The sequence below is a fragment of the Bacillus sp. FSL M7-1345 genome (assembly GCF_038006985.1).
Lineage (GTDB): Bacteria > Bacillota > Bacilli > Bacillales > Bacillaceae_G > Bacillus_A > Bacillus_A cereus_U.
On sequence record NZ_JBBOWG010000001.1, the window covers coordinates 90,001 to 204,369 of the forward strand.

Genomic DNA, 114,369 nt, shown 5'->3' on the forward strand with positions numbered 1-114,369 from the left:
AAAGAGATCCTGAAACCGTGTGCCTACAAATAGTCAGAGCCCGTTAATGGGTGATGGCGTGCCTTTTGTAGAATGAACCGGCGAGTTACGATCCCGTGCAAGGTTAAGCTGAAGAGGCGGAGCCGCAGCGAAAGCGAGTCTGAATAGGGCGTTTAGTACGTGGTCGTAGACCCGAAACCAGGTGATCTACCCATGTCCAGGGTGAAGTTCAGGTAACACTGAATGGAGGCCCGAACCCACGCACGTTGAAAAGTGCGGGGATGAGGTGTGGGTAGCGGAGAAATTCCAATCGAACCTGGAGATAGCTGGTTCTCCCCGAAATAGCTTTAGGGCTAGCCTTAAGTGTAAGAGTCTTGGAGGTAGAGCACTGATTGAACTAGGGGTCCTCATCGGATTACCGAATTCAGTCAAACTCCGAATGCCAATGACTTATCCTTAGGAGTCAGACTGCGAGTGATAAGATCCGTAGTCAAGAGGGAAACAGCCCAGATCGCCAGCTAAGGTCCCAAAGTGTGTATTAAGTGGAAAAGGATGTGGAGTTGCTTAGACAACTAGGATGTTGGCTCAGAAGCAGCCACCATTTAAAGAGTGCGTAATAGCTCACTAGTCGAGTGACTCTGCGCCGAAAATGTACCGGGGCTAAATACACCACCGAAGCTGCGAATTGATACCAATGGTATCAGTGGTAGGGGAGCGTTCTAAGTGCAGTGAAGTCAGACCGGAAGGACTGGTGGAGCGCTTAGAAGTGAGAATGCCGGTATGAGTAGCGAAAGACGGGTGAGAATCCCGTCCACCGAATGCCTAAGGTTTCCTGAGGAAGGCTCGTCCGCTCAGGGTTAGTCAGGACCTAAGCCGAGGCCGACAGGCGTAGGCGATGGACAACAGGTTGATATTCCTGTACCACCTCTTTATCGTTTGAGCAATGGAGGGACGCAGAAGGATAGAAGAAGCGTGCGATTGGTTGTGCACGTCCAAGCAGTTAGGCTGATAAGTAGGCAAATCCGCTTATCGTGAAGGCTGAGCTGTGATGGGGAAGCTCCTTATGGAGCGAAGTCTTTGATTCCCCGCTGCCAAGAAAAGCTTCTAGCGAGATAAAAGGTGCCTGTACCGCAAACCGACACAGGTAGGCGAGGAGAGAATCCTAAGGTGTGCGAGAGAACTCTGGTTAAGGAACTCGGCAAAATGACCCCGTAACTTCGGGAGAAGGGGTGCTTTCTTAACGGAAAGCCGCAGTGAATAGGCCCAAGCGACTGTTTAGCAAAAACACAGGTCTCTGCGAAGCCGTAAGGCGAAGTATAGGGGCTGACACCTGCCCGGTGCTGGAAGGTTAAGGAGAGGGGTTAGCGTAAGCGAAGCTCTGAACTGAAGCCCCAGTAAACGGCGGCCGTAACTATAACGGTCCTAAGGTAGCGAAATTCCTTGTCGGGTAAGTTCCGACCCGCACGAAAGGTGTAACGATTTGGGCACTGTCTCAACCAGAGACTCGGTGAAATTATAGTACCTGTGAAGATGCAGGTTACCCGCGACAGGACGGAAAGACCCCGTGGAGCTTTACTGTAGCCTGATATTGAATTTTGGTACAGTTTGTACAGGATAGGCGGGAGCCATTGAAACCGGAGCGCTAGCTTCGGTGGAGGCGCTGGTGGGATACCGCCCTGACTGTATTGAAATTCTAACCTACGGGTCTTATCGACCCGGGAGACAGTGTCAGGTGGGCAGTTTGACTGGGGCGGTCGCCTCCTAAAGTGTAACGGAGGCGCCCAAAGGTTCCCTCAGAATGGTTGGAAATCATTCGTAGAGTGCAAAGGCATAAGGGAGCTTGACTGCGAGACCTACAAGTCGAGCAGGGACGAAAGTCGGGCTTAGTGATCCGGTGGTTCCGCATGGAAGGGCCATCGCTCAACGGATAAAAGCTACCCCGGGGATAACAGGCTTATCTCCCCCAAGAGTCCACATCGACGGGGAGGTTTGGCACCTCGATGTCGGCTCATCGCATCCTGGGGCTGTAGTCGGTCCCAAGGGTTGGGCTGTTCGCCCATTAAAGCGGTACGCGAGCTGGGTTCAGAACGTCGTGAGACAGTTCGGTCCCTATCCGTCGTGGGCGCAGGAAATTTGAGAGGAGCTGTCCTTAGTACGAGAGGACCGGGATGGACGCACCGCTGGTGTACCAGTTGTTCTGCCAAGGGCATAGCTGGGTAGCTATGTGCGGAAGGGATAAGTGCTGAAAGCATCTAAGCATGAAGCCCCCCTCAAGATGAGATTTCCCATAGCGTAAGCTAGTAAGATCCCTGAAAGATGATCAGGTTGATAGGTTCGAGGTGGAAGCATGGTGACATGTGGAGCTGACGAATACTAATAGATCGAGGACTTAACCATATAATATGAAGCAAATGTTATCTAGTTTTGAAGGAATATACCTTCAATAGTTTGGTGATGATGGCAGAGAGGTCACACCCGTTCCCATACCGAACACGGAAGTTAAGCTCTCTAGCGCCGATGGTAGTTGGGACCTTGTCCCTGTGAGAGTAGGACGTCGCCAAGCAACTAAAACACGAGTCAAATGACTCGTGTTTTTTCGTGTTTCTTTTTATAATTCATAGTAATTTAAAAAATCTTTACTTAAAGAATCGTCCTTTTGATTAAAGACTGGGAAATGTGGCTAGGATAGTGAATAAGCAAAAGAGTTGCAAATTTTTTTAATACGTATATAATTAAAGTCAAAGATAGTCAAAGTCAATAAAGGTGGCGGATAAATGAGAAATATATCTGATATCATTGAGAAATATCTAAAGCAAGTTATTGACTTAAGCAATAATAATGCGATTGAAATCAAGAGGAATGAGGTCGCTGATCGATTCGATTGTGTGCCGTCTCAAATCAACTATGTAATCAATACCCGTTTTACGTTAGAAAGAGGATTCGTAGTAGAAAGTAAACGAGGTGGAGGAGGTTACATTCGCATTATAAAAGTCAAACTGCATGATGATATAGACATTATTGATCAAATGCTTCATATGATTGATCATAGCGTTGCACAAGGAAATGCAGAAAGCATGATTATACGTTTAATAGAAGAGGGTATTATAACAAATCGTGAAGCTAAACTTATGTTAAGTGTACTAGATCGTTCTGTATTATTAATGGATGTTCCTTCTCGAGATGAACTTAGGGCTCGAATATTATGCGCAATGTTAAGAACACTGAAATATAAATAAATATAACTTTTGTTAAGAATGATAACTAAGATAATGCAGTTTAATATTGTAGGGATTTTGAAAGATGACATGTGCTTTTACTAAATGGATTAAGGAAAGAGAACAATCTAGTAATGTATGAAAAGTATCATGAGATAGATCGTTCCTGTTGTAAAGGTGGGGGATAGCGATGACTTGTCAAAACTGTAATATAAGACCAGCAACTTTACATTATACAAAAGTAATCAACGAAAAAAAGGCGGAAGTTCATCTTTGCGAGCAATGTGCAGAACAAAGTGGCTATACGTCTTTCTTTCAATCACCGCAGTCTAATTTTTCATTCCATGACCTATTAGCCGGATTATTGCATGGTGAACCAGCAATGTTTGAAGAAGGGCAAGATGCATTTTCAGATACAAATATATCAAGATGTCCAAATTGTAAGATGACATATGAACAATTTACAAAAGTGGGACGCTTTGGATGTGCTTCTTGTTACGATACATTTAAGGGGCATTTAAAACCATTGTTAAAACGTCTTCACGGTGGGCATACAGATCATTGTGGAAAAATTCCTGAACGTATAGAAGGAAATATCTACTTAAAGAAAGAATTAGATGAACTAAAACTCAATCTGAAACAATATGTACAGAAAGAGGAATTTGAGAAAGCGGCTGAAGTACGAGATAAAATTCGATGTCTTGTAAATCAGCTTAGTGAGCATAGAGAGGGGGAATAGTTCTATGTCACTGGACAGAATTATGAATGAAGCGATTAGTCCATGGATGAAGGGGGATGGCCCTGATTCTGATATTGTTTTAAGTAGTCGAATTCGTTTGGCTCGTAACTTTAAAAAATATCAATTCTCTACTATGCAAAACGAGGAAGAAGCTAAACAGATTCATGAGTTATTTAAGAAGAAGTTTATAAATAAACCTGTAGAACCTTTTGGGGAGTTTGAACTATTAAAAATGAATGAATTAAATCCTCTTCAAAGGAGAGTTTTAGTTGAGAAGCATTTAATTAGTCCAAATCTTGCAGGAACAGAATACGGAGCATGCCTACTATCAGAAAGTGAACATATAAGTATCATGCTTAATGAAGAGGATCATGTTAGGATTCAGTGCCTATTTTCAGGTTTACAGTTATCAGAGGCGCTTCAAAGTGCCAATCAAATAGATAACTGGATCGAGGAACAGGTTGAATATGCTTTTGATGAATCGCTTGGATATATTACGAGTTGCCCCACTAACGTCGGTACAGGATTAAGGGCTTCGGTAATGATTCATTTGCCGGGACTGGTTTTAACGAAAAGAATTAACCGTATTATACAAGTAATTCAAAAATTAGGGCTAGTAGTAAGAGGAATATACGGTGAAGGTAGCGAAGCGTTAGGTAATATATTTCAAGTGTCAAATCAAATGACACTAGGGAAGTCAGAAGAAGATATTATTGCAGATTTAAAGAGTGTCATTCAACAAATCATCCATCAAGAAAAAATGGCTAGAGAATTAATTGTACAAAATTCAAGTATTGAGCTTGAAGATAAAGTATATCGTTCTTACGGAATACTAGCTAACAGTCGTTTAATTCAATCTGCAGAAGCAGCTACTTGCTTATCAGATGTACGACTTGGTATTGACTTAGGATATATACAAGGTATATCGAGAAATATTTTAACTGAGTTAATGGTTCTTACTCAGCCGGGCATTTTGCAACAATATGCAGGAGGACCTCTAGGACCAGAAGAAAGAGATTATCGAAGAGCAACCTTAATCCGTGAGCGATTACGAATTGAACAAAATTAAGCGCAAGTAGGAGGCGATTTCTATGATGTTTGGAAGATTTACAGAACGAGCACAGAAAGTATTAGCTTTATCTCAAGAGGAAGCAATTCGCATTGGGCATAATAATATTGGAACAGAACATATTTTACTTGGGCTTGTACGCGAAGGTGAAGGAATTGCAGCAAAAGCGTTAATTGCTCTTGGATTAAGTCCAGAGAAAGTTCAAAAAGAGGTAGAAGCATTAATTGGACGTGGAACGGAAGCTTCTCAAACAGTACATTACACACCTCGTGCTAAAAAAGTTATTGAGTTGTCTATGGACGAAGCTCGTAAATTGGGCCATTCCTACGTTGGAACAGAACATATTTTACTTGGTTTAATCCGTGAAGGTGAAGGTGTAGCAGCACGTGTTTTAAATAATTTAGGTGTAAGCCTAAACAAAGCAAGGCAACAAGTGTTACAACTTCTTGGAAGTAATGAAGCTAGTTCAGGTCACCAAGGTGGTTCATCAACAAATGCGAATACACCTACACTTGACAGTCTAGCACGTGATTTAACAGTTGTTGCACGTGAAAATCGTTTAGATCCTGTTATTGGGCGTAGTAAAGAAATTCAACGTGTAATTGAAGTGTTAAGCCGTAGAACAAAAAACAATCCAGTATTAATTGGAGAACCTGGTGTAGGTAAGACAGCAATTGCGGAAGGATTAGCACAGCAAATTGTAAATAATGAAGTTCCTGAAACTTTAAGAGATAAGCGTGTTATGACATTAGATATGGGTACAGTTGTTGCTGGAACAAAATATCGTGGTGAATTTGAGGATCGTTTAAAGAAAGTGATGGATGAGATTCGCCAAGCTGGTAACATCATTCTATTTATTGATGAGCTTCATACGTTAATTGGTGCAGGAGGGGCGGAAGGTGCAATTGATGCATCGAATATTTTAAAACCATCTTTAGCACGTGGTGAATTACAATGTATTGGTGCAACAACTTTAGACGAATATCGTAAATATATTGAAAAGGATGCGGCATTAGAAAGACGTTTCCAACCAATTCATGTTGATGAACCAAACTTAGAAGAATCAGTTCAAATTTTAAAAGGTTTACGTGACCGTTATGAGGCGCATCACCGCGTATCTATTACAGATGATGCAATCGATGCGGCTGTAAAACTTTCAGATCGTTACATTACAGACCGTTTTTTACCTGATAAAGCAATCGATTTAATTGATGAGGCTGCATCAAAAGTGCGCTTACGTTCTTATACAACACCGCCAAACTTAAAAGAGCTTGAAGTGAAGCTTGAGGAAATTAGAAAAGAAAAAGATGCAGCTGTACAAAGCCAAGAATTTGAAAAAGCTGCTTCCTTACGTGATATGGAACAACGTTTACGTGAAAAGTTAGAAGATACAAAGCGTCAGTGGAAAGAGAAACAAGGACAAGAAAATTCAGAAGTAACAGTAGAAGATATTGCAAATGTCGTTTCCACATGGACACGTATTCCAGTTTCTAAACTTGCACAAACAGAGACAGATAAATTATTAAACTTGGAATCAATTTTACATGATCGTTTAATTGGGCAGGATGAAGCAGTTGTAGCTGTGGCAAAAGCTGTTCGTCGTGCGAGAGCGGGATTAAAAGATCCGAAACGTCCAATTGGCTCATTTATTTTCCTAGGACCGACTGGTGTAGGTAAAACAGAACTAGCGAGGGCTTTAGCAGAATCTATGTTCGGTGATGAGGATGCAATGATCCGCATCGATATGTCTGAGTATATGGAAAAGCATTCTACTTCTCGCTTAGTTGGATCTCCTCCAGGATATGTTGGATATGAAGAAGGTGGACAATTAACAGAGAAAGTTCGTCGTAAGCCATATTCAGTTGTCTTATTAGATGAAGTAGAGAAAGCTCATCCGGATGTGTTTAATATTTTACTACAAGTATTAGAAGATGGCCGTTTAACAGATTCTAAAGGACGTACAGTTGATTTCCGTAATACAATTGTTATTATGACGTCTAATGTTGGTGCAGACGCATTAAAACGTAATAAACATCTTGGATTTAACGTACAAGATGAGAGCCGCGATTATTCAGATATGAAAGGTAAAGTAATGGATGAATTGAAAAAGGCATTTCGTCCAGAATTTTTAAACCGTATTGATGAAATTATCGTGTTCCATATGCTTGAGAAAAAACATATTCAAGAAATTGTAACTCTTATGGTGAATCAGTTGGTGAATCGCTTAAAAGAACAAGAGATTGAATTGCACTTAACAGAAGGAGCAATTTCAGCAATTGCTGATAAAGGATTTGATCGAGAGTACGGTGCTCGTCCGCTTCGTAGAGCAATTCAAAAACATGTAGAAGATAGACTATCAGAAGAACTGTTAAAAGGTGCTATTGAGAAAGGGCAGAAAGTTATCTTTGATATAGAAGGAGAATCATTTGTCATTCATAGTGCGGAAAAGGTAAAATAAGTATAGACAAACAAAGAGGGCTACGCGATAGCCCTCTTTCTTGTACGAGAAGGATAAACGTTTGTAGATGAAAGTGAAGTGAACTATAAAAGATATGGCTAAAAAGAAAACAAAATTCACATGTCAAGAGTGTGGTTATCAGTCGCCAAAATATATGGGGAAATGTCCTGGATGTGGTAAATGGAATACGCTTGTTGAAGAGATGGAACCAGTTGTATCATCAAGGCGCCTTAATTATGTCAATGCAATTCAATCAGAAGTAACAAAACCAAGACGCTTAACAGAGGTAGAAACAAATTCTGAGGCGCGTATTGAAACGAAATTTCAAGAGTTTAACCGTGTACTTGGTGGCGGGATTGTAGATGGATCTTTAGTACTTATTGGTGGAGACCCTGGGATTGGAAAATCAACATTGTTATTACAAATTTCATCGCAATTAGCAGATTCTTCATATGATGTACTATACATATCAGGCGAGGAGTCAGCAAAGCAGATTAAACTTCGTGCAGATCGTTTGCATGTAAAGGGTAGTAATCTATTTGTTGTAGCAGAAACTGATCTACAGCGAATTGCAGCGCACATTGAAGAGATGAATCCAGCTTTTGTTGTTATTGACTCTATTCAAACGATACATTTACCTGAAGTGACGTCAGCCCCAGGAAGTGTAGCGCAAGTACGTGAATGTACAGCGGAATTAATGAAGCTTGCAAAGACGAAAGGGATTCCTATTTTTATCGTCGGACATGTGACAAAAGAAGGGGCAATTGCAGGACCACGTATGCTAGAACATATGGTTGATGCAGTTCTTTACTTTGAAGGAGATCGTCACCATACATATCGTATTTTGCGAGCTGTGAAGAACCGTTTTGGTTCCACAAATGAAATGGGTATCTTTGAAATGAAGGAACTAGGTCTTGCAGAAGTACTAAATCCTTCTGAAATTTTCCTTGAGGAACGTCCAGTTGGAGTTGCAGGATCCACAGTGGTTGCTTCAATGGAAGGAACCAGACCGGTTTTAGTAGAAATACAAGCATTAATCTCCCCTACTAGTTTTGGAAATCCTCGAAGAATGGCGACGGGAATTGATCATAACCGCGTTTCACTTATTATGGCAGTGCTAGAAAAAAGAACAGGTTTATTGTTGCAAAATCAAGACGCATATTTAAAAGTCGCGGGTGGCTTGAAATTAGATGAACCAGCAATCGATTTAGCTGTTGCCTTAAGTATTGCTTCAAGTTTCAGAGATAAAGCTACTGCACCAACCGATGCGGTAATAGGAGAAGTAGGCCTAACTGGAGAAATAAGAAGAGTATCAAGAATTGAACAACGTGTACAAGAAGCAGCAAAATTAGGATTTCAACGTGCTATTATTCCTAGAAAAAATTTGGGAGGATGGACAATTCCAGATGGGATTGAGGTAGTAGGTGTTTCTAATTTAGGAGAGGCGCTTCGTTTGACATTAGGAGGCTAGGCTATGGAGGAAAACAAGCAACGTGTCAAAAGTATGATTAACATTCTACAGCTCGTTGCCCCAGGAACACCACTACGCGAAGGGATAGATAACGTACTTCGTGCGCAAACTGGAGGGCTAATTGTTCTTGGGTATAATGAGCAGATTAAAAGTATTGTTGATGGAGGATTTCACATTAATTGTGCATTCTCACCGGCTAGTTTATATGAATTAGCAAAAATGGATGGGGCACTTATTTTAAATGAAACTGGGAGCAAAATTTTAATTGCAAATGCACAATTAGTTCCAGATCCATCCATTGATTCTATTGAAACAGGTATGCGTCACCGAACGGCAGAGCGTGTAGCAAAGCAGACGGCTAGCCTTGTTGTGGCTATTTCACAAAGACGTAACGTAATTACACTATATCAAGGGAACTTACGTTATACACTAAAAGATATAGGTGTAATTTTAACAAAGGCAAACCAAGCTATTCAAACGTTAGAAAAATATAAAGCTGTATGGAATGATGGGATTACGAATTTGGGCATTCTAGAATTTGAAGAGGTCGTTACAATGTCCGAGGTAGTTCACGTTTTACATAGTGTTGAAATGGTACTGCGTATTAAAAATGAAATAGTGAGCTACATTCATGAGTTAGGAACGGAAGGAAGGTTAATTCGTTTACAACTTACAGAATTACTAGCCGACTTAGAAGCAGAGGCAGCGTTATTAATTAAGGATTATTATCAAGAAAAAACGCAGGATCACCATCAAATTTTGAAAAAGTTACAAGATCTTGCAAATACACAGCTTTTAGAGGATAGCGATTTAGTTAAATTGCTTGGCTATCCAGGGCAAATGAGCTTAGAAGAAAGCGTGACACCGAGGGGATACCGAATCGCAAGCAAAATTTCTCGTGTTCCACCACTTATCATTGAAAATTTAATTAATCGATTTAAAACGCTACAAGGTGTTTGTCGTGCAACTATTAATGAATTGGATGATGTGGAAGGAATTGGGGAAGTTAGGGCGAAGAAAATACGAGAGGGCCTAAAAAGAATTCAAGAGCATCTCTATATGAGTAGACACAATTAAGAATATTACATTGATTCCATAATATAACGACACTAGAACATTTTTGGTATATGATATGGTATATTGGTAAATAAAACTATTTATATAAAAAAAACACGTCCGCTTTTGCATTCGGCGTTTTGATTAGCAAAACAATGGTTAATAATGAGTAGGAGGTGGTTGGATGTTAAAAAGGATCGTACAGCTCTTCTTTTTAGTGATCGGGGGAGCGTTAGGGATTTTTCTAATCCCAAAAGTTATTAATGTATTGGACGTCGGTGCTGTTCCTTGGCTTGAGGGATCGTACGTTCGTGCAATTATTGGTGCAATTATTTTATTTTTAACAACATTTTGGCTTGTGGATTATATTGTTCAACTTATTAAACATATCGAAGAAGCCCTTGTAAAGGCACCGGTAGCGGATGTTTTATTTGGTACATTAGGGTTGATCTCTGGTCTTATTGTTGCATATTTAATTTTGATACCAATTCGTGAATTCACGATTCCAGTCATTAGTACAGTATTACAAGTGTTCTTTACTCTTTTACTTGGTTATTTAGGATTCCAAGTAGGATTTAAAAAGAGAAATGAATTGCTAGGATTATTTACATTACCCCAGCGCGGAGGTAAGAAGAAAAACAATAGCGAGAACGAAGAGGTAGAGGTAGAAAAATCTACAACTCATTGGAAAATTCTCGATACAAGTGTAATTATTGATGGACGTATTGCGGATATTTGCCAAACGAAGTTTTTAGAAGGAACAATTGTGATTCCACAATTCGTATTAGAAGAGCTTCAGCATATTGCCGATTCTTCTGATGCTTTAAAGCGTAATCGTGGTCGCAGAGGATTAGACATTTTAAATCGTATTCAAAAAGAGCTACCAATTCCGGTGGAAATTTATGAAGGCGATTTTGAGGATATCCAAGAGGTGGATAGCAAGCTTGTAAAGTTAGCTAAAATCACTGGTGGAACTGTTGTAACAAATGATTTCAACTTAAACAAAGTTTCTGAACTACAAGGAGTAACAGTGTTGAACATTAACGATTTAGCAAATGCAATTAAACCAGTCGTACTCCCTGGTGAAGAATTAAGTGTTTATGTTGTGAAAGATGGTAAAGAACAAAATCAAGGTGTTGCATACTTAGATGATGGCACGATGATTGTAGTAGAAGACGGTAGAGAATATGTCGGTTCGCAACTTAATGTACTAGTTACAAGTGTGTTGCAAACATCGGCTGGTCGTATGATTTTCGCAAAACGTAAATTATTAGAAAAAGCATTATAAGTAGAGGATTATTAATATGTATACATTAATTATTCCGGCAGCGGGTCAAGGGAAACGGATGGGTGCTGGTAAAAACAAGTTGTTCTTACTTATAAATGGAGTACCTATCATTGTGCATACATTACGTGCTTTTGAAAAAGATAAAGCATGTAAACGTATTATCATGGCAATTAACGAAGAGGAACGTCCTTATTTTGAGGAGTTAATACAGAAGTACCAGGTTGAAAAGCAGGTGCAATTTATTCAAGGCGGGGCTGAAAGACAAGATAGTGTGTATAATGCGCTTCAGTATGTGAGAGGAGTTGAGTATGTTCTCGTACACGATGGTGCGCGCCCGTTCGTAACGAATAAGATGATGCAAGATGTATTAACTGTAGCAGAGAAATATGGTGCTTCCATTTGTGCAGTGCCAGTGAAGGATACAATTAAGAAAGTAGAACAGGGTGTTGTTGTTGAAACGGTAGAACGTTCTCAGCTTAAAGCGGTTCAAACACCGCAAGGATTTTCTGTTCCTCTTTTATTAGAAGCTCATAGAAGTGCAAAGCAAAGTTGTTTTCTTGGTACAGATGATGCAAGTCTCGTAGAACGTGTCGGGAAGCAAGTAGGCGTGGTAGAGGGGAGTTACTATAATATTAAAGTGACGACTCCAGAGGATTTACTAATTGCTGAAAGTTTCCTTCATGTTCAGAAGAAATAGAAGTGATGGTATTATAGTAAAGAAAAGCTCGGCAGTTGCCGAGCTTTTCTTTATAGAGATAGCAATATAATATAGAATTCATAAAGTAGTTTAGATTGAGGAGGATGTAAAGAATGTTTCGAATTGGACAAGGTTTTGATGTACATGAATTTGCGGAAGGTAGACCGTTAATTATCGGCGGAATTACAATTCCTCATGAAAAAGGATTAATCGGTCACTCGGATGCAGATGTATTGTTACATACGATTGCTGACGCATGTCTAGGAGCAATTGCAGCAGGAGATATTGGAAAACATTTTCCTGATACAGATCCTGCCTTTAAAGATGCGGATTCAGCTGTATTGTTACAAAAGGTTTGGGAATTTGTGTGTGAACAAGGTTATGAGCTAGGGAACCTAGATTGTACAATTATTGCCCAAAAGCCAAAAATGGCACCGCATATTGAAAGCATGCGTAAACGCATTAGTGAACTACTAGAAACGTCTATTGATAATATTAATGTAAAGGCAACAACAACAGAAAAATTAGGATTTACAGGTAGAGAAGAAGGGATTGCTTCTCAAGCGGTTGTTTTATTACAGAAAAAATAGTGGTTTTTAATTCGTAAGATGGATAATCACGTTTTTTTGGTGTACAATTATAGAATGTGTTGACATTAAGATTGGAAGGTGTACCAACTATGGAAAAGCAAGTGAGAGTGCGCTATGCGCCAAGTCCAACAGGACACTTACATATCGGAAATGCGCGTACGGCATTATTTAATTATTTATTTGCTCGTCATCAAGATGGTAAGTTTATTATTCGTATTGAAGATACTGATGTGAAACGTAATGTTGCTGGTGGAGAAGAAAGCCAATTAAAATACTTGAAATGGCTCGGTATGGACTGGGATGAAGGTGTTGATGTTGGTGGTGAATTTGGACCATATCGTCAAACAGAGCGTTTAGATATTTATAAAAAATTATATGAAGATTTATTAGAGCGTGATTTAGCTTACAAATGTTATATGACAGAAGAAGAGCTAGAGGCAGAGCGTGAAGGACAAATCGCTCGTGGTGAAACACCGCGTTATGCAGGAAACCACCGTGATTTAACTGAGGAGCAAATTAAAGGATTTGAGGCTGAAGGCCGTATTCCAAGTATTCGCTTCCGTGTGCCGGCTGATAGCGACTTCACGTTTAAAGATATCGTAAAAGATGAAGTTGCATTCCATTCAAATGATTTTGGTGATTTCGTTATCGTGAAAAAAGATGGAATTCCAACTTATAACTTTGCGGTAGCGGTAGATGATCACTTAATGGAGATTACACACGTACTTCGTGGTGATGATCATATTTCAAACACGCCAAAACAAATGATGATTTATGAAGCTTTCGGTTGGGATATCCCGAAGTTTGGTCATATGACTTTAATTGTAAACGAAAGCCGTAAAAAGCTAAGTAAGCGTGACGAATCTATTATTCAATTTATTGAGCAATATAAAGAGCTTGGATATCTTCCAGAAGCAATCTTTAACTTTATTGCATTACTAGGTTGGTCACCAGTAGGTGAAGAAGAAATCTTCTCTCAAGATGAGTTTATCAAAATGTTTGATGCAGCTCGTTTATCAAAATCACCTGCATTATTTGATTCTCAAAAACTAAAATGGATGAACAACCAATATATGAAAAAACAAGATTTAGATACGGTTGTTGAACTAAGCTTACCGCATTTAGTGAAAGCGGGTCGCGTAGGTGAAAACTTAAGTGAACAAGAACAAGCATGGGTTCGTGATGTAATTGCTTTATATCATGACCAAATGAGCTTTGGAGCTGAAATTGTAGAGCTTTCTGAAATGTTCTTTAAAGATCATGTTGATCATGAAGAAGAGGGACAAGAAGTATTGAAGGGTGAACAAGTACCTGAAGTACTTCGTACATTTGCCGATCAATTAGAAGCTTTAGAAGCAATGGAGCCAGCGGCAGTTAAGGCGGCTATTAAAGCAGTTCAAAAGGAAACAGGACATAAAGGTAAAAACCTATTTATGCCAATCCGTGTTGCTACTACTGGACAAACACATGGTCCAGAGCTTCCTAACGCTATTGCTCTTCTTGGAAAAGAAAAAGTTTTAAATCGTATTCAAAAAGTAATTGGTTAACATTTTCTAGGTTTAGCAATATAATAAGTATACCTAAAATCTAATAAGGAAAAGCGACGAGAAGGAGAAGTAGAAAATCAGGCTTTTTACAGAGAGAACCACCCTTAGGCTGGAAGTGGTTTATAAGCGGATTTTTGAAATGCCCCTTCGAGTCTTCTGTTGAACAGCGAAGTATTTCGCGGAACGTCTTAGGGCGCAAAGTAAACAGAAGCGGTGTAAACCGTTATCATGGATGAGTTTGAGGCTTCTTTAGCCTAAACAGAGTGGAACCGCGCTTAAAAGGCGTCTCTGTCTATATGACAGAGGCGTCTTTTTTTTATACCATGTAAATGGGTGTGAGTATAAGTTTTATCCCCTTGTATAAAGATTCAGGGGGAGTTAGGGGAGTTAGTTCACTCGAAAAAAGCAGCCCATAAAGGGGAGGGAACATCGATGTTTAAGAGGCTTCGGGAAGATATTGAAGTCGTTTTTGAACAGGATCCAGCGGCACGAAGTTATTTCGAAGTCATTTTAACTTACTCTGGATTACATGCAGTTTGGGGCCATCGAATTGCACATGCTTTTTATAAAAGGAATTTTTTCTTTATGGCACGTTGGATTTCGCAAGTTAGTCGTTTTTTTACTGGCATTGAGATTCATCCAGGAGCAACTATTGGTCGTCGTTTTTTCATTGATCATGGAATGGGGGTTGTAATTGGCGAAACGTGTGAAATTGGCGAAAACGTAACAATTTATCAAGGTGTCACATTAGGTGGTACAGGTAAAGAAAAAGGAAAGAGGCACCCTACAATTCAGGATAATGTATTAATTGCAACAGGTGCTAAAGTACTAGGTTCTATTACTGTTGGAGAGAATTCTAAAATTGGAGCAGGATCTGTCGTGTTGAAGGAAGTTCCTGCACATTCTACAGTTGTAGGTATACCTGGCCGAGTCGTTATTCAAAATGGAGTAAAGATTGGTCAAGAATTAAATCATTCTGATCTCCCGGATCCGATTTTTGATAAATTAAAGGTTATGGAAGCAGAACTTGATAAATTGAGAAAGCAACTCGAAGTAAAGGTAGAAAGGAAGGATAAAAATGACTATTCACATTTATAATACGTTAACGCGTCAAAAAGAAGAGTTTATGCCATTAGAAGAAAATAAGGTAAAGATGTATGTGTGCGGACCTACAGTGTATAACTACATTCACATTGGGAATGCAAGACCACCTATGGTATTTGATACAGTACGCCGTTACTTAGAATATAAAGGATATGATGTGCAGTATGTATCTAACTTTACTGACGTGGATGATAAATTAATTAAGGCGGCAAATGAATTAGGTGAAGATGTGCCAACAATTGCAGATCGTTTTGTTGAAGCTTACTTTGAAGATGTAACGGCACTAGGTTGCAAGCATGCAACGGTTCATCCACGTGTAACAGAAAATATGGATATCATTATTGAATTTATTCAAGAACTTGTGAATAAAGGGTATGCATATGAATCAGAAGGTGATGTGTACTTTAAAACGAAAGAATTCGAAGGTTACGGTAAATTATCACATCAACCGATTGCAGATTTACGTCACGGTGCACGTATTGAAGTAGGAGAAAAGAAACAAGACCCTCTTGACTTTGTTTTATGGAAAGCTGCGAAAGAAGGAGAAATCTTCTGGGAAAGCCCTTGGGGGAAAGGACGCCCAGGGTGGCATATTGAATGCTCAGCAATGGCGCGTAAATATTTAGGGGATACAATTGATATTCATGCTGGTGGTCAAGATTTAGCATTTCCTCATCATGAAAATGAAATTGCGCAGTCTGAGGCGTTGACAGGAAAAACATTTGCACGTTATTGGATGCATAATGGATATATTAATATTAATAACGAGAAGATGTCTAAGTCGCTTGGAAACTTCATTTTAGTTCACGATATCATCAAACAATATGATCCACAGTTAATCAGGTTCTTTATGCTATCGGTACATTACCGTCACCCAATTAACTTTAGTGAAGATTTATTGCAAAGTACGAATAATGGGCTAGAAAGAATTAAAACAGCTTACGGTAACTTAAAGCATCGTATGGAAAGTAGTACGGATTTAACGGACCATAATGAAAAATGGTTAGCTGAAATGGAAAAGTTCCAGGTTGCATTCGAAGAAGCGATGGATGATGATTTCAATACGGCTAATGCGATTACTGAATTATATAACGTAGCAAATCACGCAAATCAATATTTGTTAGAAGAACATACTTCTAAAATTGTAATTGAAGCGTATGTAAAACAACTTGAAACATTATTTAGTATTTTAGGATTAGAATTAGCGCAAGAAGAGTTGCTTGATGAAGAAATTGAAGCACTAATCCAAAAGCGTATTGAAGCTCGTCAAAATCGTGACTTCGCATTATCTGATCAAATTCGCGATGATTTAAAAGGACGTAATATTATTTTAGAAGATACCGCTCAAGGTACAAGATGGAAAAGAGGATAAGAATGATTGATGCAAAGCAATTGAACAGCTTAGCGTTAGCATATATGGGTGATGCGGTATATGAACAATATATCCGCTATCACCTCCTTCAAAAGGGGAAAGTTCGCCCTAATCAATTACATCGCTTAGGGACGAGCTTTGTTTCGGCAAAAGCACAGGCGAAAGTTGTTTATCATTTATTAGAGACGGCATTTTTGACAGAAGAGGAAGAGGCGGTATTAAGAAGAGGGCGTAATGCGAATTCGGGTACTGTTCCAAAAAATACAGATGTACAAACATATCGACACAGTACAGCCTTTGAAGCGCTAATCGGTTATCATCACTTGTTGAATAATCGTGAAAGATTGGACGAGATTGTATATAAGGCGATTGACGTTTTGGAAGAAAAGGAAGGGAGCACATCATCATGAGTAGTGAATATATTATCGGACGTAACCCTGTAATTGAAGCTTTAAGAGCGGGGCGAGATATTAATAAAATTTTGGTAGCAGAAGGTGCTGCCAAAGGACAAGTGCAGATTGTACTAGCATTAGCAAAAGAGAATAAGGTTATTTTGCAACACGCACCAAAGAAGAAATTAGATCAATTGGTTGAGGGAAATCATCAAGGTGTAATTGCTCAAGTAGCTGCATATCAATATGCTGAGTTAGAGGATTTGTTTAAATTAGCAGAAAAACGCAATGAAGATCCGTTCTTCTTAATTTTAGATGAAATTGAAGACCCACATAACTTAGGTTCTATTATGCGTACTGCGGATGCAACAGGGGCTCATGGGGTTATTATTCCAAAAAGAAGAGCGGTAGGACTTACAGCGTCAGTTGCGAAAGCGTCGACTGGGGCAATTGAATATATTCCTGTTGCACGTGTAACAAATTTATCGCGTACAATTGATGAATTAAAAGAACGCGGACTTTGGATTGCTGGTACAGATGCCAAAGGGAAAACAGATTACCGTAATTTAGATGGTAATATGCCAATCGGACTAGTAATTGGTAGTGAAGGAAAAGGTATGAGTCGTATTATTGGTGAAAAGTGTGATTTCCTAATTACTTTACCGATGGTCGGTAAAGTTACATCCTTAAATGCTTCAGTAGCCGCAAGTTTGTTAATGTATGAGGTATATCGTAAACGTCACGAAATTGGTAAATAAAAAATGAACGATATTTTAATCGTTGACGGTTACAACATTATCGGGGCTTGGGGAGACTTGAAGAAACTGCGGGATGTAGATTTACAGTCATCAAGAGACGCACTTATTGATAAGATGGCGGATTATCAAGGCTATACAGGCACAAAGGTAATGATTGTCTTTGATGCCTATACAGTCTATGGTATTGAAAAAAAGATGAAACAATCGCGGGTGGAAGTAATATTCACGAGAAAGAATCAAACTGCAGATGAAAAGATAGAACAACTTGCGATTGAGCTTAGAAATATAAATACACAAATATACGTTGCAACTTCGGATTATACGGAGCAATGGATTATATTTGCGCAAGGTGCACTTCGAAAATCTGCGCGTGAATTAGAGTTAGAAGTGCAAGCGATGGAACAACAAGTAAGAAGGTGTACAAAAGACACGAAAGAAAAGCAACCCGCCATGCGAAAGATATTTAGTGAGGATATTACAGAAAAATTAGAAAAATTAAGAAGAGGAGAGCGTTGAGGCATTGACGCTCTTTATCTTTTTACTGTATAATATTGCTAAATATATAGCGGTCGGAGGGATCAAGGTGGAAGCAGGCTTCGTAAGTGTAGGCGACGTTACATTTCGTGATTTAGAGGATGAGGCAATCGTTGAGTTAGTTCGAAAAGGTAATACTGACGCTCTAGAATATTTAATTCACAAATATAAGAACTTTGTTCGCGCGAAATCAAGATCTTATTTCTTAGTGGGTGCCGATCGAGAAGACATTGTTCAAGAAGGCATGATTGGGTTGTTTAAAGCCATTCGTGATTATAAAGGGGACAAGCTGTCTTCGTTCAAAGCATTTGCTGAACTGTGTATCACTCGACAAATTATTACCGCTATTAAAACAGCAACAAGGCAAAAACATATTCCGTTAAATTCGTATGTGTCTTTAGACAAGCCAATTTACGATGAGGAATCTGATCGAACATTATTAGATGTTATTTCGGAATCGAAAGTAACTGATCCAGAAGAGATGATTATCAGTCAGGAAGAATATACAGACATAGAATCAAAAATATCTGAATTATTAAGCGATTTAGAAAGAAAAGTGCTCTCTTTATACTTAGATGGTCGTTCCTATCAAGAAATTTCAGAACAGTTAAACAGGCACGTGAAATCTATTGATAACGCATTGCAGCGTGTAAAAAGGAAATTAGAAAGATATATGGAGATGAGAGAGAGTACAACTTTAAATTCATAGCAAGTGCCGCAGGTGTAAAATAATTCACCTGTTTTCTTTTTGTTAAGAGAGTGAAAGTCATGACATTGACATTGTCTTTTGTTGTATGATACATTTTTAGGGACAATGTTACAAGGTTGGTGTAACTAATGAGGAAAAAAGTTGTACTCTCATGTGAAGAGTGTAAAAATCGAAACTACTCTACGATGAAAGATACGAGCTCAGTAGAGCGACTTGAGATAAAGAAGTTTTGTAAAACATGCAATAAGCATACAGTTCACAAAGAAACAAAATAAATAATACACTGGAGGTCCCGTAGATGCGTTTAACGAACTTTTTCGGCGATGTAGGTCGCGAAATGAAAAAAGTAAGTTGGCCTAAAAAAGATGAATTACTCCGCTCAACAACGACTGTTATCGCGACAGTTGTGTTCTTTGCGATTTTCTTCGCAGTGGTTGATATGGGCATTTCTTCTTTAATTCGGTTAATTCTTGGTTAATTCTTGAATAAGAAGCACTTATCCATGATATAATGTTATTTATAAGAACTGTGTAAAAGCCCGGTGAACGGGTTTTTTCATTTGCGCAAAAAAATGTACGTCAGGGAGGGAAGGACGCTCGTCCTAAATGAATGGAAAAAAGTTGGTATGTTGTCCATACTTATTCTGGATATGAAAATAAAGTAAAAGCAAACCTAGAGAAACGTGTAGAATCAATGGGTATGCAAGATAAAATTTTCCGTGTTGTTGTCCCGGAAGAAGTAGAAGTAGAAATGAAAAATGGTAAAGAAAAAATAACGAAAAGAAAAGTGTTCCCAGGTTACGTATTAGTAGAACTAATCATGACTGACGATTCTTGGTATGTTGTTCGTAATACGCCAGGTGTAACAGGTTTTGTTGGTTCTTCTGGTTCAGGATCTAAACCATCGCCTCTATTAGAAGAGGAAGTTGTTACCATCATGAAGCATATGGGAATGGACAATGAAGTGGTTGATTTCGAATTTGAACTTCATGAAACAGTGCGTGTAAATGAGGGGCCATTCGCGGATTATACAGGTGCGATTGAAGAAATTGATGTGGAAAAGAAAAAAGTTAGCGTGCTTGTAGACATGTTCGGTCGCGAGACTCCGGTTGAACTTGATTTCCATCAAATTGAAAAATTATAAAATGAAACTTGAAATGAATTGTAAAAAGTGATAATATCTTTTAAGTCAGTACGTCTTCGGTAACGGAGACGTTTTTTGAAAAAGATTTTATCATTATGATAAAATATGAAGTGGGAGGGCAAATCACTGCCCAATTGACCACATCACGGACTTAAGGAGGTGTGTCTCGTGGCTAAAAAGGTAATTAAAATAGTAAAACTTCAAATTCCTGCAGGTAAAGCTAATCCAGCTCCGCCGGTTGGTCCAGCATTAGGACAAGCAGGTGTTAACATCATGGGCTTCTGTAAAGAGTTTAACGCTCGTACAGCTGATCAAGCTGGTCTTATCATCCCTGTTGAAATTACGGTATTTGAGGACCGTTCATTCACTTTCATTACTAAAACTCCTCCTGCTGCTGTTCTTCTTAAGAAAGTAGCTGGTATTGAGTCTGGTTCTGGTGAACCAAACCGTAATAAAGTGGCAACTGTTAAGCGTGATAAAGTACGCGAAATCGCTGAAACTAAAATGCCTGACCTAAACGCTGCTAGTGTAGAAGCTGCAATGCGTATGGTTGAAGGTACTGCGCGCAGTATGGGCATCGTTATCGAAGACTAATTCGATTTGTTTTTTGTAAAAAAGGTTGCGGGTCTGGAATTCCAATTCGCAACCTTTATTATCGTAAATGATTATCATTTTTAAATAAATGGATGGGCGCACATCCTCGGGGGTTCCCGGAATGAAGGCGTAAACGTGGGAGGTTATTCCGCTAAAACCACATTCAAGGAGGAAACAAACATGGCTAAAAGAGGTAAAAAGTACGTTGAAGCTGCGAAGCTTGTTGATCGTGCATCTGCTTACTCTGCAACAGAAGCAGTAGAATTAGTAAAGAAAACAAACACAGCTAAATTTGATGCAACTGTAGAAGCTGCATTCCGTTTAGGTGTTGACCCTAAGAAAGCTGACCAACAAATTCGTGGTGCAGTTGTTCTTCCACACGGTACTGGTAAAGTACAACGTGTATTAGTATTCGCTAAAGGCGAAAAAGCAAAAGAAGCAGAAGCTGCTGGCGCTGAATTCGTAGGCGATGCTGATTACATCGGTAAAATCCAAAAAGGTTGGTTCGATTTCGATGTAGTAGTAGCAACTCCTGACATGATGGGTGAAGTTGGTAAACTTGGTCGTGTATTAGGACCTAAAGGTTTAATGCCAAACCCTAAAACTGGAACAGTTACTTTCGATGTAACTAAAGCTGTTAACGAAATCAAAGCTGGTAAAGTTGAATACCGCGTTGATAAAGCTGGTAACATCCACGTTCCAATCGGTAAAGTATCTTTCGAAGATGCTAAATTAGTAGAAAACTTCAAAACAATTGCTGACACGCTACAAAAAGCTAAGCCAGCTGCTGCAAAAGGTACTTACATGAAGAACGCAACTGTTGCTTCTACAATGGGACCTGGCGTACGCGTAGACGTTTCTACACTTGCGTAAAAATTGGAAGTTGACTTCTTAAAGAAGTTTTAATATAATCATTTATGTTGTGAATTTTAATAGTGTACCGTAGACAGTAGGAGTCGATTCGACTTAATTCCCTACCTAGGTGTTAATATACGAAGCGGAATCTTTTTTCTGTGACTATATGCCTCCATGTCTACAAGTTGGGCATGGAGGTTTTTAGTGCACTTTCGGTACATCTTCTATATAATCTACAGGAGGTGTAATAACATGAGCAAAGTAATCGAAACTAAACAACAAGTTGTAACTGAAATCGCTGAAAAACTTCGCGCGAGTAAATCTACAATTGTTGTTGACTACCGTGGTTTAACAGTTTCTGAAGCAACAGAATTACGTAAAAACTTACGTGAAGCTGGCGTTGAGTTCAAAGTTTACAAAAACTCTTTAACTCGTCGTGCTGCAGAGTCTGCTGAAATGGCTGAGTTAAACGAATTCTTAACAGGACCAAACGCAATCGCGTTCAGTAACGAGGATGTAGTTGCTCCTGCGAAAGTATTAAACGACTTCGCTAAAAATCATGAAGCTTTAGAAATTAAAGCAGGCGTAATCGAAGGTAAACTTGTAACACTTGATGAGGTTAAAGCTATCGCTACTCTTCCATCACGTGAAGGCTTACTTTCTATGCTTCTTAGCGTTCTTCAAGCTCCAATCCGTAACCTTGCACTTGCTACTAAAGCAGTTGCAGATCAAAAGGAAGAGCAAGGCGCTTAATTTTTTAAAAGATAATTACTTGTTATCTATAAAACAATACAAACCTATTTAAGGGAGGATATTTACAATGACTAAAGAACAAATCATTGAAGCAGTTAAATCTATGACTGTATTAGAACTTAACGACTTAGTAAAAGCTATCGAGGAAGAATTCGGCGTAACTGCTGCTGCTCCTGTAGCTGTAGCTGGTGGCGCTGGTGAAGCTGCTGCTGAGCAAACTGAATTTGACGTAGTACTTGCAAGTGCTGGCGCTCAAAAAATCAAAGTTATCAAAGCTGTACGTGAAATCACTGGTCTTGGCTTAAAAGAAGCTAAAGAATTAGTTGACAACACTCCAAAAGCAATCAAAGAAGGCGTTACTAAAGAGGAAGCTGAAGAAATGAAAGCTAAACTTGAAGAGGTTGGCGCTGCTGTAGAAGTTAAGTAATTAACTTTTGGTGCTTTTAAAAAAAGCTCGCTCTCATGCGAGCTTTTTTTTTAACTGTAAAGAAAAGAGGTGGCCATATGGCAGACCATTATTTTTCTAACGACCCTTCTAGTAAAAGTGATCGTAAACGATGGGAATTTACACTTCGTGAATCTCGATTTACTTTTTTATCTGACCATGGGGTGTTCTCGAAAAACGAAGTGGACTTTGGTTCTCGTCTTTTAATTGAAGCGTTTCAAATGCCAGATGTTAAAGGTAATGTGTTAGACGTAGGATGTGGGTACGGTCCAATCGGTTTGTCGTTAGCGAAAGAGTTTCAAGATCGTGAAATTCACATGGTGGATGTGAATGAAAGGGCCTTGGGACTTGCAAAAGAAAATGCCGCTAATAACAGAATTGAAAATATACGTATTTTGCAAAGTAGTGTCTATGAAAATGTAGATGGCAAGTATGCTGCTATTCTATCTAATCCTCCAATTCGTGCTGGTAAAGATATCGTGCATGAGATTTTAGAAAAGGCTGTGGAGTATTTAGTTTCAGGTGGAGAATTGTGGATTGTTATTCAAAAGAAACAAGGTGCGCCATCTGCGCTTAAAAAACTAGAAGAAGCATTTTCTGAAGTTGAAGTTGTAGAAAAGAAAAAAGGATATTATATCATAAAATCAAAAAAGCGTTGACGGTTATTTTTGGCTATGTTAACATTATACAATGCCAATATATGATTTTCTGCGTTGAGAAAGATGTATATTTTTGTTTCTCTTGGAAAAGATAGTAAAATCAGCAGATTATGAAACAGAATGATGGTTTTCTTATAGAAGCCATTTTTCTTTTTTGAGCAGATAGAAAGACTCAACGTATCTATCTTTAAGAGAAAAAAACTACGCTAATAGCAGTAGTTGTATTTATTTGTGATTTTTGCACAAATTTTTTTGTGCATTTATAATACTCATGATTTGAGGGGTGAAGCAGTTGACAGGTCAACTAGTTCAATACGGACGCCACCGCCAACGAAGAAGTTATGCCCGTATTAGTGAAGTATTAGAGTTACCAAATCTTATCGAAATTCAAACCTCTTCTTATCAGTGGTTTCTTGATGAGGGTTTGCGAGAAATGTTCCAAGACATTTCTCCGATCGAAGACTTTACGGGAAATCTATCGCTTGAATTTATCGACTACAGCTTAGGTGAACCTAAATACTCTGTAGAAGAATGCAAAGAGCGTGATGTGACGTATGCAGCACCACTTCGTGTAAAAGTGCGTCTAATCAACAAGGAAACTGGTGAAGTAAAAGAACAAGATGTGTTCATGGGAGATTTCCCACTCATGACAGAGACTGGAACATTCGTAATTAACGGTGCAGAACGTGTTATCGTTTCCCAGTTAGTTCGCTCTCCAAGCGTATACTATAGTGGCAAAGTGGATAAAAACGGAAAACGTGGTTTTACTGCTACTGTAATTCCAAACCGCGGAGCTTGGTTAGAGTATGAAACAGATGCTAAGGATGTTGTATATGTGCGTATTGACCGTACGCGTAAACTTCCTGTAACTGTTTTGTTACGCGCATTAGGGTTTGGCTCTGATCAAGAAATCACCGAGCTTTTAGGTGATAACGAATACTTAAGCAATACGTTAGAAAAAGACAACACAGATAGCACAGAGAAAGCATTGCTTGAAATTTATGAGCGTCTACGCCCTGGTGAACCACCAACAGTAGAAAATGCAAAGAGCTTACTTGTGTCTCGTTTCTTTGATCCGAAGCGCTACGATTTAGCAAATGTAGGTCGCTATAAGATCAACAAAAAGCTACACATTAAAAACAGATTGTTTAACCAACGTTTAGCTGAAACACTGGTGGATCCAGAAACTGGTGAAATTTTAGCGGCAGAAGGAACAGTCTTAGATCGTCGTACACTGGATCGTATTCTACCTTACTTAGAGAAAAACATTGGATTCAAAACAGCGAAACCAATGGGTGGAGTGGTAGCAGGCGATGTTGAGCTGCAATCTATTAAGATCTATGCTCCAGAATCAGAAGGCGAACGATCTATAAACGTAATTGGGAATGCAAATATTACTCGTGATATAAAAAACATCACACCAGGTGATATTCTTGCTTCTATTAGCTACTTCTTTAACTTGCTATATAAAGTAGGGGATACAGATGATATTGACCACTTAGGAAATCGTCGTCTGCGTTCTGTAGGAGAGTTACTACAAAACCAATTCCGTATCGGTCTTTCTCGTATGGAACGTGTTGTTCGTGAGAGAATGTCGATTCAAGATACAAATGCAATTACACCACAAGCGTTAATTAACATTCGCCCGGTTATTGCATCTATTAAAGAGTTCTTCGGAAGTTCTCAGTTATCTCAGTTCATGGATCAAACAAACCCATTAGCAGAGTTAACTCACAAACGAAGACTATCTGCATTAGGACCCGGTGGTTTAACGCGTGAGCGCGCAGGCTTTGAAGTACGTGACGTTCACTACTCTCACTATGGTCGTATGTGTCCAATCGAAACACCAGAGGGACCAAACATCGGTTTGATTAACTCATTATCTTCGTTTGCGAAAGTAAATGAGTTTGGTTTCATTGAAACGCCATACCGTCGTGTTGACCCAGAAACTGGTCTTGTAACAGGGCAGGTTGATTATTTAACAGCAGATGAAGAAGATAACTATGTTGTAGCCCAAGCGAATATGAAATTATCTGAAGTAGGGGAATTCCTTGATGAAGATATCGTAGCTCGTTTCCGTGGTGAAAACATTGTCACAAATAAAGAACGCATCGACTACATGGATGTATCTCCAAAACAAGTAGTGTCGGCAGCGACAGCTTGTATTCCGTTCTTAGAAAACGATGACTCTAACCGCGCACTTATGGGAGCGAACATGCAACGTCAGGCGGTTCCGTTAATAAATCCGGAATCTCCGATTGTAGGTACAGGTATGGAGTACGTATCAGCAAAAGACTCAGGTGCTGCAGTAATCTGTAAACAGCCTGGTGTTGTTGAGCGCGTAGAAGCACGTGAAGTTTGGGTACGTCGCTATGTAGACGTTGACGGTCAAACAGTAAAAGGCGACTTAGATCGCTACAAAATGCAAAAATTCATTCGTTCTAACCAAGGAACTTGCTACAACCAACGTCCAATCGTAAGTGTTGGAGACCAAGTTGTAAAAGGTGAAATCCTTGCGGATGGTCCTTCTATGGAACTAGGTGAACTAGCTCTTGGACGTAACGTGCTTGTTGGCTTTATGACATGGGACGGTTATAACTATGAGGATGCGATCATCATGAGTGAGCGCCTTGTAAAAGATGATGTGTACACTTCTATCCATATTGAAGAATATGAATCAGAAGCTCGTGATACGAAGCTTGGACCAGAAGAAATTACACGTGATATCCCGAATGTTGGAGAAGATGCACTTCGTAATCTTGACGAGCGCGGTATTATTCGCGTCGGTGCTGAAGTAAAAGATGGAGATCTACTTGTTGGTAAAGTAACGCCAAAAGGTGTAACAGAATTAACAGCAGAAGAACGTCTATTACATGCAATCTTCGGTGAGAAAGCACGTGAAGTACGTGATACATCACTACGTGTACCACACGGTGGTGGCGGTATTATCTTAGACGTAAAAGTGTTTAACCGTGAAGATGGCGATGAATTGCCACCAGGCGTGAATCAACTTGTACGTGCATATATCGTTCAAAAGCGTAAAATTTCTGAAGGTGACAAAATGGCCGGTCGTCATGGTAACAAAGGTGTTATTTCCCGTATTTTACCGGAAGAAGATATGCCTTACTTACCAGATGGTACGCCAATCGATATCATGTTAAACCCATTGGGGGTACCATCTCGTATGAATATCGGTCAGGTATTAGAGCTTCATCTTGGTATGGCAGCAAGATACCTTGGTATTCACATTGCAACACCGGTATTCGATGGTGCTCGTGAGGAAGATGTATGGGGCACAATTGAAGAAGCTGGTATGGCAAATGACGCGAAAACAATCCTGTATGACGGACGTACTGGTGAGCCATTCGATAACCGTGTATCTGTTGGTGTCATGTATATGATCAAACTTGCGCACATGGTTGACGATAAGCTTCATGCTCGTTCTACTGGACCATACTCACTTGTAACGCAGCAACCTCTTGGAGGTAAAGCTCAGTTCGGTGGACAGCGTTTCGGTGAGATGGAGGTTTGGGCACTTGAAGCTTATGGTGCCGCGTATACTCTTCAAGAAATCTTAACAGTGAAGTCTGATGATGTTATTGGACGTGTTAAGACGTATGAAGCAATTGTTAAAGGTGAAAATGTTCCAGAACCAGGCGTTCCTGAATCATTCAAAGTATTGATTAAAGAACTGCAAAGTTTAGGTATGGACGTTAAAATGATGTCGATCAACGATACAGAAATTGAAATGCGTGATACGGAAGATGATGATCATCAATCAGCAGATAAATTGAATGTTGAAGTTGAGACAACTAAGGAATAATTGGGATAACCTGTAGACTAAAAGGGAGGTAGGCCCCTTGATAGATGTAAATAACTTTGAATATATGAAGATTGGACTTGCTTCACCTGACAAGATTCGTTCTTGGTCATACGGTGAAGTTAAGAAACCAGAAACAATTAACTATCGTACGTTAAAGCCTGAAAAAGATGGCTTGTTCTGTGAGCGTATTTTCGGACCACAAAAGGACTGGGAATGTCATTGCGGAAAATATAAACGTGTACGTTATAAAGGTGTAGTTTGTGATCGATGTGGCGTTGAAGTAACGCGTGCAAAAGTTCGTCGTGAACGTATGGGTCATATCGAATTAGCTGCTCCTGTATCTCATATTTGGTATTTCAAAGGTATCCCGAGCCGCATGGGACTTGTCTTAGACATGTCCCCTCGCGCGCTTGAAGAAGTAATTTATTTCGCTTCTTATGTTGTAACAGAAAGTGGAGATACACCACTTGATAAGAAGCAATTACTTTCTGAGAAAGAATACCGTGCATATCGTGATCGATATGGCAGTACATTCCATGCTGCTATGGGTGCAGAAGCGATTAAAAAATTACTGCAAGACATCGATTTAGATAAAGAAGTAGACTTCTTAAAAGAAGAATTAAAAACAGCACAAGGACAACGCCGTACTCGTGCTATTAAACGTCTAGAAGTATTAGAAGCATTCCGTAACTCTGGAAATCACCCATCTTGGATGATCTTAGAGGTTCTTCCAGTTATCCCACCAGAACTACGCCCGATGGTACAGTTAGATGGTGGACGTTTTGCTACTTCTGACTTAAACGACTTATATCGTCGTGTAATTAACCGTAACAACCGTTTAAAACGTCTATTGGACTTAGGTGCACCAAGCATCATCGTTCAAAATGAAAAACGTATGTTACAAGAAGCTGTAGACGCATTAATCGATAATGGTCGCCGTGGCCGTCCAGTTACTGGACCAGGTAACCGTCCATTAAAATCACTATCTCACATGCTTAAAGGTAAACAAGGACGTTTCCGTCAAAACTTATTAGGTAAACGTGTTGACTACTCTGGCCGTTCTGTAATCGTTGTAGGACCGAACTTAAAGATGTACCAATGTGGATTGCCGAAAGAAATGGCACTTGAATTGTTTAAACCTTTCGTTATGAAAGAGTTAGTTGGAAAAGGATTAGCACACAACATTAAGAGTGCTAAACGTAAAATCGAGCGTGTACACCCTGAAGTTTGGGACGTTTTAGAATCTGTGATTAAAGAGCATCCAGTACTTCTAAACCGCGCACCAACACTTCACCGTCTTGGTATCCAGGCGTTTGAACCTACACTAGTAGAGGGTCGTGCAATCCGTCTTCACCCACTTGTATGTACTGCATACAACGCGGACTTTGACGGTGACCAAATGGCGGTTCACGTTCCGTTATCATCAGAGGCACAAGCGGAAGCTCGTATTCTTATGTTAGCGGCACAAAACATCTTGAATCCAAAAGACGGAAAACCAGTTGTTACTCCATCTCAAGATATGGTATTAGGTAACTATTACTTAACACTTGAGCGCGAGGGTGCAATCGGTGAAGGTATGGTCTTCAAAGATGCAAACGAAGCAATACTTGCATACCAAAATGGATATGTACATCTGCACACACGTGTTGCAGTTGCTGCGAGTTCGGTAAATAATGTAACGTTTACTGAAGAGCAAAAGAGTAAGCTTCTATTAACAACAGTTGGTAAATTAATATTTAACGAAATCTTACCAGAGTCGTTCCCTTATATTAATGAACCAACAAACTCAAACCTTGAAAAAGAAACACCAGCGGAATATTTCGTTGAAAAAGGTGCGAACATTAAAGAAATTATTGCTAGTCGCGAAGAAGTGGCGCCATTTAGCAAGAAAATCCTTGGTAACATTATTGCGGAAGTATTCAAACGTTTCCAAATTACGGAAACATCTCGCATGCTTGACCGTATGAAAAACTTAGGATTTAAATACTCTACAAAAGCTGGTATTACAGTTGGGGTATCAGACATTCTTGTATTAGGCGAAAAAAATGAAATTCTCCATGAAGCACAAGCAAAAGTAGATAATGTAATTAAACAATTCCGTCGCGGTTTAATCACGGAAGAAGAACGTTACGATCGCGTTATCTCTATTTGGAGTAATGCAAAAGATGTTATCCAAGGAAAACTGATGAAATCCTTGAATAAACGCAACCCAATCTTCATGATGAGTGATTCTGGTGCCCGTGGTAACGCATCGAACTTTACTCAGCTTGCTGGTATGCGTGGTCTGATGGCCAATCCATCTGGTCGTATCATTGAGCTTCCAATCAAATCAAGTTTCCGTGAAGGTTTAACAGTACTTGAGTACTTCATCTCTACGCATGGTGCGCGTAAAGGTCTTGCCGATACAGCACTTAAAACTGCCGATTCTGGTTACTTAACACGTCGTCTTGTAGACGTTGCACAAGATGTAATTGTTCGTCAAGATGATTGTGGGACAGATCGTGGTTTACTAATTGGTGCGATTAAAGAGGGTAATGAAGTTATTGAGTCACTATATGATCGTCTTGTTGGACGTTTTGCGAGAAAAACTGTAAAACATCCTGAAACAGGTGAAGTATTAATTGCTGAAAATCAATTAATTACTGAAGATATTGCTCATATCGTTGAAAAGTCGGGTGTTGAAACTGTAAATATTCGTTCAGCGTTTACGTGTAATACTCGCCATGGTGTATGTAAAAAGTGTTACGGTCGTAACTTAGCAACTGGTACAGACGTAGAAGTAGGAGAGGCGGTAGGTATTATCGCAGCTCAATCTATCGGTGAGCCAGGTACACAGTTAACGATGCGTACGTTCCATACAGGTGGGGTTGCCGGAGATGATATCACACAAGGTTTACCTCGTATCCAAGAGATCTTCGAGGCTCGTAATCCGAAGGGTCAGGCAGTTATCAGTGAAATCGACGGTGTTATCGCAGCGATCAACGATGTTAAAGATCGCCAAGAAGTAGTTGTACAGGGTGAAGTTGAAGCTCGTACGTATGCTATTCCTTACGGTGCTCGTCTGAAAGTAACTCTAGGACAGCCAATTAGCCACGGTAAAGAGTTAACAGAAGGTTCTATTGATCCGAAGGAATTACTAAAAGTAACGGACATTACAGCAGTTCAAGAATACTTATTACGTGAAGTTCAAAAAGTATACCGTATGCAAGGGGTAGAAATTGGTGACAAACACGTAGAAGTAATGGTACGTCAAATGCTACGTAAAGTTCGTGTAAGTGATGCGGGTGAAACAGATGTATTACCAGGAACATTACTAGACATCCATCAGTTTACTGATGCGAATGCGAAGGTGTTACTGAAAGGTAAACAACCAGCAACAGCTAGACCGGTTCTACTTGGTATTACTAAAGCTTCACTTGAAACTGATTCGTTCTTATCTGCAGCATCGTTCCAAGAAACAACTCGTGTTCTAACAGATGCAGCAATTAAGGGTAAACGCGATGAGCTTCTAGGATTGAAAGAGAATGTTATTATTGGTAAGCTTGTTCCTGCTGGAACAGGTATGAATCGTTATCGCCAAGTGGATCTTGTAAAAACAACACAAGATAACATGAATGTAGAAAACGATGAAGTTTATGTGGAACAGTAAAATTTTCCGTCGTAAATTTTGTATAAAAACAGCTAATCCTAGTTGACATTGTATGAGACAAAATGTTACTATAATCAAGGTTGCTCCTGAACGATGCTTTGGAGGATATTTATATGTCTTATCAAAAAGTGTCAAATGCTGAAAATGTAGTCGTTGGTTATAAACGAACATTGGAAGCAATCAAAAATGGTATAGTTAAAGAAGTTGTTATTGCGGAAGATGCTGATGTGCGGTTAACCCATGTTATCATTCGTACTGCCTTGCAACATAACATACCCATAACCAAAGTTGAATCAGTTCGTAAGCTTGGAAAAGTTTCGGGGATTCAAGTGGGAGCTTCAGCAATAGGAATAATAAGTTAAAACTGTTTTTGTGAGGAGAGAGCATTTGCTCTTCCTTGCAAAAACTTTGTTTTCAACTAATAATGAACCACCTGGATATGTGGTCATACAAACATGCGAAGGGAGGATAAACAAATGCCTACTATTAACCAATTAGTGAGAAATGGTCGTACTGATAAAGTATGGAAGTCTAAATCACCTGCGTTAAACAAAGGTTTTAATTCTTTAAAGAAAAAATCAACTGATATCTCTGCACCTCAAAAACGTGGTGTGTGTACTCGTGTTGGTACAATGACTCCGAAGAAACCGAACTCAGCGTTACGTAAATACGCTCGTGTACGTTTAACAAATGGTATTGAAGTTACAGCTTACATCCCAGGTATCGGTCATAACCTACAAGAGCATAGCGTAGTATTAATTCGCGGTGGTCGAGTAAAGGATTTACCAGGGGTACGTTACCACATCGTTCGTGGTGCGCTTGATACAGCTGGTGTTGACAAACGTATGCAAGGACGTTCTAAATATGGTACTAAGCGACCAAAACCTGCTAAAAAATAATAAACTTATAATGAAAGGAGGAACTCAATATGCCTCGTAAAGGACCTGTTGCGAAACGTGACGTGTTACCAGATCCAATGTACAATTCTAAGCTTGTAACACGCCTAATCAACAAAATGATGGTTGACGGTAAAAAAGGTAAATCTCAAACAATTCTTTATAACGCTTTCGAAATCGTTCGTGAACGTTCAGATAAAGAACCAATGGAAGTATTCGAGCAAGCTCTTAAGAACATCATGCCTGTTCTTGAAGTACGTGCTCGTCGTGTTGGTGGTGCTAACTACCAAGTTCCGGTTGAGGTTCGTCCAGAACGCCGTACAACTTTAGGTCTTCGCTGGTTAGTAAACTATGCTCGTCTTCGTGGTGAAAAAACTATGGAAGAGCGTCTAGCTTACGAAATCTTAGATGCATCTAACAACGCTGGTGCAGCTGTTAAGAAACGTGAAGACACTCATAAAATGGCAGAAGCTAACAAAGCATTTGCTCATTACCGTTGGTAGGATTCAACGTAAAATAAATGTAAGCATAAACCGCTTTATTTGTCGCTTATGGAAGTGTGGAGAGGGAGAATGCCTCTCCCTTTCGTTGGGCGCTCGTTTTACATAATGAGGGTACTGGACACTGGCATATGTAACAATATAAAGTGGCTTTTTTGCTACTTAAAATAAAATAATCCAATCCATATATGGAAGGAGCAAGACACCAAATGACTAGAGAGTTCTCTTTAGAAAACACTCGTAATATTGGTATCATGGCTCACATCGATGCTGGTAAAACAACAGCAACTGAGCGTATTCTGTATTACACAGGACGTATTCATAAAATCGGTGAAACTCATGAAGGTGCATCTCAGATGGACTGGATGGAGCAAGAGCAAGAACGTGGTATCACAATTACTTCTGCTGCAACTACAGCACAATGGAAAGGTCACCGTGTAAATATCATTGACACTCCAGGACACGTAGATTTCACAGTAGAAGTAGAACGTTCTTTACGCGTACTTGATGGCGCAGTAGCAGTACTTGATGCACAATCTGGTGTAGAACCACAAACAGAAACTGTTTGGCGTCAGGCTACTACTTATGGTGTACCTCGTATCGTATTCGTTAACAAAATGGATAAGATTGGTGCAGATTTCTTATACTCTGTAGGAACAATCCACGATCGTTTACAAGCAAACGCACATCCAATTCAGTTACCAATCGGTGCTGAAGACGAGTTCAATGGTATCATTGACCTTGTTGAAGAGTGTGCTTACATGTACAGTAACGATTTAGGAACAGACATCGAGCGTGTTGAAATTCCTGAAGAGCACAAAGAATTAGCTGAAGAATACCGTGGAAAACTTATTGAAGCGGTAGCTGAGCTTGATGAAGAAATGATGATGAAGTACCTAGAAGGTGAAGAAATCACTGTAGAAGAGCTTAAAGCTGGTATCCGTAAGGCTACAACTTCTGTTGAATTCTTCCCAGTAATCTGTGGTTCTGCATTCAAAAATAAAGGTGTTCAAATTCTGTTAGACGCAGTTATTGACTACCTACCATCTCCATTAGATGTACCTGCTATTAAAGGTACTCTTCCGGATACGGAGGAAGCTATCGAGCGTAAGTCTAGCGATGAAGAACCATTCGCAGCTCTAGCATTCAAAATCATGACTGACCCTTATGTTGGTAAGTTAACGTTCTTCCGTGTGTATTCTGGTGTGTTAAACTCTGGATCATACGTGAAAAACTCAACTAAAGGTAAGCGTGAGCGTGTAGGTCGTATCCTACAAATGCACGCTAACAGCCGTGAAGAGATTTCAACAGTTTACGCTGGTGATATCGCTGCTGCTGTAGGTTTAAAAGATACTACTACTGGTGATACTCTTTGTGACGAGAAGAGCCTTGTTATCCTTGAGTCTATGGAATTCCCAGAGCCAGTTATCTCTGTAGCTATCGAACCAAAATCTAAAGCTGACCAAGATAAAATGGGTACAGCATTATCTAAGCTTTCTGAAGAAGATCCAACATTCCGTGCTCACACTGACCAAGAAACTGGCCAAACAATCATCGCTGGTATGGGTGAACTTCACCTTGATATCATCGTTGACCGTATGCGCCGTGAATTCAAAGTGGAAGCAAACGTTGGTGCTCCTCAGGTAGCATACCGTGAGACTTTCCGCGCTGCTGCGAAAGTTGAAGGTAAGTTCGCTCGTCAATCTGGTGGTCGTGGACAATTCGGTCACGTTTGGATTGAGTTTGAACCTAATGAAGAAGGTAAAGGATTCGAATTCCAAAACAAGGTTGTCGGTGGTGTAGTTCCACGTGAATACATCCCAGCTGTTGGAGCGGGTCTTGAAGACTCACTTAAAAATGGTGTACTAGCTGGTTATCCACTAGTTGACATTAAAGCTGCGTTAGTTGACGGATCTTACCATGATGTTGACTCCTCTGAGATGGCGTTCAAAATCGCTGCATCTATGGCGCTTAAAGCTGCGGTTTCTAAATGTAGCCCAGTAATTCTTGAGCCAATGATGAAAGTTGAAGTTGTAATTCCTGAAGAGTACATGGGTGACATTATGGGTGACGTAACATCTCGTCGTGGACGTGTAGAAGGTATGGAAGCTCGCGGTAACGCACAAGTTGTTCGCGCTATGGTTCCACTTTCTGAAATGTTCGGTTATGCAACGGCATTACGTTCTAACACTCAAGGACGCGGAACATTCTCAATGACATTTGATCATTATGAAGAAGTACCGAAGTCTGTTTCTGAAGAAATTATTAAAAAAAATAAAGGTGAATAATTGATTTTTATCGATTGTTCAAGTATAACTACTTATGTAAGCTTAGAAAGTGAGACTTAAGTTTCACTTTCTAGTCTAAATATAAAATAACCTATATAAACTAAGGAGGAATTTAGAATGGCTAAAGCTAAATTCGAACGTTCTAAACCCCATGTTAACATCGGTACAATCGGCCACGTTGACCATGGTAAAACTACATTAACTGCTGCGATCACTACAGTTCTTGCAAAAGCTGGTGGTGCTGAAGCACGCGGATACGATCAAATCGACGCTGCTCCAGAAGAAAGAGAGCGCGGAATCACAATCTCAACTGCACACGTTGAGTACGAAACTGAAACTCGTCACTATGCACACGTTGACTGCCCAGGTCATGCTGACTATGTTAAAAACATGATCACTGGTGCTGCTCAAATGGACGGCGGTATCTTAGTAGTATCTGCTGCTGATGGTCCAATGCCTCAAACACGTGAGCACATCCTTCTTTCTCGTCAAGTAGGTGTTCCTTACATCGTTGTATTCTTAAACAAATGCGACATGGTAGACGACGAAGAATTATTAGAATTAGTTGAAATGGAAGTTCGCGACCTATTATCTGAATACGGATTCCCAGGCGACGATATTCCTGTAATTAAAGGTTCTGCTCTTAAAGCTCTTCAAGGAGAAGCTGAGTGGGAAGAAAAAATCATCGAATTAATGGCTGAAGTTGATGCTTACATCCCAACTCCAGAACGTGAAACTGACAAACCATTCTTAATGCCTATCGAGGATGTATTCTCTATCACAGGTCGTGGTACAGTTGCAACTGGTCGTGTTGAGCGTGGAATCGTTAAAGTTGGTGACGTAGTAGAAATCATCGGTCTTGCTGAAGAGAATGCTAATACAACTGTAACTGGTGTAGAAATGTTCCGTAAGCTTCTTGACCAAGCTCAAGCTGGAGACAACATCGGTGCTCTACTTCGTGGGGTTGCTCGTGAAGACATCCAACGTGGACAAGTTCTTGCTAAAACTGGCTCTGTAAAAGCACACGCTAAATTCAAAGCTGAGGTTTTCGTATTATCTAAAGAAGAAGGTGGACGTCACACTCCATTCTTCGCTAACTACCGTCCACAGTTCTACTTCCGTACAACTGACGTAACTGGTATCATCCAATTACCAGAAGGTACTGAAATGGTAATGCCTGGTGACAACATCGAAATGACTATCGAACTTATCGCTCCAATCGCTATCGAAGAGGGAACTAAATTCTCTATTCGTGAAGGTGGACGTACAGTAGGTTACGGTGTAGTTGCTACAATCGTTGCTGAGTAGTCTTTAATTAGATTATTAAAAACTCAAGGGATTCTCCCTTGAGTTTTTTTATTGCTTATTACTATAGAAGAAAGAGATGCATTTTCTATTTTTGAATGAGTTTCTTCTATAGTATATAAAACGAAAGTGACACCCAAAAACTGTAAGTTAAATAAGAGTAGATGAAAACTTGATATTCTTTAAAGTGCCATGTATAATAGCAAAAGTAGAGAAAAGCAGATGCAAACAAAAAGATGCTTGCATCTAGACGAATAACATTGTATAATAGACAATGTTGGTCTTTGACTGCGATGAAGTGGAAGGTTGCTGACACACCCGGCCGCTTTGCCATGGCATGGTGTGGGGAAATTTCCATGGAGAAGGTCTATTTTAGAAATAGGCGAACGAAGGAGGGAAAATAATGGCAAAAGAAAAAATTCGTATCCGTTTAAAAGCTTATGATCACCGTATTCTTGATCAATCAGCTGAGAAAATTGTAGAAACAGCTAAGCGTTCTGGGGCAACAGTTTCTGGTCCAATCCCATTACCAACTGAGAAGACTATTTACACAATTCTTCGTGCTGTTCATAAGTACAAAGATTCTCGTGAACAATTCGAAATGCGCACGCACAAACGTTTAATCGACATCGTGAGTCCTACTCCACAAACAGTAGATTCATTAATGCGTTTAGACTTACCATCTGGTGTAGATATCGAAATCAAATTATAATTCATATAACTTAAAAATGTAGGAGGTGTAACTCATGACCAAAGGAATCTTAGGAAGAAAGATCGGTATGACTCAAGTATTTGCTGAGAACGGTGAGTTAATCCCAGTAACGGTAATCGCTGCTAATCCAAACGTTGTTCTTCAAAAGAAAACAACTGAAACTGATGGCTACAACGCAATTCAGTTAGGATTTGAAGATAAACGTGAAAAGTTAACTAACAAACCTGAACAAGGCCACACTGCTAAAGCATCTACAACTCCTAAGCGCTTCATTCGCGAAATCCGCGATGCAGACGTGGACGGATTAGAGGTTGGTCAAGAGGTAAAAGTTGAAGTTTTCGCTGCAGGTGAAATCGTTGACGTAACAGGAATTTCTAAAGGTAAAGGTTTCCAAGGTGTTATTAAACGCCACGGACAATCTCGCGGACCTATGTCTCATGGTTCTCGCTATCACCGTCGTCCAGGTTCAATGGGGCCAGTTGCTCCGAACCGTGTATTCAAAGGCAAAAAACTTGCTGGACGTATGGGTGGAGACCAAGTTACTATCCAAAACTTAGAAATCGTTCAAGTTGACACTGAGCGCAACTTATTACTAGTAAAAGGTAACGTTCCAGGTGCTAAGAAATCTCTTGTAGTTGTTCAAGGCGCTGTGAAGGTTAGCAAATAATTCACAATAGGAAGGAGGAATTCCAATGCCAAAAGTTACTGTATATAACCAAACTGGTTCACAGGTTGGTGAAATCGAATTAGCTGAAGCTATTTTCGGTATCGAACCAAATGAAGCTGTACTATTTGAAGCTGTAATGATGCAACGTGCATCTTTACGTCAAGGTACACACAAAGTAAAAACTCGCTCTGAAGTTCGCGGTGGTGGTCGTAAACCATGGCGTCAAAAAGGAACTGGACGTGCTCGTCAAGGTTCTATCCGCTCTCCTCAATGGCGTGGTGGTGGTACGGTATTCGGACCTACACCAAGAAGCTATGCGTACAAACTTCCTAAGAAAGTTCGTCGTTTAGCAATCAAATCTGCATTAGCTACTAAAGTAGTTGAGAACAACATTGTAGTTCTTGAAGACCTAGTGTTAAATGCACCAAAAACAAAAGACATGGTAGCAGTACTTAAAGGATTAACTGTTGAGAAGAAAGCTCTTATCGTAACTGCTGATGCAAACGAATCTGTAGAGTTATCTGCTCGCAATATCCCAGGAGTAACAGTAATCACTGCTGATGGCGTAAACGTGCTAGATGTGCTTCATCATGATAAGCTAATCATGACAAAAGCGGCAGTGGAAAAAGTAGAGGAGGTGCTTGCATAATGAGAGATCCTCGTGATATCATTAAGCGCCCAGTTATCACTGAACGTTCTATGGAAATGATGGCTGAAAAAAAATACACGTTCGACGTGGACGTTAAATCTAATAAAACAGAAGTTAAAGACGCGATAGAAGCGATCTTTGGTGTTAATGTAGACAAAGTAAATATCATGAACTACAAGCCGAAAGCAAAACGCGTTGGTCGTCACGCTGGTTTTACTAGCCGTCGTCGTAAAGCAATCGTTAAGCTAACTGCTGACAGCAAAGAAATCGAAATCTTCCAAGGCGTTTAATTCTTACTAAAGAAGGAGGGAAATTGAGATGGGAATTAAAAAGTATAATCCAACTACTAACGGTCGTCGTAATATGACTACGAATGATTTCGCTGAAATCACGACCGACAGACCGGAAAAGTCTTTACTTGCTCCTTTAAGCAAAAAGGCTGGTCGTAATAACCAAGGTAAAATTACTGTACGTCATCAAGGTGGCGGACATAAGCGTCAATACCGTATCATCGACTTTAAGCGTAACAAAGATGGAATTCCAGGACGCGTTGCTACGATCGAATATGATCCAAACCGCTCTGCGAATATCGCATTAATTAATTACGTTGACGGTGAAAAACGTTACATTCTTGCTCCTAAAACTTTAGAAGTAGGTATGGAAGTTGTGTCTGGCCCTGAAGCTGACATTAAAATCGGTAACGCATTACCATTAATCAACATTCCAGTAGGTACTGTTGTTCATAACATCGAGCTTAAGCCTGGTCGTGGCGGACAATTAGTTCGTTCTGCTGGTACATCTGCTCAAGTACTTGGTAAAGAAGGAAAATACGTACTTGTACGTTTAACTTCTGGTGAAGTACGTTTAGTATTATCTGCTTGTCGCGCTTCAATCGGTCAAGTTGGTAACGAACAACACGAACTTATCAAAATCGGTAAAGCAGGTCGCTCTCGCTGGTTAGGTAAGCGTCCAACAGTTCGTGGTTCTGTAATGAACCCGGTTGATCACCCACACGGTGGTGGTGAAGGTCGCTCTCCAATCGGACGTAAGTCTCCAATGTCTCCATGGGGTAAACCAACTCTTGGATTCAAGACTCGTAAGAAAAACAAAGCGTCTGATAAATTTATCGTTCGTCGTCGTAAAAAATAATGGGATTGTAGTACGGTTCGCTTCAAGAACCGTACGCCAATCACGAAGGGAGGCACCAAAATGGCTCGTAGCTTAAAAAAAGGACCATTTGTCGATGATCACTTAATGAACAAAATGGAAAAATTAGTTGCATCTGAGCAAAAACAAGTTGTTAAAACTTGGTCTCGCCGTTCAACAATCTTCCCTCAGTTCATCGGACATACAATTGCTGTATATGATGGTCGTAAACACGTACCTGTGTACATCACTGAGGATATGGTTGGCCATAAGTTAGGTGAATTCGCACCAACTCGTACGTATAAAGGTCACCTTGCTGACGATAAGAAAACTAGAAGATAATGAGAGGAGGCACTTCAATGCAAGCTAAAGCAGTAGTGAGAACAGTTCGTATTGCTCCTCGTAAGGTTCGTTTAGTAGTAGACTTAATCCGAGGTAAGCAAGTGGGTGAAGCGATTGCTATCCTTAACCACACACCAAAAACTGCTTCTCCAGTTGTAGAAAAAGTTTTAAAATCTGCAATCGCAAATGCAGAGCACAATTATGAGATGGATATTAACAACCTAGTTGTTGAAAAAGTCTTCGTTGACGAAGGTCCAACGTTGAAACGTTTCCGTCCACGTGCAATGGGTCGTGCAAGCCAAATTAACAAACGCACAAGCCACATCACAGTTGTGGTATCAGAAAAGAAGGAGGGATAATCGATGGGTCAGAAGGTTAATCCAATTGGTCTTCGTGTCGGTATTATCCGCGACTGGGAATCTCGTTGGTTCGCTGAGAAAGATTATGCTACGTTATTACATGAAGACATCAAAATCCGTGAGTACATTACTGTACGCTTAAAAGATTCTGCTGTTGCTAAAGTAGAAATCGAACGTGCAGCAAATCGTGTAAATGTTACAATTCACACTGCGAAACCTGGTATGGTAATTGGTAAAGGTGGTACTGAAGTTGAAGCGCTTCGTAAAGCTCTTAACCAATTAACAGGCAAGCGTGTACACATCAACATTTTAGAAGTTAAGAGAGCTGATCTTAACGCTAAATTAGTAGGCGAAAACATCGCTCGTCAATTAGAAAACCGTGTATCATTCCGTCGTGCACAAAAGCAAGTTATTCAACGTGCTATGCGTGCAGGAGCAAAAGGTATTAAAACACAGGTTTCTGGTCGTCTTGGCGGAGCTGATATCGCTCGTGCAGAATCTTACAGTGAAGGAACTGTTCCACTTCATACACTTCGCGCTGATATTGACTATGCAGCAGTTGAAGCTGATACAACATACGGTAAATTAGGCGTAAAAGTATGGATCTACCGTGGAGAAGTCCTTCCTACAAAAAAGAAAGCTTCTGAGGAAGGAGGAAAATAATATGTTAATGCCTAAACGCGTAAAATATCGTAGAGAGCATCGTGGTAAAATGCGTGGTCGTGCAAAAGGTGGAACTGAAATCGCTTTTGGTGAATTCGGTTTACAAGCACTAGCTGCTTCATGGATTACAAACCGTCAAATCGAAGCTGCTCGTCGTGCAATGACTCGTCACATGAAACGTGGCGGTAAAGTATGGATTAAAATTTTCCCTTCTAAACCTTACACTGCAAAACCTCTAGAAGTACGTATGGGTTCCGGTAAAGGAGCACCAGAAGGCTGGGTAGCAGTAGTAAAACCTGGGAAAATTATGTTTGAAATTGCGGGTGTATCTGAAGAGGTAGCACGCGAAGCATTACGTCTTGCAGCTCACAAATTACCAGTGAAATGTAAATTCGTAAAACGTGAAGTAAATGGTGGTGAATCTAATGAAAACTAATGATATTCGTGAATTAACCACTGCCGAAATCGAAACAAAAGTTAAAGCTTTAAAGGAAGAGTTGTTTAATCTTCGCTTCCAACTTGCTACAGGACAATTAGAGAATCCAACTCGCATCCGTGAAGTACGTAAAGCGATTGCTCGTATGAAAACTGTAGTTTGTGAAAGAGAGATCGGAATTAATCGATAAATTGAGGGGAGGTTTGCATAGTGAGCGAACGTAACCAACGCAAAGTTTATACTGGTCGTGTTGTTTCTGACAAAATGGACAAAACGATTACAGTTTTAGTTGAAACTTACAAAACTCATTCCTTGTACGGAAAACGTGTTAAGTATTCTAAAAAGTATAAAGCCCATGATGAGCAAAACCAAGCGAAACTTGGCGATATCGTTAAAATCATGGAAACTCGCCCGCTTTCTGCTACTAAGCGTTTCCGTTTAGTTGAAATCGTTGAAGAAGCGGTTGTTATCTAAATAGACGAATCGGAATTTTTAGTCCGAAGGGAGGTTTCATAACATGATCCAACAAGAATCTCGTTTGAAAGTTGCTGACAACTCTGGTGCCCGCGAACTTTTAACAATTAAAGTATTAGGCGGCTCTGGTCGTAAATATGCTTATATTGGTGATATTATCGTTGCTACGGTAAAACAAGCAACACCAGGTGGCGTTGTTAAAAAAGGTGACGTTGTTAAGGCAGTAGTGGTACGTACGAAGAGCGGAGCTCGTCGTCCGGACGGTTCTTACATTAAATTTGATGAAAACGCAGCGGTTATCATCAAAGACGATAAGAGCCCACGTGGTACTCGTATCTTCGGACCAGTAGCTCGTGAATTACGTGATAGCAACTTCATGAAGATCGTTTCTTTAGCTCCAGAAGTTCTATAATTTAAGGTATTGCCTTGCTAAGGAGGTGCAGAATTAAGATGCATGTAAAAAAAGGTGATAAAGTTCAGGTAATCACTGGTAAAGACAAAGGAAAACAAGGTGTTATCCTTGTGGCTTTCCCAAAGCAAAACCGTGTTATCGTTGAGGGTGTTAACATCGTTAAAAAACACTCTAAGCCATCTCAATTAAATCCACAAGGTGGAATTATTACGAAAGAAGCACCTATTCACGTTTCTAATGTTATGGTATTAGATCCGAAAACAGGCGAACCTACTCGCGTAGGCTTCAAAGTAGAAGATGGTAAAAAAGTGCGTATTGCAAAAAAATCTGGTGAATTATTAGATAAATAATTTTCTTAAGAAAGGAGGTCACTTCATTGAATCGCCTTAAAGAGAAGTTCCAAAAGGAAATTACTCCTGCTCTAATGAGCAAGTTTAACTATAAATCTGTGATGGAAGTACCGAAAATCGAAAAGATCGTAATCAACACTGGTGTTGGTGACGCGGTATCTAACTCAAAAGCTTTAGACAATGCAGTAGAAGAATTAACTCAAATCGCAGGTCAAAAACCTGTTGTAACTCGCGCTAAAAAATCAATCGCTGGTTTCCGTCTTCGTGAAGGTATGCCAATCGGTGCGAAAGTAACTTTACGCGGTCAGCAAATGTATGAGTTCTTCGACAAATTAGTATCAGTTTCTTTACCACGTGTACGTGATTTCCGTGGTGTTTCTAAGAAATCATTTGATGGTCGTGGGAACTACACATTAGGTGTTAAAGAGCAACTAATTTTTCCTGAGATTGATTATGATAAAGTAAGTAAAGTCCGAGGTATGGACATCGTAATCGTTACTACAGCGAAAACTGATGAAGAAGCTCGTGAACTTTTAACACAATTCGGTATGCCATTCCAAAAATAATGGAAGCCAACGCTAAGTAGAGGAGGCGAAAACGTGGCTAAAAAATCTATGATCGCGAAACAAAAGCGTACTCCTAAGTTTAAAGTACAAGAGTATACACGTTGCGAACGCTGCGGTCGTCCGCATTCTGTATACCGCAAATTTAAGCTTTGCCGTATTTGTTTCCGTGAACTTGCATATAAAGGTCAAATTCCTGGTGTTAAAAAAGCTAGTTGGTAAAACCCACAAATGGGAAGGAGGTAAAACACATGGTGATGACAGATCCAATTGCAGACATGCTTACTCGCATCCGTAATGCGAACATGGTACGTCATGAGAAATTAGAGGTTCCTGCTTCTAAAATCAAAAAAGAGATCGCTGATCTTTTAAAACGTGAAGGTTTCATTCGTGATGTAGAATACATCGGGGATAACAAACAAGGTATCCTTCGTATTTTCCTGAAATATGGTGCAAACAATGAACGTGTAATCACTGGATTAAAACGTATCAGTAAACCTGGCTTACGCGTTTACGCAAAAGCTGATGAAGTACCTCGTGTACTTAACGGATTAGGTATCGCTCTTGTTTCTACATCTAAGGGAGTAATGACGGACAAAGACGCTCGTCAATTACAAACTGGTGGAGAAGTAGTAGCATACGTTTGGTAATATATATTTAAAACGAACGGAGGTGTGACCACATGTCTCGTATTGGTAAAAAGATTCTTGAAATCCCTGCAGGTGTTACTATTACAGTTGCAGAAGACAATACTGTAACAGTAAAAGGCCCTAAAGGTGAATTAACTCGTACTTTCAAAACTGATATGTCTATCAAAATTGAAGAAAATACACTAACAGTTGAGCGTCCATCTGAACAGAAGGAACACCGTGCATTACACGGTACAACTCGTGCTTTAATCGGAAACATGGTTGAAGGTGTAACTACAGGTTTTGCACGCGGACTTGAATTAGTCGGTGTTGGTTACCGTGCTCAAAAACAAGGTGATAAACTTGTTTTAAGCGTAGGTTATTCTCATCCAGTAGAAATGACTCCAGAAGCAGGACTTGAAGTTGAAGTACCTGTACCAACTAAAATCGTAATTAAAGGTATCGACAAGCAACGTGTTGGCGAATTTGCTGCTAACATCCGTGCTGTACGTGCTCCTGAACCATATAAAGGTAAAGGTATTCGTTACGAAGGCGAAGTTGTTCGTCGTAAAGAAGGTAAAACTGCTAAGTAAACCCGTTAGGTGAAAGAAAGGAGTGACAAGAATGATCACTAAAGCTGCTAAAAATGCGACTCGTAAGAAAAGACATGCACGTGTACGTGCTAAACTTACTGGTACTGCAGAACGTCCACGTTTAAACGTGTACCGTTCTAACCAACATATTTACGCTCAAGTTATTGATGATGTAAATGGTGTAACATTAGTAAGTGCATCTACTCTTGATAAAGACCTTGCTCTTAACGGTACTAGCAATACTGAAGCTGCTACGAAAGTTGGAGAATCAGTTGCTAAGCGTGCTGTAGAGAAAGGCGTTAAAGAAGTAGTATTTGATCGCGGTGGTTACTTATACCATGGCCGTGTTAAAGCTCTAGCTGAAGCTGCTCGTGAGGCTGGATTACAATTTTAATGGTCAAAGGAGGGAAAATTGATGCAACGCATTGACCCAAGTAAATTAGAACTTGAAGAACGTGTAGTTACGATAAATCGTGTCGCGAAAGTTGTTAAGGGTGGTCGTCGTTTCCGCTTTGCTGCACTAGTTGTAGTTGGCGATAAAAACGGTCATGTTGGATTCGGTACTGGTAAAGCACAAGAGGTACCAGACGCAATCCGTAAAGCTATCGAAGACGCTAAGAAAAACCTAATCGCAGTACCATTAGTTGGTACAACAATTCCACACACAATCAACGGTCATTTTGGAGCTGGTGAAGTATTCTTAAAACCTGCTGCTGAGGGTACTGGTGTTATTGCTGGTGGACCTGTTCGTGCGGTACTAGAATTAGCTGGTGTACAAGATATTCTTTCGAAATCTCTTGGTACTAACACACCAATCAACATGATTCGCGCTACTGTGAACGGATTAAGCGAACTTAAGCGCGCTGAAGATGTTGCAAAATTACGCGGTAAATCTGTAGAAGAGCTACTAGGTTAAGGAGGGAAAACAAATGGCGAAAAAGTTAGAAATTACCCTCACTCGTAGTGTAATTGGTCGTCCACAAGATCAACGTGCGACGGTAGAAGCTTTAGGTCTTAAAAAGTTGAATTCAACTGTAGTTAAGGAAGAAACTCCTGCTATTCTTGGTATGATCAACAAAGTTTCTCACCTTATAACTGTAAAAGAAGCTTAAGGATAACTCATTAATATAAGGAGGTGCCTGGGAATGAAACTTCATGAATTAAAACCTGCAGAAGGTTCTCGTAAAGTACGTAACCGTGTCGGTCGTGGTATCGGTTCTGGTAACGGTAAAACTGCTGGTAGAGGTCATAAAGGACAAAACGCACGTTCTGGCGGCGGTGTTCGTCTTGGCTTCGAAGGTGGTCAAACTCCACTATTCCGTCGTTTACCAAAACGCGGCTTCACAAACATTAACCGTAAAGAGTTTACTATTGTAAACTTATCAACGTTAAATCGTTTTGAAGATGGTACAGAAGTAACACCTGAATTATTGCTGGAAACTGGCGTTATCAGCAAATTAAACGACGGTGTTAAAATTCTTGCAAGCGGAGCAGTAGAGAAAAAATTAACTGTTAAAGCGCACAAGTTCTCTTCAAGTGCTAAAGAAGCAATTGAAGCAGCTGGCGGATCAGTTGAGGTGATCTAATGTTTCGTACAATCTCCAACTTTATGCGCGTTGCTGAGATAAGACGTAAAATATTATTCACTTTAGCGATGTTAGTCGTATTCAGAATTGGCACGTTTATCCCAGTGCCATTTACAAATGGAGACGTACTGAAAGCACAAGATCAATTAAATGCCTTAGGTATCCTAAATACATTTGGCGGTGGCGCCTTGAAGAACTTCTCCATCTTCGCGATGGGAATCATGCCGTATATTACAGCATCCATCATCGTGCAATTATTGCAGATGGATGTTGTTCCTAAATTTTCGGAATGGTCGAAGCAAGGCGAAATGGGCCGTCGTAAACTAACGCAATTCACGCGTTACTTTACAATTGTTCTTGCGTTTATTCAGGGGTTTGGTATGTCAATCGGTTTTAACGGTATGGTAGGTGGGCAATTAATTTTGAATCCAGGTTGGAGCACTTATTTATACATTGCTACGGTACTGACTGCTGGTACTGCATTTTTAATGTGGTTAGGTGAACAGATTACATCTAAAGGTGTAGGTAATGGTATTTCCATTCTTATCTTTGGTGGTATTGCCGCAGCGATCCCAAGTGTTATATCTCAAGTGTATCAACAACAGTTTCAAAATATCGGAGATCAATTGTTCATGAGTATCGTTAAAGTTGCATTGATTTTACTAGCTGTGCTAGCAGTTATTGTTGGTGTTATTTTCATTCAACAGGCTGTTAGAAAGATCCCAATTCAATACGCGAAGCGTGTAACAGGAGGGAATGGGAATCATGCTGGAGCACAAAACACTCATTTACCACTTAAGGTAAATAGTGCGGGTGTTATTCCAGTCATTTTTGCTGTTTCATTCTTAATTACGCCTCCAACTATTGCACAGTTCTTCCCGAAACATGATGTATCGCAGTGGATTATTGCAAACTTTAACTATTCTCACCCAGTGGGAATGATCATATATGTTGCGCTCATTGTGGCCTTCACATACTTCTATGCATTTGTTCAGGTTAATCCAGAGCAAATGTCAGAGAATCTAAACAAGCAAGGTGGATATGTTCCAGGTATTCGTCCGGGTAAGAATACAGAACAATATCTAACAAAAATCTTGTATCGTTTGACCTTTGTGGGATCAATTTTCCTAGCAGCGATTGCAATCTTACCAGTTATCTTTACGAAATTGGGAAATCTTCCTCCATCTGCACAGATTGGCGGAACGAGTATGTTAATCGTTGTCGGCGTTGCTTTAGAAACAATGAAGCAGCTAGAAAGCCAATTAGTAAAACGCCATTACAAAGGGTTTATCAAGCAGTGAGTAAGTGGGAAGAATTATCTTCCCTACATGCTCATGTACTGAGGGGGAACAAGGATGAACTTAATTTTAATGGGGCTTCCTGGTGCTGGTAAAGGTACACAAGCCGAACAGATTGTTGCCAAGTATAACATCCCTCACATCTCAACGGGAGATATGTTCCGTGCAGCTATGAAGGCTGAAACTGAACTTGGTTTACAAGCAAAATCTTTTATTGATAAAGGTGCGCTTGTTCCAGATGAAGTTACAATCGGAATTGTTCGTGAACGTTTAAGTCAAGAAGACTGTATTAAAGGATTCTTATTAGATGGTTTCCCACGAACTGTTGCACAAGCATCAGCTCTTGAAGAGATTATGAAAGATCTTGGCAAAAAAATCGATTATGTTTTAAACATTAATGTGGATTCAGGGTTGTTATTAACACGCCTTACAGGTCGTCGCATTTGTAAAGAGTGCGGTGCGACTTACCACTTAGAATTCAATCCGCCAGCAAAAGCTGATGTGTGCGATAAATGTGGTGGCGAATTATATCAACGCTCTGATGACAACGAGGAAACTGTAGCAAATCGTTTAGATGTAAATATTAAGCAAACAAAACCTTTGCTTGATTTCTACGGGGAGCTTGGTTACTTAGAAAGCATTAATGGTGAGCAAGATATCAATAAAGTATTTGCTGATATCGATGTTCTCATCGGGTGCTTAGCGTAATGATCATCTGCAAAACTCCTCGCGAGATAGAAATCATGCGAGAGGCTGGCAGGATCGTTGCTTTAACTCATCAAGAGTTGAAACAACATATTACTCCAGGAATTACAACGAAAGAGCTCAATCAAATAGCGGAAAAGACGATTCGAAAATATGGTGCTACGCCATCTTTTAAAGGATATAACGGATTTCCGGGGAGCATATGTGCTTCTGTAAATGAAGAGCTTGTACACGGGATTCCAGGGAAGCGTAAGCTCGAAGAGGGCGATATCATCAGTATCGATATTGGTGCGAAATACAATGGGTACCATGGAGATTCTGCATGGACATATCCAGTTGGAAACATTTCTGAATCTGTTCAAAAGTTACTTGATGTCACAGAAAAATCGTTGTATCTTGGTCTAGAACAAGTAAAACCAGGCGAAAGATTATCAAATATCTCACATGCGGTTCAAACCCATGCTGAAGAGAATGGATTCTCGATCGTTAGGGAGTATGTTGGTCACGGAATCGGGCAAGACTTACATGAGGACCCTCAAATCCCGCACTATGGTCCACCAAATAGAGGCCCTAGATTAAAGCCGGGAATGGTCATCTGTGTTGAGCCGATGGTGAATCAAGGAAGACGATATGTAAAAACACTATCTGATGACTGGACAGTGGTAACGGTAGATGGTAAATGGTGTGCCCACTTTGAGCACACGATTGCTCTTACAGAAGCAGGATACGAAATCCTTACCACTTTATAAGTAGCTGGCTCTCCGGGATTTCAGAGCAGTGTAAAATGTTACTGATTTGAAGAAGGGAGAACTATTGAATGGCTAAAGATGATGTAATTGAAGTCGAAGGTACCGTTCTTGAAACGTTGCCAAATGCTATGTTCAAAGTAGAATTAGAGAATGGGCATGTCGTATTGGCTCACGTTTCTGGTAAAATCCGTATGAACTTCATTCGTATTTTACCAGGAGACAAAGTTACGGTAGAATTATCTCCGTACGATTTAAATCGTGGTCGTATTACGTACCGTTTTAAATAATATAGCACTCCGTAATCTTTAAGGAGGTTCGAGACATGAAAGTAAGACCGTCAGTTAAACCAATCTGCGAAAAATGTAAAGTTATTCGTAGACGTGGAAAAGTAATGGTTATTTGTGAAAACCCTAAACATAAACAAAAACAAGGTTAATCAGAAGGAGGTGCATTCATAATGGCACGTATCGCAGGTGTAGATATTCCTCGTGACAAGCGCGTTGTTATTTCTTTAACTTACGTATTCGGCATTGGTCGCCCAACTGCTGAAAAAATTCTTACAGAAGCTGGTATTTCTTCGGAAGCACGAGTTCGTGATTTATCGGAAGATGAATTAGGACGTATCCGTGATATCATCGATCGTATTAAAGTTGAGGGAGACCTTCGTCGTGAAGTATCTCTTAACATTAAACGTCTAATGGAGATCGGTTCTTACCGTGGTCTTCGTCACCGTCGTGGTTTACCAGTTCGTGGTCAAAACTCTAAAAACAATGCTCGTACACGTAAAGGTCCACGTCGTACAGTAGCAAATAAAAAGAAATAATAAGTAAAGGAGGTTGAACTAACAATGGCACGTAAAACAAACACTCGTAAAAAACGTGTGAAAAAGAATATTGAAGCTGGTATAGCTCATATTCGTTCTACTTTCAACAACACAATCGTAACACTTACAGATACTCACGGTAACGCACTTTCTTGGTCTAGTGCTGGTGCACTTGGTTTCCGTGGATCTCGTAAATCTACTCCATTCGCTGCGCAAATGGCTGCTGAAGCTGCTTCTAAAGTTGCAATGGAGCATGGTTTAAAAACTTTAGAGGTTACTGTTAAAGGTCCTGGTGCTGGTCGTGAAGCTGCAATTCGTGCTCTTCAAGCGGCAGGTCTAGAAGTAACAGCAATTAGAGATGTTACTCCAGTTCCTCATAATGGATGTCGTCCACCAAAACGTCGTCGTGTGTAATTTTTCTGTATAGAATTTTCCCTTTTGTCTATAATGGATATGATGCATTATCGAGAAATTTCGTACAGAAACATCGCTTGTTGTGCACAATCGGGAACTGCCTAAGGGGGACTTTCGGTTAAACAGAGGTTCTTCCTTTGTTTAACCGGGGTTTCGACGTTTTGAAGGAGGGTTTAGTTAATGATTGAAATCGAAAAACCGAAAATCGAAACGGTTGAACTTAACGAAGATGCTAAGTATGGCAAATTCGTGATTGAACCGCTTGAGCGTGGATATGGTACTACTTTGGGTAACTCCTTACGTCGTATTCTTTTATCCTCACTCCCTGGTGCCGCTGTAACTGCTATCCAAATCGATGGCGTTTTACACGAATTTTCAACAGTAGAGGGCGTAGTAGAGGATGTTACTACGATGATCTTAAACTTGAAAAAGTTAGCTCTTAAAATCTACTCTGAAGAAGAGAAGACGTTGGAAATCGATGTACAGGGCGAAGGTATTGTCACAGCTGCTGATATTACTCACGATAGTGATGTTGAAATCTTAAATCCAGATTTACACATTGCAACGTTAGCAAAAAATGCGCATTTCCGCATGCGTTTAACTGCAAAGCGTGGCCGTGGGTATACGCCAGCTGTTGCAAATAAAAGCGAAGATCAACCAATAGGAGTAATTCCTATTGATTCTATTTATACTCCAGTATCACGTGTGACTTACCAAGTGGAAAAGACACGTGTCGGACAAGTGGCTAATTATGATAAGCTTACGCTTGATGTATGGACGGATGGAAGCATCGGGCCAAAAGAAGCTATCTCTTTAGGTGCCAAAATCTTAACTGAGCATTTAAATATCTTTGTTGGTTTAACTGACGAAGCACAAAATGCTGAGATTATGGTCGAGAAGGAAGAAGATCAAAAAGAAAAAGTTCTTGAGATGACTATCGAAGAACTAGATCTTTCTGTTCGTTCTTATAATTGCCTAAAACGTGCAGGAATTAATACTGTACAAGAGCTTGCGAACAAAACAGAAGAAGATATGATGAAAGTTCGTAACTTAGGACGTAAATCCCTAGAAGAAGTTAAACATAAACTTGAGGAATTAGGTTTAGGTTTACGTAAAGACGACTGAGGATTTAAACCCATCAACAAAGGAGGGAACTACGAATGGCATACAGAAAATTAGGCCGTACAAGTGCGCAACGTAAAGCTATGTTACGTGATTTAGCTACTGATTTAATTATCAACGAGCGCATCCAAACGACAGAAACTCGTGCAAAAGAACTTCGTTCTGTAGTGGAAAAAATGATCACTTTAGGTAAACGCGGAGATCTTCATGCTCGTCGTCAAGCAGCAGCTTTCATCCGTAATGAGGTTGCTAACGCTGAGACTGGTCAAGATGCACTTCAAAAATTATTCGCTGATGTAGCTCCACGCTATGCTGAGCGCCAAGGCGGATACACTCGTATTGCAAAAATTGGTCCACGTCGCGGAGACGCAGCACCAATGGTAATTATCGAGTTAGTATAATGATGATTAAAAGGGCAGGACAGTTCTTTTCAAGTAACTGGTCATGGCCCTTTTTTTTTAAGTATAAAAAAATAGGCTAACTTGGCGGAAGAAAGGGTGCCTTGTATTGAAAAAAGAGAAACTTCGGACAGAAAATATATCATTTCAATATCCTGGGGCAGCCTCTTATGCATTAAAAGATGTTTCGTTTTCCTTATATGAAGGAGAATGGGTATCTGTTATTGGACAAAATGGTTCAGGGAAGTCTACACTTGCAAAATTATTGAATGGCTTATTTTTACCGGAATCAGGGACAATTACTTTAAATGATACAATGATTTTATCAGAGGAAACAGTATGGGATGTTCGAAAGCAAATTGGGATGGTATTTCAAAATCCAGATAATCAATTTGTTGGAACGACAGTACAAGATGACGTTGTATTCGGCCTAGAGAACATCGGAATGCCAAGGGAGCAGATGATAGAAAGACTAGAACAAGCTCTGCAACTTGTCCGTATGGAAGATTTTTTAAATGAAGAACCCCATTCGTTATCTGGTGGACAAAAGCAGCGAGTCGCAATAGCAGGTGTTCTAGCACTTCAGCCATCTATTTTAATACTAGATGAAGCAACTTCAATGTTAGACCCTCAGGGGAGACGTGAAGTAGTAGAAACGGTCAGACAACTTGTTAATCAAAAGGGTATTACGGTGTTATCGATTACGCACGATTTAGAAGAAGCGGCACAGTCAGACCGTATTATTATTTTGAACAAGGGAGAAATATTAGAGGAAGGTACTCCAGAGAAAATTTTCAAATCCTCTCATATGCTCCAAGAGATTGGATTAGATGTACCTTTTTCGGTGAAAATAGCAGAATTATTAAAAAGAAATGAAATTCACTTGCAAAATACGCATCTTACAATGGAAAGCTTGGTGAACGAACTTTGGAGATTACATTCCAAAAAGTAGAACATCGTTATCAATATAAAACTCCATTTGAAAGACGCGCACTTTATGATGTAGACGTGTCGTTTCCAAGTGGGGGCTATTATGCCATTATCGGTCATACTGGTTCAGGTAAGTCGACGATGATTCAACATTTAAATGGTTTATTGCAGCCGACAAATGGTACGGTTCAAATTGGTGAACATTTAATTTCAGCAGGGAAGAAAGAGAAGAAACTTAAGCCGCTACGAAAAAAAGTAGGGGTTGTCTTTCAGTTTCCAGAACATCAACTATTTGAAGAAACAGTTGAAAAGGACATTTGTTTTGGGCCTACTAATTTTGGTGTATCTGAAGAAGAGGCGAAACAAAAGGCGAAAGATGCAATCCAGCTTGTTGGATTGGACATAGAGTTATTAGCACGTTCTCCGTTTGAATTAAGCGGTGGGCAAATGAGGCGTGTTGCAATCGCAGGTGTACTTGCGATGGAACCCGAAGTGCTTGTATTAGATGAACCTACAGCAGGGCTTGATCCGAAAGGACAGCACGAGCTCATGGAGATGTTTTACAATTTGCATAAGGAGCAGGGGCTTACAGTCATTCTTGTTACCCATAATATGGAGGATGCCGCTAAGTATGCAGATCAAATAGTGGTCATGCATAAAGGAACGGTCTTTTTGCAAGGAAGAGCAGAGGAAGTATTTTCACATGCTGATGAATTAGAACAAATCGGTGTGGATCTTCCAATGTCTTTAAAGTATAAACGTGCAATTGAAGAGAAGTTTGGTATTTCAATTTCGAAGGCTACCTTATCTTTAGAGGATCTTACTCATGAAGTTGTGCAGGTGTTACGAAAAGGTGGTCATGAATCATGCAGCAGTTGATTATTGGGAGATACATTCCAGGTCAGTCACTCATTCATCAACTTGATCCTCGTACGAAGCTGTTGATTGTCTTTTTATATGTATTTGTTGTTTTCTTAGCAAATAATGCGATTTCATATGGATTTTTATTTTTATATGCACTCATTGCTTTATTTTTTGCAAAAGTGCCGATTCGTTATGTACTTTCGGGCTTAAAACCAATTTTATGGATTTTTCTTTTTACATTTTTCCTGCATATTTTTACAAATAAAGAAGGGGAAGTACTATTCCAGCTTGGTTGGTTTTCGATACATGAAAAAGGATTAGAGCAAGGGATCTACATTTCTATACGATTTTTCGTTATTATTTTAATGACGACATTATTAACGTTAACAACGACACCAATTGAGATTACAGATGGTTTAGAGACGTTATTAAAGCCGTTGAAGCGTATGAAAGTTCCTGTTCATGAAATCGCATTAATGATGTCAATTTCTCTTCGATTTATCCCCACATTAATGGATGAAACGAGTAAAATTATGAAAGCGCAGGCGTCACGTGGTATTGATTTTGCTGGAGGACCGATAAAAGATAGGATGAAAGCTATTATCTCACTACTCGTTCCACTATTTATCAGTGCTTTTAAGCGTGCAGAGGACTTAGCGATTGCGATGGAATCTCGTGGATATAAAAGTGGCGAAGGACGTACTAAATTTAGGCAACTACGCTGGAAAATAAGTGATACAGTAACAATTGTAAGCTTACTTTGTTTAGCTTGTATTTTGGCATGGGTGCGGTCGTAATGGAGAATAGAGAAATGGAAAGAATAAAATGTACAGTTGCATATGATGGCATTCATTTTTGTGGTTACCAAATTCAACCACAGCATCGTACTGTTCAACAAGAAATAGAGAAAGCATTGCAGAAGTTGCATAAAGGAGAACTTGTTCGTGTGCAGGCATCAGGCAGAACGGATTCTACCGTTCACGCCAAAGGACAAGTGATACACTTTGATACACCTTTGTCTCTTGAAGAGTGGCAATGGAGTAATGCTTTAAATACAATGTTGCCGGATGATATTATTATCAGGCAGGTAGAGAAGAAAACAGAAGAATTTCATGCACGTTACGGTGTCGAGAAAAAAGAATATCGCTATCGTGTATTATTATCAAAGACTGCAGATGTATTCCGTAGAAATTACGTATATCAATATCCATATCCGCTCGAAATAAACTCTATAAGAAAAGCGATTCCTTATTTTATTGGAACGCATGACTTTACTTCTTTTTGTTCGGCAAAAACTGACAAAAAAGATAAAGTGCGAACAATTTATGAAATCGAATTAATTGAGCAAGACGATGAATTAATTTTTCGCTTTGTAGGTAATGGATTTTTATATAATATGGTCAGAATTATTGTTGGTACGTTACTTAGCGTAGGCCAAGGAAAGCTTGATCCTGATAGTATTCCAGAGATTTTAGCGAAACAAAATCGCCAGTTTGCTGGAAAGATGGCTCCAGGTCATGGACTTTACTTATGGCAGGTAAACTATAACAACTAATCCTGGTGTAACATTTGCTTGACATTAGAAACTCAAAAGTATATCATAACATATGGTATTGTTTCTAAAACCACGATTAGCCCCGGAAGGAAATCGTGTTTAAGATAAACAATAGATTTTTTCTATGGAAAAGATAACGAGGAGGGAAACACATGCGTACGACTTTTATGGCAAAAGCTAACGAAGTTGAGCGTAAATGGTATGTGGTTGATGCTGAAGGTCAAACTTTAGGTCGCCTATCTACTGAAGTAGCATCCATTTTACGTGGTAAACACAAACCTACATTTACACCACACGTTGACACGGGTGATCATGTAATTATTATTAACGCTGAGAAAATTCATTTAACAGGTAATAAATTAAACGATAAAATTTACTACCGTCACACTAACCACCCAGGTGGACTTAAGCAAAGAACAGCTCTAGAAATGCGTACAAACTACCCTGTACAAATGTTAGAGCTTGCAATTAAAGGCATGCTTCCAAAAGGACGTTTAGGACGTCAAGTGTCTAAGAAATTAAACGTGTATGCTGGAGCAGAGCATCCACACCAAGCACAACAACCAGAAGTTTACGAACTTCGCGGATAATTAATTAAAGGAGGGCTTACTTTGGCACAGGTTCAATACTATGGCACTGGACGTCGTAAGAGTTCAGTAGCGCGCGTACGCCTAGTTCCAGGCGAAGGACGCGTTATTATTAACGGTCGTGATTTTGAAAACTATATCCCATTTGCTGCATTACGTGAAGTAGTGAAACAACCTCTAGTTGCAACAGAAACTTTAGGTAACTACAATGTACTTGTAAACGTAAATGGTGGTGGATACACTGGTCAAGCTGGTGCTATTCGTCACGGTATTTCTCGCGCTTTATTAAAAGCTGATCCAGAATACCGTCTAACATTAAAACGTGCAGGTCTATTAACTCGTGACGCACGTATGAAAGAGCGTAAAAAATACGGTCTTAAAGGCGCACGTCGTGCACCTCAGTTCTCAAAACGTTAATTTTTGTGAACTTCAAACCCCAACCATTTTGGTTGGGGTTTTTTTATGTTTAATTCTTCTTTTGTAATTTTTTTAGCTTGGAATATTTTAGTGCTACCGTCCTGCGTATGCTTCTTCTTTAGAAGCTTAGACTAATACGTATTAGGGAGGTTTATAAGTACTATGAATGTCATTGTCAGCTTACAAGAAAAACAAAAAGAAAAGCAGTTAAAATACGAGCGGAAAATGCTGCGAGAATTATCATTAAAAACATTGCGTTCAAATATTCGTGATGCCTTTCAGATGCAAGAACTTCATCGTCAGTATGAAGATTATTGTATTGAACTAGGGATAGAATCTTATTTATTAGGAGCGAGATACAGTAAATTTGGTTATCATGGTGAATCATTCTTTGATGTGAAATATAGGGCTTTAGAAGAAGAACAACAATTAACTGAAACGTTATTTCAATTTTTAACGAGTATGACTATACGTGAAATTAAGTTGCAAGACGAGGAATTGCTTTTTGAATCTTGCCAGCAGTTTATCGGCTTGTGGTGGCAGGAAGGGTATGAAAAAGGCGAAAGAAGATATCGATTAAAGCTACACTAAGACAAGCATAAACTTTCCTCTTGTCCCATATAAGTAATTAGAGGGACTAGCTGGAGGAGGAAAGGTATGAAGAGAATTCGAATTATCTCTTTTGCGCTCGCTGCGGTTGTTTTGTTTTTTTTAGTTAAACAAGAATTTCAAATTACAAAATCGTGGCGAGCTTGGAATTTACCCTTATCAGGGAAAGTGATTGTACTAGATGCTGGGCATGGTGGTCCAGACGGAGGGGCTGTTGGTGGAAAGGATATTGTAGAAAAAGATATTACGCTTGAGATTACAAAAAAGGTACAAGATTATTTACAAGAACAAGGTGCTTTAGTCATTTTAACGCGTGAAGGAGATTATGATTTAGCTAATAAAGATACAAAGTCATATAGTAGACGTAAAGCAGAGGATTTAAAAAAGCGTGTGGAGATCATTAATAAGCCTGATGTAGACTTTTTTGCGAGTATTCATTTAAATGCCCTAACTAGTAGTGGATCTAGGGGCGCACAAACGTTCTATTATCGTTCTTCGATTGAAAATGAACGGGCTGCGAAATTTATACAAGCTGAATTGAGAACAAGCTTAGAAAATACGAATCGTTCTGCTAAAACAATTCCTCACGTGTATTTATTGAAGTATGCCAAAAAACCAGGTGCTTTAATTGAGGCTGGCTTTTTATCGAATGTGAATGAAAGATATATGTTAAATTCGGAGAAATACCAGCAAAAAGTAGCGGCTGCAATATATCGTGGTATATTACGTTATTTTACGGAAAAAGGAAATCCTCCAGAATAAGGAGGATTTTTCGAGTTTCTCTCGTTAACGAAGTTTTCCGAAAATATGTTATACTGGAAATGTAAACGCATTTATTTCAAAAATAAAGAGAGATAAATTTAATTAACATTACGTTATTTTTCATACAGGGGGCTGGGCTAATTATGGTAACAAAAGAGCAGGTAGTGGAAGCATTGGAAGGGATTGTAGATCCGTTTATACATAAAACGTTAAAAGAAACAAATGCAATTAAAGAGGTAACAGTCAAGCCTGAGAAGGAACATGTAAGTGTTAAAATTGCAATTGTAAAGACAGGTACAGCGGAACAAATGCAGTTGCAGTCTGGAATTGTAAAGTTAGTAAAAGAACTTGGAGCAACAACAGTTGGACTTCGTTTTGCAGAATTTACAGAAGAGGAATTAGCTCAGTTTGCACCAACGCAAGAGGAAGAGAAAAGTGAATCCTTATTATCACCGAACTCAAATACAACATTTTTAGCAGTAGCAAGTGGAAAAGGTGGAGTAGGGAAATCGACTGTTTCAGTTAACCTTGCAATTGCTTTAGCTCGTTTAGGAAAAAAGGTTGGTATCATTGATGCGGATATTTATGGTTTTAGTGTACCGGATATGATGGGTATAGAAAAACGCCCAATCGTAAGAGGTGATAAGATAATACCAGTGGAGCGTCTAGGTGTGAAAGTAATATCAATGGGATTCTTTGTAGAAGATAACGCACCTGTTATTTGGAGAGGACCGATGCTTGGGAAAATGTTAAATCACTTTTTCACAGAAGTAGAATGGGGTGATTTAGATTACTTAGTATTGGATCTACCACCAGGTACGGGTGATGTTGCTTTAGATGTGCATTCGATGTTGCCGGCTTGTAAAGAGATTATTGTAACAACGCCGCATCCAACAGCGGCATTTGTAGCAGCGCGCGCTGGAGCCATGGCTTTACGTACAGAACATAGTATTCTTGGTGTTGTTGAAAATATGGCGTATTTTGAAAGTAAAGCAACTGGTGAAAAAGAGTATGTGTTTGGAAGAGGTGGAGGAGATAAACTAGCTACGGAACTCCAAACGGATGTACTTGGCCGAATTCCACTTCAACAACCTGATTGGAATAAAGAGGACTTTGCGCCGTCAGTATATGAAGATACACATACAACGGGTCTTATTTATCGTACGATAGCTGAGACAGTTATTGATAAAACAGCTGTTACACAAAAATAAAGTAGTAATGAGTGGACAATATATACATTGTCCACTCATTACTATAATTTTTATTGTTATTCTTTGTTCCCATCTTGAGAACCACCTTCACCACCTGCGCCTTTCTTATCAGACCCACCTTTTTCGGCTTTTTGTACACCTTTACTAATGATGTCAATCATCTTAGCTTGGAAGATTGGACTTTCGGCAGTTTCGGTTAGTACTTGCTGTAAATATTGACGATATTCTTTACTCTTCATTGTTTGTAACATAATTTTCTCTACTTCAGGATTTTTCATAATCTCTATAACACCTGATTGGTATTCAGGATCTTTTAGTAAAGTTTTCATTAAGTTCGTTTGTTCTTTTCCCATACTTTTAGCAAATTTCGATGAGAACTCAGGGTCTTTAAAGAGCTTTTCCCAGAATTGTTGCCCTTTTTCAGATACCATCGCATCTTCAATCGTTTTCTTTACTACTGTTTCATCTAGTATGAGGGCTTGTTTCATTTTTTCATCAGTTAATACATCTTGGATCGCCTTTTTTCCTTGGTCGGTTTTTAAAATATCAACAATCATTTTTTTTGTTTGATCATAATCAAGTTCGGATTTTGCTTCTTTTTCTTGTGCACATGCCACTAGTGCTATAAATAGAAAAGAAGAAATCAAAACGAGCAGCATCCGTTTCATAAGTTGGAGCTCCTTTCAGCAAAGTTCTCTTTTTTTAATATAAATCTCTTTAAGGAATTTATACATTAACATGGCTAGCTTTTTGAAATTGTCATTGATACAATTCAATTAGAAATATAAGAATAATGGGGGATGTGTTGTGAATAGCCGCAAGTGGGTACGACTATTTTTTACGACGTTGTTTCTTGGTGGGATTAGCACAGTCTTTATTGGTTTTGTTTTAGAGTGGGACAAGTACGTCAAATTTTTTCAAAATTTTGACGGAAAGGAGATTCTAGCAGTTTCTTTTTGGTTGATGGGCGTAGGATTTATTTTTAGTGTTATAAGTCAAATGGGGTTCTTTGCATATTTAACGATTCATCGTTTTGGGTTAGGGATGTTTCGGTCATCTTCTTTATGGAATGCAGTGCAACTGTTCTTTATTGCGTTCGTATTGTTTGATTTCGTTTATTTAAGGTCAGTACTTATTGCAAATGGGGAAGTTTCGTTAGGGAATAACATACTTGTTGCTGGGATGTTATTTGTGTTTGGGGCAATTGTCGCTTACATAAAGAGTAAAGAAACGAATAAAAAAGCATTTGTTCCCGCTTTGTTCTTTATGGTTGTTGTAACAATTCTTGAATGGGTACCAGCGCTCCGGATTAATGATACAGATTGGTTATATTTAATGGTGATACCACTTCTATTATGTAATGCATATCAGTTACTTGTATTGCATCGTTTAATTGGACAAAAGAGTAAGTCAGTTTAATGAGAAGAGAATGGGTTTTTAATTAACCAGATTCTTATCGTCTGTAAACACTAGGATAAAAAAAGCTCTGCTATCTTAACGAAAGATAGCAGAGCTTTTTATGTGTGAAGAACCGTGTGGAAAGGAATTACTTAATATCTTCGCTTTTTGTACTTGTGTTGGAAATAAGTTGTGATACAGATGTTTGTTCATATCCGTCGCTCTTTAATTTTTGTAAGAGTAATGGTAAAGCCTTATTTGTTTGAAGGGCAGAATCAGAAGCATGTAATAAGACAATATCTCCACCCTTTAAATTGCTAGAGACGGTGGAAACGATTTTATTTACGCCGGGATTTTTCCAGTCATTTGAATTGTTACTCCAATGAACGATGGTGTATCCGAGTGATTCCGCTATTTTAAGAGTCGTTTTGTTAAAGTCGCCACTAGGTGGACGTAATAGCTTGACTTGTTTTACGCCAAGTTTTGTAAAAACATCTTGTGCCCGTAAAAGATCTCGTCGTATTTCATTTGCTTCTAGTGAAGTGTAGGACGTGTAATTATAACCCATACTACCAATCTCATGTCCATCTTTCATGATGCGTTCGACAATATCAGGGTGTCTTTCAGCCCATGCAGCAGAGAGAAAGAAGGTTGCATTCTTAATTTCTCTTTCTTTGAGTGTATTAAGGATTGGAATAGCTTTTTGGTCTCCCCAACTAATGTCAAACGTGAATGCAACTTGTTTTTTTGCAGTGTCCCCTTTGTAAATCACTTTAGGGCCGGTAGCAGTTGAAAAAGCAGATTCATGTGAATATGTTTTTAAAAAGAGTAGCCATGCTGTAAATAAGGAAAGTACGACTATTAAGCTAATGTGTTTAAATGTCCTTTTACTCGTAATAAAAAAGAAAAACATAATATTACGCCCCTTTGTCCAATCCTTTTCAGTTACATATATGCTTTAAATTTAAAAAAGAGAACAAGGGATTAACATCGTAAGTGGTGGATATAATGAGTGATAGAATTTTGTTTTTTGATGATACATTATTGATAATTGAAAATGAGTGCGGTGTTTATCGGTACACGTAAGGAGTTATTGGGGTGATAATTTGCTTGGGATTATGTTGACGAAGGAAGAGAAAAAAGAAATGGAATACATACTGAAGAGAGAACTAGAGGAACTTTTATTTGATTTTGAAGATGAGCGTATACATAGCATTGTAAAAAAGGCGATGGAAGAAAGGTATAAAATCATTTTTTGTTTATTTCGGAGAGTTGCTAATAGGGAAGAGTGTATTCGTTATGTAAGAAAAAGAATTTTTTATTAAAAAGTATTGACGTTAAGAGTAAGTATATGATAAATTAATAAACGTCGCTGATGCAGAAACACAGAAAACGACAAAAAAGAAATTGAAAAACTTAGTTGACATCGAAAAATGAAGATGTTAACATAAGGAAGTCGCAAATGAGCGACCGAGTAGTTCTTTGAAAACTGAACGAAACAAACAACGTGAACGTCAATTTTTATTTTTAGATGCTAGACAAACTAACTTTATTGGAGAGTTTGATCCTGGCTCAGGATGAACGCTGGCGGCGTGCCTAATACATGCAAGTCGAGCGAATGGATTAAGAGCTTGCTCTTATGAAGTTAGCGGCGGACGGGTGAGTAACACGTGGGTAACCTACCCATAAGACTGGGATAACTCCGGGAAACCGGGGCTAATACCGGATAATATTTTGAACTGCATAGTTCGAAATTGAAAGGCGGCTTCGGCTGTCACTTATGGATGGACCCGCGTCGCATTAGCTAGTTGGTGAGGTAACGGCTCACCAAGGCAACGATGCGTAGCCGACCTGAGAGGGTGATCGGCCACACTGGGACTGAGACACGGCCCAGACTCCTACGGGAGGCAGCAGTAGGGAATCTTCCGCAATGGACGAAAGTCTGACGGAGCAACGCCGCGTGAGTGATGAAGGCTTTCGGGTCGTAAAACTCTGTTGTTAGGGAAGAACAAGTGCTAGTTGAATAAGCTGGCACCTTGACGGTACCTAACCAGAAAGCCACGGCTAACTACGTGCCAGCAGCCGCGGTAATACGTAGGTGGCAAGCGTTATCCGGAATTATTGGGCGTAAAGCGCGCGCAGGTGGTTTCTTAAGTCTGATGTGAAAGCCCACGGCTCAACCGTGGAGGGTCATTGGAAACTGGGAGACTTGAGTGCAGAAGAGGAAAGTGGAATTCCATGTGTAGCGGTGAAATGCGTAGAGATATGGAGGAACACCAGTGGCGAAGGCGACTTTCTGGTCTGTAACTGACACTGAGGCGCGAAAGCGTGGGGAGCAAACAGGATTAGATACCCTGGTAGTCCACGCCGTAAACGATGAGTGCTAAGTGTTAGAGGGTTTCCGCCCTTTAGTGCTGAAGTTAACGCATTAAGCACTCCGCCTGGGGAGTACGGCCGCAAGGCTGAAACTCAAAGGAATTGACGGGGGCCCGCACAAGCGGTGGAGCATGTGGTTTAATTCGAAGCAACGCGAAGAACCTTACCAGGTCTTGACATCCTCTGAAAACTCTAGAGATAGAGCTTCTCCTTCGGGAGCAGAGTGACAGGTGGTGCATGGTTGTCGTCAGCTCGTGTCGTGAGATGTTGGGTTAAGTCCCGCAACGAGCGCAACCCTTGATCTTAGTTGCCATCATTAAGTTGGGCACTCTAAGGTGACTGCCGGTGACAAACCGGAGGAAGGTGGGGATGACGTCAAATCATCATGCCCCTTATGACCTGGGCTACACACGTGCTACAATGGACGGTACAAAGAGCTGCAAGACCGCGAGGTGGAGCTAATCTCATAAAACCGTTCTCAGTTCGGATTGTAGGCTGCAACTCGCCTACATGAAGCTGGAATCGCTAGTAATCGCGGATCAGCATGCCGCGGTGAATACGTTCCCGGGCCTTGTACACACCGCCCGTCACACCACGAGAGTTTGTAACACCCGAAGTCGGTGGGGTAACCTTTATGGAGCCAGCCGCCTAAGGTGGGACAGATGATTGGGGTGAAGTCGTAACAAGGTAGCCGTATCGGAAGGTGCGGCTGGATCACCTCCTTTCTATGGAGAATTGATGAACGCAGTTCATCAATAAACGTTGACTTGTTTTGTTTCGTTCAGTTTTGAGAGAACTATCTCTCAAGTTTAAATGTATGTTCTTTGAAAACTAGATAACAGTGTAGCTCATATTTTTTTAATTTTAGTTTGGTTAAGTTAGAAAGGGCGCACGGTGGATGCCTTGACACTAGGAGTCGATGAAGGACGGGACTAACGCCGATATGCTTCGGGGAGCTGTAAGTAAGCTTTGATCCGAAGATTTCCGAATGGGGAAACCCACTATACGTAATGGTATGGTATCCTTACCTGAATACATAGGGTATGGAAGACAGACCCAGGGAACTGAAACATCTAAGTACCTGGAGGAAGAGAAAGCAAATGCGATTTCCTGAGTAGCGGCGAGCGAAACGGAATCTAGCCCAAACCAAGAGGCTTGCCTCTTGGGGTTGTAGGACATTCTATACGGAGTTACAAAGGAACGAGGTAGACGAAGCGACCTGGAAAGGTCCGTCACAGAGGGTAACAACCCCGTAGTCGAAACTTCGTTCTCTCTTGAATGTATCCTGAGTACGGCGGAACACGTGAAATTCCGTCGGAATCTGGGAGGACCATCTCCCAAGGCTAAATACTCCCTAGTGATCGATAGTGAACCAGTACCGTGAGGGAAAGGTGAAAAGCACCCCGGAAGGGGAGTGAAAGAGATCCTGAAACCGTGTGCCTACAAATAGTCAGAGCCCGTTAATGGGTGATGGCGTGCCTTTTGTAGAATGAACCGGCGAGTTACGATCCCGTGCAAGGTTAAGCTGAAGAGGCGGAGCCGCAGCGAAAGCGAGTCTGAATAGGGCGTTTAGTACGTGGTCGTAGACCCGAAACCAGGTGATCTACCCATGTCCAGGGTGAAGTTCAGGTAACACTGAATGGAGGCCCGAACCCACGCACGTTGAAAAGTGCGGGGATGAGGTGTGGGTAGCGGAGAAATTCCAATCGAACCTGGAGATAGCTGGTTCTCCCCGAAATAGCTTTAGGGCTAGCCTTAAGTGTAAGAGTCTTGGAGGTAGAGCACTGATTGAACTAGGGGTCCTCATCGGATTACCGAATTCAGTCAAACTCCGAATGCCAATGACTTATCCTTAGGAGTCAGACTGCGAGTGATAAGATCCGTAGTCAAGAGGGAAACAGCCCAGATCGCCAGCTAAGGTCCCAAAGTGTGTATTAAGTGGAAAAGGATGTGGAGTTGCTTAGACAACTAGGATGTTGGCTCAGAAGCAGCCACCATTTAAAGAGTGCGTAATAGCTCACTAGTCGAGTGACTCTGCGCCGAAAATGTACCGGGGCTAAATACACCACCGAAGCTGCGAATTGATACCAATGGTATCAGTGGTAGGGGAGCGTTCTAAGTGCAGTGAAGTCAGACCGGAAGGACTGGTGGAGCGCTTAGAAGTGAGAATGCCGGTATGAGTAGCGAAAGACGGGTGAGAATCCCGTCCACCGAATGCCTAAGGTTTCCTGAGGAAGGCTCGTCCGCTCAGGGTTAGTCAGGACCTAAGCCGAGGCCGACAGGCGTAGGCGATGGACAACAGGTTGATATTCCTGTACCACCTCTTTATCGTTTGAGCAATGGAGGGACGCAGAAGGATAGAAGAAGCGTGCGATTGGTTGTGCACGTCCAAGCAGTTAGGCTGATAAGTAGGCAAATCCGCTTATCGTGAAGGCTGAGCTGTGATGGGGAAGCTCCTTATGGAGCGAAGTCTTTGATTCCCCGCTGCCAAGAAAAGCTTCTAGCGAGATAAAAGGTGCCTGTACCGCAAACCGACACAGGTAGGCGAGGAGAGAATCCTAAGGTGTGCGAGAGAACTCTGGTTAAGGAACTCGGCAAAATGACCCCGTAACTTCGGGAGAAGGGGTGCTTTCTTAACGGAAAGCCGCAGTGAATAGGCCCAAGCGACTGTTTAGCAAAAACACAGGTCTCTGCGAAGCCGTAAGGCGAAGTATAGGGGCTGACACCTGCCCGGTGCTGGAAGGTTAAGGAGAGGGGTTAGCGTAAGCGAAGCTCTGAACTGAAGCCCCAGTAAACGGCGGCCGTAACTATAACGGTCCTAAGGTAGCGAAATTCCTTGTCGGGTAAGTTCCGACCCGCACGAAAGGTGTAACGATTTGGGCACTGTCTCAACCAGAGACTCGGTGAAATTATAGTACCTGTGAAGATGCAGGTTACCCGCGACAGGACGGAAAGACCCCGTGGAGCTTTACTGTAGCCTGATATTGAATTTTGGTACAGTTTGTACAGGATAGGCGGGAGCCATTGAAACCGGAGCGCTAGCTTCGGTGGAGGCGCTGGTGGGATACCGCCCTGACTGTATTGAAATTCTAACCTACGGGTCTTATCGACCCGGGAGACAGTGTCAGGTGGGCAGTTTGACTGGGGCGGTCGCCTCCTAAAGTGTAACGGAGGCGCCCAAAGGTTCCCTCAGAATGGTTGGAAATCATTCGTAGAGTGCAAAGGCATAAGGGAGCTTGACTGCGAGACCTACAAGTCGAGCAGGGACGAAAGTCGGGCTTAGTGATCCGGTGGTTCCGCATGGAAGGGCCATCGCTCAACGGATAAAAGCTACCCCGGGGATAACAGGCTTATCTCCCCCAAGAGTCCACATCGACGGGGAGGTTTGGCACCTCGATGTCGGCTCATCGCATCCTGGGGCTGTAGTCGGTCCCAAGGGTTGGGCTGTTCGCCCATTAAAGCGGTACGCGAGCTGGGTTCAGAACGTCGTGAGACAGTTCGGTCCCTATCCGTCGTGGGCGCAGGAAATTTGAGAGGAGCTGTCCTTAGTACGAGAGGACCGGGATGGACGCACCGCTGGTGTACCAGTTGTTCTGCCAAGGGCATAGCTGGGTAGCTATGTGCGGAAGGGATAAGTGCTGAAAGCATCTAAGCATGAAGCCCCCCTCAAGATGAGATTTCCCATAGCGTAAGCTAGTAAGATCCCTGAAAGATGATCAGGTTGATAGGTTCGAGGTGGAAGCATGGTGACATGTGGAGCTGACGAATACTAATAGATCGAGGACTTAACCATATAATATGAAGCAAATGTTATCTAGTTTTGAAGGAATATATATTTAAAATTCCTTTGGACATTCTGAAAAGAATGTGTATAATGATAAAAGTCTGGTAATGATGGCAGAGAGGTCACACCCGTTCCCATACCGAACACGGAAGTTAAGCTCTCTAGCGCCGATGGTAGTTGGGACCTTGTCCCTGTGAGAGTAGGACGTTGCCAGGCTTATATTATTCCGCAGTAGCTCAGCGGTAGAGCTATCGGCTGTTAACCGATCGGTCGTAGGTTCGATTCCTACCTGCGGAGCCATTATGCTTCCATAGCTCAGCTGGTAGAGTACTTCCATGGTAAGGAAGAGGTCACCGGTTCAAGCCCGGTTGGAAGCTTGGGAAAAGTTTTTATTTTTTTGGCCCGTTGGTCAAGTGGTTAAGACACCGCCCTTTCACGGCGGTAACACGGGTTCGAATCCCGTACGGGTCATCACTTTTGGAGGATTAGCTCAGCTGGGAGAGCACCTGCCTTACAAGCAGGGGGTCGGCGGTTCGATCCCGTCATCCTCCACCATATATTTTTAAATGTCGGAGGGGTAGCGAAGTGGCTAAACGCGGCGGACTGTAAATCCGCTCCTTTGGGTTCGGCAGTTCGAATCTGCCCCCCTCCACCATTTTCTTTAAAATAACCTGAAAGGGTTTATTTTTTTGAAAAGATAACCATACTAGTAAATATTAATGGGCTATAGCCAAGCGGTAAGGCAACGGACTTTGACTCCGTCATGCGCTGGTTCGAATCCAGCTAGCCCAGCCATTTACGAGCCATTAGCTCAGTTGGTAGAGCATCTGACTTTTAATCAGAGGGTCGAAGGTTCGAATCCTTCATGGCTCACCATTTTCGCGGAAGTAGTTCAGTGGTAGAATACAACCTTGCCAAGGTTGGGGTCGCGGGTTCGAATCCCGTCTTCCGCTTAATTACTAAGGGGCCTTAGCTCAGCTGGGAGAGCGCCTGCCTTGCACGCAGGAGGTCAGCGGTTCGATCCCGCTAGGCTCCATATAAATAGGGAAAGCTTACATCAAATGATGTAAGCTTTTTTTGTGTTTAAATTCCATTTCAAAAGGCAACTTTTTCATATATCGTTTAAAATGAAAAAAGGGGATTGAATAAGGGGGAGGTAATTATGAAAGTTGTCATTGCATCGGATTCATATAAAGAAAGCTTGAAAGCTATAGAGGTATGTGAAGCCATTGAAAGAGGCTTTGCAGCAATTTTTCCTAAAGCAGAGTATGTTAAAGTACCAATTGGAGATGGAGGCGAAGGAACGGTTGAATCTCTTGTTGGCGCTACAATGGGGAGAATTATATCACTTAATGTGACAGGGCCGCTTGGAGAGAGCGTGCAAGCCTTTTATGGTATGTCTAAAGATAAGAAGACAGCATTTATTGAAATGGCGGCAGCATCAGGATTACAACACGTTCCAACTGAAAAGAGAAACCCACTTATTACAACGACAAAAGGGACAGGCGAACTTATATTACATGCATTAGATCAAGGAGCCAAACACATTATTTTAGGGCTTGGAGGAAGTGCTACAAATGATGGTGGGGCTGGTATGCTATCTGCCTTAGGCGCAAGATTTATAAATAAGAAAGGTGAGATAATAGAACCCTCTGGAGGGACATTGCATTGGATAACCACTGTTGACCTTTCTAGGATTGATTCACGCCTGGAGGATATAAAGTTAGAAGCAGCATGTGATGTAGATAACCCTTTAGTTGGACTGAGCGGGGCGTCTTTTGTATTTGCGAGACAAAAAGGTGCGAATGTAGAGATGATGAAAGAGCTAGATGAGAATTTAAAACATTATGCTAATATACTTAAACAACATGTGTCTTTTGATGTATCTGAGATACCGGGTGCGGGGGCAGCTGGAGGAATGGGAGCTGCTGTCGTTGCAGTGCTAAAGGGACAGCTAAGAAAAGGGATTGAAATTGTATTAGATTATACAAATTTTGATAAGTGTATAGAGGGTGCCGATCTTATTGTAACTGGTGAGGGAAGAATAGATGAACAAACAGCTTATGGAAAAGCTCCTGTTGGTGTCGCGAAGCGGGCGAAATGTCGTCATATTCCTGTAATTGCTATTGGTGGATCTGTATCTCCGAACTATGCAATTGTTTATGAAAAGGGAATTGATGCAGTGTTTAGTATTACAGCTAGTCCAATGACATTAGAAGAAGCATATAAAGCGGCAGAAGAGAATATCGAAATGACAGCAAAAAATATTGCAGCAGTGTGGAAACTAGCATCAGAAAAACGCTTCTAAATGTAGAAGTGTTTTTTTGTTCAGTTATTTGAGGGTATTTTGTGTAATTTTAGGTGGTGATGGAGAAAAGCACTGATAAAAATATTAGCTGATAGAAAAGTTAGTTGGTTCATTAAGTTAACTTTATACATAGAATAGTTTTTAAATTGGGATTCTAACGTAAATATAAGTGAATAAAATGTATATCCATGCAGAAAAATGTCGAGTTGAGTCAGACTATATAAAAGATTTAAAATATTTAGTGAAGGCATAAAAGGGGGATACTATCTATGAAAAAAGAAATCTCAGTTATTGGAGTTCCAATGGATTTAGGACAGATGCGTCGCGGGGTTGATATGGGACCAAGCGCAATCCGTTATGCAGGGGTAATTGAAAGAATCGAAGAAATTGGATATAACGTAAAAGATATGGGAGATATATGTATAGAGAGAGAAAAAGAAATAGCTGAAAATACAAAGTTAAGAAACCTTACACAAGTTGCAACTGTATGTAATGAATTAGCAAGTAAGGTTGATCATATTATAGAAGAAGGTCGTTTTCCACTTGTATTGGGCGGCGATCATAGTATTGCTATCGGTACGTTAGCTGGTGTAGCGAAACATTATAAAAATTTAGGTGTTATTTGGTATGATGCACACGGTGATTTAAATACAGAAGAGACTTCACCATCTGGAAATATTCATGGTATGTCACTTGCTGCAAGTTTAGGATATGGGCATTCTTCACTTGTAGACTTATATGGGGCATATCCAAAGGTGAAGAAAGAGAACGTTGTAATTATCGGTGCACGTGCATTAGATGAAGGAGAAAAAGACTTTATTCGTGAAGAAGGCATTAAAGTATTCTCAATGCATGAAATTGATCGTATGGGTATGACGGCTGTTATGGAAGAAACAATTGCGTATTTATCTCATACTGATGGTGTTCATTTATCATTAGATTTAGATGGGCTTGATCCTCATGACGCACCAGGAGTTGGAACACCTGTAATTGGTGGTCTATCTTATCGCGAAAGCCACTTAGCGATGGAGATGTTAGCAGAAGCTGATATTGTTACATCTGCTGAATTTGTTGAAGTAAATACAATTTTAGATGAGAGAAACAGAACAGCAACAACAGCGGTTGCTTTAATGGGTTCTTTATTCGGTGAAAAACTGAAATAAATGTAAGAAAAGCAACTGTGAAGTTGCTTTTTTTATTGGAAAATAGGCGTATAATAACTTGTATTACACTGTGGGATAAGAAAGTTTGACATCTTACCAATTTAAGCTAAGGGGGCGTTTGTAATTGTCGTTTGTTTCATGTATGGTATAATTAACTAGTTGTTGGAAATACATACAGATAGAGCATAAAATAATATTTCAATATATGGATAGAATTGCTCGTAAGTAGGAGGAAGGGTTAGCATGCCTTTTGAAGATACGACCATTTTGAAATATCTTAGTACGGCATTAGATATTGCTGTTGTATGGTTTATTATATATAAGCTAATTCTTATAATCCGTGGCACGAAGGCTGTTCAACTTTTAAAAGGTATTACAGTTATTATTGTCGTCCGGATGATTAGTATTTTACTTGAATTGCATACGCTATATTGGCTAACGGAACAAGTATTAACGTGGGGATTCTTAGCTGTTATTATTATCTTTCAGCCAGAATTGCGAAGAGCACTTGAGCAGCTAGGAAGAGGTAGCTTGTTTTCGCGTGTAGGAACTCACGAGGACGATGAACCTGAAATTGTTGCAACAGCGATAGCGAAAGCAACGGAATATATGGGAAAACGTAGAATTGGTGCATTAATTACGTTGTCAAAAGAGACTGGGATGGGTGACTATGTGGAAACGGGTATTCCGCTGAACGCAAATGTGTCATCAGAATTACTCATTAATATTTTTATCCCTAATACGCCTCTTCATGATGGAGCAGTAATTATGCAGGGAAGTACAATTAAAGCAGCAGCATGTTATCTTCCGCTATCAGAAAGTCCGTTTATTTCTAAGGAGTTAGGAACAAGGCATCGCGCTGCAATGGGAGTTAGTGAAGTTACTGATAGTATTACAGTAGTTGTGTCGGAAGAAACGGGTCAAATTTCTTTAACGAAAAACGGTGAGTTACATCGTGATTTGAAGACAGAACAGCTGAAGGATATGTTGTTAGCTGAATTTAGTGGGAACGAAAAAACGACTTCTTCGTCTTTATGGAATTGGAGGAGAAAGCGTCATGGATAAGTTAATGGAGAATCATTGGTTTTTAAAAGGAATCTCATTACTATTGGCGTGTATGCTTTTTATGTCAGCAACTTTAACTGAAAAAAATACGACATCGAGTATATTACCTTTCGTAAATGAAACGAAAGAAACATTAACTGATTATCCTATTACCCTTAAGTATGATGAAGAGAAATATATTGTAAGTGGTATTCCAGCAGGTGGAGTCAAGGTGAAGTTGGAAGGCCCAAAATCAGCAGTTGCTACAGCAAAAGCAAAAAAACAATTTGATATATCAGTTGATTTGCGAGATAGTCCAAAAGGAACTTATGAAGTTTCTTTAAAAGCGAATGGGCTTCCAGAGGATGTGAAAGGAACAGTCCAACCAGCAACAATTAAAGTCACCCTTCATGAAAAAGCGAAAAAGTATGTTCATGTAGATTTAAAATTATCAAATGAAGACCAGATGCCAGCAGGTGCTACTCTTGAAAAATCAGTTATTAAGCCTGATACTGTTGAGGTAGTTGGGACGAAAGAAGAAATAGAAAGTATTTCATCTGCTAAGGCATATATCGATTTAAAAGGTGTTAATAAAACTGTTACAAAAACACCAGAAGTTACATTATACAATAAAGAAGGAAAACGCTTAAATGTAAGAACAAATCCATCTAAAATTAGTGTAACGTTGAATGTAGCAACGCAAGCTACAGCAAATAACGTCGAAAAAACAGTTCCTTTAACATATGCGAAAAAAGGGAATTTACCAGAAGGTTTAGCTGTTACAAATATTAGTGTTGAACCAAAAGAAGTAACGATAGCAGGTCCAAAAGACATTTTGGATAATATACAATCTATAGAGGGGGTCGAGGTAGATCTTAGTCAATTGACGGATTCTACAACATTCGATGCCTCTGTTTTATTGCCAAAAGGTGTAACAAGTGCAAAACCAAATCAAGTGAAGGTTTCCGTAGGGGTACAAAAGGTAAAACAAACGAAAAGTAAAACTATTGATGGTATCCCGATTCAAAAAAATGGAATTCCGAATGATGTTACTGCTCAGCTACTTTCGCCACAAGATGGAAAGATAAGCGTTGATATTTCAGGAGAAGCAAGTATAGTAGATAAAATAACAGCAGCTCAAATAACAGCAGCGATTAATCTGCAAAATGTATCTCCGGGGACGAAGGATGTTTCTATTCAAGTGAGCGGTCCTGGTAATATTTCGATAGAAGCAAAACAAAAAAGTGCTAAAGTCACAATTGTGAAGAAAGAAAAGCCGGATAAAGAAGTACAAGGTAATATTGAACCACCAGATTCAAAAAACAATCAAGAAAATCAAACTGAAAAACCAAAAAATCCTGAACCGGATCCAGAAAAGGATCAGGAAAAAGATAAAAATAAAGAACAAGAAAAAGATAAAGAACAAGACAAAGAAAAAGACAAAGAAAACGGCCAAGAAACGAGCCAAGAACCAACAGTAGATAATCAAAAAGAGCACGAAAAAGGAGCGAATAATAATGGGTAAATATTTTGGTACAGACGGAGTACGCGGGGTTGCAAATAAGGAATTAACACCTGAATTAGCATTCAAAATTGGACGTTTTGGCGGCTATGTATTAACAAAAGATACAGATCGTCCAAAAGTAATTATTGGTCGTGATACACGTGTATCTGGACATATGTTAGAAGGAGCTTTAGTAGCAGGTCTATTATCAACTGGAGCAGAAGTAATGCGTCTTGGTGTTATTTCTACACCAGGTGTGGCTTATTTAACAAAAGCTTTAGATGCACAAGCAGGTGTTATGATTTCTGCATCTCATAATCCAGTACAAGATAACGGAATTAAGTTCTTCGGTTCAGATGGTTTCAAATTAACAGATGAGCAAGAAGCAGAAATTGAAGCATTATTAGACAAAGAAGTTGACGAGTTACCACGTCCAACAGGTACTAACCTTGGCCAAGTGAGTGATTACTTTGAAGGTGGACAAAAATATTTACAATACATTAAACAAACTGTAGAGGAAGATTTCTCTGGTTTACATATCGCTTTAGATTGCGCACACGGTGCGACTTCTTCTTTAGCTCCATATTTATTTGCAGACTTAGAAGCTGATATTTCAACGATGGGAACTTCTCCAAACGGTATGAATATTAACGAAGGCGTAGGATCTACACATCCAGAAGTCTTAGCTGAATTAGTAAAAGAAAAAGGTGCGGATATCGGACTTGCTTTTGATGGTGATGGCGACCGTTTAATCGCTGTAGATGAAAAAGGAAACATCGTTGATGGCGATCAAATTATGTTTATTTGCGCGAAGTATATGAAAGAAACTGGTCAATTAAAACATAATACAGTTGTTTCAACAGTTATGAGTAACTTAGGTTTCTACAAAGCACTTGAAGCAAACAGTATTACAAGTGATAAAACAGCAGTTGGTGACCGATACGTAATGGAAGAAATGAAACGTGGTGGATATAACCTGGGTGGAGAACAATCAGGTCACATTATCTTACTTGATTACATTACAACTGGTGATGGAATGTTAAGTGCACTTCAACTTGTAAACATCATGAAAATGACGAAAAAGCCATTATCTGAACTTGCAGGTGAGATGACAAAATTCCCACAATTACTAGTAAACGTTCGTGTAACAGATAAAAAACTAGCATTAGAAAATGAAAAAATTAAAGAAATTATTCGTGTTGTAGAGGAAGAAATGAACGGAGACGGTCGTATTCTTGTTCGTCCATCGGGAACAGAACCACTTATTCGTGTAATGGCAGAAGCACCGACACAAGAAATTTGTGATGGGTATGTACATCGTATTGTAGAAGTTGTGAAAGCTGAAGTTGGCGTTGAATAATTAGCCGATTTTATTTAAAAGGAGCACAAAAAGTGCTCCTTTTTCATATGTTTTATAGACAATGAAAAAAATTTCATTGACGATTTATATTGTTTGTTATACGATGGTCTTGTTCTTTTTCTCAAAGGAAATATTGTAAATTATAAAAGCGCCAGAACTACAAGTAGTGTAGTTGACGAGGTGGAGTTTATCGAGATTTCGGCGGATGACTCCCGGTTGTTCATCACAACCGCAAACTTTTACTTAAAACATTAAGGTGACTTAGTGGACAAAGGTGAAAGTGTGATGAGAGAAGAGGAACGGATGAATACTAGCTGTATAAGTATATACGGACTTTAACCCAATCGAGAGGAAGGTGAAAGCCGTTACAAGCTTACAGGGCTAGCAATATGTAATCCGTTTTTTAGTATAAATAAAAATGGTATCGGACTATGTCGTTACATGTTCGCAGAGCAGTGTAAGCATTTGTAACGGCGACTAAACATGTGTGGAATCGTAGGATTTATTGGAGAGCAAGATGCAAAGGAAATTTTATTAAAAGGTTTAGAAAAGTTAGAATATCGTGGATATGATTCAGCAGGTATTGCAGTACAAGCAGAGAACGGTGTTGTTGTATACAAAGAAAAAGGCCGTATTGCAAAACTTCGCGAAGTCGTAGAGGAGAATGTAGCAGCAAGCGTGGGAATCGGTCACACACGCTGGGCTACACATGGTGTTCCAAGCAAGCTAAACGCGCATCCGCATCAAAGTACATCAAAGCGTTTTACATTAGTTCATAACGGTGTAATTGAAAACTATGAGTTAGTGAAAAAGGAATATTTACAAGATGTAACGTTCGTAAGTGAAACAGATACAGAAATTATCGTGCAGCTTATGGAACAACAAGTAAGTACAGGACTAAGTGTAGAAGACGCGTTCCGTCAAACGTTATCTCTTTTACATGGTTCTTACGCAATTGGACTACTTGATGCTGAAAATCCAAACATGATTTATGTTGCTAAAAACAAAAGCCCGCTATTAGTAGGTGTTGGTGATAACTTTAATGTTGTGGCGAGCGACGCTATGGCGATGTTACAAGTTACAGATCAATTTATCGAGTTAATGGATAAAGAAATCGTAATTGTAACAAAAGAAAGCATTACAATTAAAAACTTACAAGGTGAAACGATTGAACGTGCACCGTTTACAGCGGAATTAGATGCAAGTGATATTGAAAAAGGAACGTATCCTCATTTCATGCTAAAAGAAATCGATGAGCAACCACTTGTAATCCGTAATATTATTCAAAAGTATCAAGGTGAAAATGGCGAGATTGAACTGGATGCAGATATCCGTAACGCAATTTTAGATAGCGATCGCATTTACATCATTGCATGCGGAACAAGTTATCATGCAGGTCTTGTTGGAAAGCAATTCATTGAAAAATTCGCGAAAGTACCAGTTGAAGTACACGTAGCAAGTGAATTCTCTTACAACATGCCATTATTAACAGAAAGACCGTTCTTCATTTACATTTCACAAAGTGGTGAAACAGCTGATAGCCGTGCAGTACTTGTGCAAACAAATGAAATGGGTCATAAAGCATTAACGATTACAAATGTACCTGGTTCTACGCTTTCTCGTGAAGCTGATTATACACTTCCGTTATATGCGGGACCAGAAATCGCAGTTGCATCGACGAAAGCATACACAGCACAGCTTGCAGTACTTTCAATCTTAGCGGCTGACATTGCAAAAGCAAAAGGTGAAGTTCTTGATTTCGATTTAACACACGAATTAGGACTTGTAGCAAATGCAATGGTAGTACTTTGTGATCAAAAAGAAGAAATGGACGCATTAGCAAAACAATTTTTAGCAACAACGCGTAACTGCTTCTTCATCGGACGTAGCGTAGACTTCTTCGTAGGTTTAGAAGGTGCGTTAAAACTAAAAGAAATCTCTTACATCCAAGCAGAAGGATTTGCTGGAGGAGAATTAAAACACGGTACAATCGCCTTAATCGAAAATGGTACACCAGTTATCGCACTTGCTACACAAGAGCACGTAAACCTTGGAATTCGTGGTAACGTGAAAGAAGTAGTAGCACGCGGAGCTAACCCATGTATCATCTCAATGAAAGGCTTAGAAATGGAAGGTGACAGCTTCGTATTACCAGCTGTACACGAAGCACTAGCACCGCTAGTAGCAGTTATTCCATTCCAACTTATTTCATACTACGCAGCGCTTCACCGCGAGTGTGATGTTGATAAGCCACGTAACTTAGCTAAGTCTGTTACGGTTGAGTAGGAAATTGGTAGAGTAACTAGTTTATTGTGGATTTAAAATAAAGTTGTGAAGCTTTGCCCCTTTGGATATTTTTATCTAAAGGGGTGTTTTTGTGTCGAAAAGAAAAAGAACAACTAAAATCGATAAGTGGCTTAAAGAGGTTAGTGAAGCAGATTATCAGCCTTGGCTTAAAATTTAAAGTGTTTCCTCATTAGGGTGTTCAACAAGATTAAAAGGTATAAAGACCGCCAGACAACAGGAATTTTTATCAGATTTGGAACGGAACTACTTTCATTTAACTGAATTTTCCGTTATCGTTTAGATATTCGTGAACAATTTCCTTTATTACCACAAGAAGAGGCGATTATTATTGCTGAAGAGCTTGGGATTAAACACCCAGCTGATCCAATTATTATGACAACGAACTTTTTATTAACAGTTAGTAAAGGTTGGGGTATTACAGTGGTGAAAGCTAAACACAGTTCTAAAGGGTTCAGCATATGGCAGAGGTTTTATCCCGCTAATTTCGGGCAGTAAGACTCCCCGAAATTCGGCGAATGCGAGGAAGTTAGGTGGGAGTCGGGCTGCCCGTAAAAACCCGATTGGTGGGGGCTAATAATCAGTGGGTGATGGAAACCACCCCACTGATTAAAGTTTCACTTTATTGAACAAATTAGATTACTAGATATTACGAGGGGGTATTAATGAAAATGAAAGAAAAAACATATCTAAGTATAGAAGAGAGTATTTCATTACCAACCGTATCAAGTACAAACATAAGTGATGATGGCAAGAACGTAGCATTTGTTAAGAAGATGACTAACTGGAAAGACAATACATATAGGAATCATGTATGGGTATATGAAAAAGATAAGGGGCAGAGTTACCCATTAACAAATGGGGATATAGATAGTGCATGTCCATTATGGTCTCCAAATTCTAGGAACATCGCATACCTTAGCCCTGTTGGTAATGGGAAAAATCAGATCTTTGTTAAGTCGATAGATGGTTATGGCGTGGTTCAAATTACTGATGAGAAAGAAGGGGTCAGTAATTTTAAATGGGAGCCTACTGGCAAGGGTTTTTATTATGTTGCGCAGTCAAAAGAATGCGAGGAGATAAAGAAACGTAAGGAACTATATGGAGATTTTCAACATATAGGTAAGGAACACCAGAATAATTGTTTATACTACATTGAAATAGAAAAAGTGATACAAAATGATAAAGGGGAACGAGGAATTAGCGGTGTTTATCAATTAACGGAGGATAAGGATTTTTATATACATAACTTTGATATTTCAAATGATGGGACAAAGGTTGTATTTATGGCTACACCAAGCCTAAACGATCATATGAATGGTGATCTATACATATTAGATGTTGAAGCTGAGGAACTACAAAAGATGAATGTAGATAAGTTGTTGGGCGGGAGCGTTTGCTTTTCTCCTGAGGGCAGCAAAATATGTTACTCAGCAAGCATAAGAGAGAAGGATTACTATAGAAACCATATACAAGAAAGTACATTAGAGATATATGATATGAATACTGGAGAGGTAATTCAGCCTCTAACAAACTTTGATAGTACGGTTATGCCATTACAGTGGACAGCTAAGGGGATTTTAATTAGATGGCAGGATAAAACTAACTATCGTATTGGATTGCTATGTGAGGATGGCACTGTGGAAATGTTAAGTGACAAAGTAGATGGCTTTATAATGGATGCTTCTATAACAAAGGATGGAAATCATATATCCTATAATAAAGCTATAACAAATGAAACCTTTGAAATCTATTTAGACGATAAAAAAATAACGGATGAAACTAGCTTTTTTAAAGGAAAACTGAAAAGTAACAGGGAAATAATCTCATGGAAAAGTAGGGATGGTCTTGAAATAGAGGGTGTTTTATCAACCCCAGTAGAGTTTGATGCCAATAAAAAATATCCCTTATTAGTAGTAATCCATGGTGGTCCAGCTTGGGCATCTTTTCCGATATTCTCAGACTGTTTTAATGAGAAATATCCGATTGAGCAGTTTATCGAAAAAGGCTTTATAGTTTTAGAGCCAAACTATAGAGGAAGTTCTGGTTATGGTAATGAGTTCTTAAAAGCAAACTATAGAAAACAGGGAATTGCTGACTACGATGATGTTATATCTGGAGTGGATAAACTAGTTGAAGAAGGGATTGCAGATAAAGATAGAGTAGGGGTTATGGGATGGAGCAACGGGGGATATATATCAGCTTTCTGTTCTACATTTAGTAATAGATTTAAAGCTATTTCAGTTGGAGGTGGAATTACTAACTGGAGTACCCATTATGTGAATACAGATATCCCTTACTTCATTAGGATGCATTTAGGAAATACTCCATGGAATGATCCAGAGATATATACGAAAACATCACCAATGACGTATATTAAATCAGCCTGTACGCCTACCTTAATCCAACATGGCGAAAAGGATGCAAGGATTCCAACTTCCAATGCATATGAGCTATATCAAGGGTTAAGGGATATGGAAGTTGATACAGAATTAATTATTTTTAAAGGAATGGCATATAGTTCTGACCAGCCAGGAATTCATGTGGCTATTATGAAGCAGAATTTGATGTGGTTTTCACACTATATTCTTGGAGAAAGTATGGAAGGTTTTAGGGTTTTATAATGGCTTGTTTTAGTCTTTAAGCTTTTTAGGTGCTTGAAATAAAGTCGTACACATTTATCTGGTTATATATGATTGAGTTTAACATTTCGGATAAGACAAACTGTGAAATATTTTGGTGTAAATGAGAAAAGAGCCTGAATGTAGGCTCTTTCCTTATTTATATTTAAAAGATGAACTGTTCTTATGCAGTTTTACTTAATTTATATGCTTCACGGTTATTTTTTTTGAAAAGTTTTGGGAAAACATAACCATCTAATCCAATACGTCCAGCATTCTGTCCTGCAACTAAAATGAGCATAGTTAAAATAAGTAGGTTTGGGTTTACACTAACAGTTCCGCTTAATAAAAATGAAAGGTTCATTATGATGCCGAAAAATGCAGCTGTTTTTGTTAATCCACCTAAAATCAAACCTAGTCCTACTAAAATTTCTCCCCATTGAACTAAAAAGCTAAATAGGTCTGCGTTTGGAAGAACAAAATGTTGAAGGAAATCTGCCCACCAACCTTGTACTGCAGGGTGGTCACCTGATGCTTGAGCGATAGCTCCTTTTAGAAAACCACTTGCGTCAAAAGATTGTCCAAAAACTTTTCCTATTCCAGCAGCAAGCCATGCATATCCTATGTAAAGTCGTAAAAATAATAATATGAAAGTAGCGCGTTTATCAGTTCTTAAAAAATTGATAACCATTGAAATCCCTCCAGTATTCTATTTACATGTTTATTATATATCCATTGTGAATAAATTCACAATGAAGGAAATGTGAACGAAGATAGGTTGTGAGTAATTGTTTTATTTTTTGTAACATTTCATCTATTTTGGTAGACTAATAATAGAGATATATGGAGAGGGGGCAAAGACTCGATATGTGGATGAACTTGTAATGATTAGAAGTTGGATAGATGAATTTTTCTCTCTCATTAGCGAGGGTTTATTTAACTGTCTATAAATCATTCAAGGACTGCATATTTGGCTTGTACATCCCTTTTGTAAGGATAGATACCTATGTCGGGAAATTTATATCTCTCATATAAAATATGCGTCCTTTAATTTGGAGGAGTATATAATGAATCAATTAAAAAATAAAGTAGCAGTTGTTACAGGTGTTAGTCGTTTAGATGGTATTGGTGCAGCGATTTGTAAAGAATTAGCTGAAGCAGGATACGATATATTTTTTACGTACTGGACGAATTACGATAAAGAGATGCCTTGGGGCGTCGATCCAAACGAACAAATACAATTAAAAGAAGAGCTGATAAAGAACGGTGTTGAAGTATCAAGTATGGAGTTAGATTTAACTCGGAATGATGCGCCGGAGCAACTTATAAATAAAGTTACTGAACAACTGGGATACCCTCATATATTAATTAATAATGCAGCGTATTCTACGAATAATGATTTCTCTAATTTAACTGCTGAAGAGTTAGATAAACATTATATGGTAAATGTTCGCGGCACTACATTATTAAGTAGTAAATTTGCTCAAGGATTTGATAAAAAATCCGGCGGTAGAATTGTTAATATTACTTCGGGGCAATTTAAAGGGCCTATGGCTGGAGAACTAGCCTATGCAACGACGAAGGGAGCTATTGATGCTCTCACTAGTACTTTGTCAGCCGAGGTAGCCCATTTAGGTATAACTGTTAATGCAATTAATCCAGGTCCAACTGATACGGGATGGATGACAGAAGAGATAAAAAGAGGATTAAAACCGATGTTTCCTTTTGGTAGAATAGGCGAACCGAAAGATGCAGCAAGACTTATTAAGTTTTTAGTGAGCGAAGAAGCCGGATGGATTACAGGGCAAGTTATTCATTCAGAAGGTGGATTTAAGAGATAAATTTATAAATAAAAAGAAGGTATCTCATTTCAGTGAGATACCTTCTTTTTAATCTTTCTTCAATCTTCGTGCTATACCATTCCCTAATGACTGTAATCCTTGAACGAGAATGATTAAAATAAAGACTGTTGCATACATTACTTCAGGTTCGTAACGTAAATGACCGAATCGATATGCGAGATCACCAAGGCCTCCAGCACCTACAAGTCCAGCCATTGCTGTTGCACCGATTAAGCCAATCGTTGCGATTGTTAATCCAAGTACGAGAGATGGACGAGCTTCTTTAACCATGACGTGCCAAATGATTTTAATAGTAGAAACTCCCATCGCTTGATATGCTTCAATAACACCACGATCTACTTCTAGTAAAGCTGTCTCCATTAAACGTGCAATATAAGGGGCTGTGAAGACAACAAGTGGTACGATAACACCTTGCACGCCAATGGACGTTCCCATTAGAAACTTTGTAAAAGGTAAAATGAAGAATAATAGAATGATAAATGGAAGAGAACGAATGATATTAATAACTGTATTAAGAATAGGATAGATAATTTTATTTTCTCGCTGTCCACCAGGTCTCGTTAAAACAAGTGTGACACCGAGTGGTAATGCAATAAGGATAGATATAAGTAGTGAAATAGATGTCATTTGAAATGTTTGAATTGTTGCTTCCCATATTACGTTACCCCACTCATCCAAAAAGGACTTGTTTCCCATAATCTGTTCTACCTCCTTCTACGATAATTCCTTGTTCTTGTAAAAATGATAAGGCACGGTGTACTTCACTTTTTTCACCTTGCATATGAACGACCAGTTTTCCATATGCCTCATGTTTTAACTGCGTAATATTGCCTGATAAAATATTAGGATATACGTGGAAACGTTTTGTAGCGATAGCTAACGCGGGTTCTCCTGAAGCGGTTCCTATAAATGAAAGTGTTACGATTTCTCCAGTACTTTGTAGCTCTTTCTGTACCTCTTCTGGAATTTTAGCTGCAAATGCGCTATTTACAAATTTCTTCGTTGTTACATGTTGTGGGTTTGTAAAAATGTCCTTCACTGTTCCACTTTCAACGACAGATCCATGTTCCATTACAGCAACTTGGTCACAAATACGCTGGATGACATTCATTTCGTGTGTAATTAGCAAAATCGTAATTCCGATTTCTTCGTTGATCTTTAATAATAAATCAAGAATAGAATCGGTCGTTTCCGGATCTAATGCGCTCGTTGCTTCATCACTTAATAAAACTTCAGGCTCATGAGATAGTGCGCGAGCGATCGCTACACGCTGTTTTTGACCACCAGAAAGTTCACTTGGATAGGCATCTTTTCTATTGAAAAGATCAACAATACGTAAATACTTTTCTACCCTTTTTTCAATTTCATTTTTGGGAAGACCAGATAGACGTAAGGGTAGTGCGATGTTTTCATAAACGGTAACGGTTTTAAGTAAATTGAATCCTTGAAAAATCATGCCGATCTTTTGTCTCGCTTTTGCGAGTTCTTTTGTCGATAAGGTTGTTAAATCTTGTTCGTTTACAATGATATTTCCTGTCGTTGGTTTTTCTAATAAATTTACACAGCGAATTAATGTACTTTTACCAGCGCCGCTATATCCGATGATTCCAAATACTTCGCCCTTTTTTACTTTAAGGGAAGTTGGTTTAAGGGCCTCAACATTCCCTTTTTTTGTTGTAAATATTTTGGAGACGTTTTTTAATTCAATCATTATAGTCAGCTCCTACCAAGACGGTAAAATAGAACCATCGAATTTTTTCTCAATGAAATCTTTTACTTCTTTAGATTGATAAGCTTTCTTTAACTTATTTATAACTGCATCATCTTTATTTTCAGTACGAACAACGACCCAGTTCACATATGGTGAATCTTTTCCTTCGCGGAAAATCGAATCTTTTGCTGGACTTAATTTTGCACCTAATGCAAAGTTTGTATTAATCGCAGCTGCCTTCACTTCACCTAGCTGCGTTGGTAATTGAGATGCCTCTAATTCAACAATCTTTAAATTTTTCGGATTTTCAATTACATCTTTTGCAGTCGCTTTTTCTGTAGCTTTTGGATCCACTTTTAAAACCCCTGCTTTTTCAAATAGCTTTAAAGCACGAAGCTCATTTGTTGGATCATTTGGGACAGCAATTGCGTCGCCCTCTTTTAATTCTTTTATATCTTTTAAGTTTTTAGAGTATATACCCATAGGGAATGTTACTGTGGAAAATACTTCAGTTAATTTCATATTACGTTCAGTTTTAAATACGTCTAAATAAGATTTAGTTTGGTAGCTATTTACATCGAGGCTTTTTTCATCTAAAGATACGTTTGGTGCTACATAATCATTAAATACCTTTACATCGATTTGGAGGCCATCTTTTGCTGCAACTTCTTTCACCTTTTCAAAAATTTGTTCATGCGGTCCACCTGTTACACCAACGGTAATCTTTTTCTCATCTAATGCTTTTACCTCTTTATCAGAATTAGCACCGCATGCGCCTAACAACAATACAGCTCCACTTACAATACTTACTAATACCTTTTTCATCTATAATTCCCCCTTAATATACGTTCCAAAATAAAAAGCACCTCTCAAAAATAAGAGAGGTGCCGAATAGACGAAATAGGTTCCTCTCTTATCTTCCAAAACGAAAATCGTTCTGCAGGAATTAGCACCTTAGCTTATACTTTATAAGCTCGGTTGCCGGGCATCATCGGGCCAGTCCCTCCGCCACTCTTGATAAGAGTATGTGTATGTAGTTTTTAAATATGGTACTAATAGTAAATCTTACAAAAAGAATTGTCAATATTATTTTCTGAATATATTTTATTTTAAGGTAATAGAAACATTACCTTTTTTATGTCCGGTCTCTACGTACGTATGAGCCTTTGAAATTTCTTCTAACGGGTAAGTTTTATCAATAACTGGCTTTAATTTTTCTTCTTCCGTTAGCATTTTTAGTAGAAGCATATCTTCTTTGCTCACTTTTGCCATCGTTCCATTGACCGACACGTATTTACCGTTAGCGGTTAATGCTTTCTTACAATGGGATTTTTTAATTTTTCCAACTGCATCAAATATAATATCGTGGCGTTCAGCCCGCTTTGTAAAATCTTCTTTCGTATAATCAATTACGTGATTAGCTCCTAAAGATTGCACTAGTTCAAAATTTGAATTACTACAAACAGCTGTAACGGTCGCGCCAAAATATTTAGCAAGTTGTACGGCAGCTGTTCCTACTGAACCAGATGCGCCATATATAAGTACTTGTTGCCCTTTTCTTATACGTCCTTTTCTCAGGAAGTGTAATGCTGAAGTTCCGCCGAAAGGAATAACTGCAGCTTCCTCATACGTCACATTGGTAGGCTTTAATGATATCAATCCGCTTTCATGTACACATGTATATTCTGCATAACCACCGACATTAAGCTCTGTTAATGCGAAAACTTGGTCTCCTTTTTTAAATTGAGTTACATCTGTTCCTATTTCTTCGATTTCACCAGATAGCTCCACGCCGAGTATAGGTTTTCTTGGTTTTTTAAAACCTAATATAATCCGCATAGGAATCCAAAATAAAAGGGGGCTATTAAAGCCGCGCATTCTACAATCTCCAGTCGTTACACTTGTTGCGTGAATTTTAACTAATACTTCATTCTTTTTTGGAGTAGGTTTCTCTACATCTTGAAGTTTGAGAACATTAGGCGGCCCATACTTTGTGCAAATAATTGCTTTCATAATGACCTCCTGAATTTAGTTGTTTTTATTTACATCATATTTAAGTATTTCTTTAAACATGTTGTTATTCGAGAAATAAAGTTAAATAGAAATATTAAAAAGTATATAGATTTCAAAGGAAAATAGATGATATCCTTTTGGAAAGGAGGAGAAATTATGAAAAAACTTATTTTAACTTCTAGTATGATCCTTGCAGTTATTTTAGGTGCAGGGTGTAGTAATGAGAAAACAACAAAGACTGATGAACCGAAAAAAGAAGCCATGCAGAAAGAAAAAGAATTAGCAGCGAAGGATATTTTCAAGAAAACGAATGACGCTTTTAAAAATGAAGAACATGTAACGATGACATATGATGTAGAGATAAAAGCTGAAGGAACAGAGATGAATATACTAAAGGCTAAAATGCAATTAGAGCCAAAGAAAAAGAATTCTCGTTCTGAAATGAATATTTCTGGTACAGATGTTGTAGTGTATGCTGTGGATGGTAAAGTTGCTGGTCAGGTGAAAAATCCTAATACAGGAGAAGTTATATCTGTACCGGAGGAGCAATTAAATACTGGCGGGATGAAAGCAACTCAAGATATTGTAGATAATTTAGAAGTGCCAGCAGTAGTTTTAGATAAAATGAAGATGGAGAAAAGTGGAGACAAGTATAAACTGAAGTTCATATTAAAAGGGAAAGAAACAGAAAGTATGTTAGCTAGCATGGATGAAACGCAGAAGAAAATGCTACAAGCACAAAACGCAAAGATAGAAGAAGTAGATGCAGAATATATCATTACAAAAGATTTTAAATATGAATCAGCGAAGATAGATATGATTATGAGTAGTAATGGTGAGGATAAGGCACACATTATTACGAATGCAAAATATACATCGTACGAAAAGTTTGAGCCAATACAGCTGCCAGCAGCAAAGTAACAGTCTTGATGAGGGAGGGACCTAAAATAAAGGGTCGCTCTCTTTTTTGTTAATACTTTTTTAAGGAAAATAGGTAAAATATGAAGAGGAAGAACGTTAGAAAAGGAGAGTGCCATTTGAAAAAAAGAAAGATAGCAGTTGTTATTGTAGCGTATACAGTGTTGCTCGCGACTTCTATATATACATACAAAGAGCAACTAGAACATCCTATTATGAGCGATGTAGGAAAGTTGCTTCCAACGAAAATTAAACGTGTTGAAAATGCTGAGGATGAAAGTTCATTAAAAAAGTTAGTGCAAGATGCAAATGTTTCTGGAGAGAAGATTTCTATTGCAGGTATGCAACATAGCCAAGGCGGGCAGACGTATTATCCGAACGGTACGATGCTTGATATGAAAGGGTATAATGAAATATTAGAATTCGATCCGGAGAAGAAGAGGATTAGGGTGCAAAGCGGTGTCACATGGAATGACATTCAAAAGAAAATCAATCCATATGGTCTTGCAGTTCAAGTGATGCAATCTCAAAATATTTTTACTGTTGGTGGTTCATTAAGTGTAAATGTACATGGGCGTGATATTCGTCATGAAGCATTGATTGATACAGTAGAGTCGTTCAGATTGTTAATGGCAGATGGTACAGTGCGTAATGTAAGTAGAGAAGAAAATGCTGATTTGTTTCCGTATGTAATTGGGGGATATGGATTGTTTGGTGTGATTTTAGATGTGACGCTACAGTTAACAAACGATGAATTGTATGAAACGCATACGAAGGTACTAGATTATAAAGAATACTCTTCATACTTTAAGAATAAAGTGCGAAGGGACGAGAATATACGTATGCATTTAGCACGTATTTCTGTTGCCCCAAATTCATTTTTAAAAGAAATGTATGTGACAGATTATGTACTAGCAGAAGATCAACAGAAGTTGAAAGAGTACAGCAAATTAAAAGAAGAAAATATTATAGCTGCGCCGAAATTCTTACTTGGATTATCACGTTATAGTGACTGGGGAAAGGGCGCATTTTGGGATATACAAAGAAGTTATTTTGAACGTACAGATGGTAAGTACGAAACTCGAAATAACGTAATGAGATCTGATAGTGCTTTTATGGAATACGATAATCCAAACTTGACCGAAGTTTTACAAGAGTACTTTGTACCGATAGATGGTTTTGCAGAGTATATAGATGATTTGCGAAGCGTTTTAAATGAAGAGGAATTAAACCTTCTTAACATTACAATCCGCTATGTAGAAAAGAATGAGAATGCGGTGCTATCTTATTCGAAAGATGATATGTTTGCGCTTGTGCTTCTAATTAATCAAGGGCGTTCTGAGGATGAAATAAAGAAAACAAAAGTGGTCATTCAGAAGATGATTGATGTTACTTTAAAGCATAATGGAAGTTATTATTTACCGTATTATTCTTATCCGGAAAAGGAGCAACTAAAGAAAGCGTATCCTCGCATAGAAGAATTCCTTCAGAAAAAGAAGGAAGTAGACCCAGAGGAAAGGTTTGTGAATTTATTTTATAAGGAGTATAGCAAATGACATATAGAAGATTTGTGGCCTCACAAAGCATTATTATGATGGCGGGTAGCATGGTATTTCCTTTTTATATACTATTGCTTCGAAATGTTGGAAATAGTTTTTCGCAATTTGGCTGGGCGTACGGTTTATTTGCCTTAACTTCAGCTCTAGTATATCCGTTAGTTGGAAGAACCTCTGATAGGATAGGTGATAGAAAGTTATTAATTATATACGCATGGTCCATGGCTATATTAATGCTTTGTTTCCCTATTGCAACAGAAGTTTGGCATGTATACATTCTCCAAATTTTAATGGGTATTTTAGGTGCTGTGCAGCGTAATACGGAGAAGACATCGTTAGCACGAAAGGTAGCGCATAAGGAAGCTGGTTACGAAATTGGAAAATACCATGTATGGACATCAATTGGTGGCGGAGTAGCTATAATTGCAACTGGTTACCTAGTGGATTTCTTTACGATAGGGACTATTTTTTACATTGCTTCAGTTTTATATGTAGTGAGTGGAATTGTATTAAGTAGCAAAAAAATATAATCATACCCATTTTTACCTGATTACCCTTTATTTGTTATACTTATGGAGAAGACAAAAGAAAAGGGGACATTGCCTTTGATGAAATTTATAGTTTTAGCTATTCTCACTTTATTTTTGATTCCATGGACTAGAAGCGGTAATAAAATTCGCGCGGTGGATAAAGGAGGAAATGAGAAAGTTGTAAAGGGTAAGAAATCATCTATTTTAGTTATTCCTGTTTTATTTTGGATAGGTATTGCAATCTATGAATATTTTTGGCTAATTGATGATCGAGCAGATTCTATTCTTACTCATTATTCTGTTGCAGTAGCGATTTTAATTGGGCTTGTTTTATTCTCACAAGAGCAGGTAGGGAAATTAGAAGGTACGTTAAAAGGACTTCTAATGTTTGTTTTACTCGCAAGTTACGGCTATTTTGGTTATTTGCACGATATAGTAATCTCGCAAAAGAAATATGATTCGGTCGTGAAGGTAGAGAAAGATATTTCGGAGCCATTTACTGAAAATGACCAACCGTTTACAGTTCCGCCTAAAACAGCGGAAAATAAAATGAAAAAGGTATTTGGTGATATTCCGAAAGTAGCTTATTTTGAGCTAGGGGAATTAACGCCACAAATGGTAAATGGTGAAGCCTTGTATGTAGCACCGATAGAAGTTTCGGGATTTTTTAAAGCACGTAAAGCGGAAACAATTCCAGGTTACGTAACAATGTCAGGTACAAATCCTGATGCGGAAGCGAAATTACATCTTGGATATAAAATGAAGTATGTACCAAGCATGTTTTTCGGTAGTAAATTAGAACGTGTCGTTCGAAAAGCAGAGCCAGATTTAGTTTTTAAAGGGAAACCAAAATTTGAAGTTGATGATAAAGGAAAACCGTATTATACAATGACATACGGTGAGTTTATTTCAGGAAGATCAGGGTTTGAAGTAGAAGGCGTTGTCGTTGTTGATGCACAAACAGGTGATGTGAAACGATATGATAAAGGGAATGCACCTAAATTCGTTGATGGTGTATTAAATCATGAAACAGCATCTACGTTAAATACGTACTTCGGAAAATATATTCACGGATTTTGGAATACGAAATTCTCACAAACTGACATGAAGATTCCGACTGAGTGGGGGACGAAGGAAGGCGTTACGCCAATCTTCGGAAAGGATGGTAAACTGTATTACTTTACAGACTTTACCTCTCCGAAAGAAGGAGTAGATTCTGCCCTCGGTTACTCATTAGTTGATGCACGTACAGGAAAGTTGTATTACTATAACGGAAAAGAAGTGAAGGGAATTATGGACGGTTCGGCTGCTACAGAAGTAGTGGATAATTCCTTTAAGAGAGAGAAATGGCATGGAACAATGCCGGTTATTTATAACGTATATGGTAAGCCTTCTTGGATTGTACCGGTTATTGATGACGGGGGATTAGTACGTGCTCATACTGTTATATATGCTTCTAATGCAAAAGTGTTTGCAACAGGTTCAACGCAAAAAGAAGCACTTGAGAATTATAAAAATGCGCTGAGTGGAAGTGGTGATTCATTTAGACCGACTTCAAATGGGAAAGAAGCGCAAAAAGAAGGTACTGTACAACGTGTGTATAAAGAAAAATCAGGTGAAAATACGATTGTGTACGTACTATTAGAAAACGAGCAAAAAGTATTCATGGTACCGGCGAAGAAATTCCCATATGCAATGTTTACAGAAGTAGGAGATCCAATTCAAATCACATATTTAGACACAGGAGAAATGATGGCATCTGTATCTAAATTTACAAATAGTAATTTGAAACAGTAAAGCGATAGAGATTCTATCGCTTTTTTTACATTATTAAACAGGAAAATACGGTATACTTGACGTATATTTATGTTGTAACTATAATTGTTACGGTTAAGTAGTTATATGAAAGGGTGAATGGAAAAAGTGAATGAAGTTAATCACGAAGTATATAAACCTGTAAAGACAAACAGGTTATGGATGATTCTTGTATTAGGGACACTTACGGCAATTGGGCCATTATCTATTGATATGTATTTGCCTTCTTTACCAAAGTTAACGGATGATTTACAAACGGGTGCATCCCTTGCGCAGCTTACATTAACTGCTTGTCTGCTTGGGCTTTCAGTGGGACAGTTATTTGTTGGTTCAATTAGTGACATTTACGGAAGACGCAAACCTCTTATTATCGCTCTTATTATTTATGTTGCTTCTTCTTTACTTTGTGCTGTTGCACCATCTATTTGGAGTTTAGTACTTTTACGTTTCTTACAAGGTGCTTCAGGATCTGCTGGTATCGTTATATCACGTGCAATGGTACGTGATATGTATTCGGGTTCTGAAATGACGAAGTTTTTCTCACTGCTTATGCTAGTAAACGGAGCAGCACCTATTTTGGCACCGATTATTGGAGGACAATTATTACAGTTCACATCATGGCGCGGCGTTTTTATCGTTCTTGGAGCAATTAGTGTATTCATGCTAATATCATCTACTTTCGTATTACGTGAAACATTACCTCCTGAAGAAAGAGAGACAGGTGGTTTGTCGGGAACGCTGGCGACATACGGAAAGCTTCTGAAAGATCGTTTATTTATGGGTTATGCATTGTCACAAGGATTAGTAACAGCTGCAATGTTTGCTTATATTTCTGGTTCACCGTTCGTGTTGCAAAATATATACGGGGCATCACCACAACAGTTTAGTTTGTTCTTTGCAATTAACGGTATCGGTATTATTATTGCTAGCCAAGTTACTGGCCGCTTAGCAGGGAAAGTGAATGAGAAGACATTATTTGTTTCCGGTATTGTTATTGCGGCTGTTGGCGGTCTATCGTTACTACTTACAATCGTATTAGGAATAGGTCTAATCGGTGTTTTATGCTCGCTATTTCTCGTTGTATCAAGTGTTGGGGTTGTATCAACAACTGGCTTCTCGTTAGCGATGAGAAATCAAAAACAAGCAGCAGGAACAGCATCAGCTTTACTAGGTTTATTACAGTTCATTTCAGGAGCGCTTGTTGCACCGCTAGTAGGTATTGGCGGAAGTAATACAGCACTTCCTATGGGTGTTGTTATAGCTCTTTGTGAAATTTGTGCTGTGTTATGCTATTTATTCATGGCAAAAAGAAGTGAACAGCAGTTTGAACTGCAACAAAAACAAAATTTAGAGGCTTAACAAAAAAGAGCTGATTCAAACATTTCTCTGAATCAGCTCTTTTTTTCATTTCTTTGAAATAACTCATACATATTATTCATGATCGCATCATATAAGAAAGCAAGTTTATCCCATACCCAGCGGTTACTGTCGACCTCTTTCTCCCCGCAGTCAATAATATCAGTATGATCTGTAATTTTATATGCCCTCTCAACGATAATAGGAGCAATCTTCGGTATGCGTGGAATTTCTTTTAAGACATCTGCAAAATTTCCAATGTAGACATGACCGATAATCTCGATTGTTAATGATTTATCCGATATATTTAGCACAGTATGAAATTGATTTGTATGTTGTTGTTTTAAATATTGGGCTAACTTAAATGGAGCATGTTGCTTTTTTAATACGCGGCGAAGGTTTTCTGTGTTTTCAATATGAAGTGATCTTTCACGAATAAGGACACGAATATCTTCTCCCATAAAAGGTATTGTATTGTACATAGGTGATTCTCCTTAAAAACTTAACTACGCTTGCGTTATGCATATGTAAGTCTAGCATGGTTTGTTCTCTATGTGTGCTTACAGTTTTGTAAGGTAGAGTGGTGAAGTTACTTGCATAAAGTGACGATAATGTGACAAAAATGTGTGTATATTTATTAAGAGATCATCTTAAGTGCAAAATTTAGGACGTTCTCGGTATAATAAAACAAGTGGAGATAAGAGAAACTGTAATTCGTAGTAGATGTAGATAAAAGGAGAATAAGAGATGAAGAAGGTTTTCGGTATTGCAATGCTTGGGGGTATGCTCCTTCTAGCGGGATGTAATGGAAATAAAGACACGAAAGATACGAAGGAACCGAAAGAAAAGGTAGAGCAATCTACTGAACAGACAGAAGATACGAAAGTGTATCGTGAGGTACATGAAAAGTATGATGCGAAGATGAACAAGGAAATTAATAAAGCGTTACAGTTATTTGAAGTGGCAAAAGAAAAGGGCGGTAAGGAAATAACTAATGCTAAATTTAAGGAAGACGTGCAAAATGTAACAACGGGCATGTTAGAAGATATAGATCATATGCGTAAAGAAATTCATGTACCGAAGTCGAAAGAACAAGAACATGAAATGTATGTTGGTTTCTTAAATGAATCAGAACAAGCGATGAAAAAATTACAGAAGTTAGCTAAAGAAGAAGATTCATCGTTGATTCGTGATATAGAAATTAATTTTTCAACAGCATCGACATACTATAAACGTTTTCAAACAGAAACGAAAAAATAACCTTGCGCATGCGCAAGGTTATTTTTTCTTCTTACCATCTCCGTCTTCATCCTCGCATACTAATACCTTCTGCTCTTCGTGAAATTCTGAAATTGTTTGTCCAGTAATATTATCGAAGGGTGTATAAAAAGAAGTGATACGTTTCTTTTTAATGAAGAGTTTATAGAAGCCAATGATAACGAGTATGACAATTGTTAATGGCAATCCTATAGTAGCCAGAAGTAAGGGATCCATCTTACAACTCCTTTAAAGTAATTACCTTTATTATAAGTTAAAGTAGTGATTTTAAGAAATAATGTCATAAAAAACTGATTTTTCTAAATATATCCAATTAGATTGACTTTTCATTTTTTCAGAATTATAATTCAAAATATACAATTTGAACCAAATAATAATATAGCAATTTACTTATCCAGAGAGGTAGAGGGACTGGCCCTATGACACCTCAGCAGCGGGTTCTGTAATAGAACACCGTGCTAATTCCAGCAAGCAAGGCTTGAAAGATAAGTGATGGGCATAGTTTTATTAAGCCTTGATCTTATTTTTTAAGATCAAGGCTTTTTGTGTTTTAAGAAGTGGAAAAGGAGTAATAGGAACAAATATGTCAATAAAACAAAGTAAATTCATTTGTTTAGGGGGTTATTGAAGTGTATGTTATTAAAAAACTATCGGTTATGGTGTTTACGCTATGGGTCATTACGACAGTAACATTTTTAATTATGCATATTATTCCAGGGGATCCATTTTCGTCAGATGCGAAAATCTTTCCTGAAGAAGTGATACAAAACATGAGAGCTAAGTATCACCTTGATGAACCGTTATGGAATCAGTATGTTGCTTATTTGGATGGGGTAGTTCATTTTGATTTTGGTGAATCTGTTCAATCAACAGGTCAAGGTGTATCGGAAATTATAACAACTGGTTTTGGACCGTCGGCAATTATTGGTTTACAAGCACTTGTTATTTCATTGTTAGTCGGAATTGCCGCAGGTACATTTGCCGCGCTATATCATGGGAAAGTGATTGATTATAGTGTGAGCTTGCTTGCGATTCTCGGTATTTCTATTCCTAGTTTTATTTTAGCGCCACTATTTATACAAGTGTTCGCCATCCAATTTGAATTACTACCAGTGGCGTCGTGGGGAACGTTTGAGCATACTGTATTACCTTCTTTCGCATTAGCGCTCGGGCCAATCGCAGTTATTACAAGATTTGTTCGCTCTAATATGATTGAAGTGTTGCAGAGTGATTATATTAAGCTAGCGAGAGCGAAAGGTATACCAATTAAGAAAATCATTATAAGACATGCTCTTCGAAATGCAATTGTTCCGGTACTTACATTTGTTGGCCCATTAATGGCTGGACTTTTAACAGGAACTTTCGTTATTGAAAAAATCTTTTCAATTCCTGGTTTAGGAAAATATTTTGTAGATAGTATTTTTAACCGAGATTATCCGGTAATTATGGGAACAACCATTTTCTATAGTTCCCTATTAATTGTATGTATTTTTATTACAGATATCATTCATCGTATTGTTGATCCGCGTATTCGTTCTATTACGTAAGGAGGGGAATGTTTAAATGGGGGCTTATGAAATTAATGACCAGTTATTAACGAATGAAGAGAAAAAAGAATTAACGATAAATAAAGATCAGCAAACGATTAGCCGAAAAAAGGAAGTGTTTCGCAAGTTTATATCAAACCCTATAGCAGTTTTAGGGGCAGTGACGTTATTACTAATTATTGTTTTCTCGCTTATTGGCGAAAGTTTAACGTCATTTACTGCGAGTGAACAAGTAAAAGAAGCAACTAATTTACCGCCTAGTAGTGAGCATTGGTTCGGAACAGACGATTTAGGGAGAGATATTTGGGCGCGTACTTGGGCTGGTGGGAAAATTTCATTAACAGTTGGATTGGTAGCGGCAGCTCTTGATATAGGGCTTGGTGTACTTATCGGAGGTTTTAGTGGATATGTGAGAGGGCGTAATCGTCTTGGAACGTTAATTGATGAGTGGATTATAAGAGGGATTGAAGTGTTATACGGTATCCCATATTTATTAATTGTTATTTTACTATTAATCGTTATGAAACCAGGACTTTTTACAATTATAATCGCCCTTGCGTTAACGGGATGGATTGGCATGGCACGTCTCATTAGAGCACAAGTCTTGTCTTTAAAGCAAAGAGAATTTGTTATCGCAGCAGAGCGATTAGGTACACCTCATATGAAAATTATATATGGGCATTTAATTCCAAACTTAACAGGGATTATTATCGTAAATTTATCATTTACAATTCCAGCAGCTATTTTCTCAGAATCATTTTTAAGTTTTATCGGACTTGGAGTACAATCACCAGCAGCGAGCTGGGGCACGATGACGAACGATGCACTCGGGACATTACTAAGCGGAGAATGGTGGCAACTTTTCTTCCCGGCAATCATGATTGCACTAATCATGTTCGCATTTAATGCGATTGGTGATGGTTTGCAAGATGCGATTGATCCGAAAATCGTAAAACGTAATCGAAAGGAGAAAAAACATGGCACAAATCTTATCTTTAGAAAACGTAACGTTGGCCGTTGAAAAAGAGAATAGTAAGCAAGCAATTGTGAAGCATGTTTCCTTTTCTATTAACGAAGGTGAAATAGTTGCACTTGTTGGAGAAAGTGGTTCAGGAAAAAGTGTTACAGCACAATCAATTATCGGCTTAAATCAAGAATCGATTCATATTGATGATGGAAATATATCTTTCCAATCAAAGGAATTAACGGATTTACAAGAATCAGAATGGAATCAAATTCGCGGGAAAGATATTTCCTTTATCTTTCAAGACCCGCTTTCATCTTTAAATCCGACGATGAAGGTGGGAAGACAAATTACAGAAGTAATTGTGCAGCATGAAAAGAAATCGAAAAAAGAGGCAAAAGAAATTGCAATTAACTTACTAAATGATTTAGGGATACATGAAGCAGAGAAACGCTTTGAACAATACCCGTATCAGTTAAGCGGAGGTATGAGGCAGCGTATTTGTTTAGCAATTGCGTTTGCATGTCACCCGAAGCTCGTTATTGCAGATGAACCTACAACGGCGTTAGATGTAACAATTCAAAAACAAATTATGGGGTTATTAAAAGAGCGAAAAGAAAAACAAAATACGAGTATTTTATTAATTACTCACGATTTGGCACTTGTGCGTGAAATAGCTGACCGAGTAGTTGTTATGTACGGGGGGCGTATTGTTGAAAAAGGAACGATAGGGGAAGTAATTGGCTCTCCTAAGCATCCTTACACGAAAAGCTTATTGCAAGCAATTCCAAATATGGATGATTCAGAAAAGGTACTTAGAGCAATTGAGGGAACAACACCTTCAATTGAAACGTTAAATAGTTTTGGGTGCCCGTTTGTGAATCGTTGTCCAGTAGCGATAAAAGAATGTATTCATCGTTTCCCAGAGAGAACAACATATTCTGAGGAGCATAGTTCACATTGCTGGCAGCATATTCTGGAGCATAATAAAGCGAAATCAAAAAAGAAGGTGAATGCTTCATGACGACAGATTTAATAGCTGTAAAACAAGTCACAAAAACATATGGAAGTAAAAATAAAGAAATTGCGGCGCTAAAAGGTATATCACTTTCTATTCCGAAAGGAACAACTCTTGGCATTATCGGAGAAAGTGGTTCAGGAAAAACAACACTTGGTAAGCTCATAGCTGGGATTGAAAAACCAACGTCTGGTGAAATTGATTATAACGGTCAAGTTGTTCACACGCTGAAGTCAGCTAATAAGCGGAATTTCTTACAGAAAGTACAGTTTATTTTTCAAGATTCCACAGCTGCATTAAATCCGCGCTGGAAAGTACGCGATAGCGTAACGGAAGGATATATTTCATTCGGTTTAGGCGATAAAGGATTGAAAGATAAAGTCGCAGGTGATGCACTAGAGCGTGTTGGATTAGATAGACGATATATTGATCGTTATCCCCACGAATTTAGCGGTGGACAACGTCAACGTATTGCCATTGCAAGAGCGCTATTATGTGAGCCAGAAGTATTAATCCTTGATGAACCAATTTCAGCATTAGATGTTTCACTGCAAATCCAAATTGTACATTTGCTGCAAAAGATTCAAAAGGAACAAGGCTATACATATTTATTTATCGCACATGATTTACCGATGGTTCACTATTTATGTGAAAAAGTGGCTGTCTTATACAAAGGAGAACTTGTTGAATTTGGAAATACGGAAGAAGTATTCCGTAATCCACAACATTCTTATACAAAAACATTATTAGCATCAACACCAAAAATTTCAGGTTAAAGGAGAATGTAGGATGAAGAAGTTTTTACTGTTTGTCATTATGACTGTTTTAGCAATAACTTCTGTCGCTTGCGGTAAGAAAGAGACGCAAAAGGCAAGTGCTGGTAAGGGGGAAGGAGATCGATTAGTAACGAATATTAGTAGTGATCCATATACACTTGATTCCGCTATTGCGACAGATAGCACGTCAGGTTATGTAATTGGGCAGTTGTTTTCAAGTTTATATACGCAAGATAGTGACGGGAAATATCAAAATGAATTAGCAGAGAAAGAAGAAGTAAATGCTGATGGAACTGAATATACAATACATTTAAAGAAAGATATTAAATGGTCAGATGGTTCTCCTATTACAGCAAATGATTTTGAGTTCGCATGGAAGCGATTATTAAATCCGAAAACGGGTTCTATGAATGCGACAGAAATGTATTTTATTAAAGGAGCAGAGGCATATAATACTGGAAAAGGTGAAGAAGGCCAAGTTGGTATTCAAGTCGTTGATCCTCAAACATTAAAGGTAACGCTTGAGCACCCAGTTGCTTCTATTAAACAAAAGTTAGCAAGTTCATTATTTATTCCATTATCTAAAAAATCAATTGATGATAACAATAAATTAAAAACAGATCCAAAAGAGTTAATTACGAACGGACCATTCACATTAAAAGAATGGAAGCATAACCAAGCAATTACAGTACAAAAAAATAAAGAATACTACGATAAAAAGGTAACATTAAAAGAAATTGAGTTTCGTATTATTCCAGATTCTAAAACAGCGTATCAATTGTACAAATCAAAAGAATTAGATTTATTAAGTGGCTTACCACAAGAGATGATTGAGAAAGAAAAAGGGAATAAAGAATATAAACGTGTTGCGGGATTCTCATCTTATATTTACTCGTTTAACGTAGAAAAAGAGCCGTTTACAAATGCGAAAGTACGTAAAGCATTTTCATTAGCGGTTGATCGTAAGTTCATCGTTGAAAAATTGTATAAAAATAATGCACAAGAAGCATATGCATTCGTTCCAGAAGGGGCAAAAACACAAGGTGGTCGTGATTTCCGTAAAGAAAAAGGCGATTACATAAAATTTGATTCAGCGGAAGCGAAAAAATTATTAGAAGAAGGTATGAAAGAACAAGGATGGTCTACATTACCTGAAGTAACATTAAAATTCACTACAGATACACAACATAAAAAAGTAGCAGAAGCAATGCAAGAAATGTTTAAGAAAAATCTTGGAGTAGATATTAAATTAGAAAATAAAGAATGGAAGAGTTACATCGACACATATAAGCAAAGTGATTTCCAATTAGCTTATATGGGATGGGGCGGCTCTCTATTAGATCCAATTACTAAACTAGATTTATATGCAGGTGATGGTCCGAATAACTATGCAAAATGGCATAATAAAGAATTCGACGCTTTAGTAAAAGAAGCAGAAGTTGAACAAAACGAGGATAAGCGTTTTGACTTATTGCATAAAGCGGAAGATATTATGTTTGATGATACACCGTTAATCCCAGTTATTTTCCCAAGTGCTTCATATTTACAAAAATCATCAGTATCTGGCGTCCAATTCATTATCGGTTCTAGTCCAGAACTAAGATACGTAAAAATTAAAAAATAAAGAAGTAGGCAACCGCCTACTTCTTTATTTTATTTCGCGTTTATATTCTTTTTTCGTTCCATCAGAAAAGACAACTTCTAAATCGAATTTTTGGTAGTCTTTATCAAGTTTGAACACATTTACTACTTGATCGATTACTTCTTGGTCAGGAGTATCTTTATTAAATTTCAGCTCTTGTAGAAGAGGGCTTAATTTCGTAATAGCCTCGTCACCTGTGAACTTTACATCTGTTTTATGGTCTTCAATTTTTGCTTCCATTTTCTTATCCGCGGCTACATTTTTATAATCAGCTTCGTAGTCTTTCTTCGTATCTTGATAGTCTGCTTTTAAATCAAATTCATTAAAGTTTAGTTTTAAATCTGCAGGAGCCTCATTTTTTGCTTCTTCAGTTGTCTTTTTATTAGAAGTTGTATCTTCTTTTGCAGGAGCTTTACATCCTGTTAATGCAGGTACTAGCATAAGAGCTAATAAAGCTGATAGTAAAATTCTCATTATAAATTCCTCCTTATGTAACTTCTTTCTATACAAGTTTTTCCCAATTTCATGTAATTATGTATGTGTTGAAAATAAATTATTTTCTCATAGCTTTAAGGGTTAATCCGCAATTTAAATCAAAAATGATTTGTATGTATATGGTAAATTGAAGTTGTAAGGAGGTACTGAAATGCATGAAGAATATAAAGAGATGATAAAAAAAGCGATTGAATATATAGAGAATCATTTACATGAAGAGCTTACAACAGAAAGAGTGGCATTTCACGGTGCAGTATCGATGTACCATTTTCATCGTATTTTTCAAAGTTATATCGGGATGAGTGTAACGGATTATGTTCGTAAGAGAAGATTAACTCATGCTGCACAGGCTTTAGTATCGACTGAAAGAGCAGTCATTGATATTGCAGTGCAATATGGCTTTTCCTCACAAGAGGCATTTACTAGAGCTTTTAAAAGAATGTTTCAATTACCACCAAAAAAATATCGACAGTACTTCCAGTCATTTTATATAGAAAGAGAGGGCGTTTCAATGGAAAAAGGTATACCGAAAGGATGGGTATTAAGTGGAAGTCATCCTGCTGAATATGAGATGGGTTTAGATTACGAAGTTGTTCATCAAGGAAAAGTATCTGCATATATAAAAGGAAAAGAGAACGTTACACACGGAGGGTTTTCAACATTAATGCAAATGTTCCGAGCGGATAAATATGTAGGTAAGAGATTACGTTTAACAGCATTTATTAAGAGTGAGAGTGTAAGAGACTGGGCGGGATTATGGATGCGAGTAGATGGAAAAGATACAGAGCCACTTGCTATGGATAACATGCAAAATCGCCCAATCAAAAATACGAATAACTGGCAATCGTACTCGGTTGTATTAGATATAAAAGAAGAAGCACTTGGTATTGCATTTGGTGTTTTATTATCAGGAGAAGGTTGTGTGTGGCTAGATAGTATTCGATTTGATGAAGTGGATGAAAAAATTCCTTCAACAGATTTGGCAGAAAACTTTTATGAAACACTCCTAGAAGAGCCGGTGAATCTGCAATTTGAAGAAATAGAAAATTAAAAAGTAAGGAGAAAAGATATGCTCGAATATGTAAAACTAATAAGTATTAGTTTAGTAGTATCGTCTTGTATTATGGGAATTAACTATTTAATTAGCTATCTTTGGTCAGGGCATATACCTTCTTTGACGTGGAGAACATATTTGATGTTTATGGTTATATTTATGATGAGTTTTGGTTCAATACAAAAAGAGAGCTATGAAGAGAGTTGATAATCGTCCTTTTAGTCTTCTTAGTATTAATACATATGTATTTATCACTGCATTGGAAAAACAGGTTTGCCGTTCGGGGTTATTTCCCGCAACATACGCAGCGAATGGTTATTACACAATAATATTTGGTGGAGTTAATTTAGAGAAAAATATTATTTCGTTATCATTTATTATACTAGTTACATAATTGGTAGCGGGAATCGCTATAGGTATAAAAGGAATAGTAAAGGGAAGAGGTTTTGTAGCTAAAGACGTATAAAGTAAAAAAGGTATCCTTCATGTGGATACCTTTTTTACTAGCGTTTGTTATTTTGCAACTTCTGTCCACTTGTAGTTAAATTCACCGCCGAAGTCAGTTGTTACAAGTCCTTTAATAAATCCGCGTTGTAAGTAAGAACGGCCTTGTTGGTATAAAGGAGCGACAGCACCATCTTGTAATAAGATTTTTTCAGCTTGCTTCATTGCTTCAAAGCGTGCTTTTTCATCACCAGCTAAATCAGTTTTTACTTTACGAATAAGCTCGTCGTACTCTTTGTTAGAGTATTTATCGAAGTTATAAGCACTATCTGTTGTGAATAGATCTAAGAATGTAATAGGATCCGCGAAGTCAGGGCCCCAGCCATCGATTCCGATTTCGTAATCACCACTTAATAGTAGTTTTAACTGTTGTTTACGTGGTTGAGGCTTTAAGTTCACTGTTAATCCATCTAGATTCTTTTCTAATTCACCTTTTAAATATTCACCAGTCTTTTTAGCTAAAGCATTATCACTTGTTAATAGTTCAATTGTTACTTTGTCAGTACCAAGTTCTTGTTTCGCTTTTTTCCAGTTTTCTTTTGCAGATTTCACATCATCTTTTACTAGATTTCCATTCTCTTTACGGAAGTCATTACCGTCTGGACTTTTTGCGAATTTCGCAGGAACCATTCCTTCTGCTGGGATTGCACCGTTATTTAAAATTGTTTCTACGTAAGCTTTCTTATTCATCGCTTCGTTAATAGCAAGACGTGCATGTTGATTCTTTAGTACTGTATTTTTTTGATTCAGTCGTAAGAATTGAATACCTACTTCAGCGCGTTCTTTGAAGTTTGCATCGTTTTTATATTTATCAACAAACTCCGCAGTTAAAGCAACACGATCAATTTGTCCTGAATCATATAAGTTAACTTCTGTAGACTTATCTTTAACGACATTGAAGTTGATTTCTTCTAGTTTTACAGTTTTAGCATCCCAATAGTTAGGATTCTTTTTCAATTGGAAGCTTTGTTCGTGTTTCCAGTTATCTAACGTGAAAGCACCGTTGTAAATTAAATGATTCGTTTCTAAACCGTATTTATCACCTTGAGATTTTAAATATTCTTCATTAATTGGTAAGAATGTTGAAAATGTTGTTAAGCTTAAGAAGTAGGGAACAGGGCGCTCCAGTTGTACTTCTAAAGTTTTATCATCAAGAGCTTTAACACCTAATTGATCGATCGCTGCTTCTTTTTGGTTTATTTGTTTCGCATTTTTTATATCAAAGAATAAGAATGCATATTCAGCAGCTGTTTCAGGATTTACGGCACGTTGCCAAGCGAAGACAAAGTCTTTTGCTGTAACAGGAGTACCGTTTGACCATTTTGAATCACGAAGATGGAAAGTATACTTTGTTTTATCTGGACTAATGTCAACCGACTCAGCAACACCAGGAATCGGTGTATTATCTTCTCCCATTGCATATAAACCTTCAAAAACATTTCTCATTACGTTCATGGATTCCCCGTCCGTTGCTTTTGCAACATCCATTGTTGGGATTTCTGAAGCGAATGATAAGTTAATCGCTTGTTTATTAGGTGCTTTATCGTTTGCTTTCGCTCCGCTTGCATTATCTTTATTTCCTCCGCAAGCTGTTAGTAGTAGACTTACCCCTAAAACAGATGCAACAACAGGTACAACTTTTTTCTTCATTGTTCTTTCCTCCCTAAATGTGTTGTTCGTAACGTCATAATGTCCATGTCTTGAAGTAGCTATAGAAGGAGATAAAACCTATCATGAATATTTGTTTATAGGTAATCAGGTGTTCTATATGTATATACATGTTGAACTATAATCTATCGTTATATGTTTCAACATAGTAGACATTACATTCTTATGATAAAATATTTCGTTTCTTTGATTATTTAGAATATTAACATTGGAAAGAACTATATGTCAATAATAAAAATAGAATGTTAATTTCTTGAAATAATATATTGAAAAAGTAGATTCCCGTGTATTAAGGAACCTACTTTTAATGTATTTTATGAAAAAATAATTAGTATGGTGGAATAACGTTGATCAAAGTTACAATTTAATTTTCGATTTTTGCCCACTTGAAGTTTAACTGGCCTGCAAAGTCAACTTGCACAATTCCTTTTACATAAGAACGCTCTAGATAAGATTCTCCCTTTTGGTAAAGAGGAGCGATAACAGAGTCCTTAAATAATATTTTTTCTGATGCTAGTAACGCTTCCCAGCGAGCTTTTTCATCACCAGCCAAGGTAGTTTTAACTTTTTCAATTGTGTCATCAAACTCTTTATTAGAGTAATGGTCTAAGTTGTAAGGGTTATTCGTTGTAAACAATTCAAGGAATGTAATTGGATCAGCAAAGTCAGGACTCCAACCGTCAATTCCAATTTCGTAATCACCTTTTAATAAGAGTGAAACTTGTTGTTTACGTGGTTGCGGTTTTATATTTACTGTTAAGCCATCTAAATTCTTTTCTAGTTGTCCTTTTAGGAACTCACCAGTTTTCTTTTCAAGGTCACCATCACTAGTTAGTAATTCTAATGTGATTTTTTCAGATCCAAGTTCTTGTTTTGCCTTTTTCCATAATTCTTGTGCAGATTTTGTATCGATTTTTGTTAAATCGCCGTTTGCAGTACGGAAGTCTGTTCCGTCAGGTCCTTTTGCAAAGTTTTTTGGAACGAGACTATTAGCTGGTGTAGAGCCATCGTTTAATAACGTATTTACAAAAGATTTTCGGTCAATTGTCTGAGCAATCGCTTGGCGTGCAGAGACATTTTGAAGTACTTTGTTTTGTTGATTCATACGTAAAAATTGTACGCCTACATTTGGACGTTCTTTAAAGTCCTCATCATTTTTATACTTATCAACGAAATCAGATGTTAATTTTATACGGTCTAATTGTTTTGATTCAAATAAATTTACTTCCGTTGATTTCTCTTTTACAACGTTGAAATTGATTTCTTCGAGTTTGACATTATCTTTATCCCAATAGGTAGGGTTTTTCTTGAATTTAAAGCTTTGTTCATGCTTCCAATCGTTTAGTGTAAAAGCTCCGTTGTATAAGATTTTATTATCTTCTAAAGCGTACTTATCACCTTGTGCTTTAAAGAATTCCTCGTTGATTGGTAGAAATGTTGGGAACGCCGTTAAGCTAATAAAATAGGGAACAGGACGCTCTAATTCTACTTCAAACGTATGGTCATCAACTGCTTTTACACCAAGTTGATCGGCTGGAAGCTCTTTACTATTAATTTTTTTAGCGTTTTTAATATCAAAGAATAAAAAAGCATATTCAGAGGCTGTTGCTGGATCAACAGCTCTTTGCCAAGCGAAGACAAAATCTTTCGCTGTTACAGGTGTGCCGTTCGACCATTTTGAATCTCGTAAATGGAATGTGTATTTCGTTTTATCGCCACTCACTTCATGAGCTTTTGCAGCGCCAGGAACAGGTTTATTACCTTCGCCAAGATTGTATAAACCTTCAAATACGTTTCTCATTACCTGACCAGAATCAGTATCTGTAGCACGAGCCGTATCCATTGTTCGAATCTCAGTAGGTGAAGATAAGTTTAAAACTTGTTTACTAGGTGCCTCATCTTTTGCATTTGCTCCGCTCGCTTCGTTTTTATAACTACCGCAACCAGATAATAAAATACTTACTCCTACAACTGATGCAATACCGGGTACAAACTTCTTTTTCATTTGATTTTCCTCCTAAATAGTTAATAAGATTGGATGATGATGAGGGAAATGAAAAACAAAAAATCCCTCTTTTCGTATTGAGAAAGAGGGATTTCTACGTACAAGTTATGCACCCGTATATAAACGAAGTCCCTCATTCTATCTTTCAAGCACAAAGCTTGCAGGAAGTGGCACAGTATTCAAAATGAACCTGCTGCCGAGGTTTCAAAGGGCCAGTCCCTCCACCTCTCTTGATACAATGAGTAAACAAATAAATTTTATTAATTTTTGTGTTTCTTTGATAATTCAAAATATTACACCTTAGATAATGAAGTGTCAATCGAATGAAATATAGTTTAAATTTTCAGTTTTATTGAAAATAAAAAAACCACTGCATATGGCAGTGGTTTCCTTACTAAAAGTTAAAGTTATCTGGATCTGGACCAACGCGATGATTTTCATTTAAAGCTTGAATTGCTTTCATATCATCCGAGCTTAATTCAAAATCGAAGATGTTTGCATTTTCAATAATGCGGTGTTCTTTAATAGACTTAGGGATTGTTACAACTTCATTTTGTAGATCCCAACGTAAAATAACTTGTGCAGTCGATTTATTATATTTTGTAGCGATTTCTTGTAATGTTGGGTGATCAAGTAGCTGCCCCTGCATTAATGGTGACCAAGCTTCAAGTTGAATGCTATGTTCTTTACAGAAAGCATGTAGTTCTTCTTGTGCCAAACGTGGGTGGTATTCCACTTGGTTAACCATTGGTTTAATTTCTGCAATTTCAAATACGTCTTGCAGATGATGAATATGGAAATTACTCACACCGATAGCACGAACACGACCGTCTTTATAAAGTTTCTCTAAAGCTTTCCATGATTCAGTGTATTTTCCTTTTACAGGCCAATGCACTAAGTATAGATCTAAATATTCTAGACCTAATTTTTCTAATGTAGTTTCAAATGCTTGTAATGTTGACTCGTAACCTTGATCACTATTCCACACTTTTGAAGTGATGAATAACTCTTCACGAGGAATACCAGATTCGCGAATTGCCTGTCCAACGCCTTCTTCGTTTTTATATATGGCAGCAGTATCGATGCTGCGGTATCCATTTTTTATAGCTGCTTTTACAGAATCAATTACTTCTGTACCATCTTCAACTTTAAAAACACCTAAGCCGAACCAAGGCATTTTCACGCCGTTATGTAATGTTGTATAGTCGTTTAAACTTGTTAAAGTCATATTAATTCCCCCTAGCTTTTTTATTGGTCGCTTCAACTGCTTGTTGAATGACTTCTGAAAAATTATTTTCATATAGAACTTTTAAGCCTTCAGCCGTTGAACCTCCTGGTGTTGTTACTTGTTCGCGGAGCATAGCTGGATCCTGATTTTGCTGGAGCATAGCGGCAGAGCCAGCAATCATTTGAATGACAAGGTGTTTTGCTGTTTCCTCATCAATACCATAGCTTTTCGTTGCTTCAATTAAACCTTCAGCAAAGTGATAGAGAAAAGCAGGTGCACTACCAGTAACTGCGGTAAGTTGGTGAACTTCCTCTTCGGTACAAAACTGTGAGGTACCAATACCTTTTAAAAGAAGTTGTAACGTTTCATGATGTCTTTCATCTACGGAATTTCCCGTCGTGTATAAGGAGATAGACTTTCCAATGCCAGCAGCTGTATTAGGCATAATCCAGGCAACAGGTGTGTTTTCTGGGAGTCTAGCTTCTAAATAAGATGGGCCAATGCCAGCAGCTACTGTTACAACAAGTTGATTTGATATTAACGGAGATAACTCTGCTAATAGCTCTTCATGTGCAGAAGGCGGCATTGCTAAAACAATCGTATCTACAGATTTAATATGCTGCTTCCAATCCGTTGTAATCGAGAGATCATATTGAGTTTGTAATTGTGTTAGTTTTTCTCTGTTACTTCGGTTGGAAACAATAATTTCTTCGATGTATTCTTTACTTGTTGTAAGTAGTCCAGCAAATATAGCTTCTGCCATACGACCGGCACCAATAAATAAAATTCGATGTTTATTAGGCATATCCTTTATTCCTTTCTGATGAGAATATGTTATAAAAAACGATACCATTTTTAAGAGAATTTTGTAAAAAGAAACGGCTTATAGTAGAGGGAATACAATTGGAGAGAGGGCAGGTTATATAAAAAGGGCTATGAAGATTATTATATTTGAAAAATAGTTATAATCAAAAATCCCTGAAGCATTTATGCTTCAGGGATTGATAAATTATAAGCTTATGCTTTCGTCATACCAAGCAATACAGCGCCGCCGATAATTAAAACACTACCTAGTGCAATAAAGATCAATTGACGTTTTGTTTTCTTTTCACCTAAGAAGACAATCGCACCGAATGTTGAGATAACGATTCCAGTTTGAGATAATGGGAAGCTTGTTGCTACTCCAACACGTGGTAATGAAAGAAGTAAGAATAAGTTTCCTGTTCCCCATAGTAAACCAGATAAAGCATTACGCATTGCATATTTGTTAAATGGTTTATGTTTAGATGTCAGTACAACCGCACCAACAAACATACCAACTGCCTGTGGTAAAATAGCAGACCAACCATCAATGTTATACCAACGAATAATAATTACATATACAAGATAACCGAAAGTAGAAACAATTAAAGTAAGAAGTCCCTTTTTCAATTGTCCCGGTGGCTGTGCATTTTCTTTATCATCTAGTGATGTGAATACAACACCAACTACGATTAATAGGATTGCAATCGTTCCCAGAACAATCGTTGTAGTAGTAGTCCACTCACGAAAAGCGATAACGCCAAAGATAGAAGTTGCAACAAGTTGCATACCAGTAGAAATAGTTACAGTAGTTGAAACACCTAGTTTTTCAACTGTTTTTAATTGGTTTACTTGTCCTAAAGCCCAGAATAAACCTGAAATAAAGCCAACAATCAAGACTGTCATTGTTAAAGTTGGTTGAGTAAATACATACATAATTGTTGCGAAGAATAGAGCACCGATTGTCATACCTACCGTTTGGCTATATGCACCACCGCCCATTTTTACGCTTACTAATAAGATGTTTCCCCATGCGATTGCAGGAAGAAGCGCTAATAAAATGTCCATTACAAGACTCCCTTCGGTTTTCTATACCAATATAATTACATATCGTTCTAACGATCGGTAATGCCCCACTAATAGAGTAGAAGATTACCGATCGCTAAAACAGGATGAAGAATTCACGATATAAATGCGTTTTCATTTCTTCATTTTTTGAAACACTTTCATATAATAACAGGAAATTACCTATTTTAGAAAGTGAATTCAAATAAAATGTATATTTAAATAAGAGGTAAAATTCAGTCATTAATCAAATCATTTTATTTTTCGGGAAATAAAAAGCAACTTTTGTCGAAAGTTGCTTTAAGAAGTAGTAATTCTGCTATTAATGAGTTGAATACATAGTAAGAATAGAAGGGACATACTAATCGTTATGATTACAAGTGTCCAAGCTAGTTGCATATTACTTGCATCAATAGCCATATAAATCGCCGTTGGAATCGTCTGAGTTTTGCCAGGTATATTTCCTGCAAACATTAAAGTTGCACCAAATTCACCAAGTGCGCGAACAAAGCTTAAAATCATACCACTTAGTAACGCAGGAAATGCAAGCGGGAGTGTGACATGTAGAAAAACTTGGTATTCACTTGCACCAAGATCGCGCGCGCCATCTTCAATTTGTACATTTGCGATAGAAAATCCTGTTTTTGCTGATTGGTACATGAGCGGAAATGCAACAACTGTAGAAGCAATGATAGCAGCAGTAGATGTAAACATAATGGACTGCTGAAATAATGATTCAATCCACTTTCCAATGGGACTGTTATTTCCGAAAATGATAATTAGAAAAAAGCCGATAACAGTTGGTGGAAGCACCATTGGTAATAAGAAAATAGTTTCTAGTAGTACTTTATATCGCCACGAGGAGCGCGCTAATGCTCGTCCAATAATCGTTCCCAGAATCGTAACGATAATGGTGGCGCACGCAGCTACTCGTAAAGATAGAAAGACAGGTGACAAAATTGTATCAAAGCTCATAGCAATTATGGCAGGAGTGTAAATCCATATTTCTTAAAGATAGATTGTGCATCTTTTGACTGTAAATATTCATAGAATGAAGTCGCCTCTTTCTTATGCTTAGATTCCTTTATAACACCTAAAGGATAGTGGATTGGCTCATGAGAATTAGCCGCTGCCGCCTCTACAATTTTCACCTTGTCTGAAACGAGAGCGTCTGTTTTATATACAATACCAGCATCAACATTACCTGTTTCTACATATGTTAACACTTGGCGAACATCTTTTGTAAATACGATTTTATTTTGAACGTCATTCCAAAGATTTTCATGTGTGAGAGAAGCTTTTGCATATTTTCCTGCAGGTACGGATTCGGGTGTACCAAGTGCGATTTTCTTGATTTTCTCATCTTTTAAATCTTGAAATTTTGTAAGAGAACTATCTTTTGGAACGACTAGAACTAGTTCATTTCCAAGAAGGTTTTTCCCTTCTTTTTCATTAATGAATCCTTTTTTAACAAGGGTTTGGAATTTATCTTCTGCTGCAGAGAAGAATAAATCAGCAGGCGCACCTTGTTCAATTTGTTGTTGAAGTGCACCAGAAGCACCGAAGTTAAAAGAAAGCTTAATGTTTGGTTCTTTTTCTTTATATTGCTGTTCAATTTCTTTTAATGCATCTTGTAAACTTGCAGCCGCTGATATAGTCAGCTCCACTGATTCTCCCTCTTTAGCAGCTGACTTTTCTTCGCTTGAACAAGCTACACTGAATATAAGAAGAAAAGAAAGTATAAGTACCCCAATGGATCGTAATGTAAATTTGTTCATAAAAAATCCCCCTTCGTTTACTAAATTAATTATAACTAAATATAACTAATTATAACTAGTTATAATTGAATATAATTTGAACGATATAGTTGTTTTTAAAAACTAGGAGAAATATTCTTTTCTTTGTTACAATGAAGGGAGAAAGTGAGGAATCGTCTATGGATCATCATTCCTACACAACGGAAGAAGTAGCAAAGCGATTAAAAGTATCAAAATTAACTGTATACGACCTAATTAAAAAAGGAGAACTTCCTTCTTATAGGGTTGGTAGACAAATGCGTATTGATGCAGCGGATTTAGAACAATATATCAAGCAAATGAAAACAGGTAAGGTGCAATTTACTTCTGTAAAGAAGTACGAAATTAGTAGTTCGAATACACGCATCATTAGTGGTCAAGAACTAACGTTAGATATGTTGGCAAAACATATAGAAAATCGTCTGCCAAATTCTAATATATTAAGAGCATATCAAGGTAGTTTAACGAGTTTAGTGAAGATGTACCAAGGAGAAGGAAGCGTCGTTAGCTTGCATTTATTTGATGGCGAAACAGGTACATATAATGTTCCGTACGTAAAGCGTATTTTAGTTGGACAACCATATATTATGATTAATTTATTAGCAAGAAATGTTGGGTTTTATGTGCAAAAAGGGAATCCACAAAATATAAAAACATGGGCTGATTTAGCTCAGTCATCTATACGATTTGTAAATCGAGAAAAAGGTTCTGGTATTAGGGTGTTAGTGGATGAGCAATTGCGAATTCAAAAATTAAGTAAAGATATTAACGGGTATGAATGGGAAGAATCGAATCATCTTGGTGTTGCCTCGCAAGTCGCGAATGGAAAAGCTGATGTTGGGGTAGGTTCAGAAAAGTTTTCCCAAATTGTGAACGTAGACTTTATTCCGATAATGAAAGAGCAGTATGATTTAGTACTTCTGAAGAATAAAGAAAATGAGGAACTTATTGAGGTTATAAAAGGGATTTTGCAATCTGAAGAGTTTCACAATGAATTAAAAGCAATTGGTGGATATGATATAAGCAAAACAGGCCAAATTATATATGAAACAAACTAAAAGGCTGCTTGTCTATAAGACGAGCAGCCTTTTCTATATAAAGGGGGTTGGGGAAACAAATTGTTAAACGAGACTTTGAGCAAGTGTGTAAATGAAAGCTGTAAGAAGAGCTGCGCCACTTGCGAGTCCGATAAAGTCTGATTTGTTAAATGTAATATTGTTCATAATAATCTCTCCTTATTTGTTTAATGTAGTTGCAACTGCTTTTGCATCGATAAGTGCGGATAGCACCATGCCCATTGTATTGAAAAATTTGTTTGTTTTCATTTTGTTCATCATGCGTATCCGCTCCTTTTCGAATTGTTGTTGCCCTGCTTCATGTCTTAATTATAGGGGAGATGATGAATTACAACTATCGAATTAGCTTACGGAAGACTTACACTTTTGTAAGAAAAAAAGACATTCGTGTAAGAATGTCTTTTAAAGCATATTGATGTGATGATGCTCTTTAATTGTTTTTAAAAAGCTTCGCATCGAATTGGTCATGTAACTATCTTTACGGCGTATGAAAACAGTTGAAATACTACCGTATTTCTCTGGAATCGGATGACAGTGTACTTTACCTGCTGTAGAAAGATGCTGAACGGCAGACTGTGGTACGAGTGTAATTCCAAGACCGAGTGCAACACTGTTTAATATTGTTTCTAATATGTTAAATTCCATAATTCTTTTTGGTAGCAAACCTTCATCTTTAAGCCATCGTTCTAGCTTGGAACGGTACCCACATCCTTGATTAAAAACGAGTAGGGGCGTCGTAGTAAATTCTTCTATATGAAAAGCTTTATTTTGTGTAACAAGCATTAATTTCTCGGTACTAACATCGTATTGTTCAATTAGTGGGTGTTTTATTGGTCCTGATATAAAAGCACCATCTAATTGATGATCGAGTACTTCTCTAATAAGTTCTTCCGTTAGACCGGCTTGTAATGATAAATCGACATTTGGATAGCTTTTATAGTAAGAAGACAAAATGGTAGGTAATGTACTTACTGTTTCAACTGTACCGATTTTTAATATACCAGATGGTGTTTCACCATCTAAAAATACTTGTTTTAGCTCGTCAACATCTTGCAAAATTTTATTAACATAGACGAGCATTTTTCTACCTTCAGCTGTTAAAGTCATGCCTCGTTTATGACGGTAAAAGAGCGGTGTTTTTAATTCGTTTTCTAACTGTTTAATACGTGCTGTTACATTTGATTGTACGTAATTTAATTCTTTTGCTGCGCTACTTACACTACCTCGGTCAGCAACGCTCTGGAAGATTTGTAAGTCTCGTAATTCCATTGTATGCTCCCCCTTGATGTTAACTATCATTATAAATGATAGTTAACATCATTTTGAATCATTTTACGTGATATATTTTTTCTTTTACAATTCTCTTTGTGCAAATAGAAAGAAGTGAGGGATTGCGGTGAGAAGAAGTCAAATGATAATAGGTGCGTTGGCATGTTTAATTGCAAGTATGTCATGGGGAGCGATGTTTCCGGTTGCTGATCATGCGTTAGAATACATAGATCCGTTTTATTTTTCGTTTATTCGTTATGGGGCGGTAGCAATTGTACTGATTGTATTATTGCTCATGAAAGAAGGAAAGAAAGCATTTCGCTTAGAAGGAAGAGGAAAGTTACTCGTCTTTTTTGGAACAATGGCGTTTACCGTATACAATGTATTAATTTTTCTAGGACAAATGTTAATGGGAAAATCAGGTGTAATGGTAGCTTCTATTATGGAGGCGCTTATGCCGATGATTTCAATTTGTATTTTATGGGGATATAAAAATATAAAGCCGAAGAAGTATATGATAACGAGCATGATTATCGCATTTGTAGGGGCTGTATTTGTTATTACGAAAGGTGATATGAGTTTCTTTTTAACATTGAAAGATAATATGTTTTCACTAGCATTTATATTTGTTGGCGTTGTAGGCTGGGTTATTTATACGATGGGTGGTCAAACGTGTAGCGATTGGTCAACATTACGTTATTCAACATTAACTTGTGTATTTGGGACAGCAGTTACAGGAATTATAACTATGATCATTACCTCACTTGGATATGTATCAGTTCCAAGTATGGGAACGATTTCTGTTGTGAAGTATGATTTGTTATTTATGATGACATTACCAGGTATCGTAGCACTACTTGCTTGGAACTACGGTGTGAAAATCTTATCATCAATTAATGGTATTTTATTTATTAACTTTGTGCCAATTACTACTTTAGTTATTATGATGATGCAAGGATATAAAATAACGACATTTGATGTATTAGGAACATTATTTGTTATTGCAGCGCTTATTCGTAATAATGTTTGTCAGAGAAAAGAAGAAAATATAAATAAACAAGTTTTACAAGAAGAGCAATTGCGTCAAGCTGTTTAATAGGCAACTGGAGGATTTTTACATGTTAGAAAGTTTATTGTTTTTCTTTGCTGCTGGAGTTGCCTGCGAGCTTGCAGCAATTAATCGAAATGGTCGTAAGAATATAAAACAACAAGCTGAACTGATACAGCTTTTAAAAGAATTGAAGGAAAGAAAAAATTAAAAAGACGACCGGCATAGACGGTCGTCTTTTTCTATATGTAGTGAAACTTTAATCAGTGGGGATTTTGTTCATTCCCCACTGATTATTGGCCCTCACCAATCGGGCGTTTACGGGCAGTGGATCTCTCACCTAACTTCTTTGCTACAGCCGAATTTTGAGGTGGGAGTCTTACTGCCCGCAAATAGCGGGATAAAGGGGAAAGGGGACACAAAGTTTATATAAGCGTAGCAGCGTAAATAAAAGCAGTAAGAAGAATCGAGCCGCTAGCTAGGCCTAAAAAATCTAATTTGTTAAAAGTTATGTTATTCATTATAAATTCTCCTTACTTGTTTAATGTAGAAGCAACAGCTTTTGCATCGATAAGAGCGGAAAATACCATGCCCATTGTATTTAAGAAATTGTTCGTTTTCATTTTGTTCATCATATAGATCCGCTCCTTTTCAAATGGTTGTTGTTACTTTCTGACTTAATTGTATAAGATAGTGGAGGGAGTCAATATCGAATTAGCTTACAAGAAAATTACACTTTTGTAAGAATTGAAATTTAACAATAAATACTTATTTTTATTACCAACTCCTAAAACTTAGTGTTATAATCGTTATAAGAAAATGATTATACTTCGGATATTCAGAAAGGAACGAAACAAATGTATAAACTAATTACATTTTCGTTGAAATATATATTTAAAACGGCTGGGAAAGTAGAAGTACAAGGGAGAGAGAAATTACCAGAAGGTGGCCCTTACGTTGTTGCTTGCACACATACAAGCTTTATGGACGTTTTAATGTTAGCTGCAGGAATGTACCCAACCCAAATTCATTACATGGCAAAAAAAGAATTGTTTGAAGGGAAATTTAAAAATTGGTTTTTTAAAAATGTAAATGCATTCCCTGTAGACCGTGCGAATCCAGGGCCAAGCACATTGAAAATTCCATCGCGTTTATTAAAAGAAGGAAAAGTAGTAGGGATTTTCCCAAGTGGGACGAGATCATCAGAAGACGTTTCATTAAAAGCTGGGGCTGTTACGATTGCAATGCGTTCTAACGTTCCGTTAATACCGGCCGCTTATGTTGGCCCATCAAGTGTAAAAGAATTGATAAAAGGAAAAAAAGCACAATTAGTTTTTGGAGATCCAATTCAAATTGATGCTGAAGAACAAATAGATCGAAAAACGGCTATGAAAATGATGACAGATGAATTAAATGCAAAGTTTGAAGAACTAAAGGAAGTTTTACAGCCAAATTAAAAGTAAGAAAAGACGACCGGGCATAGACGGTCGTCTTTTCTATTATTATTTATATAAAGGGGAAAGGGGACACAAAGTTATATAAGCGTAGCAGCGTAAATGAAAGCAGTAAGAAGAATCGAGCCGCTAGCTAGTCCTAAAAAATCTAATTTGTTAAAAGTCATGTTATTCATTATAAATTCTCCTTACTTGTTTAATGTAGAAGCAACAGCTTTTGCATCGATAGGAGCGGAAAATACCATGCCCATTGTATTTAAGAAATTGTTCGTTTTCATTTTGTTCATCATATAGATCCGCCCCTTTTCGAATAGTTGTTGCCTTGTTTCTGACTTAATTGTATGAAATATTACGGAGAGTCACTATCGAATTAGCTTACAGGAAAATTACACTTTTGTAAGAAAAACAAATGAAAGTGTAATGATGAGAAGATTTGACATATGTTCATGTGATTTATTAAGTTAAAAGTAGAGGTGAGTGTATGGCTAATATTAAAGATATTGCAAAGGTGGCTGGGGTTTCAGTTACGACTGTTTCGAGGGTATTAAATGATCATCCATATGTAAGTGAAGAAAAAAGGAAAGTTGTTTTAGAAATAGTTGAGAAATTGAATTACTCACAAAATGCAAATGCTGTTCATTTATCAAAAGGGAAGACGAATATTGTTGGCGTGATTTTACCTTATATTAATCATCCGTCTTTTGATGCGATGGTGGGTGGAATGATGGAAGTTGCGTTAGCTCATAATTATCGAGTGCTTCTTTGTCAAACGAACTACAATAAAAAAGAAGAAATGAAAAGTTTACATATGTTGAAAACAAAGCAACTAGACGGTCTTATCATTTGTTCTCGTGCCAATGAGTGGGAAATTATAGAGCCTTATGCAGCATATGGGGCGGTTATTGCTTGTGAGGATAATGATATTGAAAGCATATCGAGTGTATATACAGATCATTTTAATGCCTTTCAATTAGGGATGAGTTACCTTATTGAAAAAGGTTATAAGAAGATTGGATATTGTACGGGAAGAAAGTTAGGGCCAAGTAGTAAGAAACGTTTTGATGCTTATAAACAACAGCTACAATTAATAGATGAAGAAGTGATGGAAGATCGGATTTTCACAGAATGCTTTACATTAGAAGATGGTGTAAGAGTTGCACATCAATTCAAGGAGATGGAGAATCCTCCTGAAGCATTAATAGTGGCAGGGGATGAAGTTGCTATTGGGATCATGACAGAAGTTAAAAAATTAGGTATTAAAGTTCCTGAAGATTTAGCGATTATTGGTTTTGATAATCAACCGATTTCTCAAGTTTTACAACTGACAACCATTGACCAAAATTTAAAGGGAATAGGTAAGACGGCTTTTGAAATGTTTTATAGGCAAGTAAGTGATGAGAGTTCTAAACAAGAAAAGATGGAAATTCCGTATAAACTTGTGGAACGCTCCACGGTTTAGTATTTATCCGTTATGTGTATAATCGCATAACGGATTATTTTTTGAAATGTCTTTGACAAGAAACCCGTTTCATACTTTATAAAAGAGTTACACCGGTCTGTAATAATCCATGGATTCTTTTCAAGTGTTAAAACAATGAATAGAATTTGGAGGAATATGCATGAATGAGCTTTTATTAAGTATGAAAAAATATGTAGAGGATGATGAACAAATTTTAGCATTTGTGATAGGTATATTTGAGAAAGATGATTTTACCTTATCATATCGGCATGGGATTTTTATTGCTACTACTAGACGTCTCCTTTTTTACGGGGAATTTCCTTACTATCCTGCAACATTTGAAGAGTATTCGTATTTGCATATAGACGACATAAATTCTCATCCGCATTTAGTATTTACTTGCAAGCAGGAAACGGTGACAGCTAAGTATATTCAGAAAGGTAATGTGGAACGCTTCGCTCGTACAGTTAGAGCAAATATGAATAATTAATCAGGCGTTTGTTTAAACATAATAACCTTACTGTTATGAGAAGAATTGCGTAATAAAAACCACTTCTAAACCTCTAGGAGATAGTGATACAATGTCAAATGGGGGGAGGGATGAACTATGGTTAATCAACGTATAAAGGAAATCGCATTAATTACAATCGGTTCATTACTATTTGCAATTGGTATTAATTACTTCG

121 protein-coding genes, 9 tRNA genes, 5 rRNA genes, 3 pseudogenes, 3 riboswitches and 2 other annotated features (2 of these 143 cut by a window edge) are annotated in these 114,369 nt (G+C 38.5%); of the genes and pseudogenes, 117 read left to right on the forward strand and 21 right to left on the reverse strand.

Going from position 1 to position 114,369, the window contains the following annotated elements; genetic code table 11:
* From MHB76_RS00500 to MHB76_RS00855, 72 genes are all read left to right on the forward strand, one after another.
* Positions 1-2,376 (forward strand): 23S ribosomal RNA (locus MHB76_RS00500); it begins 546 nt to the left of the window's first position.
* 50 nt (positions 2,377-2,426) lie between these two features.
* Positions 2,427-2,542: ribosomal RNA gene (rrf, locus tag MHB76_RS00505) — 5S ribosomal RNA — on the forward strand.
* Between the two features lie 211 nt (positions 2,543-2,753).
* Entirely contained in the window at positions 2,754-3,215 is a 462-nt protein-coding gene (gene ctsR / locus MHB76_RS00510; RefSeq protein WP_002029353.1) for a transcriptional regulator CtsR, read from the forward strand.
* Positions 3,216-3,384: 169 nt separating this feature from the next.
* Positions 3,385-3,933 carry a UvrB/UvrC motif-containing protein gene (locus tag MHB76_RS00515; RefSeq protein ID WP_078174995.1) on the forward strand — a complete coding sequence of 183 codons (549 nt, stop codon included), beginning with the start codon at positions 3,385-3,387 and terminating at the stop codon, positions 3,931-3,933.
* A gap of 4 nt (positions 3,934-3,937) precedes the next feature.
* Positions 3,938-5,002: a protein arginine kinase gene (locus MHB76_RS00520; protein ID WP_002091490.1), complete on the forward strand. Its 1,065-nt coding sequence runs from the start codon at positions 3,938-3,940 to the stop codon at positions 5,000-5,002.
* A gap of 22 nt (positions 5,003-5,024) precedes the next feature.
* Positions 5,025-7,460, forward strand: coding sequence for an ATP-dependent protease ATP-binding subunit ClpC (clpC, locus tag MHB76_RS00525; RefSeq protein ID WP_002063405.1), 2,436 nt, complete (start codon positions 5,025-5,027; stop codon positions 7,458-7,460).
* 94 nt (positions 7,461-7,554) lie between these two features.
* Positions 7,555-8,931 (forward strand): DNA repair protein RadA, encoded by a 1,377-nt coding sequence (gene radA, locus MHB76_RS00530; protein ID WP_002159617.1) that lies wholly within the window; start codon positions 7,555-7,557, stop codon positions 8,929-8,931.
* Positions 8,932-8,934: 3 nt separating this feature from the next.
* Positions 8,935-10,008: a DNA integrity scanning diadenylate cyclase DisA gene (gene disA, locus MHB76_RS00535; RefSeq protein WP_000392162.1), complete on the forward strand. Its 1,074-nt coding sequence runs from the start codon at positions 8,935-8,937 to the stop codon at positions 10,006-10,008.
* Between the two features lie 163 nt (positions 10,009-10,171).
* Entirely contained in the window at positions 10,172-11,275 is a 1,104-nt protein-coding gene (locus tag MHB76_RS00540) for a PIN/TRAM domain-containing protein (protein ID WP_002159616.1), read from the forward strand.
* A 16-nt stretch (positions 11,276-11,291) separates the two neighbouring features.
* A complete protein-coding gene (gene ispD / locus MHB76_RS00545) occupies positions 11,292-11,972 on the forward strand; it encodes a 2-C-methyl-D-erythritol 4-phosphate cytidylyltransferase (RefSeq protein WP_078174994.1) in 681 nt (226 codons plus the stop codon).
* Positions 11,973-12,085: 113 nt separating this feature from the next.
* Positions 12,086-12,562, forward strand: a complete 477-nt coding sequence (gene ispF / locus MHB76_RS00550; RefSeq protein WP_002159614.1) for a 2-C-methyl-D-erythritol 2,4-cyclodiphosphate synthase — start codon at positions 12,086-12,088, stop codon at positions 12,560-12,562.
* 89 nt (positions 12,563-12,651) lie between these two features.
* Positions 12,652-14,109: a glutamate--tRNA ligase gene (gene gltX / locus MHB76_RS00555; RefSeq protein ID WP_016103296.1), complete on the forward strand. Its 1,458-nt coding sequence runs from the start codon at positions 12,652-12,654 to the stop codon at positions 14,107-14,109.
* 47 nt (positions 14,110-14,156) lie between these two features.
* Positions 14,157-14,402, forward strand: a binding site (T-box leader).
* Positions 14,403-14,541: 139 nt separating this feature from the next.
* Positions 14,542-15,207: a serine O-acetyltransferase gene (gene cysE / locus MHB76_RS00560; RefSeq protein WP_016103297.1), complete on the forward strand. Its 666-nt coding sequence runs from the start codon at positions 14,542-14,544 to the stop codon at positions 15,205-15,207.
* Positions 15,188-16,585, forward strand: coding sequence for a cysteine--tRNA ligase (gene cysS, locus MHB76_RS00565; protein WP_078174993.1), 1,398 nt, complete (start codon positions 15,188-15,190; stop codon positions 16,583-16,585). Before cysE ends, cysS begins: the two co-directional genes overlap by 20 nt.
* Positions 16,586-16,587: 2 nt before the next feature.
* Positions 16,588-16,995 (forward strand): Mini-ribonuclease 3, encoded by a 408-nt coding sequence (locus tag MHB76_RS00570; protein ID WP_002063411.1) that lies wholly within the window; start codon positions 16,588-16,590, stop codon positions 16,993-16,995.
* Positions 16,992-17,735, forward strand: coding sequence for a 23S rRNA (guanosine(2251)-2'-O)-methyltransferase RlmB (rlmB, locus tag MHB76_RS00575; protein WP_002091503.1), 744 nt, complete (start codon positions 16,992-16,994; stop codon positions 17,733-17,735). Before MHB76_RS00570 ends, rlmB begins: the two co-directional genes overlap by 4 nt.
* A gap of 3 nt (positions 17,736-17,738) precedes the next feature.
* Positions 17,739-18,251 (forward strand): NYN domain-containing protein, encoded by a 513-nt coding sequence (locus tag MHB76_RS00580; protein ID WP_002009801.1) that lies wholly within the window; start codon positions 17,739-17,741, stop codon positions 18,249-18,251.
* 67 nt (positions 18,252-18,318) lie between these two features.
* Complete coding sequence (locus tag MHB76_RS00585) at positions 18,319-18,978, forward strand: RNA polymerase sporulation sigma factor SigH (protein ID WP_002009799.1); 660 nt, start codon at positions 18,319-18,321, stop codon at positions 18,976-18,978.
* 128 nt (positions 18,979-19,106) lie between these two features.
* Entirely contained in the window at positions 19,107-19,253 is a 147-nt protein-coding gene (gene rpmG, locus MHB76_RS00590) for a 50S ribosomal protein L33 (protein WP_012260172.1), read from the forward strand.
* Between the two features lie 23 nt (positions 19,254-19,276).
* Entirely contained in the window at positions 19,277-19,456 is a 180-nt protein-coding gene (gene secE, locus MHB76_RS00595) for a preprotein translocase subunit SecE (protein ID WP_002009797.1), read from the forward strand.
* Between the two features lie 131 nt (positions 19,457-19,587).
* The gene (gene nusG, locus MHB76_RS00600; protein ID WP_002009795.1) at positions 19,588-20,121 is read left to right on the forward strand and encodes a transcription termination/antitermination protein NusG; all 534 of its coding nucleotides are present in this window, start codon (positions 19,588-19,590) and stop codon (positions 20,119-20,121) included.
* A gap of 168 nt (positions 20,122-20,289) precedes the next feature.
* A complete protein-coding gene (gene rplK, locus MHB76_RS00605; protein ID WP_002159610.1) occupies positions 20,290-20,715 on the forward strand; it encodes a 50S ribosomal protein L11 in 426 nt (141 codons plus the stop codon).
* 180 nt (positions 20,716-20,895) lie between these two features.
* Entirely contained in the window at positions 20,896-21,588 is a 693-nt protein-coding gene (gene rplA / locus MHB76_RS00610; RefSeq protein ID WP_002009792.1) for a 50S ribosomal protein L1, read from the forward strand.
* 49 nt (positions 21,589-21,637) lie between these two features.
* Positions 21,638-21,783, forward strand: a sequence feature (ribosomal protein L10 leader region).
* 39 nt (positions 21,784-21,822) lie between these two features.
* Positions 21,823-22,323 carry a 50S ribosomal protein L10 gene (gene rplJ, locus MHB76_RS00615; protein WP_002009790.1) on the forward strand — a complete coding sequence of 167 codons (501 nt, stop codon included), beginning with the start codon at positions 21,823-21,825 and terminating at the stop codon, positions 22,321-22,323.
* A gap of 67 nt (positions 22,324-22,390) precedes the next feature.
* Positions 22,391-22,750: a 50S ribosomal protein L7/L12 gene (gene rplL, locus MHB76_RS00620; RefSeq protein WP_002009788.1), complete on the forward strand. Its 360-nt coding sequence runs from the start codon at positions 22,391-22,393 to the stop codon at positions 22,748-22,750.
* A gap of 77 nt (positions 22,751-22,827) precedes the next feature.
* On the forward strand, positions 22,828-23,427 hold the full coding sequence (locus MHB76_RS00625) for a class I SAM-dependent methyltransferase (RefSeq protein ID WP_016103300.1): 600 nt from the start codon (positions 22,828-22,830) through the stop codon (positions 23,425-23,427).
* Between the two features lie 292 nt (positions 23,428-23,719).
* Positions 23,720-27,250: a DNA-directed RNA polymerase subunit beta gene (gene rpoB, locus MHB76_RS00630; RefSeq protein WP_002159608.1), complete on the forward strand. Its 3,531-nt coding sequence runs from the start codon at positions 23,720-23,722 to the stop codon at positions 27,248-27,250.
* Positions 27,251-27,287: 37 nt separating this feature from the next.
* Positions 27,288-30,899, forward strand: coding sequence for a DNA-directed RNA polymerase subunit beta' (rpoC, locus tag MHB76_RS00635; RefSeq protein ID WP_002091510.1), 3,612 nt, complete (start codon positions 27,288-27,290; stop codon positions 30,897-30,899).
* A gap of 113 nt (positions 30,900-31,012) precedes the next feature.
* Complete coding sequence (locus MHB76_RS00640) at positions 31,013-31,261, forward strand: 50S ribosomal protein L7ae-like protein (RefSeq protein ID WP_002159607.1); 249 nt, start codon at positions 31,013-31,015, stop codon at positions 31,259-31,261.
* Between the two features lie 114 nt (positions 31,262-31,375).
* Positions 31,376-31,798 carry a 30S ribosomal protein S12 gene (gene rpsL, locus MHB76_RS00645; protein ID WP_001142341.1) on the forward strand — a complete coding sequence of 141 codons (423 nt, stop codon included), beginning with the start codon at positions 31,376-31,378 and terminating at the stop codon, positions 31,796-31,798.
* Between the two features lie 29 nt (positions 31,799-31,827).
* Entirely contained in the window at positions 31,828-32,298 is a 471-nt protein-coding gene (rpsG, locus tag MHB76_RS00650) for a 30S ribosomal protein S7 (RefSeq protein WP_002063416.1), read from the forward strand.
* A 206-nt stretch (positions 32,299-32,504) separates the two neighbouring features.
* Complete coding sequence (gene fusA / locus MHB76_RS00655) at positions 32,505-34,583, forward strand: elongation factor G (RefSeq protein ID WP_078174992.1); 2,079 nt, start codon at positions 32,505-32,507, stop codon at positions 34,581-34,583.
* A gap of 117 nt (positions 34,584-34,700) precedes the next feature.
* Positions 34,701-35,891 carry an elongation factor Tu gene (gene tuf, locus MHB76_RS00660; RefSeq protein ID WP_002159605.1) on the forward strand — a complete coding sequence of 397 codons (1,191 nt, stop codon included), beginning with the start codon at positions 34,701-34,703 and terminating at the stop codon, positions 35,889-35,891.
* A 400-nt stretch (positions 35,892-36,291) separates the two neighbouring features.
* A complete protein-coding gene (gene rpsJ / locus MHB76_RS00665; protein ID WP_001040595.1) occupies positions 36,292-36,600 on the forward strand; it encodes a 30S ribosomal protein S10 in 309 nt (102 codons plus the stop codon).
* 34 nt (positions 36,601-36,634) lie between these two features.
* Positions 36,635-37,267, forward strand: a complete 633-nt coding sequence (rplC, locus tag MHB76_RS00670) for a 50S ribosomal protein L3 (RefSeq protein WP_000160209.1) — start codon at positions 36,635-36,637, stop codon at positions 37,265-37,267.
* A gap of 25 nt (positions 37,268-37,292) precedes the next feature.
* Complete coding sequence (gene rplD, locus MHB76_RS00675) at positions 37,293-37,916, forward strand: 50S ribosomal protein L4 (RefSeq protein ID WP_001127261.1); 624 nt, start codon at positions 37,293-37,295, stop codon at positions 37,914-37,916.
* Positions 37,916-38,206 (forward strand): 50S ribosomal protein L23, encoded by a 291-nt coding sequence (gene rplW, locus MHB76_RS00680; protein WP_001205557.1) that lies wholly within the window; start codon positions 37,916-37,918, stop codon positions 38,204-38,206. Before rplD ends, rplW begins: the two co-directional genes overlap by 1 nt.
* Positions 38,207-38,234: 28 nt before the next feature.
* A complete protein-coding gene (rplB, locus tag MHB76_RS00685) occupies positions 38,235-39,065 on the forward strand; it encodes a 50S ribosomal protein L2 (RefSeq protein ID WP_002159604.1) in 831 nt (276 codons plus the stop codon).
* Positions 39,066-39,125: 60 nt separating this feature from the next.
* Positions 39,126-39,404 carry a 30S ribosomal protein S19 gene (gene rpsS / locus MHB76_RS00690; protein ID WP_000124452.1) on the forward strand — a complete coding sequence of 93 codons (279 nt, stop codon included), beginning with the start codon at positions 39,126-39,128 and terminating at the stop codon, positions 39,402-39,404.
* 17 nt (positions 39,405-39,421) lie between these two features.
* Positions 39,422-39,763 carry a 50S ribosomal protein L22 gene (gene rplV, locus MHB76_RS00695; protein ID WP_002009773.1) on the forward strand — a complete coding sequence of 114 codons (342 nt, stop codon included), beginning with the start codon at positions 39,422-39,424 and terminating at the stop codon, positions 39,761-39,763.
* Positions 39,764-39,766: 3 nt separating this feature from the next.
* Complete coding sequence (gene rpsC / locus MHB76_RS00700) at positions 39,767-40,426, forward strand: 30S ribosomal protein S3 (RefSeq protein WP_002009771.1); 660 nt, start codon at positions 39,767-39,769, stop codon at positions 40,424-40,426.
* Between the two features lies 1 nt (position 40,427).
* A complete protein-coding gene (rplP, locus tag MHB76_RS00705) occupies positions 40,428-40,862 on the forward strand; it encodes a 50S ribosomal protein L16 (RefSeq protein ID WP_002159603.1) in 435 nt (144 codons plus the stop codon).
* Positions 40,852-41,052, forward strand: coding sequence for a 50S ribosomal protein L29 (rpmC, locus tag MHB76_RS00710; protein WP_002091523.1), 201 nt, complete (start codon positions 40,852-40,854; stop codon positions 41,050-41,052). The genes rplP and rpmC overlap by 11 nt, the downstream gene beginning before the upstream one ends.
* Before the next feature lie 20 nt (positions 41,053-41,072).
* Positions 41,073-41,336, forward strand: coding sequence for a 30S ribosomal protein S17 (gene rpsQ, locus MHB76_RS00715; protein ID WP_002091526.1), 264 nt, complete (start codon positions 41,073-41,075; stop codon positions 41,334-41,336).
* A gap of 43 nt (positions 41,337-41,379) precedes the next feature.
* Positions 41,380-41,748, forward strand: a complete 369-nt coding sequence (rplN, locus tag MHB76_RS00720) for a 50S ribosomal protein L14 (protein WP_002063420.1) — start codon at positions 41,380-41,382, stop codon at positions 41,746-41,748.
* 38 nt (positions 41,749-41,786) lie between these two features.
* A complete protein-coding gene (gene rplX, locus MHB76_RS00725; protein ID WP_000558201.1) occupies positions 41,787-42,098 on the forward strand; it encodes a 50S ribosomal protein L24 in 312 nt (103 codons plus the stop codon).
* Between the two features lie 26 nt (positions 42,099-42,124).
* On the forward strand, positions 42,125-42,664 hold the full coding sequence (gene rplE, locus MHB76_RS00730; protein ID WP_002091528.1) for a 50S ribosomal protein L5: 540 nt from the start codon (positions 42,125-42,127) through the stop codon (positions 42,662-42,664).
* Positions 42,665-42,697: 33 nt separating this feature from the next.
* Entirely contained in the window at positions 42,698-42,883 is a 186-nt protein-coding gene (rpsN, locus tag MHB76_RS00735) for a 30S ribosomal protein S14 (protein ID WP_001085700.1), read from the forward strand.
* 29 nt (positions 42,884-42,912) lie between these two features.
* The gene (gene rpsH, locus MHB76_RS00740) at positions 42,913-43,311 is read left to right on the forward strand and encodes a 30S ribosomal protein S8 (RefSeq protein ID WP_002091529.1); all 399 of its coding nucleotides are present in this window, start codon (positions 42,913-42,915) and stop codon (positions 43,309-43,311) included.
* 32 nt (positions 43,312-43,343) lie between these two features.
* Positions 43,344-43,883, forward strand: coding sequence for a 50S ribosomal protein L6 (rplF, locus tag MHB76_RS00745; RefSeq protein WP_002063425.1), 540 nt, complete (start codon positions 43,344-43,346; stop codon positions 43,881-43,883).
* Positions 43,884-43,914: 31 nt separating this feature from the next.
* Positions 43,915-44,277, forward strand: a complete 363-nt coding sequence (gene rplR, locus MHB76_RS00750) for a 50S ribosomal protein L18 (RefSeq protein WP_002009761.1) — start codon at positions 43,915-43,917, stop codon at positions 44,275-44,277.
* Positions 44,278-44,298: 21 nt separating this feature from the next.
* Positions 44,299-44,799, forward strand: a complete 501-nt coding sequence (gene rpsE / locus MHB76_RS00755) for a 30S ribosomal protein S5 (protein WP_002063426.1) — start codon at positions 44,299-44,301, stop codon at positions 44,797-44,799.
* A gap of 13 nt (positions 44,800-44,812) precedes the next feature.
* Complete coding sequence (gene rpmD / locus MHB76_RS00760) at positions 44,813-44,995, forward strand: 50S ribosomal protein L30 (protein WP_001085231.1); 183 nt, start codon at positions 44,813-44,815, stop codon at positions 44,993-44,995.
* Positions 44,996-45,028: 33 nt separating this feature from the next.
* A complete protein-coding gene (gene rplO, locus MHB76_RS00765) occupies positions 45,029-45,469 on the forward strand; it encodes a 50S ribosomal protein L15 (protein ID WP_002009754.1) in 441 nt (146 codons plus the stop codon).
* A complete protein-coding gene (gene secY / locus MHB76_RS00770) occupies positions 45,469-46,770 on the forward strand; it encodes a preprotein translocase subunit SecY (protein ID WP_002091534.1) in 1,302 nt (433 codons plus the stop codon). Before rplO ends, secY begins: the two co-directional genes overlap by 1 nt.
* 54 nt (positions 46,771-46,824) lie before the next feature.
* Entirely contained in the window at positions 46,825-47,475 is a 651-nt protein-coding gene (locus MHB76_RS00775; protein WP_002091536.1) for an adenylate kinase, read from the forward strand.
* Positions 47,475-48,221, forward strand: a complete 747-nt coding sequence (gene map / locus MHB76_RS00780) for a type I methionyl aminopeptidase (protein WP_002091537.1) — start codon at positions 47,475-47,477, stop codon at positions 48,219-48,221. Before MHB76_RS00775 ends, map begins: the two co-directional genes overlap by 1 nt.
* Positions 48,222-48,289: 68 nt before the next feature.
* Positions 48,290-48,508: a translation initiation factor IF-1 gene (infA, locus tag MHB76_RS00785; protein WP_001029884.1), complete on the forward strand. Its 219-nt coding sequence runs from the start codon at positions 48,290-48,292 to the stop codon at positions 48,506-48,508.
* Between the two features lie 35 nt (positions 48,509-48,543).
* Positions 48,544-48,657, forward strand: coding sequence for a 50S ribosomal protein L36 (rpmJ, locus tag MHB76_RS00790; RefSeq protein WP_000868344.1), 114 nt, complete (start codon positions 48,544-48,546; stop codon positions 48,655-48,657).
* Positions 48,658-48,678: 21 nt separating this feature from the next.
* Positions 48,679-49,044 carry a 30S ribosomal protein S13 gene (gene rpsM, locus MHB76_RS00795; protein ID WP_002159602.1) on the forward strand — a complete coding sequence of 122 codons (366 nt, stop codon included), beginning with the start codon at positions 48,679-48,681 and terminating at the stop codon, positions 49,042-49,044.
* 24 nt (positions 49,045-49,068) lie between these two features.
* A complete protein-coding gene (gene rpsK / locus MHB76_RS00800) occupies positions 49,069-49,458 on the forward strand; it encodes a 30S ribosomal protein S11 (RefSeq protein ID WP_002009745.1) in 390 nt (129 codons plus the stop codon).
* A gap of 180 nt (positions 49,459-49,638) precedes the next feature.
* Entirely contained in the window at positions 49,639-50,583 is a 945-nt protein-coding gene (locus tag MHB76_RS00805; RefSeq protein WP_002091540.1) for a DNA-directed RNA polymerase subunit alpha, read from the forward strand.
* 35 nt (positions 50,584-50,618) lie between these two features.
* On the forward strand, positions 50,619-50,981 hold the full coding sequence (gene rplQ / locus MHB76_RS00810; protein WP_000331490.1) for a 50S ribosomal protein L17: 363 nt from the start codon (positions 50,619-50,621) through the stop codon (positions 50,979-50,981).
* A 106-nt stretch (positions 50,982-51,087) separates the two neighbouring features.
* Positions 51,088-51,930 (forward strand): energy-coupling factor ABC transporter ATP-binding protein, encoded by an 843-nt coding sequence (locus MHB76_RS00815; protein WP_002091544.1) that lies wholly within the window; start codon positions 51,088-51,090, stop codon positions 51,928-51,930.
* A complete protein-coding gene (locus MHB76_RS00820; RefSeq protein WP_002113327.1) occupies positions 51,906-52,787 on the forward strand; it encodes an energy-coupling factor ABC transporter ATP-binding protein in 882 nt (293 codons plus the stop codon). The genes MHB76_RS00815 and MHB76_RS00820 overlap by 25 nt, the downstream gene beginning before the upstream one ends.
* Complete coding sequence (locus MHB76_RS00825) at positions 52,775-53,569, forward strand: energy-coupling factor transporter transmembrane component T family protein (protein WP_002091546.1); 795 nt, start codon at positions 52,775-52,777, stop codon at positions 53,567-53,569. Before MHB76_RS00820 ends, MHB76_RS00825 begins: the two co-directional genes overlap by 13 nt.
* 14 nt (positions 53,570-53,583) lie before the next feature.
* On the forward strand, positions 53,584-54,327 hold the full coding sequence (gene truA, locus MHB76_RS00830; protein WP_002124694.1) for a tRNA pseudouridine(38-40) synthase TruA: 744 nt from the start codon (positions 53,584-53,586) through the stop codon (positions 54,325-54,327).
* Between the two features lie 152 nt (positions 54,328-54,479).
* Positions 54,480-54,917, forward strand: a complete 438-nt coding sequence (rplM, locus tag MHB76_RS00835; RefSeq protein ID WP_002029337.1) for a 50S ribosomal protein L13 — start codon at positions 54,480-54,482, stop codon at positions 54,915-54,917.
* 21 nt (positions 54,918-54,938) lie between these two features.
* Positions 54,939-55,331, forward strand: a complete 393-nt coding sequence (gene rpsI, locus MHB76_RS00840; protein ID WP_002009728.1) for a 30S ribosomal protein S9 — start codon at positions 54,939-54,941, stop codon at positions 55,329-55,331.
* 162 nt (positions 55,332-55,493) lie between these two features.
* Entirely contained in the window at positions 55,494-55,922 is a 429-nt protein-coding gene (locus tag MHB76_RS00845) for a DUF2521 family protein (RefSeq protein ID WP_002113330.1), read from the forward strand.
* A 66-nt stretch (positions 55,923-55,988) separates the two neighbouring features.
* Positions 55,989-56,702, forward strand: coding sequence for an N-acetylmuramoyl-L-alanine amidase CwlD (gene cwlD / locus MHB76_RS00850; protein WP_078174991.1), 714 nt, complete (start codon positions 55,989-55,991; stop codon positions 56,700-56,702).
* A 143-nt stretch (positions 56,703-56,845) separates the two neighbouring features.
* Positions 56,846-57,913 (forward strand): Mrp/NBP35 family ATP-binding protein, encoded by a 1,068-nt coding sequence (locus MHB76_RS00855; RefSeq protein ID WP_002159599.1) that lies wholly within the window; start codon positions 56,846-56,848, stop codon positions 57,911-57,913.
* Between the two features lie 56 nt (positions 57,914-57,969).
* On the opposite strand, the gene gerD is transcribed toward MHB76_RS00855, so the two are convergent.
* Entirely contained in the window at positions 57,970-58,581 is a 612-nt protein-coding gene (gerD, locus tag MHB76_RS00860) for a spore germination protein GerD (protein ID WP_078174990.1), read from the reverse strand.
* A 139-nt stretch (positions 58,582-58,720) separates the two neighbouring features.
* Between gerD and kbaA the strand changes: the two genes are divergently transcribed.
* On the forward strand, positions 58,721-59,332 hold the full coding sequence (gene kbaA, locus MHB76_RS00865) for a KinB signaling pathway activation protein KbaA (protein WP_016103304.1): 612 nt from the start codon (positions 58,721-58,723) through the stop codon (positions 59,330-59,332).
* Between the two features lie 127 nt (positions 59,333-59,459).
* On the opposite strand, the gene pdaB is transcribed toward kbaA, so the two are convergent.
* The gene (gene pdaB, locus MHB76_RS00870; RefSeq protein ID WP_002063440.1) at positions 59,460-60,224 is read right to left on the reverse strand and encodes a polysaccharide deacetylase family sporulation protein PdaB; all 765 of its coding nucleotides are present in this window, start codon (positions 60,222-60,224) and stop codon (positions 59,460-59,462) included.
* Between the two features lie 193 nt (positions 60,225-60,417).
* Between pdaB and MHB76_RS00875 the strand changes: the two genes are divergently transcribed.
* The 22 genes and pseudogenes from MHB76_RS00875 to MHB76_RS00980 all read left to right on the forward strand — a co-directional run bounded on the left by MHB76_RS00875 (position 60,418) and on the right by MHB76_RS00980 (position 77,778).
* Positions 60,418-60,636, forward strand: coding sequence for a hypothetical protein (locus tag MHB76_RS00875; protein ID WP_033710542.1), 219 nt, complete (start codon positions 60,418-60,420; stop codon positions 60,634-60,636).
* Between the two features lie 224 nt (positions 60,637-60,860).
* Positions 60,861-62,412 (forward strand): 16S ribosomal RNA (locus MHB76_RS00880).
* A gap of 146 nt (positions 62,413-62,558) precedes the next feature.
* Positions 62,559-65,480, forward strand: a 23S ribosomal RNA gene (locus tag MHB76_RS00885).
* A 91-nt stretch (positions 65,481-65,571) separates the two neighbouring features.
* Positions 65,572-65,687, forward strand: a 5S ribosomal RNA gene (gene rrf / locus MHB76_RS00890).
* Together the 16S, 23S and 5S rRNA genes with 9 tRNA genes alongside form the textbook arrangement of a ribosomal RNA operon.
* Before the next feature lie 9 nt (positions 65,688-65,696).
* Positions 65,697-65,771, forward strand: a tRNA-Asn gene (locus MHB76_RS00895).
* A 4-nt stretch (positions 65,772-65,775) separates the two neighbouring features.
* Positions 65,776-65,848 (forward strand) — tRNA-Thr (locus MHB76_RS00900).
* A 22-nt stretch (positions 65,849-65,870) separates the two neighbouring features.
* A tRNA-Glu gene (locus MHB76_RS00905) sits at positions 65,871-65,942 on the forward strand.
* A gap of 8 nt (positions 65,943-65,950) precedes the next feature.
* Positions 65,951-66,026: transfer RNA gene (locus MHB76_RS00910), tRNA-Val, on the forward strand.
* 16 nt (positions 66,027-66,042) lie between these two features.
* A tRNA-Tyr gene (locus MHB76_RS00915) sits at positions 66,043-66,126 on the forward strand.
* Positions 66,127-66,191: 65 nt separating this feature from the next.
* A tRNA-Gln gene (locus tag MHB76_RS00920) sits at positions 66,192-66,266 on the forward strand.
* 5 nt (positions 66,267-66,271) lie between these two features.
* A tRNA-Lys gene (locus MHB76_RS00925) sits at positions 66,272-66,347 on the forward strand.
* Positions 66,348-66,352: 5 nt separating this feature from the next.
* Positions 66,353-66,424: transfer RNA gene (locus MHB76_RS00930), tRNA-Gly, on the forward strand.
* Between the two features lie 10 nt (positions 66,425-66,434).
* Positions 66,435-66,507 (forward strand) — tRNA-Ala (locus MHB76_RS00935).
* A gap of 126 nt (positions 66,508-66,633) precedes the next feature.
* Entirely contained in the window at positions 66,634-67,779 is a 1,146-nt protein-coding gene (locus MHB76_RS00940) for a glycerate kinase (RefSeq protein WP_016103306.1), read from the forward strand.
* 269 nt (positions 67,780-68,048) lie between these two features.
* Entirely contained in the window at positions 68,049-68,942 is an 894-nt protein-coding gene (gene rocF, locus MHB76_RS00945; RefSeq protein WP_002113337.1) for an arginase, read from the forward strand.
* Between the two features lie 243 nt (positions 68,943-69,185).
* Positions 69,186-70,007: a diadenylate cyclase CdaA gene (gene cdaA, locus MHB76_RS00950; protein WP_002115347.1), complete on the forward strand. Its 822-nt coding sequence runs from the start codon at positions 69,186-69,188 to the stop codon at positions 70,005-70,007.
* Complete coding sequence (locus MHB76_RS00955) at positions 70,000-71,511, forward strand: CdaR family protein (protein WP_078173568.1); 1,512 nt, start codon at positions 70,000-70,002, stop codon at positions 71,509-71,511. Before cdaA ends, MHB76_RS00955 begins: the two co-directional genes overlap by 8 nt.
* On the forward strand, positions 71,504-72,850 hold the full coding sequence (gene glmM, locus MHB76_RS00960; protein WP_002113341.1) for a phosphoglucosamine mutase: 1,347 nt from the start codon (positions 71,504-71,506) through the stop codon (positions 72,848-72,850). Before MHB76_RS00955 ends, glmM begins: the two co-directional genes overlap by 8 nt.
* Positions 72,851-73,135: 285 nt before the next feature.
* A pseudogene (locus tag MHB76_RS00965) lies at positions 73,136-73,321 on the forward strand (hypothetical protein).
* A 12-nt stretch (positions 73,322-73,333) separates the two neighbouring features.
* Entirely contained in the window at positions 73,334-75,136 is a 1,803-nt protein-coding gene (gene glmS, locus MHB76_RS00970) for a glutamine--fructose-6-phosphate transaminase (isomerizing) (protein ID WP_016103308.1), read from the forward strand.
* A gap of 91 nt (positions 75,137-75,227) precedes the next feature.
* Positions 75,228-75,574, forward strand: a pseudogene (locus tag MHB76_RS00975) (TnsA endonuclease N-terminal domain-containing protein); the annotation flags it as partial.
* Between the two features lie 245 nt (positions 75,575-75,819).
* The gene (locus MHB76_RS00980) at positions 75,820-77,778 is read left to right on the forward strand and encodes a S9 family peptidase (protein ID WP_078173569.1); all 1,959 of its coding nucleotides are present in this window, start codon (positions 75,820-75,822) and stop codon (positions 77,776-77,778) included.
* 181 nt (positions 77,779-77,959) lie between these two features.
* On the opposite strand, the gene MHB76_RS00985 is transcribed toward MHB76_RS00980, so the two are convergent.
* Positions 77,960-78,466 (reverse strand): DoxX family membrane protein, encoded by a 507-nt coding sequence (locus MHB76_RS00985; RefSeq protein ID WP_002159590.1) that lies wholly within the window; start codon positions 78,464-78,466, stop codon positions 77,960-77,962.
* A gap of 376 nt (positions 78,467-78,842) precedes the next feature.
* Between MHB76_RS00985 and MHB76_RS00990 the strand changes: the two genes are divergently transcribed.
* Complete coding sequence (locus tag MHB76_RS00990; protein WP_176107978.1) at positions 78,843-79,616, forward strand: SDR family oxidoreductase; 774 nt, start codon at positions 78,843-78,845, stop codon at positions 79,614-79,616.
* Positions 79,617-79,664: 48 nt separating this feature from the next.
* Here MHB76_RS00990 and MHB76_RS00995 read toward each other — a convergent pair whose 3' ends face one another.
* The 4 genes from MHB76_RS00995 to MHB76_RS01010 all read right to left on the reverse strand — a co-directional run bounded on the left by MHB76_RS00995 (position 79,665) and on the right by MHB76_RS01010 (position 83,361).
* The gene (locus MHB76_RS00995; RefSeq protein ID WP_000527155.1) at positions 79,665-80,333 is read right to left on the reverse strand and encodes a methionine ABC transporter permease; all 669 of its coding nucleotides are present in this window, start codon (positions 80,331-80,333) and stop codon (positions 79,665-79,667) included.
* Positions 80,308-81,348: a methionine ABC transporter ATP-binding protein gene (locus tag MHB76_RS01000; RefSeq protein ID WP_078173570.1), complete on the reverse strand. Its 1,041-nt coding sequence runs from the start codon at positions 81,346-81,348 to the stop codon at positions 80,308-80,310. Before MHB76_RS01000 ends, MHB76_RS00995 begins: the two co-directional genes overlap by 26 nt.
* Positions 81,349-81,360: 12 nt before the next feature.
* A complete protein-coding gene (locus tag MHB76_RS01005; protein WP_078173571.1) occupies positions 81,361-82,173 on the reverse strand; it encodes a MetQ/NlpA family ABC transporter substrate-binding protein in 813 nt (270 codons plus the stop codon).
* Positions 82,174-82,258: 85 nt separating this feature from the next.
* Positions 82,259-82,372: riboswitch (SAM riboswitch) on the reverse strand.
* 80 nt (positions 82,373-82,452) lie between these two features.
* On the reverse strand, positions 82,453-83,361 hold the full coding sequence (locus MHB76_RS01010) for an NAD(P)-dependent alcohol dehydrogenase (RefSeq protein ID WP_078173572.1): 909 nt from the start codon (positions 83,359-83,361) through the stop codon (positions 82,453-82,455).
* Positions 83,362-83,517: 156 nt separating this feature from the next.
* On the opposite strand from MHB76_RS01010, the gene MHB76_RS01015 reads away from it, so the two are divergent.
* From MHB76_RS01015 to MHB76_RS01035, 5 genes are all read left to right on the forward strand, one after another.
* Positions 83,518-84,282, forward strand: a complete 765-nt coding sequence (locus tag MHB76_RS01015; protein ID WP_002159582.1) for a hypothetical protein — start codon at positions 83,518-83,520, stop codon at positions 84,280-84,282.
* Between the two features lie 116 nt (positions 84,283-84,398).
* Positions 84,399-85,835, forward strand: a complete 1,437-nt coding sequence (locus tag MHB76_RS01020) for an FAD-binding oxidoreductase (protein WP_078173573.1) — start codon at positions 84,399-84,401, stop codon at positions 85,833-85,835.
* Positions 85,832-86,365 carry an MFS transporter gene (locus MHB76_RS01025; protein ID WP_002113356.1) on the forward strand — a complete coding sequence of 178 codons (534 nt, stop codon included), beginning with the start codon at positions 85,832-85,834 and terminating at the stop codon, positions 86,363-86,365. The genes MHB76_RS01020 and MHB76_RS01025 overlap by 4 nt, the downstream gene beginning before the upstream one ends.
* A 78-nt stretch (positions 86,366-86,443) precedes the next feature.
* Complete coding sequence (locus MHB76_RS01030; protein ID WP_078173574.1) at positions 86,444-88,162, forward strand: DUF3981 domain-containing protein; 1,719 nt, start codon at positions 86,444-86,446, stop codon at positions 88,160-88,162.
* 117 nt (positions 88,163-88,279) lie between these two features.
* Positions 88,280-89,539, forward strand: a complete 1,260-nt coding sequence (locus MHB76_RS01035) for a multidrug effflux MFS transporter (RefSeq protein ID WP_078173575.1) — start codon at positions 88,280-88,282, stop codon at positions 89,537-89,539.
* Between the two features lie 32 nt (positions 89,540-89,571).
* On the opposite strand, the gene MHB76_RS01040 is transcribed toward MHB76_RS01035, so the two are convergent.
* On the reverse strand, positions 89,572-90,018 hold the full coding sequence (locus MHB76_RS01040) for a hypothetical protein (protein WP_078173576.1): 447 nt from the start codon (positions 90,016-90,018) through the stop codon (positions 89,572-89,574).
* A 265-nt stretch (positions 90,019-90,283) separates the two neighbouring features.
* Between MHB76_RS01040 and MHB76_RS01045 the strand changes: the two genes are divergently transcribed.
* Positions 90,284-90,796 carry a hypothetical protein gene (locus MHB76_RS01045; protein WP_002113360.1) on the forward strand — a complete coding sequence of 171 codons (513 nt, stop codon included), beginning with the start codon at positions 90,284-90,286 and terminating at the stop codon, positions 90,794-90,796.
* 18 nt (positions 90,797-90,814) lie between these two features.
* On the opposite strand, the gene MHB76_RS01050 is transcribed toward MHB76_RS01045, so the two are convergent.
* Positions 90,815-91,030 (reverse strand): DUF3951 domain-containing protein, encoded by a 216-nt coding sequence (locus tag MHB76_RS01050; RefSeq protein WP_000371385.1) that lies wholly within the window; start codon positions 91,028-91,030, stop codon positions 90,815-90,817.
* Between the two features lie 171 nt (positions 91,031-91,201).
* Positions 91,202-91,306, forward strand: a riboswitch (SAM riboswitch).
* 137 nt (positions 91,307-91,443) lie between these two features.
* Here MHB76_RS01050 and MHB76_RS01055 point away from each other — a divergent pair.
* From MHB76_RS01055 to MHB76_RS01075, 5 genes are read left to right on the forward strand one after another with little or no spacing between them, the layout of a single operon-like run.
* On the forward strand, positions 91,444-92,361 hold the full coding sequence (locus tag MHB76_RS01055; RefSeq protein WP_000289323.1) for an ABC transporter permease: 918 nt from the start codon (positions 91,444-91,446) through the stop codon (positions 92,359-92,361).
* 16 nt (positions 92,362-92,377) lie between these two features.
* The gene (locus tag MHB76_RS01060; RefSeq protein WP_002202037.1) at positions 92,378-93,382 is read left to right on the forward strand and encodes an ABC transporter permease; all 1,005 of its coding nucleotides are present in this window, start codon (positions 92,378-92,380) and stop codon (positions 93,380-93,382) included.
* Positions 93,339-94,349: an ABC transporter ATP-binding protein gene (locus MHB76_RS01065; protein WP_078173577.1), complete on the forward strand. Its 1,011-nt coding sequence runs from the start codon at positions 93,339-93,341 to the stop codon at positions 94,347-94,349. Before MHB76_RS01060 ends, MHB76_RS01065 begins: the two co-directional genes overlap by 44 nt.
* Positions 94,346-95,119, forward strand: coding sequence for an ABC transporter ATP-binding protein (locus MHB76_RS01070; RefSeq protein ID WP_070127835.1), 774 nt, complete (start codon positions 94,346-94,348; stop codon positions 95,117-95,119). The genes MHB76_RS01065 and MHB76_RS01070 overlap by 4 nt, the downstream gene beginning before the upstream one ends.
* A 13-nt stretch (positions 95,120-95,132) precedes the next feature.
* Entirely contained in the window at positions 95,133-96,743 is a 1,611-nt protein-coding gene (locus tag MHB76_RS01075) for a peptide ABC transporter substrate-binding protein (protein WP_002113368.1), read from the forward strand.
* Positions 96,744-96,767: 24 nt separating this feature from the next.
* Here the strand turns inward: MHB76_RS01075 and MHB76_RS01080 are convergent, their stop codons facing one another.
* Complete coding sequence (locus tag MHB76_RS01080) at positions 96,768-97,235, reverse strand: YusW family protein (RefSeq protein ID WP_002113370.1); 468 nt, start codon at positions 97,233-97,235, stop codon at positions 96,768-96,770.
* 172 nt (positions 97,236-97,407) lie between these two features.
* On the opposite strand from MHB76_RS01080, the gene MHB76_RS01085 reads away from it, so the two are divergent.
* From MHB76_RS01085 to MHB76_RS01095, 3 genes and pseudogenes are all read left to right on the forward strand, one after another.
* Complete coding sequence (locus tag MHB76_RS01085; RefSeq protein ID WP_078173578.1) at positions 97,408-98,307, forward strand: helix-turn-helix domain-containing protein; 900 nt, start codon at positions 97,408-97,410, stop codon at positions 98,305-98,307.
* Positions 98,308-98,325: 18 nt separating this feature from the next.
* Positions 98,326-98,517: a hypothetical protein gene (locus MHB76_RS01090; protein ID WP_002159572.1), complete on the forward strand. Its 192-nt coding sequence runs from the start codon at positions 98,326-98,328 to the stop codon at positions 98,515-98,517.
* A pseudogene (locus MHB76_RS01095) lies at positions 98,504-98,776 on the forward strand (hypothetical protein). Before MHB76_RS01090 ends, MHB76_RS01095 begins: the two are co-directional and overlap by 14 nt.
* 47 nt (positions 98,777-98,823) lie before the next feature.
* Here MHB76_RS01095 and MHB76_RS01100 read toward each other — a convergent pair.
* From MHB76_RS01100 to modA, 7 genes are all read right to left on the reverse strand, one after another.
* The gene (locus MHB76_RS01100; protein ID WP_078173579.1) at positions 98,824-100,464 is read right to left on the reverse strand and encodes a peptide ABC transporter substrate-binding protein; all 1,641 of its coding nucleotides are present in this window, start codon (positions 100,462-100,464) and stop codon (positions 98,824-98,826) included.
* Between the two features lie 382 nt (positions 100,465-100,846).
* The gene (locus tag MHB76_RS01105) at positions 100,847-102,487 is read right to left on the reverse strand and encodes a peptide ABC transporter substrate-binding protein (RefSeq protein ID WP_078173580.1); all 1,641 of its coding nucleotides are present in this window, start codon (positions 102,485-102,487) and stop codon (positions 100,847-100,849) included.
* Between the two features lie 135 nt (positions 102,488-102,622).
* Positions 102,623-102,727: riboswitch (SAM riboswitch) on the reverse strand.
* 154 nt (positions 102,728-102,881) lie between these two features.
* Positions 102,882-103,715, reverse strand: a complete 834-nt coding sequence (locus MHB76_RS01110; protein ID WP_078173581.1) for an aldo/keto reductase — start codon at positions 103,713-103,715, stop codon at positions 102,882-102,884.
* 1 nt (position 103,716) lies between these two features.
* Positions 103,717-104,520, reverse strand: a complete 804-nt coding sequence (gene proC / locus MHB76_RS01115; RefSeq protein WP_002113376.1) for a pyrroline-5-carboxylate reductase — start codon at positions 104,518-104,520, stop codon at positions 103,717-103,719.
* Positions 104,521-104,732: 212 nt separating this feature from the next.
* Positions 104,733-105,584 carry a GRP family sugar transporter gene (locus MHB76_RS01120; protein ID WP_002113377.1) on the reverse strand — a complete coding sequence of 284 codons (852 nt, stop codon included), beginning with the start codon at positions 105,582-105,584 and terminating at the stop codon, positions 104,733-104,735.
* A 297-nt stretch (positions 105,585-105,881) separates the two neighbouring features.
* Positions 105,882-106,556, reverse strand: a complete 675-nt coding sequence (gene modB / locus MHB76_RS01125; protein WP_002151307.1) for a molybdate ABC transporter permease subunit — start codon at positions 106,554-106,556, stop codon at positions 105,882-105,884.
* 5 nt (positions 106,557-106,561) lie between these two features.
* On the reverse strand, positions 106,562-107,359 hold the full coding sequence (modA, locus tag MHB76_RS01130; protein ID WP_002113379.1) for a molybdate ABC transporter substrate-binding protein: 798 nt from the start codon (positions 107,357-107,359) through the stop codon (positions 106,562-106,564).
* A gap of 131 nt (positions 107,360-107,490) precedes the next feature.
* Here modA and MHB76_RS01135 point away from each other — a divergent pair, with 131 nt between their 5' ends.
* Entirely contained in the window at positions 107,491-108,435 is a 945-nt protein-coding gene (locus MHB76_RS01135) for a substrate-binding domain-containing protein (RefSeq protein ID WP_033710535.1), read from the forward strand.
* 63 nt (positions 108,436-108,498) lie between these two features.
* On the opposite strand, the gene MHB76_RS01140 is transcribed toward MHB76_RS01135, so the two are convergent.
* Both MHB76_RS01140 and MHB76_RS01145 read right to left on the reverse strand, forming a co-directional pair.
* Positions 108,499-108,600 carry a DUF3948 family protein gene (locus MHB76_RS01140; RefSeq protein ID WP_002091422.1) on the reverse strand — a complete coding sequence of 34 codons (102 nt, stop codon included), beginning with the start codon at positions 108,598-108,600 and terminating at the stop codon, positions 108,499-108,501.
* Positions 108,601-108,855: 255 nt separating this feature from the next.
* Entirely contained in the window at positions 108,856-109,722 is an 867-nt protein-coding gene (locus tag MHB76_RS01145) for a LysR family transcriptional regulator (RefSeq protein WP_016103332.1), read from the reverse strand.
* A gap of 127 nt (positions 109,723-109,849) precedes the next feature.
* Here MHB76_RS01145 and MHB76_RS01150 point away from each other — a divergent pair, with 127 nt between their 5' ends.
* Positions 109,850-110,818 carry a DMT family transporter gene (locus tag MHB76_RS01150; RefSeq protein ID WP_078173583.1) on the forward strand — a complete coding sequence of 323 codons (969 nt, stop codon included), beginning with the start codon at positions 109,850-109,852 and terminating at the stop codon, positions 110,816-110,818.
* Between the two features lie 22 nt (positions 110,819-110,840).
* A complete protein-coding gene (locus tag MHB76_RS01155; RefSeq protein WP_002151322.1) occupies positions 110,841-110,981 on the forward strand; it encodes a YrzO family protein in 141 nt (46 codons plus the stop codon).
* A gap of 214 nt (positions 110,982-111,195) precedes the next feature.
* Here MHB76_RS01155 and MHB76_RS01160 read toward each other — a convergent pair whose 3' ends face one another.
* On the reverse strand, positions 111,196-111,291 hold the full coding sequence (locus tag MHB76_RS01160) for a DUF3948 family protein (RefSeq protein ID WP_078173584.1): 96 nt from the start codon (positions 111,289-111,291) through the stop codon (positions 111,196-111,198).
* A gap of 336 nt (positions 111,292-111,627) precedes the next feature.
* Here MHB76_RS01160 and MHB76_RS01165 point away from each other — a divergent pair, with 336 nt between their 5' ends.
* Complete coding sequence (locus MHB76_RS01165) at positions 111,628-112,227, forward strand: lysophospholipid acyltransferase family protein (RefSeq protein WP_016103340.1); 600 nt, start codon at positions 111,628-111,630, stop codon at positions 112,225-112,227.
* 77 nt (positions 112,228-112,304) lie between these two features.
* Here the strand turns inward: MHB76_RS01165 and MHB76_RS01170 are convergent, their stop codons facing one another.
* Positions 112,305-112,400: a DUF3948 family protein gene (locus MHB76_RS01170; RefSeq protein WP_002124767.1), complete on the reverse strand. Its 96-nt coding sequence runs from the start codon at positions 112,398-112,400 to the stop codon at positions 112,305-112,307.
* A gap of 305 nt (positions 112,401-112,705) precedes the next feature.
* On the opposite strand from MHB76_RS01170, the gene MHB76_RS01175 reads away from it, so the two are divergent.
* The 3 genes from MHB76_RS01175 to MHB76_RS01185 all read left to right on the forward strand — a co-directional run.
* On the forward strand, positions 112,706-113,683 hold the full coding sequence (locus MHB76_RS01175; RefSeq protein WP_340985484.1) for a LacI family DNA-binding transcriptional regulator: 978 nt from the start codon (positions 112,706-112,708) through the stop codon (positions 113,681-113,683).
* Between the two features lie 160 nt (positions 113,684-113,843).
* On the forward strand, positions 113,844-114,173 hold the full coding sequence (locus MHB76_RS01180) for a PH domain-containing protein (protein ID WP_078173585.1): 330 nt from the start codon (positions 113,844-113,846) through the stop codon (positions 114,171-114,173).
* Positions 114,174-114,290: 117 nt separating this feature from the next.
* Positions 114,291-114,369, forward strand: the start of a protein-coding gene (locus MHB76_RS01185; RefSeq protein WP_016103344.1) for a YitT family protein. The gene runs 758 nt beyond the window's last position; only the first 79 of its 837 coding nucleotides appear in the window; it begins with the start codon at positions 114,291-114,293; its stop codon lies off the right edge, out of view.

Coding starts and splice junctions, on each gene's coding strand:
- ctsR (WP_002029353.1), top strand. CDS start 2,754: ATGAGAAATATATCTGATATCATTGAGAAATATCTAAAGCAAGTTATT.
- MHB76_RS00515 (WP_078174995.1), top strand. CDS start 3,385: ATGACTTGTCAAAACTGTAATATAAGACCAGCAACTTTACATTATACA.
- MHB76_RS00520 (WP_002091490.1), top strand. CDS start 3,938: ATGTCACTGGACAGAATTATGAATGAAGCGATTAGTCCATGGATGAAG.
- clpC (WP_002063405.1), top strand. CDS start 5,025: ATGATGTTTGGAAGATTTACAGAACGAGCACAGAAAGTATTAGCTTTA.
- radA (WP_002159617.1), top strand. CDS start 7,555: ATGGCTAAAAAGAAAACAAAATTCACATGTCAAGAGTGTGGTTATCAG.
- disA (WP_000392162.1), top strand. CDS start 8,935: ATGGAGGAAAACAAGCAACGTGTCAAAAGTATGATTAACATTCTACAG.
- MHB76_RS00540 (WP_002159616.1), top strand. CDS start 10,172: ATGTTAAAAAGGATCGTACAGCTCTTCTTTTTAGTGATCGGGGGAGCG.
- ispD (WP_078174994.1), top strand. CDS start 11,292: ATGTATACATTAATTATTCCGGCAGCGGGTCAAGGGAAACGGATGGGT.
- ispF (WP_002159614.1), top strand. CDS start 12,086: ATGTTTCGAATTGGACAAGGTTTTGATGTACATGAATTTGCGGAAGGT.
- gltX (WP_016103296.1), top strand. CDS start 12,652: ATGGAAAAGCAAGTGAGAGTGCGCTATGCGCCAAGTCCAACAGGACAC.
- cysE (WP_016103297.1), top strand. CDS start 14,542: ATGTTTAAGAGGCTTCGGGAAGATATTGAAGTCGTTTTTGAACAGGAT.
- cysS (WP_078174993.1), top strand. CDS start 15,188: ATGACTATTCACATTTATAATACGTTAACGCGTCAAAAAGAAGAGTTT.
- MHB76_RS00570 (WP_002063411.1), top strand. CDS start 16,588: ATGATTGATGCAAAGCAATTGAACAGCTTAGCGTTAGCATATATGGGT.
- rlmB (WP_002091503.1), top strand. CDS start 16,992: ATGAGTAGTGAATATATTATCGGACGTAACCCTGTAATTGAAGCTTTA.
- MHB76_RS00580 (WP_002009801.1), top strand. CDS start 17,739: ATGAACGATATTTTAATCGTTGACGGTTACAACATTATCGGGGCTTGG.
- rpmG (WP_012260172.1), top strand. CDS start 19,107: ATGAGGAAAAAAGTTGTACTCTCATGTGAAGAGTGTAAAAATCGAAAC.
- secE (WP_002009797.1), top strand. CDS start 19,277: ATGCGTTTAACGAACTTTTTCGGCGATGTAGGTCGCGAAATGAAAAAA.
- nusG (WP_002009795.1), top strand. CDS start 19,588: ATGGAAAAAAGTTGGTATGTTGTCCATACTTATTCTGGATATGAAAAT.
- rplA (WP_002009792.1), top strand. CDS start 20,896: ATGGCTAAAAGAGGTAAAAAGTACGTTGAAGCTGCGAAGCTTGTTGAT.
- rplJ (WP_002009790.1), top strand. CDS start 21,823: ATGAGCAAAGTAATCGAAACTAAACAACAAGTTGTAACTGAAATCGCT.
- rplL (WP_002009788.1), top strand. CDS start 22,391: ATGACTAAAGAACAAATCATTGAAGCAGTTAAATCTATGACTGTATTA.
- MHB76_RS00625 (WP_016103300.1), top strand. CDS start 22,828: ATGGCAGACCATTATTTTTCTAACGACCCTTCTAGTAAAAGTGATCGT.
- MHB76_RS00640 (WP_002159607.1), top strand. CDS start 31,013: ATGTCTTATCAAAAAGTGTCAAATGCTGAAAATGTAGTCGTTGGTTAT.
- rpsL (WP_001142341.1), top strand. CDS start 31,376: ATGCCTACTATTAACCAATTAGTGAGAAATGGTCGTACTGATAAAGTA.
- rpsG (WP_002063416.1), top strand. CDS start 31,828: ATGCCTCGTAAAGGACCTGTTGCGAAACGTGACGTGTTACCAGATCCA.
- fusA (WP_078174992.1), top strand. CDS start 32,505: ATGACTAGAGAGTTCTCTTTAGAAAACACTCGTAATATTGGTATCATG.
- tuf (WP_002159605.1), top strand. CDS start 34,701: ATGGCTAAAGCTAAATTCGAACGTTCTAAACCCCATGTTAACATCGGT.
- rpsJ (WP_001040595.1), top strand. CDS start 36,292: ATGGCAAAAGAAAAAATTCGTATCCGTTTAAAAGCTTATGATCACCGT.
- rplC (WP_000160209.1), top strand. CDS start 36,635: ATGACCAAAGGAATCTTAGGAAGAAAGATCGGTATGACTCAAGTATTT.
- rplD (WP_001127261.1), top strand. CDS start 37,293: ATGCCAAAAGTTACTGTATATAACCAAACTGGTTCACAGGTTGGTGAA.
- rplW (WP_001205557.1), top strand. CDS start 37,916: ATGAGAGATCCTCGTGATATCATTAAGCGCCCAGTTATCACTGAACGT.
- rplB (WP_002159604.1), top strand. CDS start 38,235: ATGGGAATTAAAAAGTATAATCCAACTACTAACGGTCGTCGTAATATG.
- rpsS (WP_000124452.1), top strand. CDS start 39,126: ATGGCTCGTAGCTTAAAAAAAGGACCATTTGTCGATGATCACTTAATG.
- rplV (WP_002009773.1), top strand. CDS start 39,422: ATGCAAGCTAAAGCAGTAGTGAGAACAGTTCGTATTGCTCCTCGTAAG.
- rpsC (WP_002009771.1), top strand. CDS start 39,767: ATGGGTCAGAAGGTTAATCCAATTGGTCTTCGTGTCGGTATTATCCGC.
- rplP (WP_002159603.1), top strand. CDS start 40,428: ATGTTAATGCCTAAACGCGTAAAATATCGTAGAGAGCATCGTGGTAAA.
- rpmC (WP_002091523.1), top strand. CDS start 40,852: ATGAAAACTAATGATATTCGTGAATTAACCACTGCCGAAATCGAAACA.
- rplN (WP_002063420.1), top strand. CDS start 41,380: ATGATCCAACAAGAATCTCGTTTGAAAGTTGCTGACAACTCTGGTGCC.
- rplX (WP_000558201.1), top strand. CDS start 41,787: ATGCATGTAAAAAAAGGTGATAAAGTTCAGGTAATCACTGGTAAAGAC.
- rpsH (WP_002091529.1), top strand. CDS start 42,913: ATGGTGATGACAGATCCAATTGCAGACATGCTTACTCGCATCCGTAAT.
- rplF (WP_002063425.1), top strand. CDS start 43,344: ATGTCTCGTATTGGTAAAAAGATTCTTGAAATCCCTGCAGGTGTTACT.
- rplR (WP_002009761.1), top strand. CDS start 43,915: ATGATCACTAAAGCTGCTAAAAATGCGACTCGTAAGAAAAGACATGCA.
- rpsE (WP_002063426.1), top strand. CDS start 44,299: ATGCAACGCATTGACCCAAGTAAATTAGAACTTGAAGAACGTGTAGTT.
- rpmD (WP_001085231.1), top strand. CDS start 44,813: ATGGCGAAAAAGTTAGAAATTACCCTCACTCGTAGTGTAATTGGTCGT.
- rplO (WP_002009754.1), top strand. CDS start 45,029: ATGAAACTTCATGAATTAAAACCTGCAGAAGGTTCTCGTAAAGTACGT.
- secY (WP_002091534.1), top strand. CDS start 45,469: ATGTTTCGTACAATCTCCAACTTTATGCGCGTTGCTGAGATAAGACGT.
- MHB76_RS00775 (WP_002091536.1), top strand. CDS start 46,825: ATGAACTTAATTTTAATGGGGCTTCCTGGTGCTGGTAAAGGTACACAA.
- map (WP_002091537.1), top strand. CDS start 47,475: ATGATCATCTGCAAAACTCCTCGCGAGATAGAAATCATGCGAGAGGCT.
- infA (WP_001029884.1), top strand. CDS start 48,290: ATGGCTAAAGATGATGTAATTGAAGTCGAAGGTACCGTTCTTGAAACG.
- rpmJ (WP_000868344.1), top strand. CDS start 48,544: ATGAAAGTAAGACCGTCAGTTAAACCAATCTGCGAAAAATGTAAAGTT.
- rpsM (WP_002159602.1), top strand. CDS start 48,679: ATGGCACGTATCGCAGGTGTAGATATTCCTCGTGACAAGCGCGTTGTT.
- rpsK (WP_002009745.1), top strand. CDS start 49,069: ATGGCACGTAAAACAAACACTCGTAAAAAACGTGTGAAAAAGAATATT.
- MHB76_RS00805 (WP_002091540.1), top strand. CDS start 49,639: ATGATTGAAATCGAAAAACCGAAAATCGAAACGGTTGAACTTAACGAA.
- rplQ (WP_000331490.1), top strand. CDS start 50,619: ATGGCATACAGAAAATTAGGCCGTACAAGTGCGCAACGTAAAGCTATG.
- MHB76_RS00825 (WP_002091546.1), top strand. CDS start 52,775: ATGCAGCAGTTGATTATTGGGAGATACATTCCAGGTCAGTCACTCATT.
- truA (WP_002124694.1), top strand. CDS start 53,584: ATGGAAAGAATAAAATGTACAGTTGCATATGATGGCATTCATTTTTGT.
- rplM (WP_002029337.1), top strand. CDS start 54,480: ATGCGTACGACTTTTATGGCAAAAGCTAACGAAGTTGAGCGTAAATGG.
- MHB76_RS00845 (WP_002113330.1), top strand. CDS start 55,494: ATGAATGTCATTGTCAGCTTACAAGAAAAACAAAAAGAAAAGCAGTTA.
- cwlD (WP_078174991.1), top strand. CDS start 55,989: ATGAAGAGAATTCGAATTATCTCTTTTGCGCTCGCTGCGGTTGTTTTG.
- MHB76_RS00855 (WP_002159599.1), top strand. CDS start 56,846: ATGGTAACAAAAGAGCAGGTAGTGGAAGCATTGGAAGGGATTGTAGAT.
- gerD (WP_078174990.1), bottom strand. CDS start 58,581: ATGAAACGGATGCTGCTCGTTTTGATTTCTTCTTTTCTATTTATAGCA.
- pdaB (WP_002063440.1), bottom strand. CDS start 60,224: ATGTTTTTCTTTTTTATTACGAGTAAAAGGACATTTAAACACATTAGC.
- MHB76_RS00940 (WP_016103306.1), top strand. CDS start 66,634: ATGAAAGTTGTCATTGCATCGGATTCATATAAAGAAAGCTTGAAAGCT.
- rocF (WP_002113337.1), top strand. CDS start 68,049: ATGAAAAAAGAAATCTCAGTTATTGGAGTTCCAATGGATTTAGGACAG.
- cdaA (WP_002115347.1), top strand. CDS start 69,186: ATGCCTTTTGAAGATACGACCATTTTGAAATATCTTAGTACGGCATTA.
- MHB76_RS00955 (WP_078173568.1), top strand. CDS start 70,000: ATGGATAAGTTAATGGAGAATCATTGGTTTTTAAAAGGAATCTCATTA.
- glmM (WP_002113341.1), top strand. CDS start 71,504: ATGGGTAAATATTTTGGTACAGACGGAGTACGCGGGGTTGCAAATAAG.
- glmS (WP_016103308.1), top strand. CDS start 73,334: ATGTGTGGAATCGTAGGATTTATTGGAGAGCAAGATGCAAAGGAAATT.
- MHB76_RS00980 (WP_078173569.1), top strand. CDS start 75,820: ATGAAAATGAAAGAAAAAACATATCTAAGTATAGAAGAGAGTATTTCA.
- MHB76_RS00985 (WP_002159590.1), bottom strand. CDS start 78,466: ATGGTTATCAATTTTTTAAGAACTGATAAACGCGCTACTTTCATATTA.
- MHB76_RS00990 (WP_176107978.1), top strand. CDS start 78,843: ATGAATCAATTAAAAAATAAAGTAGCAGTTGTTACAGGTGTTAGTCGT.
- MHB76_RS00995 (WP_000527155.1), bottom strand. CDS start 80,333: ATGGGAAACAAGTCCTTTTTGGATGAGTGGGGTAACGTAATATGGGAA.
- MHB76_RS01000 (WP_078173570.1), bottom strand. CDS start 81,348: ATGATTGAATTAAAAAACGTCTCCAAAATATTTACAACAAAAAAAGGG.
- MHB76_RS01005 (WP_078173571.1), bottom strand. CDS start 82,173: ATGAAAAAGGTATTAGTAAGTATTGTAAGTGGAGCTGTATTGTTGTTA.
- MHB76_RS01010 (WP_078173572.1), bottom strand. CDS start 83,361: ATGAAAGCAATTATTTGCACAAAGTATGGGCCGCCTAATGTTCTCAAA.
- MHB76_RS01015 (WP_002159582.1), top strand. CDS start 83,518: ATGAAAAAACTTATTTTAACTTCTAGTATGATCCTTGCAGTTATTTTA.
- MHB76_RS01025 (WP_002113356.1), top strand. CDS start 85,832: ATGACATATAGAAGATTTGTGGCCTCACAAAGCATTATTATGATGGCG.
- MHB76_RS01030 (WP_078173574.1), top strand. CDS start 86,444: ATGAAATTTATAGTTTTAGCTATTCTCACTTTATTTTTGATTCCATGG.
- MHB76_RS01035 (WP_078173575.1), top strand. CDS start 88,280: ATGGAAAAAGTGAATGAAGTTAATCACGAAGTATATAAACCTGTAAAG.
- MHB76_RS01040 (WP_078173576.1), bottom strand. CDS start 90,018: ATGTACAATACAATACCTTTTATGGGAGAAGATATTCGTGTCCTTATT.
- MHB76_RS01045 (WP_002113360.1), top strand. CDS start 90,284: ATGAAGAAGGTTTTCGGTATTGCAATGCTTGGGGGTATGCTCCTTCTA.
- MHB76_RS01050 (WP_000371385.1), bottom strand. CDS start 91,030: ATGGATCCCTTACTTCTGGCTACTATAGGATTGCCATTAACAATTGTC.
- MHB76_RS01060 (WP_002202037.1), top strand. CDS start 92,378: ATGGGGGCTTATGAAATTAATGACCAGTTATTAACGAATGAAGAGAAA.
- MHB76_RS01065 (WP_078173577.1), top strand. CDS start 93,339: ATGGCACAAATCTTATCTTTAGAAAACGTAACGTTGGCCGTTGAAAAA.
- MHB76_RS01070 (WP_070127835.1), top strand. CDS start 94,346: ATGACGACAGATTTAATAGCTGTAAAACAAGTCACAAAAACATATGGA.
- MHB76_RS01075 (WP_002113368.1), top strand. CDS start 95,133: ATGAAGAAGTTTTTACTGTTTGTCATTATGACTGTTTTAGCAATAACT.
- MHB76_RS01080 (WP_002113370.1), bottom strand. CDS start 97,235: ATGAGAATTTTACTATCAGCTTTATTAGCTCTTATGCTAGTACCTGCA.
- MHB76_RS01085 (WP_078173578.1), top strand. CDS start 97,408: ATGCATGAAGAATATAAAGAGATGATAAAAAAAGCGATTGAATATATA.
- MHB76_RS01090 (WP_002159572.1), top strand. CDS start 98,326: ATGCTCGAATATGTAAAACTAATAAGTATTAGTTTAGTAGTATCGTCT.
- MHB76_RS01100 (WP_078173579.1), bottom strand. CDS start 100,464: ATGAAGAAAAAAGTTGTACCTGTTGTTGCATCTGTTTTAGGGGTAAGT.
- MHB76_RS01105 (WP_078173580.1), bottom strand. CDS start 102,487: ATGAAAAAGAAGTTTGTACCCGGTATTGCATCAGTTGTAGGAGTAAGT.
- MHB76_RS01110 (WP_078173581.1), bottom strand. CDS start 103,715: ATGACTTTAACAAGTTTAAACGACTATACAACATTACATAACGGCGTG.
- proC (WP_002113376.1), bottom strand. CDS start 104,520: ATGCCTAATAAACATCGAATTTTATTTATTGGTGCCGGTCGTATGGCA.
- MHB76_RS01120 (WP_002113377.1), bottom strand. CDS start 105,584: ATGGACATTTTATTAGCGCTTCTTCCTGCAATCGCATGGGGAAACATC.
- modB (WP_002151307.1), bottom strand. CDS start 106,556: ATGAGCTTTGATACAATTTTGTCACCTGTCTTTCTATCTTTACGAGTA.
- modA (WP_002113379.1), bottom strand. CDS start 107,359: ATGAACAAATTTACATTACGATCCATTGGGGTACTTATACTTTCTTTT.
- MHB76_RS01135 (WP_033710535.1), top strand. CDS start 107,491: ATGAAGGGAGAAAGTGAGGAATCGTCTATGGATCATCATTCCTACACA.
- MHB76_RS01140 (WP_002091422.1), bottom strand. CDS start 108,600: ATGAACAATATTACATTTAACAAATCAGACTTTATCGGACTCGCAAGT.
- MHB76_RS01145 (WP_016103332.1), bottom strand. CDS start 109,722: ATGGAATTACGAGACTTACAAATCTTCCAGAGCGTTGCTGACCGAGGT.
- MHB76_RS01155 (WP_002151322.1), top strand. CDS start 110,841: ATGTTAGAAAGTTTATTGTTTTTCTTTGCTGCTGGAGTTGCCTGCGAG.
- MHB76_RS01160 (WP_078173584.1), bottom strand. CDS start 111,291: ATGAATAACATAACTTTTAACAAATTAGATTTTTTAGGCCTAGCTAGC.
- MHB76_RS01165 (WP_016103340.1), top strand. CDS start 111,628: ATGTATAAACTAATTACATTTTCGTTGAAATATATATTTAAAACGGCT.
- MHB76_RS01170 (WP_002124767.1), bottom strand. CDS start 112,400: ATGAATAACATGACTTTTAACAAATTAGATTTTTTAGGACTAGCTAGC.
- MHB76_RS01175 (WP_340985484.1), top strand. CDS start 112,706: ATGGCTAATATTAAAGATATTGCAAAGGTGGCTGGGGTTTCAGTTACG.
- MHB76_RS01180 (WP_078173585.1), top strand. CDS start 113,844: ATGAATGAGCTTTTATTAAGTATGAAAAAATATGTAGAGGATGATGAA.